This window comes from Collinsella sp. LCP19S3_A6, assembly GCF_052122015.1.
GTDB lineage: Bacteria > Actinomycetota > Coriobacteriia > Coriobacteriales > Coriobacteriaceae > Collinsella.
Genome location: NZ_JBQKDD010000005.1, coordinates 1 through 115,343, shown reverse-complemented (window position 1 = coordinate 115,343; position 115,343 = coordinate 1). Strand labels below are relative to the sequence as shown.

The window sequence follows — 115,343 nt, the reverse complement described above, 5'->3', positions numbered from 1 at the left end:
CCAATGACTGGGTCGGAAAATTTCTTAAAAAAGTTCTTGCCCTGAGCTGATTCGTCCGTATAATAAACTTCGTTGCTTGAGAGCATGCACCTATTCCTCGGTAGCTCAATGGTAGAGCACGCGGCTGTTAACCGCGCTGTTGTAGGTTCGAGTCCTACCCGGGGAGCCAGAATTTCTCAGCCCAATCTGCTGGGCTTTAAATTCCTCGGTAGCTCAATGGTAGAGCACGCGGCTGTTAACCGCGCTGTTGTAGGTTCGAGTCCTACCCGGGGAGCCAGATTGTAAAACCCGTCGCTTTTGCGGCGGGTTTTTTCATGCCGCGATTGCTTAACGCAAACGTTGCCATATCAACATTTCGTGTCGAGGATGTAATCCCGCGACCCACCACCTCAACATGGCGCGGTCGTTGTAGAATATTGCAATGATTGCTCCCACGACATGGTGCCGCGAGCACCAGATAAGGAGATTCTTGTGTCTGAGACCATTAACGGCAGCCTGAGCGTCTCGAACGACGTTATTGCCGATATTGCCGGTTATGCCGCGATGACGTGCTATGGCGTCGTCGGTATGGCCGAGCAGCTCCAAGGCGCCGAGAGCGTGCGCCTGCTTGCCGGTCAGCGCCTCCGCAAGGGCGTGCTTGTCTCCGCCGACGAGAACGGCCTTACGGTCGACCTTCACGTCGTGCTCGAGAACGGCGTCAACATGAAGTCCGTCTGCCACAATCTTTCGAGCTCCGTTGCTTTCACCCTGCAGGAGATCGCCCAGATCGATCCCGCCAGCCTTAAGATCGGCATTCACATCGACGCGCTCAAGAGCCGTCTAAACTAGCATCCGAAAACGGAGATTCAAATACTCATGATTGTAAAGACCATTCGCACCTGTTTTCCGATCGCTGCGGCTGCCGTTTCCGACAAGGCCGAGGAGATCAATAAACTCAACGTCTTTCCCGTGCCCGACGGCGACACCGGCACCAACATGTCGCTCACGCTCGCCTCGGTGACCAAGGAGCTTTCCGCCCTTCCCGCCGATGCCGATATGGAGGCCATCGCCGGCGCCATCACCCACGGCTCCCTCATGGGCGCCCGCGGCAACTCCGGCGTTATCACCTCGCAGATCCTGCGCGGCGTGGCCGAGGGCCTCGTCTCTGCCGATGAGCCCATCACGTCTGCCGACATCGCGCATGCTTTCCGTCGCGCCGTCAAGGTCGCCTTCCAGGCCGTCCGCAAGCCCATCGAGGGCACGATTCTTACGGTCCTGCGCGACGTCTCGACCAAGGCCGACGAGTGCGAGAAGAAGAAGTTCTCGGCCGAAGACGCGCTCGACGCCATCGTCGTCGAGGCCTACCAGTCTGTGGCTCGCACGCCCGACCTGCTGCCCGTTCTGAAGGAGAACGGCGTGGTCGACTCCGGCGCCTTTGGCTTCGCCATCTTCCTGGAAAACTTCGTTGCCGCTGCTCTGGGCCGCAGCACCGTTGTCGAGGATTTTTCCACCACGTTTGATTCCGCTGGCTCTGCCCGCGATGCGGCCCTCGGTCGCGTCGAGATCGAGGCCAACGACGACTGGGAGGGCTCGGAGTTCCGCTACTGCAACGAGTTCCTCTTTAAGGCCGACGCCCCGTTTGACGAGGACGAGTGCCTTAAGTTCCTGGGTTCCATGGGCGACTGCGAGCTGCTCGTGGGCGCCTACCCCGACTACAAGATCCACGTGCACTCCAACACCCCCAACCTGGTGCTCGAGCACATGTTGCAGCTTGGCCAGATCTACGAGGTCTTTATCCACAACATGGAGATGGAGGCCCACGACCGTACCGCTAAGATCCACGAGGACCAGGAAAAGGCCGCCGAGCCCGCCAAGGCCCTGGGTTTTGTCGCCGTTGCCGCCGGTTCCGGTGAGGCCGACATCCTCAAGTCCCTCGGCGTCGACGTGGTCGTTTCGGGTGGCCAGACCATGAACCCCTCGACCGCCGACCTGCTGGGCGCGGTGGACCAGGTCAACGCGACTTCGGTCATCATCCTGCCCAATAACGGCAATATCCGTATGGCTGCCGAGGCTGCTGCTTCTGCCTGCACCGACAAAAAGGTCGCCGTGGTTCCCACCAAGACCGTTCCGCAGGCGTTCTCCGCTCTGTTCGCGGTGCTGCCCGATTCCGAGCTCGAGGACGCCGTCGCCGCCATGGTCGATGCCATCAGCGAGGTTCGCGATGGCGAGGTCACCCGTGCCGTGCGCGATTCCAGCGCCTCTGACGGCTCGCCGATTCACTCCGGTGACGTCATGGGTATCATTGCCGGCTCCATCGACGTGGTCGGCTCCGATGTGAAGCAGGTAACGCTCGACTGCATCAACCGCATGCAGGAGGAAGAGGAGGGCGACGCGCTGACGATTCTGGCCGGCGAGGAGCTGTCCGATGAGGCCTTCCAGGAGATCGTCGATGCCATCGAGGAGGCTCAGCCCGACCTGGAGATTGACGCCCATCGTGGCGAGCAGCCGCTCTATCCCGTGATCTTCTCGATCGAGTAGGCATCTGCCCATGTCCGAGCTGTGCTCCGTGCCGCGCGTCTCGGAGCGCTTTGCCCAGAGCAATGCGCTCGACGAGGATATCGCGCGACTCAAATATGTTTCGGGTAAACGTGAGGAGGCCCTTCGCCGTCTGGGAATTAGGACGGTGGGGGACCTCCTTCTCCATATCCCTCATCGATATCTGGACTTTACACGCTCCTGGTCCATCGAGATGGCGCCTATCGGTACGGTGTGCACGATCGTCGCCACGGTCGATCGTATCGTTCAAAAGCAGCCCCGCCCGCGTATGCAGGTTACCGAGGTCTCGCTTGTGGACGAGACGGGCGTGCTGCAAGTCGCTTTTTTCCGCCAGCCCTGGATTGCCCAGCAGCTCAAGCAGGGCGACCGCCTGGCCGTGATGGGTAAGGTCGAATTTGCCTACGGCTTTAAGCAGATGGCCTCGCCGCATTTCGAAAAGCTCGAGGACGGGCGTGCCGCGGGCACCATCCTGCCGGTTCACTATGTGAGCGACGGTGTGAGCCAGGCTTGGATGCGCCGTATCGTGAGCGGCGCGCTCGAGATTGTCGGCAATCCCTTCGACCCGATTCCCGCGCCCCTGCGCGCCAAGCGCCGCCTTATGAGCAGCGCCCGTGCGCTGCGTTCGATTCACTTTCCCTCGAGTATGGCCGAGCGCGATATCGCGCGCGCACGGCTTGCCTATGAGGAATGCCTCTATCTTCAGCTGGCGCTTCGTCTGCGCAACGACGGCGGTATGGTCGAGGTGGTTCCCTACACCCATACCGCGGGTGATCATTTGACGGCGCTTAGGCGGGCCCTGCCGTTTTCGCTGAGCGACGAGCAGGAGGCCGCGTTCCAAGACATCCTGCATGACATGTGCGATGGCGACCACGTGATGAACCGCTTGCTGCTGGGCGATGTCGGTACCGGCAAGACCGCCGTCGCCGCCTGCGCGCTGGCAGTCGCGGCCGATTCGGGTACCCAGTCCTGCGTCATGGCACCCACGGGCGTGCTGGCGCGTCAATATGCCGATAAGACCGGCCCTTTGCTCTCGCAGGCCGGTATGTCCTGGGCGCTCCTGACGGGTGCTACCCCGGCCGCCGAGCGCGAGCGCATCCATGCACAGCTGCAGTCTGGTGAGCTCGATGTGCTCTTTGGTACCCATGCGGTCCTTTCGGATAACGTAACGTTTAAACATCTTTCACTCGTCGTTATCGACGAGCAGCACCGGTTTGGCGTGGGGCAGCGCAATGCCCTGCGTGCCAAAGGCCCAGGTGCGGACTTGCTCGTTATGACGGCCACGCCTATTCCGCGCACACTGGCGCTCTCGGTCTATGGCGACCTGGACACGTCCATCATTCGTCATCGCCCCGTTCCAGGGGCCGGCGTCTCGACGCGCGTGCTCACCGAGTCGTGCCGCGACCTGGCCTACGGTGCCATTCGCGAGGCGCATGCCCAAGGACAGCAGGCTTACGTTATCTGCCCGCTTGTGGAGCCGAGTGACTCCGCGGACGATTTGGAAGACGTTCCCGGCATTGCTCGCGACGATGAAGGTCGCGTGACGGTGCCCGTGCCGTTGCACGACACCGCGACCGAGCTCGACCGCCTGCGTCTGGCATTGCCGGGGCTTTCCGTCGAGCGTCTTCACGGCCGCATGCCGGCGGGGGAGAAGGACCGCGTGATCGACGCCTTTAAGCGCGGCGAGATCGACGTGCTCGTCTCGACTACGGTGGTCGAGGTGGGCGTCGACGTACCTAACGCCACCGTCATGGTTATCGAGAACGGCGAGCGCTTTGGCTTGGCGGCCCTGCATCAGCTTAGAGGCCGCGTGGGCCGCGGCAGCGTGTCGGGCACGTGCCTGGTCATGACGCATTCCAAGGGCAATGGCGGTGTGTCTGCTGCGCAAGACCGCCTGCGGGCGCTCGAAAAGACCTCTGACGGTTTTGCACTTGCGCAGATGGACCTGCGTTTGCGCCACGAGGGCGAAATCTTGGGTTATCGCCAACATGGCGGTGTGACCCTGCGTTTTGTGGACCTGGATGCCGACGAGGATCTTATCGAATGGGCCCATTTGGACGCGGTCGAGCTCTTGCGGTATGCTTGCAACCTTGACTCCGTGGCGACGCGTCCCTTGCGCGATGCGGTCGCCACGCGCTATCGACATATCTTCAAGGAGGTCAGCGGAGGATGAGAATCATCGGCGGTGAATGGCGCGGCCGCAAGATCGAAGAGCCGCGTGGGCGCGATGTCACCCGTCCCACGACCGACCGCGTGCGCGAGGCATGTGCGTCCATGGTCATGTCGGCATTCGATTTCGATCTGGACGAGGTCCGCGTGCTGGATGCCTTTGGCGGCTCCGGTGCCCTGGGAATCGAGATGCTCTCGCGCGGCGCTCGCTCGCTCATCACGTTCGAGATCGATCGCAATGCCGCCCGACTGATCACTAAGAATATCGAGTCGCTGTGTCGCGACCGCTCGCGTTGGCGCGTCGTTACCGGCGATGTGTTGGCGAGCGCCTCGCGCGGCCGTGTTCCGGGCGGCCCCTTTGATCTGGTCCTGCTCGATCCACCCTATGCCTTTGGTGCCGAGCCGGTCGAGGAGCTGCTGCGCAATCTTGCCCAGCAGGGCTTGCTGGCACCAGGGGCCTTTGCCCTGTTTGAGCATGCCGCAAGCGACGCGGGCGCTCATCCGGCTGGTTTTGAGACCGTGCGAGAGAAACGCTACGGCATTACCTCGGTTGACTTGCTGCGCTGGGTGGCCGCGGACGAGTGCGACCATGCTAATGACAGCGATATTGACGAGGACGTGGCTTTGGAGGATACCCATGAATGACACTATCAACCGCGTGATCGTTCCGGGTACGTTTGACCCCATCACGTTTGGTCACATCGATGTAATCCGCCGCGCCCGCCGCATTTTTCCCAGCGTGATTGTTGCCGTGGCGGAGTCGCAGGGCAAAAACGGCGTGGGCACCACCTTTATGCTCGATGAGCGCGTGGCGTTGGCCCGCGAGGCCCTGGGCGATATTGACGGTGTCGAGGTACTGCCCTTTACCGGCCTGTTGGTCGATTTTGCCCGTGAGCAGGGTGCGGGTGCTGTGGTCAAGGGCCTGCGCGCCATGACCGACTTTGAGTACGAGCTGCAGCAGGCGGACCTCAACTATCGCCTGGACAACGAGCTTGAGTCCATTTTTGTCATGAGTGCGCCGCAGTACGGCTATATCTCGAGCTCGGTGGTCCGTCAGATCGCATCGCTTGGAAGCGATGTGTCGACGTTTGTGCCGCCCAATGTGGTCGAAGCGCTTAAACATCGCTTTTCGTGACGTTTCATATTGCCTGATGGCATGTGGTAAACTAACACGATGACATGTTACCTATGAAAGGAGACCGGATGCCGGGCGAGAATTTTCCTGGCGACAGGATCGTGAGCCTTGTCGAGGAGCTCGAGGGGCTCATCGAAGAGGCTAAGACGCCGTTCGGCAAGAATGCCCAGATGAAGGTTATCGATGCCGACGTCTTCTTTAACATCCTTGACGAGATCCGTATGAGCTATCCCGAGGAGTGGCAGAAGTCCCGTCGCATCCTCAAGGAACGCGACGAGCTTATGGCTTCCGCCGCCGCTCAGGCCGATTCCATCATTGCCGATGCTCAGCAGCAGGCACTCACCATTGCCGGTGAGCAGGAGATCGTCCGCTTGGCGCAGCAGCAGGCCGACGATATCCGTGATCGTGCCCAGCAGTACGAGCGCGAGACGCGCTATGCGGCCGAGGATTATGCCGAGCAGGTCTTTACGCACCTCGAGGAGAACCTCAAGAGCCTGACCGGCACCGTTACCCGTTGCCGTCAGCAGCTCAACGAGGGTGCCGCCCAGCAGAACGGTCAGTGGTAATGGCTGAGTTCCCGAGCGTTACCGTCGATCTTTCCGAGCAGCTCGAGTTTCCCGGAGACTCGTATCCGCTGACCGGCAAGGTCGATGTCGCCACCTACACGGTGGGCGAGAAGGAGTACCGGCTGCAGGACGGCATTGCTTACGACGTGGTTTTTACCAATGCGGGCACCGGTGTTCTGCTCTCCGGCATGGTTCGAGCGCACGTCACCGGCGAATGCGACCGCTGCCTTGAGCTCGCCTCGTTTGATATCGCCGGCGAGATCGAGGAGTTCTACCTCTTTGAGGAGCCCGAGGATCCCGAGGCCTACGAGGACGGTTACGAGCTTTTGGGCGAGGACCGCATTGTCGATCTGGGGGAGCCCATTAACGACGCCGTTGTCATGGACACGCCGTTTGTGGTGCTCTGCAAGCCCGATTGCCGCGGCCTGTGCCCCACCTGCGGCATCAATCTCAACGTCGAGCAATGCGATTGCGCCGCCCAGGCCGAGGCCGAATGGGCCGCTGCCACGGAAAATCCATTTGCAGCATTGAAGAATCTCAATCTTGATGAGTAAAAATGTGGTAGTATCGCTACTTGCGCGTAATCGCCACACTGGATAGTTCATAAGGAAGGTCACTATGCCCGTACCTAAACAAAAGCAGGGTCGTATCCGCACCCATACCCGTCGTTCCGCCAACATGAAGATCTCGGCTGCGGCTCAGTCCACGTGCCCCCGTTGCGGCGCTGTCAAGCTCCCGCACCACGTGTGCCCCAGCTGCGGTTTCTACAAGGACCGCGAGGTTATCGTTACCGAGTAACGGTATACTCTGGATACGATGCCGTTCCAACTGGAACCACAATGGCCGGCTCAATGAGTCGGCCATTTTTGTATAAGGAGCACTTGAAATGAGTAACGTTCGCGTTTGTGTAGACGTTGTGGGCGGAGACGAGAAGCCCCAAGTTGTCCTCGACGGTATTGAGGCCGCACTTGCCGCCGATCCCGATATCGAGGTCATTGCTGTTGGCCCCGCCGATATCGTCAACCCCTTTGCCGCGGCGCACGCGCGCGTGGAGGCTCTGGAGGCCCCCGATGTCATCGCCATGGACGACGATCCCATCCGCGCCGTGATGACCAAGCGTAAGTCTTCGATCGTGCTTGCCTGCCGTGCTATTAAGAAGGGCAACGCGGACGCGTTTTTCTCCGCGGGGTCGACCGGCGCCATGACGGCTGCCGCCACCGCCTACGTGACGCCGTTTAGATATTTGGTAGAGGGTAAGAAGCAGCCGGTGCGCCCATGCCTCACCAATGCGCTGCCCAACCGCGCCGGTGGCCTTACGGTACTGTGTGACATGGGGGCCAACCCCGATGTCGAGGTCGACGACATGGTTCGCTTTGCCCAGATGGGTGCAGCCTATGCCCGCGTGGTCCTGGGCATCGAACATCCGCGTGTGGGCCTGCTTGGCAACGGCACCGAGGACGAGAAGGGTTCTAACTTTACCAAGGCGTGCTTCCCGGCTATGAAAGCCGCGGTCCCCGGTTTTGTGGGCAACTGCGAGGGCACCGATCTTACGTCGGGCAATTTTGACGTTGTGGTCGCCGACGGCATGTCGGGCAATATTGCGCTCAAGGCAACCGAGGGTGCTGCCAAGTTTTTGCTGCAAGAGCTCAAGGGCGCCTTTATGTCTTCGCTCGGTACCAAGATCGCCGCGCTGCTCATCAAAAAGCAGATGCGCCAGATTAAAGCCAAGCTCTCGGGCGATGCCAAGGGCGGCGCGATCCTGCTGGGCCTTCGCGGCGTCGTTTTGATTGGCCATGGCGCCACGTCGGCCGAAGCCGTTAAGAACGGTACGCTCGCCGCGGCTCAGGCCGTTCGAGCCGGGCTTATCGAAAGCATTGCCAATTCCATGGAAGGTATCGTTTAGCAAGAGCTCCGTTACGTGGCTCAAGCTATGCATCGTGGGGTAGAATCGGAGCCGTGCTGCAATGCGGCTTCCGCCCGCGTGACACATTGTATTCCACGACTTATGAGAGGATGCGCTATGGATCGCTCCGAAATCTTTGACAAGATCGCCGAGATCGCTGCCGACGTGCTGGGCGTTGACGTTGCCGAGATCAGTGATGAGACAACTTTTGACGACCTCGATGCCAATTCGCTCGAGCGCCTGCAGCTGGTGACGGCCATCGAGGACGAGTTTGACCTCGAGATCGATGACGAGACCCTGTTGTCGCTCACCTCCGTTGCCGACGCCGTCGACGCTATCGAAAACGCCAGGGAGGCCTAGGTCTTGGCTTTATCTCAACGACTCACGCGCGCTCAGGAAATCCTGGGCTATGAGTTTAATAACAAGGTGCTGCTACGCGCGGCGCTCACCCACCCCTCGGCAGTAGAGGGGCAGCCGGTCTCTGCCAGCTATGAGCGGCTTGAGTTTTTGGGTGACTCCATTCTGGGCGCCGTGGTTGCCCGTTCGCTCTTTGAGTCTTATCCCGAGTTCGATGAAGGCAAGCTCACGCGTCTGAAGGTATCGCTTGTTTCGGGTGCCACGCTGTCCGAGGTTTCGCACGAGCTGGGCATCGACGACATCATCATCTTTGGCGCCTCCGAGACCGGTACCGGCGCGCGCGGCCTTAACTCGGCGCTCGAGAACGTCTATGAGTCGCTCGTGGGTGCGTTGTACCTCGATGCCGGCTGGGATGCGGCGGCGGAGTTCATCCACCGCACGCTTAAGCCCCATTTGGCCTCCGAGCGTGCCGAGCACCCCGCGAACCCCAAGTCGTTCTTGCAGGAGTGCGTGCAGGCAGACGGTCACGAGCCCCCGGCATACAAGCTGGTAGGCTCCGAGGGCCCGGCACATGCGCCCACCTTTACCGCCGTGGTGCTTGTCGACGGTATCCGTCAGGGCCGCGGCACCGGCGCCTCTAAGAAAGAGGCCGAGGGAGCCGCTGCACTCGAGGCGCTCGACCGCATGGGTTACACCACCAACGGTGTGATTCTCAACAAGAAGCCCGTTTAAGCGAGGAACCGTGTATCTCAAGTCCCTTACGCTCAAAGGGTTCAAGTCGTTTGCCGACCGCGCCCATATGACGTTTGAGCCGGGCCTGACCGTCATCGTCGGTCCTAACGGCTCGGGAAAATCGAATATCTCCGATTCGATTCTGTGGGTACTGGGTGAGCAGAGCGCCAAGCAACTGCGCGGCCAGGCCATGGAGGACGTCATCTTCTCGGGCTCGTCGGCGCGCAAGCCGGTGGGCGTTGCCGAGGTCACGCTGGTGCTCGATAACTCGGACCATGTGCTGCCTGTCGACTTTGATGAGGTTGCCATCACCCGCCGCATGTATCGTTCGGGCGAGAGCGAATACCTCATCAATTCGAGTCCGTGCCGCCTGATGGATATCCAGGACATTTTGCACGATTCAGGCTTGGGTAAGGATACGCATTCCATTATCAGCCAGGGCAAGCTCGATGCCATTTTGCAGAGCCGTCCCGAGGAGCGCCGCGTCCTTATCGAGGAGGCTGCCGGCATTTCCAAGCACAAGCGCCGCAAGGAGCGTGCGCTCAAAAAGATTAAGTCGATGGACGAGCACCTTACTCGTGCCCGCGACATCAATAAGGAGATTGCCCGTCAGCTGCGACCGTTGGAGCGTCAGGTCGATCGCGCGCGCAAGTACAAAGAGCTGTCCTCGCGCGCGAACGAGCTTACGCAGATGTTGGCCGTTGACGAGCTTCGTTCGCTGCAGTCGCAGTGGAACGATCTGGAGAGCCGTTCCAAAGAGGGTGCCGCCGAGCTGGAGCTTGCGCAGTACCGCTTGGGCGAAAAGGAGCGCGAGCTCGAGAAGCTCCAGGTGATGCTCGAGGAAAAGGGCCTGTTTGTGGGTGACTTGGGCGAGCAGCGCCGTCATATGCAAGATGTGGTCGGCCGTATTAACTCCGATATGCGCCTGCTCGAGGAAAAGGGCCACAATATGGTGTCGCGCCTGTCCGATATGCGCGGCCAGATTTCGAGCTCCGAGCATCAGCGTCGTCGCGTGGTCGAGGAGCTCGAGGATGCACGTGCCCAGCTAGAGGAAGTGACCGGTGCGCACATGCAGGCCCAGGACGACGTTGACGCCGCCGGCCCTGCCGCTGCCGAGCTCCACGAGCGCCGTGTTGCGCTCGACCATCAGATTTCGCAGCTTACGCGCGAGCAACGCGATGTGCAGCGCGTGGCCGACAAGGCTGCGCTCGAGCTTGCCAAGGTGAAAGACTCGCTGAGCAATGCCGAGGTCGAGGACAACATGTACGCCTCGCGCCTGGAGCAGATTGACGAGCAGCTCGAGGAGGTCACGGCCTCGCTCGAGAGTCGTCGCGACCGCGCCGAGGAGCTCGACGGCGCGCTCGATCAGGCTCGCCAAGCCCAGGCCGATGCGCGCCAGGCCACCGAGGTCGCCCGTGCGGCGTTGAAGGACTTGCGCGCCCGTGAGAGCGAGTCGCGCAACAAGCTGTCCGAGGTGCGCTCTGAGCTTGCGAGCCAAAAGAAGCTCGATGCCCGTATGGCCGATAGCTCGCCGTTGGTGAGCCGTCTGGTAGGGGCATTGGGCGATGACGTAACGGGCCGTCTGGGCGACGTGCTCGAGGCGCCGCGTGAGCTTGAGGGCCTGGTCGAGCAGCTGCTTGCCGGCGATATCGATGCCCTGTTGTTTGATGACGCCGCCACGCTTGAGCGTGCCGGTCGTGCGGCTTTGGACCAAAAGAAGGCCTCGGGCGAGGCACTGCTGGTGGCGCGTGGTGTGAGCGGCTCTGCTGCTGCCGAGGGCGCTGCCGGTTCGCGTCTGGTTGATCGCCTGTCCGTGCGTGCCGGTTATGGCCCGATTGTCGAGGCACTGCTCGGCGGCTATTACGTGGTCGATGACTTGCCTTGTGCGCTGGCGGCACCAGTCGTTGACGGTGTGACCTATGTGACGCCCGATGGCGCTCGCGTGAGCTTTGGTGGCCTGGTGCGCGTGGGGCTCGATGCCGGCGAGGCCTCGGGTGCCCTGGAGCGGAAGCGCCGCATTCGCGAGCTCGAAGGCCTGGAGCCCGATTTGGCTGCCGTTTTTGAGCATGTGTCGAACCAGGTTATCGAGGCCAATGCGGCCGTCGAGGAGGCGCGTGCCGCCGAGGGTGATGCCGCCGGCGAGATCGCCCGTCTTGAGGGCGAGCGCCGCTCGCTGCTCTCCGAGATTGGCCGCCTGGAGCAAAGCGCCAACAACGCCGAGGTCGAGCGTGCGCGCATCTCCAGGCGCCGCGAGCAGGCGGCCGAGGCCGTTCGCGCCGCGCGCCCGCGCGTTGACGAGCTCACCCGTTCGCGCGACGAGGCCCGTGCGCAGGCAAGCGACCTGGGTCTCCAGATTGCCGAAGCCAACGACGAGCTCGATCGCGTGCGCCGTGACGATTCCGAGGCAGCCGGTAAGCTCGCCGACGCCAAGGTGCGCCTGGCCCAGACGAGCGAGCGCCTGCGTTCGCTGAAGGGCCGCGTGCCCGATCTGGAGCATCGCCTGGAGGGCATTGACCGCCGTATCCGCGGAACACGTCAGGCTTCGCGCTCGCTCGAGCTGCTGCGCCTGCGTGTCGATCCCATGCACGAGCGCTATTCGGCCCTGCTGGAGCGTGCATCTGATTGGGCCGCGCGCCTGCGTGACCAGGCCTCACTCGAGGAGGCAGACTCGGCTTCGCTCAAGAAAACCATCGAGGATGCCAAGGCCGAGGTCTCCCGCGCCAAGGAGCGGGTCGATGCCGCCACAGCGACACAAAACGAGTTCAAGGTCGCGCGCGGCAAGCTCGAGGTGCAGGTAGAGGCGGCCATCAAGGCCATTACCGCCGATGGCACCACCGTGCTCGAGGAAGCGCTCATGCTTCCTGCTCCCACCGATCGCGACGCCGCCGAGCGCGAGCTCAACCAGCTCGTGCGCCAGATCAACAACCTGGGCCCTGTGAACCAGGTTGCCATGGAGGAGTACGAGCAGCTCAAGCGCCGCGCCGATTACATCGAGGAGCAGCTGGCCGATCTGGAGAGCGCGCGCAAGGCGCTCACCAAGATTACCATGGCCATCGACCGCAAGATGCGTAAAGCCTTCCTGGTGACCTTCGAGAAGGTCGATGCGAACTTCCGCGAGATCTTCGCCATGCTGTTCCCGGGTGGCCAGGCACATCTGGAGATGACCGACCCCGAGCACCCGGCCGAGACGGGCATCGAGGTCGTGGCGCAGCCGCGCGGCAAGCGTATCACCAAGATGATGCTCATGTCGGGCGGCGAGAAGAGCCTGACGGCGCTTGCCCTGCTCTTTGCCGTGTATCGCACGCGTACGGTGCCGTTCTATGTGCTGGACGAGGTCGAGGCGGCGCTCGATGACGCCAACCTGTCCAAGCTCATCGGCGCGCTCGACGTGCTGCGATCCGATACGCAGCTCTTGGTTATCTCGCATCAGCGCCGTACTATGGAGGACGCTGACGTCCTCTACGGCGTCTCGATGCAAGCTGACGGCGTCAGTCGCGTCGTCTCGCAAAAACTCGATCGCGAAACCGGAAAGGTCGTGAATGCATAATGGGATTCTTCGATGCTCTCTCGCGCGGACTTGAGCGCAGCCGCGAGGCCCTCAACGAGGTCTTTTACTTTGGCGGCGAGGTCGACGAGGATTTTTGGGAGGACCTAGAGGACACCCTCGTCATGGGTGACATGGGTGCCGAGGTCGCCATCCAGGTCTCCGACGACCTGCGCGATGCCGCGGCCAAGAAGAACCTCAAGACCGCCCCGCAACTCCGTCGGGCCCTGGCCGAGCAGCTCGAGCAGCATTTTGTACCCGTCGAGCGCGATCCGTTCGCCGACACGCCGAGCTGCGTTCTGTTTGTGGGCATCAACGGTGCCGGCAAGACCACTACGGTCGGCAAGATCGCGAGCGCCATGGCTGCCCGTGGCAAGAACGTCGTGATCGGCTCGGCCGATACCTTCCGCGCTGCCGCCATCGAACAGCTCGATGTGTGGGGCCAGCGCGCCGGCGTCCCCGTCATAAAGCGCGACCGCGGCTCAGACCCGGCAAGCGTTTGCTACGACGTGCTCGACGAGGCCGATAAGCGCGGCAGCGACCTGGTGCTCATCGACACCGCCGGTCGTCTGCACACGAGCCCCGAGCTCATGCGCGAGCTTGCCAAGGTGGTCAACGTGACGCGTAAGCGCGCCGCCAATATGGCCGCCGGCCCCATGCCCGTCTCGGTCGTCCTCGTGATCGATGCCGCGACGGGCCAAAACGGCCTGAACCAGGCGCTCGAGTTTAATGAGGCGCTGGGTCTGGACGGTATTATCATGACTAAGCTCGACGGCACGGCAAAGGGCGGTATCGCCATGGCCGTGGCCGAGAAGCTCAAGCTCCCAATTCTGCGCGTGGGCGTGGGCGAGCAGGTCGATGACCTGCAGGAGTTTAATGCCAAAGATTTCTGCCGCGCCCTGGTGGGCGAGTCCAACTAAGGAGTGACCAGTGTTTGATTCTCTGAGCGATCGCCTCAACGACACATTTGACCGCCTGCGCGGCAAGGGCAAGCTGACCGAGGCCGATATCACCTCGGCCATGCGCGACATTCGCATGGCGCTGCTCGAGGCCGACGTCAACTTTAAGGTTGTCAAGGAGTTTGTCGCCAAGACCAAGGAGCGCTGCATGACCGCCGAGGTCATGGAATCGCTGACGCCGGCGCAAAACGTCGTCAAGATCGTGCTCGACGAGCTCACCGAGATGCTCGGCTCCACCGAGAGCAAGCTCGTCTTTAGCAACCGCATTCCCAACGTCATTATGCTCGTGGGCCTGCAGGGCTCCGGTAAGACCACGGCGGCTGTAAAGCTGGCATACCTGCTCAAGAAGCAGGGCCGCTCGCCGCTGCTCGCCGCGTGCGACGTCTACCGTCCCGCCGCTGCCGACCAGCTGGCCACGCTTGGTGGAGAGATCGGCGTGCCGGTCTTCCGCGGTGACGGCGAGCACCCGGTCGATATTGCCAAGGGCGCCATCCAGGAGGCCGTCGACCACCTGCGCGATGTGGTCATCGTCGATACCGCCGGTCGTCTGCAGATCGACGAGCAGATGATGCAGGAGGCCGTGGACATCAAGAAGGCCGTCAAGCCCGATCAGGTGCTGATGGTCGTCGATGCCATGACCGGCCAGGATATCGTCAACGTTGTCTCGACCTTCGCCGAGCGCACCGACTTTGACGGCGTGATCATCTCCAAGCTCGACGGCGATGCCCGTGGCGGCGGCGCGCTTTCGGTGCGCCAGGTGACCGGCAAGCCCATCAAGTTCGTGAGCATGGGCGAGAAGCCCGATTCGCTGGAGCCGTTCTATCCCGATCGCATGGCCAAGCGCATCTTGGGCATGGGCGACGTCGTCGGCATTATCGAGAAAGCCCAGGAGGCAGCCGATGCCGAGCAGCTCGAGGCTGCCGAGCGCATGCTGCGCGAGGGCTTTACCATGAACGACATGCTCGACCAGATGAAGGCCGTCAAGAAGATGGGCGGTATGAAGGGCATTCTGGGCATGCTTCCCGGCGGCCAGCGCGCGCTCAACCAGATGGGCGGCAACCTGGATGAGGGCATCTTCGACAAGAACGAGGCCATCATCATGTCGATGACCAAGGAGGAGCGCCTGCGTCCTTCCATCATCAACGGCCAGCGTCGCGCCCGCATCGCCAAGGGTGCCGGCGTGACCCCCACCGAGGTCAATAGCCTTATGAAGCAGTGGGGCGAGATGAACAAGATGATGGGCCGCATGCGCTCGATGGCCAACCAGGCGCAAGCCGGCGGCAAGAAGGGCAAGAAGGGTAAAAAAGGCAAAAAGATGCGCATGCCCAATATTCCCGGTCTGGATGCCATGGGCCTGGGCGGCCTGGGTGGTCTGGGTGGCATGGGAGCAGGTGGTCCCAAGTCCGATATGGACCTGCTGCGCCAGATGGAAGCGCAGATGCGTAATAAAAAGTAACGACTGGTTGAGTCGAGTATGGCGAAGGCCGCCTGGATGGTACTCCAGGCGGCCTTCGCCGTTCGTTCGCAGGTTTTCTCACGCGCGGAAGCGCGTTGACGTTGAGGTGCTTGCCACTAGTGGCAGCCGCAGCCCTCGCGCCCATCATGGTCGTGGTGGCCGTGGCAGCCGCAGGACTCGCCATGCTCGCGGGCGTGCTCGTGGTCGTGCCCATGGCAGTCGCAGGTGGCCTCGCCGGTCTGCGCGAGTGTGCCGGCAATGAGGGCCTCGACGCAGGCGTCGCAGCTGCCCTGGGCGCCCGCATAGACCGTGATGCCTGCCTGGGTGAGCGCGTTGATGGCGCCGCCGCCGATACCGCCGCAGATGAGCGTATCGACGCCACCGTTGGCGAGCAGACCCGCTAGGGCGCCGTGACCAGTGCCGCCGGTGCCTACGACCTGCTCGTTGAGAACCTTGCCATCCTGGATGTCATAGATTTTGAACTGCTCGCTGCGGCCAAAGTGCATAAAGATGTTGCCGTTGTCGTACGTCGTTGCCACCCTCATGGTGCCGACCTCCTTTGCTGGCCATATGGCCGTCGTCGTAGGTGTAGGGGAGTATGCGATATTGCCGCCCTCGATACTAAGTGCTCGCCCGTTGACCAGCGCGTTTGCCACCTTGCGATGCGCGCGGCTGCAGATGGCCGCCACGGTGGCACGGGCGATACCCATTTGCTGGGCGACGGCCTCCTGATTGAGGCCTTCCAGGTCGCAAAGCCGTAGGACTTCGAGCTCATCGACCGTCATGTCGATGGCGTCTCCGCTGACAAGGCCGTCAGGGGTAAAGCCGCGATATTCGGGAATGATCCCAACGCGGCGCAATTTTTCGCGTCTTCCTGCCATACACTCTCCAAATCTGACATATGTCAACAATAGGATAGCGCGTATGCGGAGCCGCTCAAGCTATTTTTGGCATATGTCAAAAAAGCTAAAGGTGCAGCATTTGTGAATGCGGCGCCGTACTGCCGTGCATTGCGTGTGCCGCCCCAAGTGTGCAATTCGATGCTGCGCCCCTGGGCTACAATAAAAATCGCTTATAGGCGACTGACAGGAGGGTCAATGAGCAAGGCTGATCAACAGTTTGTAGCCATGTGCCGCGATATTCTGGACCATGGCACCACTACCGAGGGCCAAAAGGTTCGTCCGGTGTGGGAGGACGGCACCCCTGCCTATACCATTAAAAACTTTGGCGTTACGGCACGCTACGACCTGCGTGAGGAGTTTCCGGCGCTTACCCTGCGTCGTACGGCCCTCAAATCTGCCATGGACGAGATTCTATGGATCTATCAAAAGAAGTCCAATAACGTGCATGACCTCAACAGCCATATTTGGGATGAGTGGGCCGACGAGACCGGCTCCATCGGCAAGGCCTACGGGTACCAGATTGGCCAGAAGAGCCATTATGCCGAGGGCGATTTCGACCAGATGGACCGCGTGCTGTACGACCTTAAGCACACGCCGTACAGCCGCCGCATCATGACCAATACGTACGTGTTTAGCGACCTGTCCGAGATGCACCTGTATCCGTGCGCCTACAGCGTGACCTATAACGTCACGCAGCGCCCGCAGGACGATAAGCCAACACTCAACATGATTCTCAACCAGCGCAGCCAGGACATTTTGGCCGCGAACAACTGGAATGTGTGCCAGTACGCCATTTTGCTGATGATGGTCGCGCAGTCGGTCGATATGATCGCTGGCGAGTTGCTGCATGTGATCGCCGATGCCCATATTTACGACCGTCATGTCGATATCGTCCGCGAGCTTATCGAGCGTCCGCAGTTTGCGGCTCCTAAGGTAACGCTCAACCCCGATGTGCATGATTTCTACGCGTTTACGACTGATGATCTGATCGTTGAGGGCTATGAGCACGGCCCGCAGGTCAAGAACATCCCCATTGCGGTGTAGGTGACGCGCATGACGTGTAAGCTTTCTGCCATTGTCGCCGTGTGCGATGACTGGGGCATTGGGTGCGAGGGTGACATGGTCGTGTCCAACCGTGCCGACATGCGCCATTTCGTGGCGTGCACCAAGGGTTGTCCGGTCATTATGGGACGCAAGACCCTGCTGAGTTTTCCCGGCGGGCGTCCGCTCAAGAACCGCCGCAACATTGTGCTCACGCGCGACGAGGGCTTTGCCCCCGAGGGCGTCGACGTGGTGCATAGCGTTGACGAGGCCTTGGCCGCCGTGGCCGATGAACCTGTTGCGTGGGTGATCGGTGGCGGCGAGGTGTATCGGCAATTTTTGCCGTACTGTGTGGAGGCCGAGGTCACGCACGACCATTGCACCCATGACGTGGATACGTACTTTCCCAATTTGGATGTCGATCCTGCGTGGGAAGTTGCGCGGCGCGACGGGGTTGCCACGATTGCCGCGGGCGAGGGTGACGAAGGCCTCGATTATGAGTTCGTGACATATCGTCGCGTTGATGCTTAAATCGTCTGGCTTGAACGGTATCACCGGGTTGATTGAATGCATGGGGCGGCGCTTAGCGTCGCCTCGTTTGGTATAGATGTGCTGTAAAGAAGGGTACGGGCTGGCTGCTATGACTGATGCCGTTGAGGTGCTGCGAATCGATTCCCTTAATGATGAGCGGCTCGACGCCTATGTGCGACTGACGGAGCGCGAGCTGCGCTGCGTGCTGGAGCCGCAAAAGGGTATCTTTATCGCCGAGAGCGCCAAGGTCATCGAGCGCGCGGTGCGTGCCGGATACGAGCCGGTGAGCTTTCTTTTGGGTGAGCGCTGGCTCGATCAGATGATGCCGCTGTTCGAGCGTCTGGTTGCACGCGAGGGCGCAGGTCCGGTTCCTGTGTTCGTGGCCTCCATGGAGCTCATGGAGCAGTTGACGGGCTTTAACGTGACGCGCGGTGCGCTCGCGGCGTTCCGTCGCCCGCGTCAGATTCCGGTTGATGAGTTCTTGGGCGGCGTCGTCGAGGTGGCGGGTGAGCGCCCGGTGCGCGTGTGCGTGCTCGAGGGTATTGTCGACCATACTAATGTGGGTGCGATTTTCCGCTCGGCGGCAGCGTTGAATGTCGATGGCATTTTGGTAAGCCCCACTTGCTGTGACCCGCTGTACCGCCGCTCGGCCCGTGTGAGCATGGGCACGGTGTTCCAGGTGCCCTGGACGCGCATTGGCAGCGAGGCGCGCGTATGGCCGCATGATGGGCTGGCAGCGCTGCACGATGCCGGCTTTTCGTGTGCCGCCATGGCATTGACGGATGATTCGGTGTCGTTGGACGATCCTGCGCTGCAAGAGATTGACCGGTTGGCGATCTTTATGGGCACCGAGGGCGCCGGCCTGGGCGCCAAGACCATCGCGGGCTGTGACTGGGCTGTGCGTATTCCGATGGCGCACGGGGTCGATTCGCTCAACGTGGCCGCGGCGAGTGCTGTCGCTTTTTGGCAGCTGTGTCCGCACGTGAGCAACGAGTATCACTACCAGCCGGGACTGTATCACTAGGCAGATATTTTGCAGCGGGCTCTGAGTCCGGGTGTTTCGGTTGACGCCGGTCGGTGCTAAGCTGGTGCTGGCTTTAGTCTTATATTGACGTTTTGTTGTTTGACGTGCGCTGGTGGGGAGGGCGTGTGGCTAAGAAATCTACGGCTATCGATGTAACACAGGGTGTTATTTGGCAGCAGTTGCTTTCGCTGTGCGTTCCCATCTTTTTTAGTTCGTTCTTTCAGCAGGCCTACACGCTTATCGGTACCTATATCGTCGGTCAGTTTGGCGGCAAGCTCGCGCTGGGTGGCATTCAGGCCACGATGGTGCTCACGGAGCTCTGCATCGGTTTTTGCGTCGGTGTTGGCGCCGGCTGTGCTGTTATTACGGGTCAGTATTTTGGCCAGCACGATGATGAGCGACTGAGTCGTTCGGTCCATACGGCCATGACGCTCGCTCTGGTGGGCGGTATCGTCGTCTCGATTCTGGGCATAGTGTTCGTTGAGCCCATGCTGGTGCTTATGAATACGCCGCATGAACTATTGGCCGAGGGTGTGGCCTATGCTCGTTGCTATTTTGCCGCTATGGTTGCGGCGCTGTTGCTCAATATGGGCACCGCGCTGTTGCGTGCCGTGGGCGACACGCGTGGCCCTGCCGTGATCATCGCTTCCGGCTGCCTCGTTAATGTGGTGCTGGATATCATTTTTGTTGCCGTGCTGCATATGGAGGCTCTGGGCTGCGGCATTGCGGTGGCGCTGACCATTTGCTCCAACGCCACGATGATCGTGATTCGCATGATGCACGCACCGGGTGCGTGGCGGCTTTCACTGTCCAAACTCGGCATTGATCCTGGTATTTGCAAGAGCATGATCTCGTGTGGTCTGCCGCTTGGCTTTCAGTCTGCTGCGTATTCGATTTCCAACGTTTTGATTCAGGTGTCGGTCAACTCGTTTGGTGCCGATGTCACCACGGCTTGGGGTCTTTCTGGCCGCTTAGATGGCATTGTCTGGATGGTTACCGAGGCGCTTGGCGTGTCGATCACCACGTTCTCGGCACAGAACTTTGGCGCGCGCAACTACGAGCGCATGCGCAAGGGCTACCATACGTCGCTCGTGCTGTCGTTTATGCTCATTGGTGGCCTGTCTGCCGTGCTGCTGGTGTTCTCGGGTCCTCTGTCGCGTCTGTTTGTCGACGATGCTTCGATCTCGGCGTACACCACGACCATCATCCATTTTATTGCGCCGTTCTATGCGATTTTCTCGATTATCGAAAACGCGTCGGGCTCCATTCGCGGTGCCGGCGTGAGCTTGCAGCCCATGATTCTCACGATTTTCGGCACCGTCGTGCTCAGGGTGATCTGGGTGTTTGCGATCATGCCTTTCGATCCGTCGCTTGAGCTCCTGCTGCTGGTTTACCCCGTAACCTGGCTCATCACGGCCACGATGTTCACCATCTACCACCACAGCGGCAACTGGCTAGGCCGCGCCACTGCCTAATGATCCGTATGAGACGGAGGAAAACGGATCATTGCTCTCCGTGGTGATGTCGATGATTCGTTTTCCTCCGTCCCCTTTGGATCAATTAGTATTCGATGCCTTGGCGGGCTAGGAGGCCTTCGTCGAAGTAGTGTTTGACGGGGCGCATTTCGGTTACGAGGTCGGCAAGGTCGGCGAGGGGCAGCAAGCCGCGGCCAGTGAGCACGAGCTCCGTGGTGGTTGGTTTCATCGCGATCAACGCTTCGACATCTTCGCGCGTCACAAAGCCCCGTCGCATGGCTTCTCCCAGCTCATCCAAGATCAGCACGTCGACTTGGCTAATCTGCTCGCGCGCCAGCTCCATGATCTGTGCGGCACAGGCTTCGGGCGTGTCGCGGTCGGCTTGTACGATGCAAAGCCCCAATCGAGGAGCTGCGTCATGTTCGGCGCAGTGCAGCTTCTTGGCAAACTGAAGCATGAGCACGTTAAGTCCATAGCCCGTGGCGCGCAGCGCGAGCCCCAGCGCAGCCGTCGTCTTGCCCTTGCCGTCGCCCGTATAGATTTGAACCTTGCCGACTTCCAGTGATGCCATCTCTGTCCTTTCGTGCCCGGTGTCGGTTTATCGCCGGCCGGGTGGGGTATTCTAGTTAGCATTATCAACCCCAGTAGATGGAGTTCAAGCAGATGGAGATGGATGACAACAAACGTAGACGGAATATGATCCTCTACGTTCTCATCGCCTTCGTCGTCTACCTCGTGCTCTCGACCGTTCTGTTCCCCAACATCGGTCACACGCAGCAGATTACGAAGACCGATTACTCGACGTTTGTCAAAGCGCTCGACAAGAAGAGCGTCGATAAGGTCGAGTACAACACGGACGATTACTCGATTTATTACACCAAGAAGGGCGAGGACGAGAACATCGCCTACAAGACGACCGGTGTGCCGAATGATGCGGGCTTTACCGATCGCGTGCTTGAATCTGGCGCCTCGCTTGAGTCGGTCGTTCCCGATAAGAACTCGGGTCTGATGACTTACTACCTGCTCACCCTCATTCTTCCCATGGCGATTTTCTTCCTGATCGGCTGGTGGCTCAACCGCCGCATGAAGAAGGCCATGGGTGATGACGGTCCGTCGATGAACTTTGGCGGCGGCGGTTTTGGCGGCGGTGGACTGGGCAAGTCCGGCGCGCGCGTGATTGCCTCCAAGGATGTGGGCGTGACCTTTAAGGATGTCGCTGGCCAGGAAGAGGCCAAGGAGTCCCTCAAGGAGGTCGTCGACTTTCTGGAGAAGCCGCAGCGCTACGAGGAGATTGGCGCCAAGCTGCCGCGCGGTGCCCTCCTTGTCGGCCCTCCGGGTACCGGTAAAACCCTGCTTGCCAAGGCTGTGGCCGGCGAGGCAGGTGTGCCGTTCTTTAGTATTTCGGGCTCTGAGTTTGTCGAGATGTTCGTCGGCCGCGGCGCCGCCAAGGTTCGCGATCTGTTTAAGCAGGCCAAGGAAAAGGCCCCGTGCATCGTCTTTATCGATGAGATCGATACCATCGGCAAGAAGCGCGACGGCGGCGGCTTTAGTGGTAACGACGAGCGCGAGCAGACGCTCAACCAGCTGCTGACCGAGATGGACGGCTTCGATAACCACAAGGGTATCGTCGTCCTCGCTGCCACCAACCGTCCCGACAGCCTTGACCCGGCCCTGTTGCGCCCCGGTCGTTTTGACCGCCGCATCCCCGTTGAGCTGCCCGACCTGACCGGCCGTAAGAACATTCTTGAGCTGCACGCCAAGAGCGTGAAGACGCAGCCGCCGATCGATCTGACCGCGATTGCCCGCGCCACGCCCGGTGCCTCGGGCGCCGACCTGGCCAACATCATCAACGAGGGCGCCCTGCGTGCCGTCCGCGAGGGTCGCAAACGCGCCACGCAGGACGATTTTGAGGAGTCGGTGGAGGTCGTCATCGCCGGTCAGCAGCGCAAGTCCACGGTGCTGTCCGACCACGAGAAGCAGGTCGTTTCTTACCACGAGATCGGTCATGCCATCGTTGCCGCTCGCCAGAAGGGCTCTGCGCCGGTCACGAAGATCACCATCGTGCCGCGCACGAGCGGTGCTCTGGGCTACACCATGCAGGTCGAGGAGGATGAGCGCTTCCTGACCACGCGCCAGGAGATCCTGGACAAGCTCGCCGTCTATTGCGGTGGCCGTGCAGCCGAGGAGCTCATCTTTGGCGAGATGACGACCGGCGCCGCCAACGATATCGAGCAGGCCACCAAGCTCGCCCGTAACATGGTGACGCGCTTTGGTATGTCCGATGAGTTTGGCATGATGGCGCTCGGTACCGTGCAGAACGCGTACCTTAACCAGGATACGTCGCTCACCTGCGCCCCCGGTACGGCCGAGCGCGTGGACGCGATTGTCGCCAAGCTGATCGAGGATGCGCACGACCGCGCCCTGCAGATCCTGAAGGAGAACAAGTTTAAGCTCCACGAGCTGGCTCGTTATCTGTACAAGAAGGAGACGATCACGGGCGAGGAGTTTATGAATCTCCTCACGCGTGAGAATCCGCTGATGCCAAAGCAGCAGTAATACTAGTTGTGCAGTGCTTTCGCCCCATTTGAGTGTCCACCTCAAATGGGGCGTTTTGCTTGGGAAGGGTTGTATATGAAGATCGTGGTAAGTGCCTGCTTGATGGGCGAGACCTGCAAGTATAACGGGCTCGATAATTACCATCGCGAGCTGGTCGAGGCCTTCGAGCGCACGGGAACCGAGGTGCTCCTCGTGTGCCCTGAGGTTTTTGGTGGTCTGCCCACACCGCGCAAGCCGTCCGAAATTGTGAACGGCGAAGTCCGTACCTGCGAGGGCGTGTCCGTTGACAGGGAATTTCGCTTGGGTGCCCAACGAGCACTCGATATGTGCGAGCAGGCGGGCGGGCCGTCCGAGATCGCCGCGTGCATCTTACAGGACCGTAGTCCCTCGTGCGGTGCAGGTCGCATCTACGATGGCACCTTTAGCGGCACGCTCACCGCGGGCAACGGTGTCTTCGTCGACCTGCTCCTGCGCCACGGGTACCGTGTGATTCCCGCAAGTGTATTTGACCCGAGCATGTTGGAATAGCAAATGAAAGGGGGCGGCCATCGAGTAGATGGTCGCCCCCTTTACTGGCAAGCTAAACAATTTCAACAGATGTTTAATGGCGTTTGCCCAGATAAAACCTGCCAAAATAAACCTGTCCCTTTTTGGTAGGTTAGGCGAGGAGCGTGTGGCCGTAGGCGTTGGCGGCCTTGATGGCGGCGGCGAACTTCTCGTCGGTGAAGGGCTCGGGGTTACCCTGCTTCCACTCGTTGGTGGCGTGCGCGTACTCGCACAGGGCAGGGATATCGGCCTCGGAAAGCCCGACCTGCTCAAGCGTCACGGGCAGGCCCATCTGATTGTTAAAGGCCGCGTAGCGTTCAAGGTTATCGGTGTCGCCCGTGTAGGCGAACAGCACGAGCACGCCCAGGCTTACGACCTCGCCGTGCAGGTAGGTGCCCTCACGCGGAATGCTGCAAGTGGCGTTGTAGAACGCGTGTGCCACGCTCGAGTTGTAGTAGTAATCGTTCTGGTTGGTCAGGTTCGAGACATATCCCGTGTTGACCACGATGTCGAGCGCGATCTGCTTGACGGCCTCGCTCGACAGGTCCTGGCGCACGTCCTCAAGACCCTGGACGCCATAGGTAAACAGCGGCTCGGAGCAGGTGTGGGCGAGTGCCAGGCCAAGACCGGCGGTGTGCTCCAAATTTCCGGCGCTCGTGGCGTACTCGACCTCGGGCTGCTTGGACAGGGCATCGCCCACGCCGGCCCAGAAGTACTCCGCTGGCGCCTCGGCGATGATCTTGGGGTTGATGAAGATGTGCGCCGGTCGGTTGGGGTACGAATAGCCCTCGAGCGAGCCGTCGTCGTTGTAGACAACGGCAATGGCGGTCGCGGCGGAGCAGTTTGAGCAAATCGTCGGCACCGTAAAGACGATCTTCTTGAGCTCGATGGCCGCCGTCTTGACGGTGTCGAGTGCCTTGCCGCCGCCGCAGGCGATAAGCACGTCGGCTTCCTGGCAGGCGGGGGAGTTTACGACCTTGGCGATATTGGCGCGTGTGCTGTTGGTGCCGTAGACGCGCGTCTCCAGAACCTCGACGCCGGTTCCTGCCAGCGCGGCGTCGATACCGGGAAGTGCTGCAGCCAGTGCTCGCTTGCCACCGATGATTGCGACCTTGGTCGCTCCGTATTCGGCCAGCGCGCTGGGCAGCTCGTCGAAGCAGTCCTCGCCGACGGTATAGTCGCTCATTCCGATCGTGCGCATAGCAACCTTCTTTCGTCCGATAAAGTGCTTTCAGGTATTTTGCTCCTAGAGAAGGTCCACATCCGCGAGAAATTTCGAACGTATAAAACCAGTGTTGAGGGTTTTTCGCCGGCGCGGAACGTGCTAGCATACTCCGCATAAGCGTTGATGGGGACGAGTAGTCGGCCGTCCGCATGCTACAGAGAGCGGGGAGCGCTGAGAACCCGTGCATGCGACCGATGAAAATCACCCCGGAGCTGCGGTCCCAACGGACGTGCCGCGCAGGCACGTCTTAGTAGATATCGCCGAGATGGTCGTCGATACAGGCCGGCCGAGTAACGGATGCGAGCGCGCGGCGACGCGGGCGAGGGCATCTAAGCTGGGTGGTTAAGCGAAGAGCTTTTACGGGCAGACTGCCTGTCTTGTGGCGCTTCGTCCCAGCTTGCAGGGACGGGCGCTTTTTTGGTGCCCAGAGGGCGTGCGCGCCCATGACAAGAAAGGGGTACCGTGGCAAACGAGTACAAGCAGACGATGAATCTGCCCAAGACCGGTTTTCCCATGCGTGCCGGTCTTTCCAAGTCCGAGCCCAAGCGACTCAAGGACTGGCAGGACAACAAGGTCTACGAGCAAGTTCTAAGGAAGAACAAGGGTCACAAGAAGTTCGTGCTGCACGACGGCCCTCCGTATGCCAACGGCCCGATCCACATCGGCCACGCCATGAACAAGATCTCTAAGGACATGATCAACCGTTACTGGATGATGCAGGGCTACGAGGTTCCCTATGTCCCCGGTTGGGACTGCCACGGTCAGCCGATTGAGCACAAGGTCGAGGAGAAGCTCGGCACCGAGAAGTTCAACCAGACCTCCACGGCTAAGATCCGCGAGCTTTGCAATAAGTTCGCTGTCGAGAACATCGAGCTGCAGAAGGCCGGCTTCCGTCGCCTGGGCGTGCTTGGCGACTGGGACAACCCGTATCTGACGCTCTATCACCAGCATGACGCCGCCGACATCGAGGTCTTCAAGGCCATGTTCGACAAGGGCATGATCTATCGCGGTCATAAGCCCGTCCACTGGTGCAAGCACTGCCACACCGCGCTGGCCGAGGCCGAGATCGAGTACTCCGACGAGACGAGCCCGTCCATCTTCGTGCGCTTTGAGATGACCACTAAGCCTGCCGGTCTCGAGAACTTCGACGGCCCGGTTGACTTCATCATCTGGACGACCACGCCGTGGACCATCCCCTCCGACCAGGCCGTTTCCCTTAAGCCCGGCGCCGCCTATGTTGCCGTTGAGCACGATGGCCGTGCCGAGGTTATGCTCGAGGACCTGGCTCCCAAGTGCTGTGAGGAGTTTGGCTGGGAGTACACCCCGGTCATGGTCGACGGTAAGCCCTATGTGGTTCCCGCTGAGACCTTCCACCACATCCACTACAAGCAGCCGATCTTTGACGGTGTCGAGGGCGTGGCACTGCTGGCCGATTACGTCGGCGTCGATGACGGTACCGGTATCGTCCACAACTCGCCCGGCCACGGCGTCGACGACTACTTCGCCTGCCTCAAGGAGGGCATCACCGATATCTGCATGCCGGTCGATGACGACGGTAAGTTCTACACCGGCGAGGAGTTTGGTACCGGTGGCCCCTTCAGCGGTATGGATACCGACGAGGCCAATCCGCACATCATCGAGTTCCTGCGCGAGCGCGGCACCCTGGTCTTCGAGAAGAAGATCACGCACAGCTATCCGCACTGCTGGCGCTGCAAGCATCCGGTGCTCTTCCGTGCTACCGACCAGTGGTTTGTCTCGATGGACAAGACCGGTTTGCGCGAGCAGGCTGGCAAAGAGATCCGCGAGAACGTCAAGTGGTATCCGGCCCACGCGGCCAACCGCATCGGTGCCATGGTCGAGCAGCGTCCCGACTGGTGCATCAGCCGTCAGCGCAACTGGGGCGTGCCTATCCCCAGCTACACCTGCGCCGACTGCGGCGAGAAGGTCATGAACGACGCCACGCTCGACGCCGTCATCAAGCTCTTCCACGAGAAGGGCTCCGACGCCTGGTTCACCGACGCTCCCGAGAGCTACCTGGGCGAGGCTTGCGTCTGCCCCAAGTGCGGCGGCCATCACCTCAAGGCCGATAAGGACATCCTCGACGTGTGGTGGGATTCCGGCGTCTCCTGGAAGGCCGTCTGCGAGTATCGCCCCGAGCTTGAGTACCCGGCGGATGTGTACCTCGAGGGCTCCGACCAGCACCGCGGTTGGTTCCAGAGCTCGTTGCTCACCTCGGTGGGTGCCAACGGCCACGCTCCGTACAAGGCGGTCGTCTCGCAGGGCTTCACGCTCGATGGCCAGGGCCGCAAGATGTCCAAGTCGCTCGGCAACGTCATCGACCCCAACAAGGTCTGCGACGAGATGGGCGCCGATATCATCCGCCTGTGGGTCGCCTCGGTCGATACCAGCTCCGACGTCTCCATCGACCACGAGATCCTTGCTCGTACGTCCGATGCCTACCGTCGTTTCCGCAACACGCTGCGCTTCCTGCTCTCCGAGCTCGAGGGTCAGTTTGAGCCCGAGACCGACGGCGTCGCCTTTGCCGACCTGCTGCCGCTCGACAAGCTCATGGTTGCCCGTCTGACCCAGGTCCAGGCCGAGGTCGACGACGCCTACGCCAGCTACGAGTTCCCGCGCGCCTACCGTGCGCTCTACGACTTTGTGGTTACCGAGCTTTCCAACGTGTACCTCGACGCCCTGAAGGATCGTCTGTACTGCGACAAGCCCGGTTCGCTCGAGCGCCGCAGCGCCCAGACCGTGCTGGCTGAGCTCTTCTCGATGCTCATGCGCGACCTGCAGCCGATCCTGTCCTACACGGTCGACGAGGCCATGGCCTATGCGCCCGCCGGCTGCGTCGATCACCAGAAGTACGCCGCGCTGCTCGATTGGTACAAGTCGCCCATCACGGTCGACGAGGCCAATGAGTTCGAGGGCGTGCTCGAGGCCTCGCTCGAGCTCCGTAGCGCTGTGACCAAGGCCCTTGAGGATGCCCGCTCCGCCGGTACCTTCACCAAGAGCCAGCAGGTCCGCGTCAAGGCGGTCGTTCCCGCCGAGATGTATGCGCTGCTGACCGGCGACAAGGCCGTCGATCTGGCCGAGTTCTACATCGTCTCCGATGTTGAGCTAACCCAGGGCGAGGAGCTTTCCGTCGCTATTGAGGCCGCCGAGGGCGAGTGCTGCGACCGTTGCTGGAACTATCGCACCACCGTCGGCGAGTACAACGGTCACGCGCATATCTGCAAGCGCTGCGCGAATGCCTTGTAGTTACGCGGTTTTACCAAACCGTGTAACAGGTTGACGCTGCAAACCCGCCAGAGCGGCAATCTGCCTTTCAGCTTCGGCGGCATGACCAGAAGGTCTATGCCGCCTCGTTTCAAGGCACCTAGCTCGCTCTGGCGGGTTTTCGCTTTCGTTACCAAATACGCGACGTTTTCATTGCCGGATAATAGGTAGACGTTGGGTAGTCTTTTTGGGACGGGGCTTTTTTAGCTGCCCTACCTCAAATAAGGACTTAATCTTCGAAAGCGCTGGACTGGGTAGCTAAAAAAGCCCCGTCCCAAAAAGACTACCCGGTGAAGGGACAAGGGGACAGCCCCTTTGTCGCATTGGTGGATATGTCGTGCGTTCTGCGTATGGCAATATAAGATATTTATTTGCGTTAAACGGAATTCGATTGTTTTGAGGGTAGGGGATTGATTTGGGTCGTGGTGCGGATATGACGCCGCCTTTGCGTTGGCGGTTAGGTGTTGCTGGTGGGGTGGCGCTCTTTGTGTTGCTTGTTGACCAGCTGACCAAGCTTGCGGTTCGTGCCGTGGGCGATGCCCTGCATATGACTGTTATCCCCGGCGTGATTGATTTTGTGTTTGTCCGCAATATCGGAGCTGCCTTTAGCATGGGCGAGGGCCATGGCATAGCGTTTGCCGTGCTGGCGCTTGCGGCCATTGCCGCCATTGCCGTGTACTTGCTCCGTGCTCCTCAGCTCGCTCGCCTAGAGGTCGTGGGTATGGCCATGGTTGCGGGCGGCGCCATCGGCAACGCGATCGATCGCCTGGCCATGGGCTTTGTGACTGATTTTATTGCCACTACCTTCATTGATTTCCCCGTCTTTAACGTGGCCGATATCGGCATTACCGCCGGTGTCGTGCTGGCGCTCATCGGATACATGTTCTTGAGTCCTGCCGCTCGCGAGGTCGATGCGACCGCCGAGCTCAACGCCCGTGACGAGGCCCGCGCCAAACGTAAAGCTAAGCAGCGTGGGGAGCGTGCCCGCAAGATTCGCGAAAGGAATGGGCGCTAATGGCCGACATCCATATTCTCGTTGCCGACGATTGCGCCGGTCAGCGTCTCGACGCCTATCTGGGCGCCAACGATGGCTGCCCCACGCGCTCTGCCTGCGCACATCTGATCGAGGGAGGCGCCGTTGCCGTCAACGGCGAGACCTGCCTATCTAAAAAGTATGCCGTACGCTCCGGTGACCGCATCTCGGTCGACCTGCCCGAGCCGCATGACCCGACCGTCGTGATCCCCGAGGCCATCCCGCTCGACATTCGCTATGAGGACGACTATCTCATGGTGCTCTCCAAGCAGCGCGGCCTGGTGTGCCATCCTGCGCATGGTCATGAGAGCGGTACGCTTGCGAATGCCTTGGTCTATCACTGCGGCATCGACCATCTGGGTACCGTGCAGGGCGAGGACCGCCCCGGCATCGTGCATCGTCTGGATCGCGATACCTCGGGCCTTATGCTCGCGGCTAAAGACGACGACACCCAGCGTGCGCTCCAAAATCTCATCCGCACGCGCACGCTCGACCGTCGCTACATTACGCTCGTTCATGGGCACATCGCCATGGACGAGGGCACTATCAACACCGGTATTGCCCGATCGACGCGCGACCGCGTGAAGATGGCGGTTTCCGATGACCCCTTTGCGCGCCAGGCCATCACGACCTTTAAGGTCCTTGAGCGCTTTGATTCCACGCGCTTCGACGACGGCTACACGCTTGTCGAGTGTCACCTGTTTACCGGCCGCACGCATCAGATTCGCGTTCACATGCGCCATATCAACCACGCCTGCGTGGGCGATCAACTCTATGGCAAGTGCGATGCTCGTGCCGATCAGGGTTTGACCAGGCAGTTCCTGCATTCCTGGCGTGTGGCGTTCGATCATCCCGTGACGGGGGAGCACATCGAGTGCCGTGACGAGCTGCCATGGGATCTTTCGGCGGTTCTGGATGATCTGGCCCCGCGTTCGCTCGGCCGCACTGCCGCTGGCAACGAAATCGTCCCTCAGCTCGGTCTGCTCGAGGCCTAGCCAGTATTAGGTGGTTTCTTGAACTCCGTAAGCCTGCGGTAAGATATACGGTTGTTTACGTCACGCGTTCCTGGGAGCCTGCATGCTCGCCTTTTTACAAACCAACACACCCATCGTGATCTTCAACCAGATTGTCGTCACGCTGCTTACGGTCTGCTTTCTGTACCAGGTGGTCTTCTTTGTCATCGGTGCTCTTCGTGGTGAGGTCGCGCCTCCCAAGGCCAAGAAGCTCCATCGTTATGCCTTCTTTATCGCGGCGCATAACGAGGAGGCCGTGATCGCCAACCTCGTGCGCTCCATTAAGGACCAAGATTATCCGTCCGAGCTTATCGAGGTCTTCGTGGTCGCCGATGCCTGCACCGACAACACGGCGCAGCTCGCGCGCGAGGCGGGCGCCGTCGTCTATGAGCGCAATGACTTGGCCCGTAAAGGCAAGAGCTGGGTCATGGACTATGGCTTCGACCGCATCCTTAACGAGTATCCCGATACGTTTGAAGGCTACTTTATCTTCGATGCCGATAACGTTATCGCCCGCGATTACGTGACCAAGATGAACGATGCTTTTGACCAGGGCTTCCATGTTGTTACGAGCTATCGCAATTCCAAGAACTTTGGCAGCTCGTGGATCTCGGCAGCTAATGCCACGTGGTATCTGCGCGAGGCGCGCTTTCTCAACAATGCGCGCAACATCTGTAAGACGTCTTGCGCCGTTTCGGGTTCGGGCTACCTCATCTCCGCCAGCGTTATCGAGGGTATGCACGGCTGGCAGTTCCACACGCTGACCGAGGATATTCAGTTCACCACGTTCTGTGCCATTCACGGCATTCGCATTGGCTATGCGCCGGCGGAGTTCTTTGACGAACAGCCCGTGACGTTTAAGGCATCCTGGAAACAGCGTATGCGTTGGACCAAGGGCTTCTACCAGGTGTTCTTTACGTACGGTAAGCACCTGGTCAAATCGACCTTCCGCTATCATCGCTTTGCCGCCTACGACATGTTTATGACGATCGCACCGGGCATGCTGCTCTCTCTGATCTCGATGCTCGCTAATGCGACGTTCCTCATCGTGGGCGGCCTTTCGCACGGTTTCTTGGCTACCGAAGTCGAGATGCAGGCGTGTGCCGCTTCGCTCATTATGACCTTCGCTATGATGTATCAGACTTTCTTTATCCTGGCGCTGCTCACGACTATCTTTGAATACAAGCATATTCACTGCGCGCAAAAGTGGCGTCTGGTAACCAACCTGTTTACCTTCCCGATCTTTATGTTCAGCTATATCCCCATTACGGTGGCAGCGCTGTTCTTGAAGGTCGACTGGGTGCCGACGCAGCACGCCGTAAGCGTTACCCTCGACGAGGTCATGCAGGGCGCCAAATAACCATCATCAAAACCACCACAAAGGGGATAGAACCTTTGCGGTGGTTTTACGTTTGAGCGCTCAGTTGAGGGGTTTCGATGTTCTATATCCCGTTTTGGATTTGCATCTTTGCCGGCACGGCGATTGACGCCCGCGAGCGGCGGTTTCCCAATGAGCTTGCCGGCGCGTGTGCGGTGGCGGCGTTTGCAGGCGTCTGGCTCGACAAGGGCGTTAACATGGCGCTTGACCACGCCGGTCTTGCGGTCATCGTCTACCTTGCCCTTGTGCTTACTGAGTCACTCTGGCGTCGCCTTCGCCATGCCCCCGGCATTGGCATGGGGGATGCCAAGGCGCTCTTTGCCCTTTGCACCTTCGATCCCCTGAGCGGCGTCGTCGCGTTTGCAGTTGCGCTCCTGACCCTTGCCGCCGCCTGTCTCATCGTAAAATCGCGCTCGCTGCCTTTGCTGCCGTTTTTGGTGCCAATATTTGCCATAATCGAGTTCGTGGGTAGTACGCTGTAACCGTTTGCGCGCCCTTTTTAAGGAGCATGCCATGGCAATCAATCAACAGACAGCCGCCATCAAGGCGCGCCTGGATCGCATTCCCGCGGCGTTGTCGCCCAAGCTGGTCGAGCGCATTGCCGCCGACCGCGCCTCGGGTGTCGTTAATCCCTATCGATGCGGTGACGACCAGGCCATCCGCCGTGTCGATCGGGCCGCAGACGAGGGCACGCTTATGCGTCCGGCCTTTATGCGCGATATCGAAAAGATTCTGCATCTGCCAGCATACACACGTTATGCAGGCAAAACGCAGGTCTTCAGTTTTCGCAGCAACGATGATCTGTCGCGCCGCGGCCTGCACGTGCAGCTTGTCTCGCGCATCGCTCGCGATATCGGGCGTGCTCTGGGGCTCAACTGCGATCTGATCGAGGCGATTGGCTTAGGCCACGACTTGGGCCACACGCCCTTTGGCCATGCCGGTGAGCGTTTCCTCAACGATATCTATCACGAGCGAACGGGTCGCTATTTTTTCCATAACGTACAATCCGTTCGCGTGCTCGACGCGCTGTACGGCCGCAACGTGTCGCTCCAGACGCTCGATGGCGTACTGTGTCACAACGGCGAGTACGAACAGCGTGTTTTTGAGCTTTCGGACATGGGTTCCTTTAACCAGTTCGACCGAACCGTCGAGGAATGCATTGCCACGGGTTATAGCGCAATTGAGCACCTGCGCCCCATGACGCTCGAGGGCTGCGTGGTTCGCATCTCGGATATCCTTGCCTACGTTGGGCGCGATCGCCAAGACGCCATTGCGGCGGGCCTGCTGTCACCCGACGCCTTTGACGATGACCTGGGCGGTGCATACAACAGCTGGATCCTTACGCATGCCTCTATTGATATCGTCGAGCACAGCTATGGCAAGCCGCGCATCGAGATGAGCGAGGACCTGTTTGCGGAGATCCGCCGGGCCAAGCGCGAGAACTACGAGAAGATCTATAGCAAGGGCGGCATAGAAGGCGACTCCGAAGCGGAGCTGCGCGAGGCCTTCGAAAAGCTCTATGACCGTTGCCTGCGGGACATAAACGAAGGCGACGAGTCCTCGTATATCTTTAAGCACCACATTTCTCGCATTGAGCAGCAGCTTTCCTACTACGATCGCACCTATGCATGGCAGGACGATAAGGAGCAGACGGTCGTGGATTACATTGCGAGCATGACGGACGGTTATTTCTGCGAGCTCACGAGCAAGCTGTTCCCGGGATTGATGTTTCCGCACCGTACCTATATTAACGAACGGTAGTTCGTATATATTCGGTATACTGTTCATGGAAAACGTTTTTGATTGATGCACGGGATGGCTATGGACGACCTTTTTTCTGCTTCGACGCGTGAGCGTTCCTTTCAGAATGCGCCGCTTGCGGTGCGCATGCGGCCCAATTCGCTCGACGAGTACGTGGGCCAGCAAAAGGCCGTCGGTAAGGGCTCGTGGTTGCGTGCCGCGATTGAGCATGACGTGCTGTCGAGTGTGATTCTGTATGGGCCGGCCGGTACGGGCAAGACGACGCTGGCCCACATTATCGCCAACCATACCAAGAGCGAGTTTGTCGAGGTCAGCGCCGTGACGGGCACTGTGAAGGACCTGCGCCGCGTGATTGACGAGGCCAAGACGCGCCTGAATACGTACGACCGTCGCACGATTCTTTTCATCGACGAGATTCACCGCTTCTCCAAGTCGCAGCAGGATGCCCTGCTGCATGCGGTTGAGAACCGTACCGTCATTATGATTGGCGCCACGACGGAGAATCCGTACTTCGAGGTCAACTCGGCGTTGCTCTCGCGCGGTCGCGTGGTGGAACTTGAACATTTAAAGGACGAGGATATCGCCACGCTTATCGAGCGTGCGCTCGAGGCGCCGCAGGGTTTGAACGGCAAGTTCTCCGCCGATGAGGATACGGTTAAGACCATCTGCACGCTGGCTGCGGGTGACGCTCGCTCGGCACTCACGACGCTCGAGCTTGCGAGCGAGATTGCCGTCACGCGTCCCGATACCGAGGGAACGCCAGCGCCGGCGGCGGGGGAGCGTTATCCCATTACCGTGGATGACGTAAAGATTGCCAATCCGCGCCGTGGTTTTTCGTATGACAAAAACGGCGACATGCACTACGACATCATCAGCGCGTTTATTAAGTCTATGCGCGGCAGCGACCCCGATGCCACAATCTATTGGCTCGCGCGCATGATCGATGCGGGGGAGGACCCTAAGTTTATCGCTCGCCGTATTATGATTCAGGCTTCTGAGGATGTTGGCAACGCCGACCCGCAGGCGCTATTGGTGGCGCATGCCGCGTTTAAGTCTGCCGAGGTCATCGGTTATCCCGAGTGCCGCATTAATCTGGCTCAGGCTGCACTCTATGTGTGCTTGGCGCCAAAATCCAACGCGTGTGAGGCCTCGATTGATGCGGCGTTGGCCGATATTCATTCAAGTGGGCTGCGCGAGGTGCCGAGCTATCTACGCGATCGTCATCGCCCGGGCAGCGACGAATACGGTGTGTATAAGTATCCGCATGATTATCCCGAAGGCTGGGTCGATCAACGCTATTTGCCCGAGGGGCTGGAGCGCGGCGCGTTTTGGCAGCCTGCCGGCCGCGGCTGGGAAGAGTGGCGTGTAGAGCAAAGCGAGCGCGACCGTAGCGGGAATGCACCGAAGTAGCTGCTGGTAATTTTGTCTCACGTTGCTGCTCTTGGCATGTTCGGTCCCCTTTGGGGTACCATGAACAGCGTCTGTATTTCGATTCCTTCGGGAGGCTTGTATGAGTCCCATCCAAATCGCCCTGCTGCTGCTCGCCGTTGCCGGCGTGTGGGCTGTCATCGAGCTCGCGCTCACGCTGCGAAAGACCCGCACTGTCGTTGATTCGCTCGACAAGACGGTGAGCGACCTTAACAACACCATCGCCGAGGCTCAGCCCGTGGTAGCAAAGCTCGATGGCGCCGTCGATGAGCTCACCCCCGCGCTGGCGCAGGTTGAGCCGCTCCTCAAGTCGAGCAAGACCGCCGTCGACGCCCTTACCTCCAATCTCGTAGAGGTCGAAGCCGTGGTTCGCGACATTTCCGAGGTTACGGGCAGCATGGCCGAGGCCAGCAATGCTGTGTCGAGTGTGACCGACTCTGCGGCCGGTGCCGTTCAGAAACTCTTTAACAAGGTGAAGGCTCCCGCGGTCGACGCCGAGCATAATCTTTCCGCTGCCGCCGAAGCCGAGCAACCGACCGAGCGTGTCCTGATTGGCGAAGCCGGGGACGATGCCGCTGCTGGTGACGATGATGCACAGAAGCCTGCTGCTAAAGCAGCCCGGTATTACACCTACACGCCCGCCGAGACCTCTGAGGAGTCCTGCGATGAGTAGTGAAGCAACTTGCTCTATCACGCTGACTGTTGCCGGGGATCCGCGTCTGGCACGCTTGGTGCGCATGACGGCGGCTAATGTCGGCGCGCTCTGTTCCATGTCCGTCGATCGCATCGAGGACATTCGTATGGCTGCCGAGGAGGCCTTCATCTTTGGCTGCACGGCCGTTGATTCTGACGTTATCTCGATCAAATTCGATGTCGACGAGTCTCACGTGGGCATGACCTTCACCTTTGGCGACCAGGCGACTGTCGATGAGGATGACCAGGCCGCCGTATATGCCGAGCTCATTCTGGCAAGCGTGTGCGATTCCTACGAAAAGACTGCGGCGCCCCTGACGCTTTCCCTCGATCTCAAGGCGGATATCTAATATGACCGAACGTTCCCGGAGCGGTAAGACCGCTTGGGACAAGGAGAAAACCCGCGAGCTGTTTCGTCGCTACAAAGAGACCGGTGATCCGGACGCCCGCGAGCAGCTCGTCATGTCCCATATGAACCTGGTAAGGTTTCTTGCCAACAAATTTAAGAATCGCGGCGAGCCGCTCGACGACCTCATGCAGGTCGGCTATCTGGGTTTGCTCAAGGCTATCGACCGCTTTGACCCCGAGCGCGGACTTGAGTTCACCACGTTTGCCACGCCCACCATCTTGGGTGAGATCAAGCGTCACTTCCGCGACAAGGGTTGGAGTGTGCGCGTTCCGCGTCGCCTACAGGAGCTCTCTGCCAAGGTTAACCAGGCCACCGACAAGCTCACTAACGAGCTGCAGCGCTCGCCTAAGGTGGAGGAAATCGCTGAGTACCTAGACGTGACCGTTGACGAGGTGCTGGAGGCCATGGAATCGTCCTCGGCCTATACCTCGGTGCCCATCGAGGCCCCCGGTGCGTCCGATTCTGACGACGCGCCTTCAATTCTCGACCGTTACGCCGACGACGACAACGAGCTCGACTTTACCGATGACCGCCTGGTGATTGAGGAGGCCATCCGCGATTTCTCGCCGCGCGAGCGCGAGGTTATCGAGCTGCGTTTCGTAAAGGGCATGACCCAGATCGAGATCGCCAAGAAGCTGGGCATCTCGCAGGTGCAGGTCTCGCGTCTGCTGCGCCGTACCCTTAAGAAGGTTCAAGACAAGATCGACCCCGACGGAGTGATGGTTCGTTCATGAGTGAACACCCCCAACAAACCGATCGCGCGCTGCGCGATACCCGTATTCTGACGCTTCGTATCTGGGCCGTCGTCGGCTGCATTGTCATCGCCGCCGTCATCTTTAACCTTATGGGTATCTTGGCGCCGGTTATCGAGTTTCTAGCTGTCGGTTCCATCATCGCTTTTGTGATGTCGCCGATTACTAACTGGCTCGAGCATCACGGCGTCAACCGTGGCATTGGTTCGCTTATCGCGCTGATCGTGGTCGTTGCTGTGCTCGTCGGTGTCGTTTGCATCTTGTCGCCGATTCTCTTTGGCCAGATCATGGAAGTCTTGAGCCGCCTGCCTGAGCAGCTTCGTGTTGCGGGCGGTGATCTCAACGAGATGGTCTCGCATGCCAAGACGCTCAACAACACGCCGCTCAAAGAGTATCTGGACGATAATCTTTCTTCGCTGGTTACCGTGGCGTCCAAGTATGTATCTCAGATTGCCGCCGAGCTTGGTCGCGGTGTATTCCCGTTCATTACCAATACGGCCTCGCAGCTGTTCGTCATCTTCCTCGGTCTGGTGCTTGCCTATTGGTTGGCCTGCGACTATCCCCGTATGCACCACGAGGTCTGCACCATCATCGGGCAGGAAAAGGAGACCTCCTACCGCTTTATGGTTGCCATCCTTTCACGCTCGGTCGGCGGCTATATGCGTGGCATGGTCATCACGTCGATTTGCGGTGGCTTTTTGGCCTTTATCGGCTTTACGCTCATTGGCCATCCCTACGCGGCGCTCATGGCCATCTTTACGGGCATTATGCACTTGGTCCCGGTTGTCGGTCCCTGGGTGAGCGCGGCGATCGCCACGGTGCTCGGCTTTATGTTCAGCCCGATGCTGGCGTTATGGACCTTGATCGTGACTATGGTGGCACAAAATGTCACCGACAACGTCATTTCGCCTAAGGTCATGCAGAGCTCGGTCCAGGTGCATCCCATCATGAGTCTGACGGCCCTCGTTATTGGTTCGGCACTCATGGGCCCCATCGGCATGGTCATCGCCATTCCGCTGTGCGCGGCCCTCAAGGGCATTTTCGTCTACTACTTTGAGAACGAGACCGGCCGCCAGCTCGTGGCATACGACGGCGCCGTGTTTAAGGGAACGCCGTATCGCGATGCCGAGGGCAACCCGGTCGCCGCCTACGATGCGCTTGGGGACGATACGTTCATTTATGAGTCCGAGCTCATCGGTAACGAGACTGCGCCCGAGGCGCAGGCCATGCCCAGGCCCGAGCTCGATAACCCCTGGATCAAGCTCTCGGGCCTTCAGCCCGATGCTACGGGCTTTTTCAAGAATCCCTTCGTCAAGGACGATGACTCCAACTCGGATGACGACACCAATGCCGGCATCGACGGTTCCATGGACGATGATGAGCAGTAAGTCATTTCAAGTTCAAGTTCATAGGCAATAACGTGCAAATTCGCTGGAGGGTCGCTGTTTGGCGGCCCTCTTTTTTGCACTTGCGCGGTGGGATGGTAATATCTTTACGTTTGAACTGTTTCGATGTGAAACCGAGGAGATTCCCTCTATGAGTGCTGACTACCCGTCAATGACTACGGCCGAGATCCGCTCCAAGTTCCTCAACTTCTTTGAGGAGCGCGGTCTTAAGCTTTATCCTTCTTCGTCCCTTGTTCCCGACGACCCCTCGCTGCTGCTTGCCAACGCCGGCATGAACCAGTTTAAGGAGTACTACCAGGGCAAGAAGACCATGAAGGAGATCGGCGCGATCTCCTGCCAGAAGTGCGTCCGCACCAACGACATCGACTGCATCGGCGAGGATGGCCGTCACCTGTCCTTCTTTGAGATGCTCGGCGACTTCTCATTTGGCGGCGTCTCCAAGCAGCAGGCCTGCGCTTGGGCCTTTGAGCTCATCACCAAGGAGTTCAAGCTGCCGCTCGACCGCCTGTACTTTACCGTCTTTACCGAGGATGACGAGACCCATGACGTGTGGCGCTCTCTGGGCGTTGCCGAGGATCACATCTCGCGTCTGGGCGAGGACGACAACTTCTGGGCCGCCGGCCCCACCGGCCCCTGCGGTCCGTGCTCCGAGATCTACTTTGACATGGGCGAGGAGGTCGGCTGCGGCAGCCCCGACTGCAAGCCCGGCTGCGACTGCGACCGCTTCCTGGAGTTCTGGAACCTCGTCTTTACCCAGTACGACCGCCAGGAGGACGGCTCCATGCCGGAGCTGCCGCACCGCAACCTCGATACGGGCATGGGCCTGGAGCGCATGGCCGCTATCATGCAGCACAAGACCGCCAACTACGACGGCGATCTGATGCAGCATCTTATCAAGCTGGGCGAGGAGATCAGCGGCAAGACCTATGACGCCGACGATTACTCCGGTGCCAGCCGCTCGCTGCGTATCATCGCCGATCACTCCCGTGCCGTCGACTTCATGATCTCGGACGGCATCCTCCCCGGTAACGAGGGCCGCGAGTACGTCCTTCGCCGCCTGCTCCGCCGCGCCGTGTTCCACGGTCGCCTGCTGGGTATCGAGGGCGCCTTCCTGACCAAGTTCATCGACGAGGTCAACGCTCAGATGGGCGAGGCCTATCCCGAGCTGCTCAAGAACGTCGCGCTCGTTAAGGGTATCGTCGCCTCCGAGGAGGAGCGCTTCTCCACGACGCTCGACAACGGCCGCGTTTACCTGGACGAGGCCCTGGCCGCGCTCGCCGACGGCGCTGTCCTTCCGGGCGATGTTGCCTTTAAGCTGCATGACACCTTTGGTTTCCCCATCGACCTGACCGTCGAGATCGCCGGCACCGCTGGCCACGACGTCGACATGGACGGCTTTACCGCCTGCATGGAGGACCAGAAGGCCCGCGCCCGCGCCAATGCCAAGGGCGACGCCTGGGGCAGCTTCAACGACGTGTGGGTCGAGCTTTCCGACAAGGTCGCTGCGACTGAGTTCGACGGCTATGACAACGATGTGATCGAGGGTGCCAAGGTTGTCGCCATCGTGCGCAACGGCGAGTCCGTCGAGTCCGCTGCCGCCGGCGAGGACGTCGAGGTCGTGCTCGACCGCACCCCGTTCTATGCCGAGATGGGCGGCCAGCAGGGCGACGCCGGTAAGCTATCCGCCGAGGGCGTTACGCTGACGGTTGCCGACACCAAGAACCACAACGGCCTGTATGCCCACGTCGCCCACGTTGCCGAGGGCACGCTGACCGTCGGCGCTACCGTGACCGCCGCGCTCGACGCCGAGCGTCGTGGCTTCCTGCGCCGCAACCACACCGCCACGCACCTGCTCGACGCCGCCCTTAAGCAGGTCCTAGGCGAGCATGTTTCCCAGGCCGGCTCGCTGGTGACGCCCGAGCACCTGCGCTTTGACTTCACGCACTTTGAGGCCCTGTCCTCCGAGCAGCTCAAGGCTGTCGAGGACCTGGTCAACCAGCAGATCTTCGCTTCCAAGCCGGTCGTTACCCGCGTCATGGGCATCGATGAGGCCAAGGCCGCCGGTGCTGTCGCCCTCTTTGGCGAGAAGTACGGCGACGTTGTCCGCGTTGTCTCCGTGGGCGCCGAGGACCAGCCGTTCTCCCGTGAGCTTTGCGGTGGCACCCATGCCGCCAACACTGCCGAGATCGGCCTGTTCAAGATCATTTCCGAGTCCTCCACGGGCTCCAACGTCCGCCGTATCGAGGCCGTGACCTCTAAGGGTGCCCTCGACTACATGGCCGACCGCCTGGCACTCGTTGACGCCGCTGCCGCTGCGCTTAAGTGCCGTGTCGACGAGGTTCCCGCTCGTGTGGAGAACCTGCAGGCCGAGCTGCGCGAGACCTCCAATAAGCTCAAGAAGGCCCTGACCGGTGGCTCCTCCGACGCTATCTCCAATGCTATCGAGGGAGCCGTCGAGCTCGATGGCTACAAGCTTGTTGTCGCCGAGCTCCAGGGCCTTGAGGCTGCTGACCTGCGCAACGTCTGGGATACTGTGCACCAGAAGGTTTCCGGCCCCGTTGCCTGCGTCGTCGCCAGCGTGACCGAGAAGGGCACCCCGGCGCTGCTCGCCGCCGGCTCCGATGACGCCGTCAAGGCCGGTTTCCACGCCGGCAACGTGATCAAGCAGATCGCGGGCCTGGTCGATGGTCGCGGTGGCGGCCGTCCCAACATGGCCCAGGCCGGTGGCAAGAACGCCGCCGGTATCGCCGATGCCCTCGCGGCCGCTAAGACCGCGCTGGGCGCCTAAGAACCGAAGTAGTCGCTGTGGTCGCGCTCGCGCTGGACATAGGGGAGACCAGGATTGGCATTGCCGTCTCGAGCCGTGATGGCAAGATGGCAATGCCCGTCAAGGTACTCCCGGCCGCCGAGGTCACCGGTATGGCCAAGACGTTCCGTTACCTGGTCGAGGACTATGAGCCCGACATCCTGGTAAGCGGACGTCCCTTGACCATGGCCGGTGAGCCTGGCCCTCAAGCCGAGCGCGTTGCCGCCGTGGCACAAAAGATCGCCGACGAGCTCGATCTTCCGTTGGAGTTTGAGGACGAGCGTCTGTCCTCGCAAGAGGCAAAGCGCATCCTGCGCGAGCAGGGCCTCAACGAAAAGCAGATGAGGGGCAAGATTGACATGATTGCCGCCAGCCTGTTTTTGCAGACATGGCTCGATCGCAAAAACGAGGAGGTTTCGCATGCCTAGCGCTTCCGATCCGCGCCAGCCGAATCGTACACGTCAGCCCGAGTCGCGCCCTGCCCAGCCTGGCCAGCGTCCGGCACAGCCGACGCAGCGCGCAGCTCAGCCTGGCGCGCGCCCGGTGCAGTCCTTCGCTCGTTCGGCCCAACCTGCTCAACGGACGGGTCAGCAGCCTTCTGCTCGTTCGGTTCAGCATCCGGCTTCTCGCGCGGCTCAGCAGCCCACTGCTCGTACGGCCCAGCCTGCAGGCGGTACCCGCTTTAAGCAGCAGGCACCTGTCCGGCGAACGCAGGCCACCCAATCGCATTCGCATCATGCTCGCGGTTTGCATGGCGTTGCTCCGGCGACCCGCTCGAGCTACGACACGCGTGCTCGACGCGGTGCTCAAAAGAAGAGTTCTCCGGTTCCCATGATCATCGGCGTTGTGGTGGCGGTGCTCGCGCTTGCTGCGATCGCTTTCTTTGTCGTGCCGGCCGTCAAGGACTTCTTTGCCGGTGAGGATACGAAGGTTACGGCTGGTCAGCAGGTTACGGTGACCATTCCCGACGGTGCTTCGGGCGACACCATCGCCTCGATCCTCTCCGAGAACCATATCGTCGAAAATCCCAAGGATTACTATGCGGCGGTCAAAAAGCTCAATGCCGATATGTCGCTCAAGCCTGGTACCTATTTGTTCACCACATTCATGGATGCGACCAAGGTTGTTCAGCAGCTCATGGAAGGCCCCAATGCGGGCTCCAATGCGCTTACTATTCCCGAGGGTCTAACGGTCGATCAAGTCGCCGACCGTGTGGCCCAGGCCTACGACAGCATCTCTAAGGAAGACTTCCTCAACCAGGCCAAGGCCTCCAACTACGTGGACGACTATAGCTTCCTTAAGGGCGCCGCCAACGATTCGCTCGAGGGTTTTCTGTTCCCCAAGACCTATTCGCTGGGCAAGGACCCGAGCGCCGATGACGTTATCCGTGCCATGCTCGATCAGTTCAACACCGAGTACAAGTCTCTCGATTTTGCCGGGTGCGAGGCCAAGATCAAAGAGCGTTACGGCGTGGAGATGTCCGATTACGACATCATCAATCTCGCTTCCATCGTTGAGCGCGAGGGTCTCAACGCCGAGCAGCGCGCACATGTCGCCTCGGTCTTCTACAACCGCCTTGCCGGCAAGCTTGACGGCCTGCGTTATCTCAACAGCGATGCGACCATGATGTATGTCACCGGTGGGGAGGTTTCCGCCGACGACCTGCAGAGCGATAGCCTGTATAACACCTATAAGCACGAGGGTCTGCCACCCACGCCCATCTGCTCCCCGTCGCTCGAGGCACTCAAGGCCACGCTTGAGCCGACCGACTCCGATGACCTGTATTTCTACATTACGCAGGACGAGGAGTACTTCTCGCAAACCTACGAAGAGCACCAACAGTCTTGGAATTAAACATGAGGATTTTCAGCCCCAAACGATATGTTGCATCCGTCGACCGCATCGACCTTGATACCCTGTGGGCCGACGGCAAACGCGCCATTCTGCTCGATCGCGATAACACCCTGGTGCCGCGCGACACCGAGCAGGTTCCCGCCGCGGTTTCCGCTTGGCTCGACGCCGCCCGCGCCAAAGGCTTTAAGCTGTGCATGGTGTCTAACAACTGGCATCGCGACCAGGTCATGAGCTCGGCACGCGAGCTGGGACTCGAGGCCATTAGCCACGCCATGAAGCCGGCTCCGTTTGCCCTCAAGGCGGGTCTTAAGCGCCTCGGCGCCACGGCCGACGAGGCGGTGCTGATCGGTGATCAGCTCTACACGGACGTGTGGAGCGGCAATTTCGCCGGCGTCGATACCATCCTGGTAAAGCCGCAGGCCACTCAGGACCTGTGGTATACGCAGATCTTCCGTATCTTTGAGCGCCGGGCCCTGCGCGACCTTCCCTGCGAGGAATAGGTCTCGCTATGTCCCAGCACACCAAACACGGCTGCGACCATATCTTCTTTATCGGCTTTTTGGGCGCGGGCAAATCGACGCTTGCGCGCAACGTGGGCACTATGTTCAAACGTCGCTTTATCGATACCGACCGCCTTGTCGTGCGTCGTTGCGGTAAATCGGTGACCGAGATTTTTGAGACCGAGGGCGAGGGGCGTTTTCGCGAGCTCGAGACCTCGGCGCTCCGTTCGCTCCAAAGCGAGCGCAGCCTGCTGGTTTCCTGCGGCGGAGGTATCGTCGAGACTCCGGTGAATATTGAGCTTATGCACCAGATGGGAATCTGTGTGTATCTCGAAGGTGACTTTGAGGATTCGATTCGCCAGATTCGTCGGTCCGACACGCGTCCCGATTTCCGTTCGCCCGAGCATGCCGCGCGCCTGTTTGAGCATCGCCGTCCGCTATATCGCCAGGCCGCCGATATTACTCTTGATATTCGCAACAAGTCCTTCGAGGACGTTTCCTACCTTTGTGCCGAGATGCTTTTGGAGCGTGGGCTGCTATGATTCGCCGTCAACTGATCAATTTCCAAAACCGCAGTGTCGATGTCCGCGTCGGATTGGGCGCGTTCGAGGAGCTGTCGCGCATGTTTGCCTCGGCTGTGGGCAAGCCTAAGCGCGCGTTGGTGGTTTGGAACGACGCCACGTCAGAGCGTTTTGGCGAGGTCGTCGAGCATGCGCTGGTTGATGCCGGTTTTGTCGTGTCGCAGCTCCCACTCGAGATTTTGCCTGCTGGTGCCACGCTGGCCGATGCCGATGCCATCTTTGGCGCGCTATCTGCCAACGGCATTACCTGCGACGATCTGGTCGTCGCCGTTGGTGATGCCACAACCTGCTCGGTTGTTTGCTGGTGCGCCAACCAGTGGTGCGGTCGTACCGAGTGCGCACTGCTGCCGACGACCTTCGACGCCATGCTCACGGTCGCGACGACCATGAAGCCGCTCGTCGCCTCGTCGTCGAATGCGCTTCCCGCTATCGCGTTCCGTCCCGAATCGGGCTTGGTCGTGTGTGACCTCGACCTTGTTCGCGAGGCGGACCCCGAGGATCTCAAGCTCGGCTATGTGGTGCTTGTTGGCACCATGCTTTCGAGCAGCAAGTCCCGCTGGAATCAGTTTACCGAGACTGTTCCCGAGATTCTTGCTGGCGAGGAGGTCGCGCTCGTCAATGCTGTGCAGTGGTCCCAGACCGCGCGCAAAGATGTGCTCATGGCCACGAACCCCAGTGCTCGCCATGCACTCGATTTTGGTAAGACAGGGGAGCGCACCCTTCGCGCCTGCCTGGGCGAGGCCGCGGCTAACGTTCCCGCATACCAGCTCCTTTCCGAGGGTATGCGCTTTGAGGCGCGCCTAGCACATGATGCCTGCGACTTCGATATCGACAATGTGTTTGAGGTCGACGATTGCCTGGAGGACTTTGGCATCGAAGAGCTTGCCTTCGACTTGGAGCCCACCGCGTTTATCGAGGAGTTCCGCAAGCAGCAGTTTGCCCGCTCAAACCGCAGCATGCTGCCGCTGCCCGCGGCGCTCGGCGCCATTCGCCTGACAAATGTCGAGGACGAGATTCTCGAACGCCATGCGCAGGCGTATCTGGCTTCTCGCAAGGAACTTTTTTAACTTTATTGACATCCATCGTCTTTCGTATCATTTTGAGGGACGGGTTTTCAATCGGTTGCGAATCGCTTGTGGTTCGGCTATTCGTTTGAAGCCCGTCCTGCTCTTTTTGAGGACAATAAGAAAGGAATCTGAATGTCTGAGTTTGCTGCCGGTCCTGCCGGTCGTATCGAGCGTGTCCGTGCCCTGATGGTCGAGCGCGGCTACGATGCTATCGTCGTGCGCGATGAGGCCAACCTCCGTTGGCTCACGGGTGTGAAGGGCGTCTTCGATTACACCTTCGAGTTTCCGCACGCCGCATTTATTACGGCCGATCAATGCCTGTTCCATACCGACTCGCGCTATCTCAACAGCTTTGAGGAGAACACGCCCGCCGGCAGCCCCTGGGTCTACGACATGGACGAGGGCACCATCCCCGGTTGGGTTGCCGACAAGATCGCGGCCAACAAGTGTCGTGTCTGCGCCGTCGAGGATGACATGCAGATTAACTTTTACCAGGGTATTCAGCGTGGTCTTGAGGATCGCTCCGTCGCCTGCATGCTGCCGCTGATGCATGACGACATTCGTAAGATGCGCGCCATCAAGGATGCCGAGGAGATCGAGCTTATGCGACACGCGCAGTCGATCACCGATGCCGCCTTCCAGCACATGCTCGGCTTTATTAAGCCCGGTATGACCGAGAAGCAGGTTCGCAACGAGCTCGAGAACTTTATGTTCGCCAACGGTTCCGACAGCTTGGCCTTTGGCTCCATCGTCGCGAGCGGTCCCAACACCGCCAACCCGCATGCCGTCCCGAGCGACCGTGTCATCGAGAAGGGCGATTTCGTCCTCATGGATTATGGCGCGGGCTACTGCGACTATCGCTCCGATATGACGCGTACCGTCGTGATGGGCGAGCCCACGCAGGAACAGCTCGACCTGCACGAGCTCGTGCGCCGTACTCACGAGGAGTGCGTCGCCGCTATCCATCCGGGCGTCGAGGGTAACGATATCTTCAAGCTTTCCAAGAAGATCATCGGCGATGCCGGTTATGGCGATTACTACAACCATGGCCTGGGCCATGGTGTCGGTATCGACATCCACGAGCTGCCCAACTTCAACCGCAGCAAGAACATCATCGAGGTCGGCTCGGTTGTCACCATGGAGCCCGGCGTCTACCTGCCCGGCGTGGGCGGCGTGCGCTTGGAGGATTACGGTGTTGTCACCGAGAACGGCTATGAGCCCTTCACCAAGACCCCGCACGACTTGCACGTCATCGACTGCTAAGCCATTCAGTTCGATTTTGGAAGCGGGGCGTCCGAAATGATTCGGGCGCCCCACGTTCTCTTTTTATGCGCTCGCCGCAGGCGCCGCCTGCAAGTGTATAATTTCGCTCGTATGTAATTTGGACGCTTGTGCGTTCTACCCATAACAAGAAAGGTCGCTATGCCTACCATTTCTACCGCCGACTTCAAGAACGGCCTCGGTCTCCGCATTAAGGACAAGGTCTACACCATCGTCGAGTTCCAGCACGTCAAGCCGGGCAAGGGCGGTGCGTTTGTGCGCTACAAGACCCGCGATATCAAGAGCGGTCGTGTCGTCGAGAACACCTGCAACGCCGGTACCAAGTTCGAGAGCGTCATGCTCACCACCCGTGAGTTCCAGTACCTCTACAACGACGGCGCCGACTACATCTTCATGGACAACGAGTCCTACGAGCAGGTTCCCGTTCCCGAGGACATGGTGGGCGAGAACTCCAAGTGGCTGCGCGAGAACGACACCTGCCAGTTGCTCTTCGCCGACGACGAGCTCATGGGCGTGACCCCGCCGATGTTCATCGAGACCACCATCGTCCAGACCGACCCGGGCTTTAAGGGCGACACCGTTCAGGGTTCCACCAAGCCGGCCACCATCGACACCGGTGCTGTCATCCAGGTCCCGATGTACCTCAACGAGGGCGAGGTCATCAAGGTTGACACCCGCGACGGCAAGTTCGTCTCCCGCGTCTAGCAACCAACTCTTCTAGGAGGACTCATGCCCCAGGAAATCAAGATTGACGGCATCGGTATTTCGCCCGATGTTCTGACCGCCATCGTCTCGCGCGCCGTCACGGATGTCGAGGGCATCGCCTCCGTGGGCGTCAAGGACCTTGCCACCAACCTTGTCTCCATGATGCTTTCGTCCAAGGCCCCGGCTTCCGAGCCGCCGGTAGAGGCCGAGGTCATCGGCGACAAGCTCGCACTCACCGTGCGCGTCGTGGTGTTCTTTGGCTATCCGTTCAAGAAACTCGCCGAGGCCGTTCGCTCCGCCGTGGTCGCAGCTATCGATGCCCAGGTAGGCGTCGAGGTCGAGCGCGTTGACGTTTGCATCGACGGCCTCGTTTTCCCCAAGGAGTAACCTTTGAGCCTTAAGGTTTATCGCGGGCGTACGCTTGCCCGCAGTCAAGCGCTGCAGCTGCTGTTCCAGGCCGAGGCGACGGACAGCCCGCTCGAGCGCGTCCTCGAGGGCGATTTCCTGATCTCGAAGGGTCCCCTCGACCCCTACGCTCTGGAGCTGTGCCGCGGTGCCTACGAGTATATCGACCGTATCGACTGCGCCCTGCGCTCCATCGCCAAGAACTGGGATCTTATGCGCATGCCCGGCGCCGATCGCAATCTGCTGCGTATCGCCGTCTATGAGATGCGCTTCCTCACCGACGAGGAGGTCTCGGACGCCATCGTGATCAACGAGGCTGTAGAGCTTGCCAAGGCCTATGGCACCGACCAGTCCGCGTCGTTTGTCAATGGCGTGCTGGGCAAGATCGCGCGTAGCGAGGAGCTGCCGGGCGAGGACCTGTATCAGGAGCTGCTGGCCGAGGACCGCGCCCGCGAGGAGGCCCAGGCCGCCGAGGCTGCCGCCAAGGTTGCCGCCGCTCAGGCTGCGGCCGATGTTCTCGACGAGGGTGCCGAGGTCGCCGAGGCCGAGAACGGTACCGTCGAGGAGTAGCCATGCCAGAGGGTTCCGTCCGCAACTTCGACGAGATCTCGGACCGCTTGGACCAGATCATCGCTACCGTTCGCTCCAAGGATACGTCCTTGGAGCGTTCGCTCGATTTGTTTGACGAGGCGATCGAACTTGGCTCCCGTGCGGTCGATATGGTCGACAAGTTTGAGTTGACGCCTCGTGAGGCCGATAAGCTCGAGCAGGAATACGATGAGGATGCGGCAAACGAATCCCAGGATAGCCAGGCCGCGTCTCCGGATACGAATGGTTGATGGCATTCATGAAACGCGTGCGTCTCGATGACGAACTGATTTCACAGGGCATCTGCGCCGATCGCGCGGATGCCCTTCGCACTCTTATGGCCGGCTTGGTCTCGAGTGGCGGCGAGCGTTTGACCTCGCCGGGCCTTAAGGTGACGCCCGGTCTGCCCTTGCACGTGAAGGGCCGTATTCCCTACGTGGGGCGCGGCGGGCTCAAGCTCGAGGGCGCGCTCGATGCGTTTGGGATCGATCCCATGGGCCTTGCTTGCCTCGATGTGGGCTGCTCCACGGGCGGCTTTACCGATTGCCTGCTCAAGCGTGGCGCCGCAACGGTCGTTTCGGTCGATGTGGGTCGCGCACAGTTTGATTGGTCGCTGCGCCAAGACGAGCGCGTGAGGCTCCATGAGCGCACCAACGTGACACAACTGCCCGAGCTTGGCTACGGCGGCGCTATCGACTTGGCTGTCTGCGATGTGTCGTTTACGAGTATCGCGAATATCATCGACGCCGTGTTGGCGTGCCTGAAGCCATTGGGTTCGTTTTGCACGCTCGTAAAGCCGCAGTTTGAGGCGCCGGCTGCGCTGGTGGGCGAGGGCGGTATCGTGACCGACCCCTCCGTCCGCCGCGATACGCTTGTGGCGGCGATTGAGCTCTTTGCCGCCAAGGGCCTGTTCCCGCTCGACGTGTGCGTGTCGCCCATCCATGGCGCCAAGGGCAACGTCGAGTTTTTCCTGTACGGCACGAGGTTTGCCTCTGGCGAGCGTGCCGACGATGAGCTGCAATCACAGGTAACGGCTTTGAGCGAGAAAGCTGCAACGCTATGAAGGTCTTTCTGGTTCCCAATTACTACAAGCAAGAGGCGGTCGAGAGCGGCTTGATGCTCGAGCTTTGGCTTTCGCGCCAGGGCTACGAGGTCGCATGGGCTGCCGATCAGCGTTCCAAGATCCAGCGTGCGCCCGATGTTGACGATGCCGACCTGGTCATTACGCTCGGCGGCGACGGCACGCTGTTGCGTGCCGCCCGCATTCTCAACTACCGCGAGATCCCCATTCTGGGCCTTTCCTATGGTCATTTGGGTTTTTTGACGGCTGCGAGCCCCGAGGATCGCGATATTTTGCAGGTCGTGAGCGATGCCCTTTCCGGTGAGCTCCATGTGAGTCGCCGCGCCACCCTCGCCGCGGATATCGTTTCGGTGCGCGAAGATGGCACGAAGGATGTCGTGCGCACGTTTGCCCTTAACGATATGGCGCTTACGCGCGGGCCCCTGTCCGATATGGTTGAGTTCGACATCACGGTGTCCGGCCATCATATCGACCGCCTGCGCGGTGACGGCGTCGTCGTTTCGACAGCGACCGGTTCCACCGGCTACGCGCTTTCCGCCGGCGGCCCCATCGTCAGTCCCGATTACACGGGCATGGTTTGCGTGCCCATCGCCCCACATACCATTCAGGCTCGCGCCTTTTTGACCTCGCCAAGCGATGTCGTCGAGATTTTTATGTCCGATGACCGCCCGAGCGTGCCTGCGATCGCCATCGATGGACAGTTTATTACCTGCGATGGCACGGTCGAGAGCGTGGCCGTGCGTCGCGGTCCCGGCGATGTTCTGCTGCTGGATTACGGCCCCGAGAGCTTCTATAACTCGGTGAGCCGCGTGTTCTACGGAGTGCGTCATGATCGATGAGCTGCAGGTTTCCAACATTGCCCTCATTCGCGAGGCGACGTTGGTTCCGAGCGCGGGCTTAACGGTTCTGACCGGAGAAACCGGCGCCGGTAAGACTGCGTTGCTCTCGGCGCTTAAGCTCATTCTGGGCGAGCGCGCGGATTCGTCGACGGTGCGCGAGGGCGAGACGCTTGCCAACGTCGAGGCGCGCCTGTTTGACGGTCCGCACGACACGGAGGGCTTCACCGTACAGCGCAGCCTTTCTGCCGAGGGCCGTAGCCGCGTAAAAATTGACGGCCGCATCGCCAGCGTGCGTGAGCTTTCGGAGCGCGTCGGCGTGATGATGGATCTTTGCGGCCAGCACGAGCACCAGCGCCTGCTCGACCCTGCGCATCATGTTGCCATGGTCGATGCATGGGCGGGGCGCCCGGCGCTCGAGGCGCTCGATCGCTATCGTGCTTGCCTTAAGGCATCTCGCGCGGCTGCCAAAGAGGTCCGTCGCGTCGAAGAGGCCTCACGCGCGCAGGGGAGTCGTGTCGAGGAAGCGCGCTTCGCTCTGGAGCGCATCGCCGAGGTCGACCCCAAGCCGGGTGAGTATGAGGAGCTCGAGGAGCTGCTGCCGCGCTCCGAGCATGCCGAGGTGTTGGTGGCAACGGCCAACGATGCCCATGCGTCGCTTGCTGCCGAAGGGGGAGCACTCGATGCCGTGAACAGTGCCGTCGCGGAGCTTTCGCGCATGGCTACTGTCGATCGCAAGCTGGGTGTTATCGCCGATGCGCTTTCGGATGCCTGCATCTCACTCGAGGATTGTGCCAACGAGCTGCGTGCCTATCGAGATGGGGTCGCCTTCGACCCGCGCGAGCTGGCTCGTATGCGCGAGCGGTATTCCGATCTTAAGGGACTTTTGCGTCAGTGGGGTCCCACCATGGACGACGTGTTTGCTATGCGCGATAGCTCGCGAGAGCTGTTGTCGCTGGTAGACGATGGTGATGAGCAGATTAAGAAGGCGCGCGAAGCGCTTGGCGCGGCGGAGCACGAACTGTTCGCCGCCGCCAAGGCACTTAAGCGTGCACGCAATACGGCAGCCCCGCGCTTTTGCCACGAGGTTGGCCGTCAGATGGCGCGCCTGGAGATGGGCGGCGCCGAGCTCGTTTGGGACTCGCGCGATCTTCCGCGCGCCGAGTGGACGCCGGCGGGCCCGTCGAGCTACGAGCTTTTGTATCGTAGCGGTGCCGGATTGACGCCGCGCCCCCTGCGCCGCATTGCTTCTGGTGGCGAGCTGAGCCGTGTCATGTTGGCGAGCAAGGTTGTTTTGGGTAACGCGGACGGCGTGGATACGTTGGTGTTCGACGAGGTCGATGCCGGTGTTGGCGGCTCTACTGCACGCGCCCTTGCGAGCGTTCTGGCAGATCTTGCCGCAACGCATCAGGTGATTGTCGTAACGCACCTGGCGCAGGTCGCCGTCATGGCCGACAAACATTACGTGGTGAGCAAAGAGCCCGGCGACGTTCCCCAAACCCATCTGGATGAGGTGGCCGGGGACGCCCGTACCGCAGAGATCGCCCGTATGCTGAGCGGCGATCAATCGGAGGCGAGCTTGGCGCACGCTAAGCAGATGCTCGAGGAAGCGCGTGCTTAGGCCGAGCCGTTACATGTATGTTCGACCCGGCCGCCACGAAACCGGCCCATCTACTACGTTTAATAGGCTATCGGCAACCACGCCTTGAATTGCAAAAAGAAAACCGCAGGTAGAACGCCTGCGGTTTTTCTATTTTCGGTATGTGGGTGGGCCATACTGATAAAACGTAGTAGATGGGCCGGTTTCGTGGCGAGTGGCGTTTGTCGGCTCGCCAAAATTTCTATTCCACGACCTTATCCGGCTGGATAAGCTCCTCGTAGTAGCTAATGTGCTCTCGGGCGTCCTCGATTTCGGGCAGCAGGAAGTTGTAGATAACCTCGATGATCATCGTGGCGCTGATCTTGGAGAACGCAAAGTCGCCCGTGGTGAGCAGCGCCTCGTGGTTCACGGTATTAAAGGTGTAGTCGGCTAGGCGAGCAAGCGGAGACTTGCTGTCGCTGCTGATGACGACTACGGTGGCACCACAGCCTCGAGCCGCTTTTGCCATGCGATTCAGTCGACGCGACTTGCCAGAGTTCGAGATCAGCACGATAACGTCGCCGGGGCGCAATGTGAGCGCAAAACCAATCGAGGTTTCACTGATGGTGCTTGACATACAGCGAAGGCCCAGTTGCGAAAACTTAAACGTCGCGTCGAGCGCAACGGCGTTGGTATTACCTACGGCTGCAAACTCGATAGCCCCTGCGTTCTTAAACGCGTGCACGACGGCTGCCAGTGTATCGTGATCAATGCCATCGATGGTCGCATTGAGTTCACTGACCTTTGCGGCGAGGATGTTTTTGAGGCTCTGCTCCATATTGTCGAGCGAGACCTCGTCTGTGAGGCCTTCACTGCGCTGACTCTCCAGATCGCGCGCCAGCGAAAACTGAAAGCTGCGAAAGCTTCCAAAGCCCAGCTTGCGGCAGAAGCGCGAGACGGTGGCCTCGGAGGTTGCGGCGGCGCGCGAGAGTTGCGCGGCTGTTAGGAGCGGTGCCTCGGACTGGTGCTCTAGGATATAGTCGACAATGCGCTGCTCGGACTCGCTGTATCCCTTGTGCGTGCTAATAAGGGAGAGTGCGCTCTTGCTGCTATCGGACATGGATGACTCCTAGTTGGCATTAAAAGCTGTCTTGTTGTGTGCCGCTCTAGTATACGGGGATTTTAATTACAAGATACACCTTGCTGTTTCAATAGTTGATGGTAAACTTTCATCGACCGTTTACGGTTGTGAAAGAACCTTTCACCGGAGAAATAGGCTTGATTGCTTCTCATATAAGCGGTGGCTTGGTATCTTTCAGGAGTGGAAAAGCGCGCACCGTAGCGCGTGTAGGGGAGCGCCCGCGGGCGCAGTACTCAAGAAGGAGGGACACATGGCTAAGTTTGACATCATCGCCGCCACCGGTTGCCCGACCGGCATCGCGCACACCTTCATGGCGAAGGAGGCGCTGGAGAAGGCAGCTGCCGAGCGCGGTCTGACCATTAAGGTCGAGACCCATGGCCAGGTCGGTGTCGAGAACGAACTCACGAAGGGTGAGATCGCCGGTGCTAAGGCCGTCGTCGTCGCAGCCGATAAGGATGTCCAGGCGGAGCGTTTCGCCGGTAAGCCCATGGTTTCCGTCGGTGTTTCCAAGGCCCTGTCCGTCGAGGCTGCCGGCAAGCTGATTGACCGTGCTCTCGCCGCCAAGGGCGACGACACGGTTGCGGCTGCTGCCGATGTCGAGGATGAGGTCGAGGAGAAGGAGTCCATCGGTCACATCATCTATAAGCACCTCATGAACGGCGTCAGCCACATGCTGGTCTTCGTCGTTGCCGGTGGTGTTCTGACCGCCGTTTCGTTCCTTTGGGGCATTACGTCCTTCGACTCGACGGCTGCCGACTACAACAGCTTTGCCGCTATGCTCAAGATCATCGGCGGCATCGCCATGAACCTCATGGTTCCCGTGCTTTCCGCCTATATCGCCGAGTCCATCGGCAAGCGCCCGGCGCTCGTTCCCGGCTTTGTCGCCGGTATGATCGCCATCCAGGGCCTGCCCGTTAATGCCGAGACCGGCATGATCGATGCCGGCGGTGCCGGCGTGGGCTTCGGCTTCCTGGGCGGCATCGTCGGCGGCTTCCTCTCTGGCTATGTCATCCTGCTGCTCGAGAAGGTTTTTGCCAAGCTGCCCAAGAACCTGGACGGCCTCAAGGCTATCTTCCTGTACCCGCTGTTCTCGACCGCCATCGTCGGCCTGGTCATGCTCGGCATCTCCGGCCCCATGGCTGCCATTAACACCGCCATGATGGACTTCCTCAAGGGTCTGTCTGCCTCTGGCGCTGTTGTCCTGGGTCTTGCCATTGGCTGCATGTGCGCCTTTGATATGGGCGGCCCGGTCAACAAGGCTGCTTACGTCACCGGTACCGCTATGCTCACCGAGGCCCTGGCTGCCGGTGTCGGCACCGACACCTATAACTTCGGTACCAACTTCATGGCTGCCGTCTCCGCCGCCTGCATCGTTCCGCCGCTGATCACCACCTTTGCCGTTATCGTCGGCAAGAAGTACTTCAGCCAGGAGGATCATGACGCCGGTATCGTCAACCTCATCCTTGGTTGCACCCACATCACCGAGGGCGCCATTCCGTTCATGACCAAGAACATCTGGCCCGTCATGCCCATCATGATGCTCGGTTCCTCCATCGCCTCGATCCTGACCATTATGTTCAACGTCCACGATCCGGCGCCTCACGGTGGTTTCCTGGTCCTGCCCGTTGTCGAGAACGGTCCGCTGTGGGTCCTCGCGATCCTCATCGGCGCCGTGGTCGGTGGCATCCTGTTCGTTGCTTTCAAGAAGTATGACTTCGAGAAGAAGCAGAAGGCCGCTCCCGCCGCTGCCGCTAAGCCGGTCGAGGCTCCCAAGGCCGCTGCCGTCGAGGCCCCCAAGGCTGAGGCTTCCGACTTCGTGAAGGTCGAGAACGTTTTTGTCGCCGAGGATTTTGCTTCTCGTGACGAGGCCCTGAGCTTTGTCTCCAACCAGGCTGTCAAGGCCGGTATCGCTGACGACGCCGACGCCGTAATGAACGCCTTTCTGGCCCGCGAGGCCGAGGGCACCACGGGCATGATGGAGGGCTTCGCTATTCCGCATGCCAAGTCTGATGCCATTACCGAGGCCGCCGTCATCGTCGTCAAGGACGACTCTGGCGTGACCGGTTGGGACACCATGGACGGCGCTCCTGTCAACGTGGCTATTGCCCTGCTCATCCCCGGTGCCCAGGCCGGCACCACGCACCTCAAGATCCTGTCCAAGGTCGCCGAGGCGCTCATGGACGAGGGCTTCCGTGCCACCGTTAAGGGTTCCACCGACGCTGCCGAGATCGCTAAGACGATCAACGCCCGTCTGGTCTAATCCCGCAGCTTGCGAATAACATCGCCCCCTGTATATGAGGCGGAGACTCCATCAGGGGTCCCCGCCTTTTTTCAAGTAAACCGGTACTGAGGGACGTTTCCTTCCTGCCGACAGTTCGGGATACTCCTCAGTTCACAAGAGGGCATAGATAGCCCCATCAACCAGATCAACCAGGCGAACAAAAAATCAGCCAAAATTTCGTTCGCACGATATTGCTCTGGACCGACCGAGTTTCCGCAGCTCGCCTGCCGGGCGGGGCGGTTAAGTTTGTCGCGAGTTCCGCACGAGCCGAAGAGCACTTAATGTGCTCTTCGTGCGAGCAGGACTGTAGAGCAGGAAATCTCACTGGCCGCGCCCGGCCCCCTGTGGGCGAGCAAGCGGACGACAAACACATCTGTCCAACAATTCGTGCGAAACATAATGAAAAACCGTTTGATGTGAGTTAATATAATCAACGTCGTGAATATGGCTCCTGTCGCATGGCTGATAGGGGTTAAACACAAAAAAGGAGTCAATTATGGTTTCTGAGAAGGCTACCCTCGTTAATCCTCAGGGTCTTCACATGCGTCCGGCTGGCCTCTTCGCCTCCACCATGGGCAAGTACGCCTGCGACGTGACGGTCGTCACCCCCGAGAAGGAGGTCAACGGCAAGTCCCCGATGGCCCTCATGGCTGCCGGCATCCCCTGCGGTACCGAGGTCGAGGTCAAGTGCGACGGCGCTGACGAGGCCGAGGCTCTGGCTGCTGCCATCGAGCTCATCAAGAGCGGTCTTGGCGAGTAGAACTCAAACGGGTCGCATGTTGAACAACTAAGTTCATATTTGGGGGCGCAGTGACCTGTTTAAAGGGAACTGCGCTCTTTTGTCATGGATATGGCAAAACGCTTTATCACATGACACGGAGAGAGGAATAGGAATGTATCAGGGAGTCAACGCTTCCGAGGGCATCGGTATCGGCACCGTCATGGTTGCCGTCGAACCCGACTTGACGTTTGAGCCGCACGAGGTTGCTGATTCGGCAGCAGAGAAGGAGCGCTACCAGACCGCCCTTTCGGTCTTCTGCGAGAAGACCCAGGCTCAGGCCGACCACATGAAGGAGACGGTGGGCGAGGCCGAGGCCGAGATCATGAGCGGACACATTGTCCTGGCTCAGGACCCGGGCATGACCGATGCCATCAACGCTGCCATTGACGGCGGCACCTGCGCCGAGCAGGCGCTCATGGACACCTCGACCATGTTTGAGAACATGTTCCTGTCCATGGACGATGAGATGTTCCGCCTGCGCGCGGCAGACATCGCCGACATCCGAACCGGTATTCTGGCCGAGCTTTTGGGCAAGGAGGTCGTCGATCTCTCCGTCCTGCCCGAAAACACTGTTGTTGTCGTGCACGACCTTACGCCGTCCATGACCGCCACGATCGATAAGGCTCACGTTGCCGGTATCGTCACCGAGACCGGTGGCCGCACGTCGCACTCCGCGATCATCGCCCGCGCCCTCGAGATTCCGGCTGTCCTTTCGGTTGCCAACAGCTGCACCGCGCTGCGCAACGGCATGACCGTTGTCGTCGACGGTGGCAAGGGTATCGTCGAGGCCGATCCCGACGAGAAGACGCTTGCCGCCTACACCGCCAAGGCCGAGGCTTTCGCTGCCGAGAAGGCAGCCCTCGAGGCTTTCCGTGGCAAGCCGTCCGTGACTGCCGATGGCATCAAGAAGATCATTGCCTGCAACATCGGTAACCCCGATGACGTGCCCAACGCGCTCGATCACGACGCCGAGGCCATTGGCCTGTTCCGCTCCGAGTTCCTGTTCATGGATTCCGCCGAGCTTCCTTCCGAGGAGGAGCAGTTCAACGCCTATCGCAAGGTTGCCAGCGCGCTCAATGGCGCTCCGGTCATCATCCGCACGCTCGACGTGGGTGGCGACAAAGAGATCCCGTACCTGCACATGGTCAAGGAAGAGAACCCCTTCATGGGCTTCCGTGCCGTGCGTTACTGCCTGGCCAACCCCGACCAGTACAAGGTACAGCTCCGCGCTCTGCTGCGCGCCAGCGCCTTCGGTGATGTCAAGATCATGATCCCGCTCGTCACTTGCGTCGAGGAGGTCTTGGCCGTTAAGGAGCTCGTCGAGGAGTGCAAGTCCGAGCTGACCGAAGAGGGCCGCAAGTTCAACGAGAACATCGAGGTCGGCATTATGGTCGAGACGCCTGCCGCATCGCTGCTCGCTGACCGCCTGGCCGAGGTCGCCGACTTCTTCTCGATCGGCACCAACGACCTGATCGGCTACACCATGTGTGCCGACCGTGGTAACGACACCATTTCTAACCTGTACCAGGTGTACTATCCCGCCGTGCTTCGCTCGCTCAAGAACATCATCGAGAGCGGCGTCAAGGCTGGCATCATGGTCGGTATGTGCGGCGAGGCCGCTGCCGATCCGCTGCTTGAGCCGCTGCTGATCAGCTGGGGCCTCGAGGAGTTCTCGATGAGCGCTCCGTCTATCCTTCGCGCCCGCAAGACCATCAGCCAGTGGACCAAGGCCGAGTGCGACGATCTCGCCGAGAAGGCGCTCGCCTGCAACACTGCCGAAGAGGTCAAGGCGCTGCTTGAGGCTGCCGCTCGCTAATTTGGTATCAGAGGTAACCGCGTGGTTGGAATGGGCTGGCCGCGCGGCCCTCAAATATACAGGGGGTACTGTAAATGTTCTACACGCTAACCGCTAACCCGGCTGTCGACATGACGGTTTCGAGCTCTCCGCTCGAGCCCGACGAGAACGTCCGCACCGGCTCGGCCAGCTACACGGCTAACGGCAAGGGCCTCGACGTGTCCTTCGCCTTTAAGAAGATGGGCGTCGACACCGTCGCGCTCGGCTTCTTCGCCGGCTTCACGGGCAAGTTCATCGTCGAGGAGGTCATGAACCTGGGTTGCCTGTGCCGCCCGGTCTGGACCGACGGCATCACGCGTATCAACACCTATGTCAACGATGGCCAGCACGAGTACGGCATCCTTAACCCCGGCGCCCCGATTACGCCGGAGCACCAGAAGGAGCTCTACAACATCCTGGACACCGCGGGCGATCTTGAGTGCCTGATTGTCTCCGGCTCCGTGCCTCCCAAAGCTACGCCCGACTTCCTGGCTCAGGTCATGGAGCACGCTCAGGCTCGTGGCGCCGACGTCGTCCTTGACCTGTCTTCCGACAAGCTCAAGGAGCTCGCTCACAAGAAGCCGCTGCTCATCAAGCCGAACCATCACGAGATGAAGGCCATCTTTGGCGTGCCGGTCGACACCGACGACGAGGTCCGCGTTGCCATGAAGATGGCTCACGATGCCGGCGTCCAGAACGTGCTGCTCACCCGTGGTAGCCGCGGCGACGCTTACTTCTCCAACGGCGAGGACATCTGGTACGCTAAGCGTGAGTTCAACATCAAGCTGGTCTCTTCCGTCTGCGCCGGCGACTGCACGCTCGCAGCGTTCCTGCACAAGTGGTACAGGGATCGCGATAACGTCGAGGAGGCCATGAAGCTCGCTATGGCCACCGGCGCCAACGTTGCCGAGTCCGTGGGCATCGGCGACTTCGGTCATGTCGATGAGTATAGTAAGCGCGTTGCTGTCCGCAAGCTCGATCGCAAGTAAGCGAAACGCTACATATTCGTGGCTATATGGCGCTCCGGTTTAAGCCGGGGCGCTTATTTGTAAATTGCAAATGAGCTTCAGGGCAACCATTCCTGATTTTTTTTGCCCCGCCTTGCTGCTTTTCTGGCGACCTGCACGCGTTCTATACCGTTCGCCGAGTTGCTATGGTCTTTTCACAAGGTGTGGAATATACTTTCATTATCACGTTGATTTGTGAAAGGAACATTCATGATTTACACGCTCACTGCAAATCCCGCCATTGATTACAACATATCCTGCGACGGACTTTCCGCCAACACCGTCACCCGCACGCGCAACGCGGTCTATACGCCCAATGGCAAGGGTCTCAACGTCTCGTTCACCCTCGATCACTACGGTGTCGACACCACGATCCTGGGCTTTTTTGCCGGCTTCTCAGGCGAGTATATCGTCAAGGGCGCCGAGGCCCTGGGTGTGCCCGTCAAGCCCGTGTGGACTGACGGCATCACGCGCGTCAACGTTTTCCTCAACGCCGGTCCCGATACCGAGTACAACATGGTCAATGCAGGCGCTGCCATCAATGCTGCCAACGAGCAGGAGATGTTTGAGCTCATCGACTCGCTCGACGACATGACCTGCCTGGTCATTAGCGGCTCGCTGCCCCCCAACACCTCCGAGGGTTTCCTGGCCGAGGTTCTTCGCCGAGTTAAGGCAAAGGGTGCCGAGTTCGTGCTCGATATTTCGAGCCATCAGCTGGCCGATCTCATTGCCATGGAGCCGTTGCTCATTAAGCCCAACGACGATGAGCTGCTCGACATCTTTGGCATTAAGGTGAGCGGTGGCGACGACGAGTCCGTTAAGGGCGCTATGGCTGAGCTGCACGCCAAGGGCGCTAAGAATGTGCTGCTGACCCTTGGTGGCGACGGCGCGTACTTCTCCAACGGCGAGCATATTTGGTTTGCCAAACGCACCTTTGAGGTCAAGCTGCTCTCGACGGTCTGCGCCGGCGATTCCTCGCTTGCCGCCTTCCTGTCCGTGTGGCACGATGCCCCCGAGTGCGTCGAGGACGCCCTGCGCCTCTCGATGGCAACCGGTGCCAACGTGGTCGAGTGCCCTGGTTTGGGCGATTTTGCCAAGGTGGACGAATATAAGAAGCACATCGACGTTCGCCAGGTCTGCTAACCGTTTAGACATATCGTTGCCGAACACCCGCTTTGGATCTCCGAGGCGGGTGTTTTTATCTGTTGGCCGCATGGGCTCTGCTGTCTCGTTCGCGCGAATCGACGATGTGATTTCATGTGCGCTCACGCTCGATTCTTGCTAGACTGCTTGAGAACCATCGTTTAACGCTTGCAAGCGTAGGAGGCCATAGGTATGTGTAATGTTTCGCTCAACGGTACGCAGCCCACAGATGCCTCCCTGCGTGTGCTACGTGCGCTTGAGGACGCCGGTCTCGAGGCCTGGTTCGTAGGCGGTTGGGTGCGTGACGCCCTGATGGGACGTCCCAGCCACGATGTTGACATGTGCTGTAGCGGCCTGTGGCAAGAGTCCAAGGCGGCGCTCGAGGCAGCCGGCATTGCGGTAGTTGAGTCGGGCATAAAATTTGGCGGCATTACCGCCCTTTGTGACGATGAGCGTATTGAGGTCACGACGTATCGCCTGGACGGTTTTTACACCGATGGTCGCCATCCCCAGAGTGTGGAGCGTGCGGCGTCGCTTGAGGACGATCTGGCACGTCGTGACTTTACCGTTAACGCCATGGCTTGGCATCCCCAGCGCGGTCTTGTCGACCGTTATGATGGCCAGGGCGACCTGGAGCGTAAGCTGATTCGTGCCGTTGGAGATCCCAAGCGTCGCTTTAACGAGGATGCGCTTCGCATGCTGCGCGCCGTGCGTTTTGCCTGCCGTCTGGATTTTATGATCGAGCCTAAGACCAAACAGGCGCTTGCCGAGTGCTCGCCGCTGCTCGATGCCGTGGCACGCGAACGCGTGGGCATCGAGCTCGAGGAGATTCTATCGACCGGACATGGGGGAGACGCGATGCGACGCTATCCCGAGCTTGTTTGCGCCGCCGTGCCCGAGCTTGCGCCGGCTCGTGGGTTTGACCAGCGCAGCGTCTACCACGCCTTTAATGTCTACGAGCATATCGCTCGCGTTTTGACGGTAGCGGGGGAGCTGGCGCTGTGTGACGGTGTGGCGCCTTCGTCGAGCTTAATGTGGGCAGCGTTTTTGCACGATGTCTCCAAGCCCGATTGCTTTACGGTCGATCATGCGGGCAGCGGCCACTTTTACGGTCATCCTGAGCTTGGTGCCAAGAAAGCGCGCGCTATTATGGATCGCTTGACGCTTTCGCACGATTTGGTTCGCGACGTGTGTCTGCTTATCAGGTATCACGATAAGCCGTTGCGCCCCGAGCGCTCCTGTTTGCTCAATATGATGCGCTCGCTTTCGGGTGAGGGCGTCGACACGCCGCGTTTGATTGACGAGCTTATGGACCTTAAGCGTGCCGATACGCTGGGTAAGGCACCGTCGTGCTTCTATTACGTCGAGACGATCGAGGAGATGCGTTCGCTCGCCCACGAACTGTTGGAAGCTGGGGAGCCCTATACGCTTAAGATGCTTGGCATCAACGGAGGGGACCTGATTCGCGCCGGCGTCAAACCGGGGCCTGAGCTGGGACAGCTGCTCAACGTTGCCCTCGACGCCGTGATCGAAGACAACGTCCCCAATACCCGCGAAGCCCTTCTGGCCCACCTCAACCTGGGGTAGCTAATTTGGGACGGGGCTTTTTTAGCTACCCCGCTGTCAATAGGACGAACAATAGTGATTCTGGCAGGGGTAGCTAAAAAAGCCCCGTCCCAAATTAGCTACCAGGTTGACCTGTGTGTTCCATAACCTCACGACAAAATTTGGCCAATTTGTAATTTCTTCTTGCGCTCGCGTTTTTTGTCCCGTAATATATGTCCTCGCAGCACGGCAGTGCAGATGTCATGTGGCCCGTTCGTCTAGCGGTTTAGGACGCCGCCCTCTCAAGGCGGAGATCACCAGTTCGAATCTGGTACGGGCTACCACTTCTTTTCTGCTGAGGCTTATGGCCCGTTCGTCTAGCGGTTTAGGACGCCGCCCTCTCAAGGCGGAGATCACCAGTTCGAATCTGGTACGGGCTACCAAGTTTTGGATACCCGACCTTCTTTTCGAAGGTCGGGTTTTTTATTACCTGCGGGCTTGTCTGTTAATCCCATTTGCCCCATAGCTTTACGTTTTGCTTATCTCCCAGACGGGTACAATAGGCCAGATACATTGACGGTCAGAAGGAGTCTCATGACGGAGTCCTCTCAGCATACCCCAAAGCCTCAAGTCGATGTTTCGGGCGGCGATGACAACAAGAGCGCACGTCGTGGTGCCATCTTTATTGGCATTGTGCTGGTGGGCTATATCGTCTATTTGGTCGTGACCGGTCAGATGGGTCAGTTCTGGGCTGCCATGGCTAGCGTTCAGGCGCCGTGGCTCGCTGCCGCGTGCTTCTGCATGTTCCTATACTTGTTTTTTGGCATCGTGGCGTACGCGATTGCCGTATGGCTCGATCCCAATTCGCCTGTCGGCATCCGCGACCTCATTTCGGTCGAGGCGAGCGGCATCTTCTTTGGCAACCTGACGCCCATGATGATGGGCTCCACGCCTGCCCAGATTTATCGCCTGACCAAAGCCGGCCAAAATGTGGGCGAAGCGGGTGCCACGCAGTTCACCCGCTTTATCGTGTACCAGTTTGGTTTGGTGGCATGGGGTGCCATTCTGCTGCTCGCCCGCATGCCGTTTTTCGCCGAGCGCTATGGCGACATGACGCTGCTTTGCGTCTTTAGTTTTGGCGGCCACTGCTGCATTCTTCTCGGCATCTTTGCCGTGGCGTTGATGCCCAAGACCGTCACGCGCGTCGCACATTGTATTATCAATTGGCTCGAGCGCATGGGCGTTTCCGCTACTAAGATCGAGGGCTGGCGTACCTTTGTCGATGGCGAGATCTACTCGTTTTCCGAGAAATTCAAACTCTCTGCCGGCCATTTTTCGTCCATGCTGCTCACGGTCGTCATCACCATGTTGCAGCTGGCGTTTTTCTACCTGGTTCCGTATTTTTTGATGCTTGCCTTTGGTCAGTACGACGTTGACTTTTTCTCGGTCATGGCGGCGAGTGCTTTTGTACAGCTGTTGAGTTCCGCCGTCCCGCTGCCTGGCGGCACCGGTGGTGCCGAGGGCGGCTTCGCGCTGTTCCTGGGTCACTTTTTTGGCACGGCAGCGACTGCCGGCTATCTGCTTTGGCGTCTGATCACCTTTATCGCGCCGACCATTTTGGCCGCCCCTCTTTTGGGCCTTAAGAGCGCTCATAACGAGAGTATCCATGCGCGCTGGGACCGTATGATGTGCAAGCTCGGGCGCACTCCTCAGAAGCCTTCTGCGTCCGTTAAGGCACATCCAGCCTCTCAGGTTACCGTGGACCCCAATCAGCATGCTCAAAAGACTGCTGTGGCCTCTAAACCGGCACGGAAGACCTATGTTCGTCAGACTGGCGACGGTATCCGCGTTTCCCCTGCGGCGCTCAATAAAAAGAAGCGGCCCTAGAGCCCAGTTGGTGAGTCGTGCGTTCTTAATGATGCTCGTCATTGCGATGCAAGATGTAGGATAATCCTCTTACGTTGATTATCTCCCACTTGTACAGGAGCTATAGGTGGGCAGTTGACATGAAGGGGACACGTCTATGGCCACCACTAAACCGCGCCTTGACCGCCGCATCGTTCGCAGTCGCAATGCGATTCTTTCGGCATTCGAGCGACTGCTGATGGAAAAGCCCCTCGCCGATATTACGGTGAGCGCCATCGCGCGCGAGGCAAATGTCGACCGTAAGACCTTCTACGTGCACTTTGGCACGGTGGACGGCTTGCTCGATGCCATTGCCGTGGATGTGGTCGAGATGATTGTCGACTCAGTCGAGAAGACGCTTTCCTCTATGGGCGGTAACACCAACGAGCGCGCACTCGGAGCGGCGGCGACCTTCTTCAAAACCGTTAACGAGGCGCTGTGCAACAATTTGGTGCTCAATCGCCAGCTGATTGAAAACATTCCGCTCGACGATTTTATGACGCGCTTGCGTGTGCCGCTCGAGCACGAGATTGCCGAGCGCGACCTGCTGCCCGATGGCTTAAAGGACGAGCTGTTCGACTATTATCTGGCGTTTTTGCTTTCGGGCATTATCGGCATTTACCGCACGTGGGCACTCTCCGATGGCTCGGTGCCCATCGAGCGCATTTCGGAGGTCGCTAACAATCTGACGTTGAACGGGCTATCGAGTCTGGAATCTCGTTTCGAATAGCACTAGCGCCTTATCCCCTCCGAGTTGCGGTGAAATAAGGACTGAATAGGCCTTTTAACGGCTAAAACACTCCCTATTTCACCGCAACTCAGGGGGGGATTGCATTACTGGTAGCGCAGGCACTCCACGGGGTCGAGTTTTGCGGCCCGGCGGGCGGGGTAGAAGCCAAAGATTACGCCGATGCCGACGGAGACCGCAAAGGCCAGCAGCACCGTGGCGATCGAAAAACTCGGCGTTATGGTACCGCTGGCACCGAGTTCGCCAAGCACGCCGGAACCCGCGGCGAACATCGCTAGGCCCCAGGCAAGCAGGTAGCCAATCAGGACACCTAGCAGACCGCCGGTGATGCACAGCGCCGAAGACTCGGCCAAAAACTGTGCGGTGATATCGCGACGGCTGGCACCCAAGGCTCGACGAATACCGATCTCGCGGATGCGTTCGGTCACATTGGTGAGCATCATGTTCATGATGCCGATACCGCCCACGAGCAGCGAAATGCTGGCAACGGCGCCCATGATGAGCGAAAACGCGCCCATAAAGGAGTTGAGGGCGTCGATGGCGCTTTTCATTGAGGTCGCCGACACGCTGTCATATTCGTCGTCATCCGCGATGTCCTTCATGCTGCGCACCTTGGATTCAATCGTCTTGCACAGCTCATCCATGTCCGTACCCTCGACGGTGAGCGCCGTTACGCTGGGAAAAGACGGGTTCTCGTCGCCAAAGAGGCCCGAGATGGTCTCGCGCGGCATGTAGAGCGTGAGTGAGCCCATGGAGTCGCTGCCGCCGTCGATAACGCCGATAATCTGCACCTCGCCGTTCGACACCTTGATGGTCTTGCCGAGCGCGTCCTGTTCGTTGCCGTACAGCTGGTCCGCGCCGCCGCGGCTGATGAGCGCCACGCGTGCGCCAGATTGGGACTCAGCCTGGGTATAGGTGCGCCCCGCGACGAGCTTGCTGGCGCCCACTGCGTCGAGCATGTCGCTATCGACGCCCTGCGCCATGACGTTATAGCTTTTGTCACCGGCCTTGTACTCGGTATAGGCACTGTCCACGATACCGATCTGCTCGATCTGCGGCACCATCTTGCGAAGATTCTCAACGTCCGACTCGGTGAGCTCTTGCGACGAATAAATCTGCACCATACGCGCGGCGTTGAGGCCCAGGCTGTTGACCAGGCTGTTTTGGATACCGCCGATAAGCGAGGTCATGGCAATGACGGAGGCGATGCCAATAACAATGCCCAGGATGGTGAGTAGGCTGCGTCCCTTGTTGGCCTCGAGGGAGTGAAGGGCTTCTTGGATAAGGTCGCGCGTGCTCATGCCTTCACTCCTTTCGTCGGATTGGCGTGTGCGGAAATCATGGGCAGGTTATCAATGGCGCCGTGCAGGGTCTGCGGTGCGTGCGCGATGTACGCGCCGTCGTGGATTCGGCCGTCGCGAATGGTTACGGCACGGTCGGCCTCGGCGGCGATACCGGGATCATGCGTGATGAGCACAATGGTCTTGCCACGTTCCTGGAGTTTGTGGAAGGTCTCCATCACGAGCGCTCCGGTGGCGGAGTCCAGGTTTCCCGTCGGCTCGTCCGCCAGGATGATGGGCGGGTCGTTGACGAGGGCGCGCGCGATGGCAACCCTCTGCATCTGTCCGCCTGAGAGCTCGGAGATGCGGTGGTCCCAGTGGTCGACCGGCAGCGTGACGGCTTGCAGCGCATGAACGGCGCGCATCTCACGCTGAGCCCGCGGCACGTTGGTGTACGACAGCGGCAGCATGACGTTTTCGATGACCGATAGGCGCGGCAGCAGGTTAAAGCTCTGAAAGACAAAGCCGATGCTCAGGGCGCGGACTTCGGTGAGCTCGTCATCGTCGAGCTCCGCCACGTTGAGGCCCTGCAGGTAATAATCGCCTGCCGTTGGCTTGTCCAGGCAGCCCAGGATGTTCATGAGCGTTGACTTGCCCGAGCCAGAAGGGCCGGTAATGGCCACGAATTCGCCGGGATTCACTGCCAGGCTCACGTTATGCAGGATATGGGCGCAGCCGGCTTCGCTCTCAAAAATGCGATGAACGTTGCGGATGTTGATGACGGGACGCATTACAAGCCCTCGTCGGCAGACATGCTGCCAGAGTCGTCGCCGTCGGCCGTCATGCCTGCGCCGGTGTCCACGATGAGGGTGTCGCCGTCGCGCAGCTTGGTAACCGGTACGTCTGCGTTGATCTCATTGCCCTGGTCGTCGCGCTTGACCTGCGTCTTGCCGACCACGGCGTCGTTATCGTTTTGCGTCACAATGGTCACCTTCACGCGGCACATCTCCTTGCCTTCACCGTCGGTTGCCACTTTGACGTAATAGTGCTCGCCATCCTCGGTCATGAGCGCCATGGTCGGCACCATCACCACATCGTCGAGCTGCTCGGTTACCACCGAGACCTCGGCGGTCATGCCCGGCTTGAGGCGCGCGTCGGGCGCGTCGATCAAAATATCGACGTTATAGGTCACGCTACCGCCGCCACCGTAGGTGGAGTCGGAGTTTGCCACCGAAGCGATTGTCGTGACCGTTCCCTGGCTCACGATATCGGGAAAGGCCGGATAGGTGACGTTGGCGCTCTGGCCCACTGCGATCTTGGCGATATCCTTTTCGCCCACCTGAACGGTGACCTTCATCTTGGAGAGGTCAGCGATCTGCATGCACTGCTTGCCGCCGGTCGTATCGCCTTCGCCCATAATCATGCCGCCCGTCACCGTGGCGCCGACCTTGGCGTTGAGCTCGACGATGCTGCCCGAGCTGGGCGCGGTCACAGTGCGCTCGGCGGCTTTGGCGTTGGCCTGGTCCAGGGTCGCCTGGGCCGAGGCCAGGTTACGTTGGGCGCTCGAGATGGCGCTCGTGTCGGCACTCGTGCCGGTGCTGCCGCTGGCGCCACTTGCGCCTGCCGCATCTGTGTCAGTCGCCGGAGCGGCTTGGGCGGCAGCTACCGCTTTCTGCGCGTTGGCGAGGTCTTCCTGTGCCGCCGCCACCGCGCGCTGCGCCTCGGCAACGTTGCGATCGAGCTCGTCATTTTTAATGGTCATGAGCACATCGCCCTCGTTAACGGACTGGCCGGCTGATACGTTGATCGATGCTACCGTGCCGTCGACAGAAGGGGAGACCACCGAAGCCGAGATAGGCTTGAGCTGGCCTTTAGCCTCGACGGTGGTCGTAAATGTACCCTCGGTGACCATGTCGGTCACCGGCCCGTTGGTACCTGCGGGCCGTGCGTTAATGACGAAGGTTACGACAACGGCGATGAGCACAATGGCGGCCACGACGCCGGCCGCAATGCCGCGTCGGATGAGCTTTTTGCGCCGACGCTCGGCACGCTTCGCCTTGAGCTTGGCGTAGGCCTCTTCGTCAGAAATCTCGGTTGCATCGCTTGTGCTGCCGTTTTGCTGTGTGGCGCGCATGTTTGTTATGAGGGGAAGCGTTTCGGTGGCACCCTCGGGCGCTCGCTCGGTATCATTCGGTCCCGGGGTGATGGTGGGGACATTCGACATGGCGTCTCCTTTATAGAAAGTTCTTCGATAAGTATATGCGCCCGTCGCGAGAAGCGGGCGCATATGGCGGATTCTTTCGGAACTGTTAGATTGGAGCGTCAGTTCCCCGTTGTGCGAAGGCGTGTTTCCCTACGAGTGCACGACCACGCATAGGCCTACGTTGATGCAATCGTGGAGTGCCTTGGCGTCGGCCAGACGCAAGTTGATGCAACCGTGGCTGCCGCACCATTTGTACGAATTTGGGTCGTTAAAGCTCTGATCGTTTTGCCATGTTGCATCATGGAAACCAACCATGTTGCCTTCAAACGGCATCCAATATGACACGGGGCTTTCGTATTTTGGTTTTCCGGTCTTTGGGTCTTTGGCACCGATGAGCTTGCTTGCGCCGTCATTGCTATTGATCTGCCAAACTCCCTCGGGGGTGGCATCCTCTCCCGGTTTGCCCGAGATAAAGTTGGCTTCCCAAACGATATTACCGTTCTCGTCATAGTAGCGCGCGTGCTGCTCGGACAGGTCGACGTCGATATACGCCTTCCAGTCGGGCTCTCCCTTTGCGGTATAGGTGTCGGCCTTCTGGGAGTACTTAATCTCGATTTCGCCGGTCTGCTTGTTGTTAATGGCGTCCTCGACCTGCTTGGCAAGCGCGTCGCTATCGACGGACCAGCCAAAGTCACCGCCCTCGACGGCACATTCTTTGCCGTCGGCACGCGTCCACCAGCGGGTGGTGCCCACGGTATTAAAGCCGTTGGCGAGCTCGGCTGCCCAGCTACCGATCTGCGACGTATCGAGTGTGGGGTTGGCCGGATCGGCAAAGCTGATCCACTGCAACACGGAGCTGCCGTCGACCTTGCCGGCATCCTCGCCGTTGAGCTTGAGGGTCACGTTGACGCCCAAGAAGTTGTTGGCGGCATCGCATGCGGCCTGAATCTGATCATTGGTCAGCGTTCCATTGAGCGGCTCATAGGCATCGTTGCCGAGCTTGGAAAGATCTACGGTCTCGGCCAGCGAGGCAAGCTCGAGCTCGGCATACTTAATGACATGCTCGCGGTTGAGTTTTTCGTTGGAGCGCGCCTTCTCGACGGTAAACTTGCCGGCTTGCTCGTCATAGGAGCTATTGGCCTCGAACGTGCCCGAACGGCCCTCGTTAAACTCGTCAATGGCTGCGCCCAGATCCTCCTCAAACTTCTTTTGGTCAAAGGTGTCAGAGAGCATGGACAGGTCGACGTCTTGTTCAAGATCGACTTCGTTGGAGGTAGCGGTTGTTTTGGTCTTGCCGCTTAAGGATTCCACAAGGCGGACCGGCCATATAAAGGCTTCGTTGCGGCTGATGATTTCTTTTGCGGCAGCTTCGCCGTCGACGATGGGTTCATCGGACTCGGGCTGATAGGTCCAGTTAAAGTCATCGCCTGTCACGGTGAGCTTATAGTGCTTCCATGCCGAGTTGACCTTAGTGGCAGCAGACGAAGCGTTGGAGAACGAGACGTCGACGCCGGCAATGGTGGTGTTGGGGTAGGCTACCTGCGAAAATGCGACAACGCCAACAATGTAAACGACAACAATGAGGCCCAGAGCAACGTAAAGGGTCATTTTGGCCCCGGATTTTTTCCCGTTGGCGTGGTTCTCTGACCCACGGGGGCCCTTGTGATGGTTTTGCGTGTGTGAAGGCGCGTGCTTAGTCGCTTTATTGCTCTGACGCTGCTGATACGCATGGGGGTTCTGGCGCTGTGAGGTGTTTCCCGAACCATGCTTTGTGCTATGCGTTGGCGTAATGGGGCGCGGCGACTGAACGCCGCCGGTAGGCCTAGAAGGCTGCTGCGGATCGGGAATCAGTTGAGTGCGGTCGTTTTGCGACATCGTATGCATATCCTTCGAGTTTCGCCTTGCGGCTCATCGTGTTTTTACTGGGCTTGCATTATAGCGATTACCTAGTTGTTTGTGGTATTGAAACGGTGGCATTGGCAAGAGGTTGGACATTTGTCCCACCTCTTGTTTTGGACTGCTCTTTATCCGCACACACCGCATTTTGCACAGGCCGAAAGCGCGGCCGGAGCCTGCGCGATGCCGCCCTTTGCCGTCTCGCGCAGCGTGGCCGGCAACGCGTGGCCCACCGAGAGCATGACGTGTGCCATCTGGTCAAACGGCACCAGGCTCTTAATGCCGGCAAGGGCGAGCTGCGCCGAGCTAAATGCGGCCGCCACGCCGATCGCGTTGCGGTTTTGGCATGGCACTTCGACAAGGCCGCCCACGGGATCGCATACAAGACCAAGCAGATTGCTCAGTGCGATAGAGCTAGCGTCGAGTGCCTGCTCGGGCGTGCCGCCCAGCATCTGGACTAGCGCGGCAGCGGCCATGGCGGCGGCGCTGCCCACCTCAGCCTGACATCCGCCTTCGGCACCCGCGACGCAGGCACTTGTGGTGAGGTTGAGACCAATCGCGGCAGAGCAGTAGAGTGCGTCCATGACCTGTTCGTCATCGAGCTGTAGATGGTCGGCGAGCGCCAACACGCAGCCGGGCACGACGCCCGCAGAGCCGGCCGTGGGGGCGGCGACGATGACGCCCATGGTGGCAGAGCGCTCAAGCACGGCCATGGCGCGGGCTACGGCTTCGGTTTGGACGGCGCCCATCAGGTTTGTGCTCAGATCGTTGCGGCGTGTGGCGTCGACGAGTTTTGCCTCGCCGCCGATAAGCCCGCCGAGCGAGCGCTGCGGTGCGGCGATGGGCGCCGTTGTCTCCTCGCGCATGACCTCGAGTACGCGGCGCATGGCGGCGACGGCGTGCTGCTCGCCGGTCAGGCGGGCTTCGCGTACGGCCATGACGGCGCCGATGTTGAGGCCCAGTTCGGCGCAGGCGTCGAGGAGCTGTTCGCCATCGTCGAAGATTTCCTTGGCGGAAACGCCGGGGGAGAGCGATGAGGCCGAGCCGGGAAGCTCAATGAAGGTGGCGTAATCGACATTGTCGAGCATGCGTAGCATGGGAACGACGATGTCATCGGGGGTGCCGTCGGTCTCAAAGACGGAATAAGCTTGGCCGCCCACCTCGGTGCGGTAGGTGCGGCAGAAGGCAATGTTTACGTGTGCGTAGGCGAGCTGGTTCGTGAGCGCGGCGAGAACGCCGGGGACGTCCTGGTGCGCCACAAACAGGGTGGAATACATGCCCGAGATATCGACGCCGACGCCGTTGATGCGGCTGATGCGCATCTTGCCGCCGCCAAGGCTCTCGCCGCGGACCTGCGCCGTGGCGCCCGTGTCATCGACCATGTCGATGTCGACGGTGTTGGGGTGGATGGAGGCGTCGTCGCCCTTAATGTCAAAGTGATAGCTGAGGCCCTGCTCGCGCGCGAGGTCAAAGGCGTGCTTGATGTTCTCGTCGTCGGTATCGAGGCCCAAGATGCCCGCGACGAGTGCGCGGTCGGTGCCATGGCCGCGGTAGGTGTGGGCAAAGGAGTTCCACAGGCCAAAGGTGACTTTGGTGACGCGGCCTTCCAGCAGGCTGGCGGCAACCTGGGCGCAACGCAGGGCGCCGGCGGTGTGCGATGAGCTGGGGCCGACCATGATGGGGCCCAAGATCTCGAATGCCGAGGTCGTAGCTAGTGTTTGCGGCTTGCCTGCCATGGCTGCTCCTTCTCTATCTCGTCGTCCCGAGGGGCGGGGCATACGCTGTCCCGCCGTTCCGAGGGCTTTAGTATTTGGTCGCCTGCTCGGACAGTCCTGACTCGCACGGAGAGCACATTAAGTGCTCTCCGGCTCGTGCGGAACTCGCGATCGACCAAATACTAAAGTCCTCGGAACTTAGGATACATGGTTGGAGTCGCTCTGCTGCAAAATTTATCGGCCTGTGACCTATTCCATGTCCCAGGTCGGCTCATCTTCACCACCTTTAAATAAAAAAGAGGTACCGGTTGTTCCGGTACCTCTTTTTGGTGCGTTTTTATTTGGCTGTGGCTTTTGCCGCTGGCTTACAGGCCGCAGGCAGCTTTGAGTTCGTCGACGCGGTCCGTTTTCTCCCAGGTAAAGTCGGCGTCTTCGCGGCCAAAGTGACCGTAGGCTGCCGTCTTTTCATAGATGGGGCGACGCAGGTCCAGGTCGCGGATGATTGCGCCCGGGCGCAGGTCAAAGGTCTTCTCCACGGCCTCGACGATCTTGTCCTCGGCAATATGCGCGGTGCCAAAGGTGTCGACCATGATCGACAGCGGCTTGGACACGCCGATGGCGTAGGCCAGCTCGACCTCGCAGCGATCGGCCAGGCCGGCGGCGACTACGTTCTTGGCGACCCAGCGAGCGGCGTACGCGGCAGAGCGGTCGACCTTGGTGCAGTCCTTGCCGCTAAAGGCGCCGCCGCCGTGACGGCCGTAGCCGCCGTAGGTGTCGACGATGATCTTGCGGCCGGTCAGGCCCGTGTCGCCCATGGGGCCGCCCACGACAAAGCGGCCGGTGGGGTTCACATAGATATCGGCGCCATCCCACGGCATGTTCTCGGCATCCATGACGGGTGCGATGACATGCTCGATGAGGTCGGCCTTGATCTTGCCCATGTCCTCAACTTCGGCAGCGTGCTGCGTGGAGATGACGATGGTTGTGACCTCCACGGGCTTTCCGTCCTCGTAGCGCACGGTGACCTGGGTCTTGCCGTCGGGGCGCAGATAGGGCAGGGTTCCGTCGTGGCGCACGGCGGACAGGCGTTCCGCCAGGCGGCTTGCCAGGTAGTGCGGCATGGGCATGAGGGTCTTGGTCTCGTTGGAGGCGTAGCCAAACATCATGCCCTGGTCGCCGGCACCGATCAGGTCGATCGGGTCGGTGGTGGCGCCGGTCTGGGTCTCAAATGACTCGTCGACGCCCTGGGCGATATCGGGCGACTGCTCGTGGATGAGGCTCATGACGCCGCAGGTATCGCAGTCAAAGCCAAACTTGGCGCGGTTGTAGCCGATGCGGCGGATGACGCCACGAGCGATTTCCTGCACGTCGACGTATGCCTGGGTGCGAATCTCTCCGGCGACGATGACGGTGCCGGTGGTCACGAGGGTCTCGCAGGCGCAGCGGACGTTTTCCACATTGGCGGGCACGCCGTTGGGCGCAATATAGCCCTGCTCCTGCAGCTCTATTTCTTTGGCGAGGATTGCGTCGAGGACGGCATCGCTGATCTGGTCGGCGATCTTATCGGGATGGCCTTCGGTCACCGACTCCGACGTAAACACAAAAGACCCCTGCTGGGGCGGGATGGAACGAAGCTCTTCTGACATGATTGTCCTTTCGAATAACGTGTCCCAGCGACCGTTACCATTCCGCTGGGCTCTGTATGCAGGGGCACATCATAGCGCGTAAATCCAACATTCACACCCTTTCCGCACCTACTCATTAGGTAGCTAATTTGGGACGGGGCTTTTTTAGCTACCCCGGCTGATTGTTTGCTGGTTTAGCCGATAGCCTGCCGGGGCAGCTAAAAAAGCCCCGTCCCAAATTAGCTACCCGGCTTCGATGACTGGGTAGGTGCCCTTTGTGCGGAGGTGGGCATTGTTGCTTTATACTGGTGCGGTTAGACATCCATCCTGCAATCGAGGAGATTTCCATGGCCTCAGACGTTCGCGTCCGCTTTGCACCCTCACCGACGGGCAAGCTGCACATCGGCGGCGCCCGCACCGCTATCTATAACTGGGCTTTTGCCCGCGCAAACGGCGGCACGTTCATCCTGCGCATCGACGACACCGATCCCACCCGCTCTACCGACGAGAACACGCAGATCATTCTGCGCGCTATGCGTTGGCTGGGCCTGGACTGGGACGAGGGCCCCGAGGTTGGCGGCGACTATGGCCCCTATGCCCAGACCGAGCGCCTGGACCTGTACAAGCAGGCCGCCCAGAAGCTCTGGGACGAGGGCAAGGCCTATCCCTGCTTCTGCACCAAGGAGCAGCTCGAGGCCGACCGTAAGGCCGCCCAGGAGCGTAAAGACCCCTTCCAGGGCTATCAGCGCCGCTGTCGCGATCTCGATCCTGAGGAGGCACGCCGCCGCATCGAGGCCGGCGAGCCCTACGTCCTTCGCATCAAGGTGCCCGAGGACCGCGGCGATGTCGTCATCCACGACGCCGTCCACGGCGAGGTGACCTTCGACGCCAAGGAGCTCGACGACTTTGTCATCTTCCGCTCCGATGGCACGCCCACGTATAACTTCGCGACCGTCGTCGACGACGCCATGATGAAGATCACCCATGTCATCCGCGGCGACGACCATCTGTCCAACACCCCGCGCCAGGTCATGGTTTACGAGGCCCTCGGCGCCCCCGTTCCCACGTTCGCCCACATCTCCATGATCTTGGGTGCCGACGGCAAGAAACTCTCTAAACGCCACGGCGCCACCTCGGTGGAGGAGTACCGCGACGCCGGCTACCTGTCCGACGCGTTCGTTAACTACCTGGCGCTGCTCGGCTGGTCGCTCGACGGCGAGACCACGATCATCCCGCGCGATGTTCTTGCCAGTAAGTTCTCGCTCGACCGCATCTCTAAGAACCCGGCGACCTTCGACCCCAAAAAGCTCGACTGGGTCAATGCCGAGTACATTAACAACATGTCCGACGCCCAGTTTGCCGACGAGATCATGGTCCCCGAGCTGCACGAGGCCGGTATGATCGAGGGTAACATCGAGTACGGCGAGGACTGGATCGACGCGCTTGCCGCCATCGTCAAGCCGCGCACCAAGATGCCGGTCGACGCCGTGACCGTCGCCGCCCCCATCTTTGCCACGGCCGAGACGCTCGAGTATGACGAGAAGTCTGTCAACAAGGGTCTGGCCAAGGAAGGCATGGGCGCCATTCTGGATGCCGCCAAGGCCGCGCTCGAGGGCGTGGATGAGTGGACGGCTGCCAACATCGACGCCGCGCTTGAGCCGCTGCCCGAGCAGATGGACCTCAAGAAGCGCGTGGTGTTCCAGGCTGTGCGCGTCGCCGTCTGCGGTAACATGGTGAGCCCCCCGCTGGGCGAGACCATGGCGCTCGTCGGCCGCGACGACTGCTTGGCGCGCATCGACCGCGCCCGCACGATGGCGCTGTAGCAGCTGCGTAAACGCATGTATCCGAGCCCCGTTCACCCGAGCGGGGCTCTTGTTTCTAAAGACGTATGGGATGGGAGGTACAGAGACCATGGCCGAGCAACTGTCGCTGTTTGGTTCGCCGGAACCGGATGAAGCTCCGAAGTCCGCGGTCCCTGCCGCCGCCCCGGCGCAGCCCGAGCCCGCACCCGAACCCGTCTCCGCCTACGCGAGCGTGGTCCTCGACATCCCGACCCGTGCGCTCTCCGAGCCATTCGACTACGGCATCCCGCAGTCCCTTGCCAACGATGCCCAGATCGGGTCCACGGTCCTGGTCCACTTTGGCAACCGTGCGGCCGCGGGCTATATCGTCGATATCGCGCCCGAGCTGGGCGACCTGCAAGGCAACGACGCCCTCGACCCCTTGCGCATCAAGCCCATCGAGGCCATCCTCAGCAAGCCGCTCTTTACCGCCGAGGCTGCACGCATTGCGCGCTGGATGAGCCACGAGTACGTCGCGACGCTTTCCGAGTGCCTGCGTCTGTTCTTGCCTCCGGGCGGCAGCCCGCGTGTCGTGAAGGACGATGACGGCGTGTGGACCGTTGAGCGCCCCGCCGTAAAACCCATCCAAAACCGTTGGGTCATGCTCACGCCCGAGGGTTTCGACTACACGCCGCCCAAGACAGCGGTCCGTCAGCGTCAGCTCATCGACGCGCTCCAATGCGGCCCGGTCACGACGCGCGACCTCAACCTGCTCTACAACAGCATGTCGGCGACCATTAAAGCGCTCGAAAAACGCGGCGTCGTGGTGGTGGAGGAGCGCCGCGCCTGGCGTGGGTGTAGCGAGCAGACCACGTTGTCCTCGGCAAGCGGCAAGGCGCCGGTTTCTCTCACCAACGGCCAGCAGCAGGCGCTCGCGCAGATTGAACGCGCCCGCCTTGATGCCCATGGCGACGTGGTCCTTGTCGATGGCGTCACCGGTTCCGGCAAAACCGAGGTTTACCTTTCGGCCATTGAGCGAGTGCTGGCGGCCGGCCGTTCGGCCTGCGTGCTCGTGCCCGAGATTTCGCTGACGGCCCAGACCGTCGGCCGCTTTCGCTCGCGCTTTGGCGAGACGGTCGCGGTCTTCCACTCGCGTCTTTCGGCCGGCGAGCGTCTGGACCAGTGGGATATGGTTGCCAGCGGTGCCGCGCGCGTGGTCGTGGGCGCCCGCTCGGCGCTCTTTTGCCCGCTCAGCGATCTTGGCCTCATCATCATCGACGAGGAGCACGAGACCAGCTACAAGCAGGGCTCCAGCCCGCGCTACCATGCGCGCGAGGTGGCTGCCGAGATGGCGCGCCGCTATCGGTGCCCGCTCGTGTTGGGCTCCGCCACGCCCTCGGCCGAGGCTCTCGACCGCTGTCGCCGCGGTATGTACAACGGTGCCACCTGGACGCGCGTCGAGATGCCCGAGCGCCCGGGACACGCCGTGCTGCCCACGGTCCGCATTGCCGATCTGCGCCGCGAGTTCGCGCACGGCAGCCGCTCCATGTTCTCTAAACCGCTGATGGAGGGCTTGGAACGCGTGGTCGAGCGCCGCGAGAAGGCCGTACTGCTGCACAACCGCCGCGGTTTTGCGCCGTTTTTGATGTGCCGTGAGTGCGGCTGCGTCCCCACCTGCAACCACTGTTCTACCGCGCTCACGTACCACGAGCGCACGCACACACTGCAGTGCCACACCTGCGGATCGTCCTGGCGCGTGCAGCCCTATCCGGCGCCCACGAGTCGTTGTCCCAAGTGCGGCAGCCGCTACCTGGCAAAAATGGGCCTGGGTACGCAGCAGATTGAGGACGTGCTGCACCAGATACTGCCCGACGACGTCGCCATCATTCGCATGGACGCCGATTCCACACGCGGCAAGGATGCGCACAAAAAACTACTCGAGCAGTTCGATGCCGCCGATTGCGCGGTGCTGCTGGGTACCCAGATGATTGCCAAGGGCCTCGATTTTCCCGAGGTCACGCTCGTGGGCGTGGTCAATGCCGACTTTGCGTTAAAGCTGCCCGATTTTAGGGCGGGGGAGCGCGCCTACGATTTGCTGGAACAGGTCGCCGGTCGCGCCGGTCGCGGCGATCGTCCCGGCGAGGTTATCATCCAGACGTATCTGCCCGAAGACCCGGTCATTCGCGCCGTCGCAGAGCACGATCGTTCGATCTTTACCGACTACGACCTGGACCAGCGCCGAGACGCGCTGTACCCGCCGTTCGTGCGCCTGGCCAACATCTTGGTATGGTCGACGAACGCGGATGACGCGCAGGACTACATTGGGCGCATCGCAAAGCTTCTCAAGCGCCGCTGGCATGCCGCCGCGCCTGACTTTTTGCGGGCCGGAAGTGTCGTGCCGCAGGTGCTGGGCCCCGCTTCGTGTGTAATCGAGAGAGCCAAAGACCGTTACCGCTTCCATCTGCTTGTAAAGTCGCCGGTAGGGTACCATGTCTCTGATGATATCGACGCCTGCCTCAAAGAGGTGGGCTCCGTGCGCGGCGTGAGCGTGAGCGTTGACGTCGACGCCTATGATTTGATGTAACAACCCGAAAGGATGGCCATGGAAGCCAACGGAATCGTATTGTCGCCCGACCCTCGTCTGCGCCAGGAGTGCGCCGTCATCGAGGAGATCACCCCGGCGATCGAGGCGCTTGCCGAGAAGATGAAGAAGATGATGTTCGACAACGGCGGTTGCGGCCTGGCCGCCCCGCAGATCGGTGAGCTCATCCAGCTCGTCACCATCGACTGCGACTACACCGACAAGAACGACTATGACCCGTACGTGCTCATCAACCCTGTCATTGTTGAGCAGAGTGACCATCTGGTGCCGTTTAGCGAGGGCTGCCTTTCCATCCCTGGCATTAGCTGCGAGATCGAGCGTCCCGACCATGTCGTTGTCGAGGCATACGATCTGGACGCCAATCTGATTCGCTATGAGGCCTCGGGCGACCTGTTCTGCGTGTGCCTGCAGCACGAGATCGATCACTTGCACGGCAACACCATGTTCGAGCGACTCAAGCCGATGCAGCGCATCAAGGCCGTCAAGGAGTACCAGGACGCCCTGGCCCGCGGCGCTCGACCGGGCGAGACTGAATAAGGTCGTCCGTCCCTGGGGCTGGCCGCCTATATATCGTCCCGCGCGCAGTTTCGCAGCGCAGCGAGAATGTTTGAGCACGGGATGATATATAGGCGGCCAGCCCCAGGGACTACTAGTTCTTGGCTCGGTTCGCCCGGGTGTCGTCGGGCCAGGGAGGGGCGTCTTCGCTGATAATTGCTTTGTTGGAAGAGCTGCTTTTATTGCGGCTCTTTCTTTGGTTTTGGGTATATTTGTTCTTGTTGAATTGTTATTGCGGATGGGCTGGCGACTTGGCTTTCCGCTGTTATTTGTAGCCGTCTCGGTTTTGTTTGAGGGGAGACGTTCTTTATGCGTATTGTGTTTATGGGTACGCCCGATTTCGCGGTGCCGTCGCTGACTTCGCTTGTTGAGGCTGGGAATGAGATTGCGCTGGTAATTACGCGTCCCGATGCTGTTCGCGGGCGTGGTAAAAAGCTGGAGCCGTCTCCTGTTAAGGCCAAGGCGCTTGAGCTTGGTCTGCCCGTTGTTGAGGCAAATCGTATGACGCCGGATGTTATTGATCGGCTTAAGGCTGCTGATGCCGATATTTTCTGTGTGGCTGCCTATGGCTGCATTTTGCCCGATGAGGTGCTGCATATGGCGCCGCTCGGTATTGTGAATGTTCATGCTTCGCTGCTGCCCCGTTGGCGTGGCGCTGCTCCCATTCAGCGTGCCATTCTTGCTGCTGACGAGGTTGCCGGCGTTTCCATTATGCGCATTGGGCATGGCGTGGATACGGGCGCTTATTGCGCGCAGGTGTCGACCTCGGTTGCCGGTAAACATGCCGAGGCACTGACCATGGAGCTTGGTGAGCTGGGCGGTAAGTTGCTTGCCGATACGCTTCCCTCGCTTGCCGATGGCTCGGCTGTTTGGACTGAGCAGGATGAGTTCCTTGTCACGCATGCTGCCAAGATTTCCAAGCAGGAGATGCGTCTGGATCCGCAGATGGGGGCGCTTGATTGCGTGCGTCATGTGCTTGCCTCTTCCGACACCGCTCCCGCTCGCTGCGTGATTGCCGGCAAGACCGTGCGCGTCCTCGATGCCGCACCGGCAGATGTATCGCTTGGCGAAGGGCTCGTCGCCGTTCGGGCCAAGCGCGTCTACCTGGGCCTGTCCGATGGCGCGGTCGAACTGCTCGAGGTTAAGCCCGATGGTAAGCGTGCTATGGCTGCTTCTGCCTGGGCTGCCGGCCTGCAGGGTGCGGATCTTTCGTGGGGTGTTTTGTCATGAGTAGGCTTTCCCCCGCGCGCAAGCTCGCGCTTGATGTTTTGATGGAGGCCGATCGCCGCGGCATGTACGCGCGTGACGTGCTCTCGTCCCGCGCCTCGGCCAAGGCCATTGACCAGCGCGATTCTGCTTTCGCCGCTCGTTTGGCACTGGGCGTTGCAGCCACCCAGGGCATTTTGGATGAGCTGCTCGACCAGTTTCTCGATAAGCCCAAAAAGGTCGCGCCTCGTGTGCGCATGGCACTTCGTATCTCGGCCTTCGAGATGCTCTACCTGCATACCCCGGGTCGCGTTGCGGTGAGTCAGGGCGTTGAGCTCGTGCGCAGCGGTGCTAAGTCTGCCGCCGGTCTGGCGAACGCCGTGCTGCATAAGGTTGCGAACAACGTCGAGGACTTTGCCACTGCGGCGGATGCCGATGAGTCCGAGCGCCGTTTGGTTCGTCTATCTCGCCTGATGGGCATGCCGCGCTGGCTGTGCACTCGCATTATGGCGTCGTTCGATACACCCGAGGGCGCGCTCGGCTTTGCCGGCAATCTGGCGCCCGCGCCGCTGGCTTTGCACGAGAATGCCTTTGCAACCAAACCCGATCCGTACATTTCGCAGCTTGTGGCACCCGTGTTCCCGGGTTGCCATGCGCCGGTCGACGCGCAGGCCACGGTTGCGTCGGGTGTGTTTGAGCGCGCAGCTGCCGTGGCCTCGGACCTTAACGCCCAGCTCATCGCTACCGCGGCGACCCGTCCCGGGCGTTGTCTAGAGATTGGCGCCGGTCGTGGCACCAAGACCTATGTGATGATGTGCCAGGCCAAACGTGCCGGTTATGACCGCCAGCACACCGCACTCGATTTGCACGACCGCAAGTGCGACCAGAATCTCGCACGTCTGCATAAGGCGGGTATTACGGGTGTTCGTACCGTGTCGGGCGATGCCTGCGAGCTCAATGAGGTGCTCACGTCCTTTGACGCGATGCTTGGCGAGCCTGCCCTGTTCGACACGGTGTTTATCGATGCTCCGTGCTCGGGCACCGGCACCATGCGCCGTCATCCCGAGATTCCCTGGCGCCTTGCCGAGGGCGACGTTACGACTGAGCTGCCCCGCCTGCAGCTGACGATGCTCAAGGAAGCAGCCGCGCGCGTGGCTGCCGGCGGTGAGCTTATCTATGCCACCTGCTCGGTCTTCGACGAGGAGAACACGCAGGTCGTTGATGACTTCCTAGCCTCTCCTGAGGGCGCCGGCTTTACCGTGGCACCCCTCTCCGAGGCGCAGATTCTGCAGCTGCCCGAGTTCGCCCAGGCCAAGAAACTCGTATCGGTACGCCAGAACGACCGTGGACTTTTCCAGAGCGTCCCCGCAAACGCCGATTCCTACGACGGCCACTTCTGCGCCAGACTGGTCCGCAAGTAAAACGGATTCCAAGGGTAGCTAATTTGGGACGGGGCTTTTTTAGCTGCCCTGGCCGCCAGTCGGCCAAACATTTGCGTTATCAGCTGGGGCAGCCAAAAAAGCCCCGTCCCAAATTAGCTAAAGAGTGGGAAAAATAGCCCCGTTTCATACTTGCTGCTATCAAAAGTAGAGCGGATTACGGGGCAAGATTGGTGATGCCTGACCACAGCAAAAATGGCCTAAATAAAACCGCAGGTAGATGGTTTGTTAAAATTTGCAAATTACCGGAATGGATAGAGGTTGCCAATTCGGCCCCGTAATCCGGCAGGGTTTTGAAATGTTACAAACTTAGCATCAGCCCGAAATCCGATCTAAAGAAAAGTTGCGGTGAAATGGATCCTGTTTGGCCGTTGAAAGGGCTGATTCAGGAACTATTTCATCGCAACTCATCAGGAAGCCTGGGTGTCGGGACCGCTTGTCGCTAGTGGCTATGCGGGCAGTCGGCGCAGCAACCGCTTGTGGCGCTGGTGCTGGACCCGCCACTGCGCTGGTCGGTGTTGTAGAAACCGCTGCCGTCGAACTTAATGCCGCTGGCCGAAAACGTCTTGGATGCCGGGGCGCCGCAGCTGGGGCATACGACCTCGGGAGTCTCGGACATGGGGTGCTCAACCTCAAAAACGTTGCCGCAGCTCGTGCACTTGTATTCGTAGCGCGCCATAATACTTCCTTTTCAGCACAAAGCGGGCAGATCGCTCTGCCCGCAAAAATTCAAACGTTTGTAACTGTACCCTATATCGAGAGTTTTATCACGCTTCGCCCCAGAATCTATGGGTGCTGCGCAGGAGCTTCGCAGTTTTCTCTTCGGCCTCCGCAATGTCTGCCTCTTGTGCCTGCCACGTCCAGTTGCCTGTGGCTACACCCGGCACGTTCATACGTGCGTCGTCGCCCAGCCCCAGGACATCCTGCAGCGGCATCATCACCAGGGGGGCGTCGCTTGCGAGCGCGTCGCCCATCAGCTTGGCCGCCACCTCAACACCGCTCGGCTCGTCGCCGCCTGCAAAGGAGCGCGTGCACCAGCCAGCGAGCGTCGAAGTGTCGTGCGTCGAGGTGTACAGGATTTTGCCCGGCGTGGGATGAATTCCGCAGCGAACGTCGTAGTCACTAAACTCCAGTACGTCCATGCCGGGAAAACCGCAGGTCGAAGCCATAGCGCGAACGCCAGGCGTCAGATAGCCCAGATCCTCGGCAATAAAATTGAGCGGACCCAGCTCGTCGTAGGCGGTCTGGAACAGGTCCTTGCCCGGACCAGCAAGCCAGCGGCCGTCGGCACAGGCTTTGCCAGCGGGAATGCTAAAGTAGTTGTGGAAGCCCAGGAAGTGGTCCAGGCGCACGCGGTCGTAGAGCGCGAACGCTCGGCGCAGGCGATCGAGCCACCAGCGATAGCCGCTCTCCTTCATGTGATCCCAGCGGAAGGTGGGGTTTCCCCACACCTGACCTTCGGGCGCAAAGTTGTCGGGCGGCGCACCGGATATCTCGATTGCCTTGCCGGTATCGGACAGCCAGAAGTTCTCGGGCTCGCTCCACGCATCTGCCGAATCGTCCGATACATACATCGGGATATCGCCGATGACCTCGATGCCCTTCTTGTGCGCATAGTTCATGAGCTCGCACCAAGCCAGGTCAAAGCGGTACTGCATGTAGGCCTGAAGCTCGGCCTCGTCGTGGAAGCGCTTGTCGTCGATCAGATGCTCGTTGTAGCGCGCGACATCTGCCGGCCAATTGTGGCGCGACTCGCCCTCAAAGTATTTCTTAACGGCAGTGTAGACGCAGTACTTCTCGAGCCAATCGGCATTACGATGTTTAAACGCGGTGTACAGCGGGTCGGCATCTTCGCCGCCGCGGGCCTTCCAAGAAGCGAAGTCGGCGGCCAGCTCCTCGTGACTCTCGGGCAGCAGGTCGATGTTACCCGCAAAAGCCGAGGGTCCGGCATAGGGGGAGCGGAAGAAATCCGTCGGGTTGACGGGCAGGACCTGCCAGTAGCGCATGCCCATGGCGGCCAGGTGGTCGATAAAGCGGCGCGTGGGTGCGCCGATCGTACCCGGCTTGCCATCGTCAGTCGGCACCGAGGTGATGTGGCACACGACGCCCGCGCCATGATCGAGCGGCTCTTGCAGGCGCCTCTCGGCATGGTGATAGATGATCGAAGAGCCCAGCGGGTACAGGTCGAGCGTAACCGTACCGTTGTGGATCTCGCACTCGTGACCGCTGATCACGTCGCTCGCACATTCACCGAGCGCCGGAATCGTCACGCGGTGCGAATTGCGCAGGCTGCGGTTGACGATAACAGTCGCGGACTCGCCGTCTTTGCCCGTGCGGGTGTAGGCTAGGACGTCGTCGTTAAGCGCGAAGGCCTTGATCTCGCCGTCAACCATAAAAGGCAACGCGCGGCGCAGGGCGGATGCGTTCTTCACGATGGCCAACGTATCGAAATCGTGGAGCTGGTCCTTTGTCGGCAGGGTACGGCGGTTGCCCGGATCGGTGAGGCCCTCCAGGCCGTACTCATCGCCATAATAGATCGAGGGCACGCCGGGGAAGGTCATCTGCATGAGCGTCGCCAACCAAAAGCGCCTCTTGGCCAGGTCCATGGAGTTCTCGTCCAAGCGCCATTTGCTACGCTCGCTCTCGGGTAGCTGCGACTCGTCGGGACCACCGCCGAGCACCGAGATAATGCGCGGACGGTCGTGGCTCGAAAGCAAATTGAGCGCGCAGGCCAGTGCCTCGCGCGGGTAGTTCTCGCGCAGTGTCTCGATGTCCTCGGCAGCCTGATAGGCATCTCTGTAGCCCATCAAAAAGCCGATGACCATGTCGCGGAAGGGGTAGTCCATGGCGGAATCGAGTTCGGAGCCCTGCAGATAACGGCGCAGATGGTCATAGCTGATCTTGTTGGAGGCGTCCTCCCAGACTTCGCCGAGCAGCAGCGCATCGGGCTTCTCTTCGAGCACGGCGGCCTTGATATCGGCCAGGAAGTCATCGGAAAGCTCGTCGGCCACATCGAGTCGCCAGCCGTGGGCACCGGCGCGCAGCCACTTGCGAATGACGCCGTCCTTGCCCAGAAGCTTTTTACGCACGAGCTCGGAATTCTCGTTGAGGGCGGGCATGTTGCTCACGCCCCACCAGCAGTCATACGTGCCGTCCTCGTGGAAGGTAAACGCATCGCGCCACGGGGAGTCCTCGCTCTGCCACGCGCCGACGCCGGGATAGTTGCCGTAGCGGTTAAAGTAGATTGAGTCGTCGCCCGTATGGTTGAAGACGCCGTCCAGGATGATGGAAATGCCGAGCTTCTCGGCCGCCTCGCACAGCTCCGTAAAGTCCTGCTCGGTTCCCAGAATCGGGTCGATCTTGGTGTAATCGGCTGTGTCGTAGCGGTGGTTGCTCGCGGCCTCAAAGATCGGGTTGAGGTAGATGGCCGTAAAGCCCAGCTCGGCGATGCGGGGCAGGTCATTTTGGATACCCTTGAGAGAGCCGCCGTAAAAATCCCAGGTCTTGATGGATCCGTCCTCGGCACGCTCGTACACGGGCGGCTCGTTCCAGTCCTCGACCATGCGACGCTGGATTCCCTTACGCGGTTTTTCGACCTCGGCCAGCGTGCGTTCGCGCCAGTTTTCGTCGCGGGCGTAGCGGTCGGGGAAAATCTGGTAGACCATGCCGTGCTCGTACCAGGTGGGACGGTTCTCGCGGTGCTTGTAGACGGTAATCTGGAAGGACGGAACCTCGGCGTAGTTGTATACAACGCCCTCGCCGCCGGTGCGACCCTGCGGCGCACCCAAGCGGACCTCGGGCTGGCCTTCGATATTGCATATAAAGCTGTACCATACAAGACAGGGCTCGGCGCAGTTGAGCTCCCCGGTAAAGATGCCATCGCCCTTGTGCTCCATGGGGATTAAGGTCTCTCCGATGCCGTCGACCCAGGTGCGCAGGGTGAGCGTTGCCTGGTTGGGGTCGGCATCCTCCAAAATCACCGAAAGCGAAACGGAAGTTCCAGTGGTCACAGCGCCAAAAGGAGTGCGAAACTGCGTCAGGCGGCTGTTGTGTATCAATCTCATAGTACGGTCCAGTTCTATACAATCATGGCCAGCGGGTCATGGGCTTAACGCACAGTGCATAAGTATATCCGTTGCACTTTAGTTGTATAAACTACAGTCGCTCACTATCGGCGAACGGTTTTCCTAGAAAATCGTTTTACCAACTATCTACAGAGAAGGGGCGCCCGGTTGGAGCGCCCCTTGTTTAGGGTTTTTATTAGGTTTTAGATCGTCTGTGGACTAGCGGCGCTTGCGGGTGGCCGTTGCCTTGCGGACGGAGGTCTTCTTGGTCGGAGCCTTTTCCTCGGCTGGAGCGGCGGGGGAGACCGGGGCCTTCTTGGCGGGTTCGGTCTTTACCGTAGCCTTTGGAGCGGTCTTGACCTCGGCGGCCTTCGGTTCCGGCTCGGCCTTTACTGCGGGTTTGTCCTTGGCTTTAGCCTCTGCCTTGGGAGCGGCTGTCTTGGTCGTAGCCTTTTTGGCCGTTGTCGTGGCGCGCTTGCGTGTGGTGGTCTTGGTGGCCGGCTTTGCCTCTACAGCTGCCTCGGCCTTGGGCTCGGAGGGTGCCTCCTCGACCTTGACGGCGGGCTTTGCAGCAGCCTTCGGGGCCGTCTTCGAGGCGGCCTTCGTCGTAGCAGCCTTGGTCGCCGGCGACTTCGTAGCCGTGGCCTTCTTGGCGGTCGCGGTCTTGGTCGCGGTCGTCTTCTTGGCAGCGGTCTTGGCCGGAGCCTTTGCCGCGGTCTTAGCCTCGGCAGTGGTAGCCTCAGCGGTGGCCTCGGTCTTTACCTCGGGAGCGGCCTCGGCTTCGACGGCCTTCTTGGCAGCGGCGGTCGTACGCTTACGCGTGGTGGTTGCCCTGGCAGTGGTGGTCTTGCTCGTAGCGGCCTTCGCGGTCGTGGCCTTCTTAGCCGTCGTCTTGCGGGTCGTCGTCTTCTTGGCGGCAGGCTTCGCCGTGGGCTTTACCTCGCCGTCGTCAGCCGGCTTCTCCTCGGCCTTGGGCTCCTCGGCAGCAGCGGGCTCCTTAACGGGTGCCGCAGGCTCGGCCTCAGCGGCAACCGGCTCCTCCACAGCCGCAGCAGCCTCCACAGCCACCGGCTCCTCCACAGCCGCAGCAGCCTCCACTGCCACCGGCCTCTCAATCTCCGGGTGCATAAAGAAGTACAGGTCCAGATACTTATCGGCCGAACGTGTCCAGCTAAAGTCCTGGCTCATGGCCTGTGTGACCAGCTGATCCCAGGCCTTGCGGTTATCCCAGAACAGGCGAGCCGCGCGGAACACCGCGTCACCCATCTCGTCGCCGTTAAAGTGACTAAATGAGAAGCCCGTGCCCTCGCCGGTAAACTCGTTGTACGGTTGCACGGTGTCCTTCAGGCCACCGGTCTCGCGCACAATGGGCAGGGTACCGTAGCGCATGGCGATGATCTGCGACAGGCCACAGGGCTCAAACTTCGAAGGCATCAGGAACATATCGGCGGCGGCGTACATGCGCTGCGAAAGTGCCGGGTCAAACTCGATACGCGCCGCCATGGTGCCGGGGTATTTGCCCTGGAAGTAGCGCAGACCGTCCTCGTAGTCGCGGTCGCCGGTACCCAGCACGGCCACCTGAACGCCACCGGACAGGATGCGGTCGAGCGCGTACATGACCAGGTCCATGCCCTTCTGTCGCGTCAGGCGCGTGACCATCACCATAAGCGGGCGGTCGTCGCGAATCTCGAGCCCCAACTCCTCCTGCAGTTTGGCCTTGCATACGGCCTTCCCCGCACGGTCATCAACCGTGTAGTTGGCGGCAATGCGCTTGTCGGTCGCCGGATCAAACCCCACAACGTCAATGCCGTTGAGGATACCCTGCAGAGCGTACGAACGCTCGCGCAGCACGCCGTCCAGGCCCTCGCCAAACTCGGGCGTCTGGATCTCGCCCGCATAGGTGGGGCTCACCGTGGTGATGGCATCGGCATAGTGCAGCGCGCCCAGCATATAGTTAATGCTGCAGGCGTCACAGCGCAGCTGCGTGGCGGCTGCCGGAATATGCGCCATACCCAGTATGTCTTCCATCACGGTGTCGCTAAACTGACCCTGGAACGCCACATTGTGGATCGAGAACACGGTCTTGACGCGGTCGTACAGCGGCAGGCCTTGGTAGAACTCTCGCAAGAACACGGGTGCCAGCGCCGTCTGCCAGTCGTTGCAGTGCAGGATGTCGCACTCAAAGCCTTCGGGCAGGTGCTGCAGGCTCTCGGTGATGGCCTTGGAGAAAAACGCGAAGCGCTCGCCGTCGTCAAAGAAGCCGTAGGGATAGTCGCGCGCAAAGTAGTGCTCGTTGTCCACGAACATATAGGTGACGCCGTCGTGCTCGAGCTTCTCCAACCCGCAGTACTCGTTGCGCCAGCTCAGGCTCACGTAAAAGTCGGCAAAGTGCTCCATCTGCGCCTTGTACTCGTCCTTGATGGTGGCGTACTTGGGCACCATCACAATGACTTCGGCGCCAGCGCGCACGAGTGCCGCAGGCAGCGAGCCCGCCACGTCACCCAAGCCACCGGTCTTAACAAACGGCGCGCACTCTGCCGAGGCAAACACGATCTGCATCTTTTTGCTGGTTTGTGCCATTTTGTCTCCCATGTTGCAATTCGAGAATAGTCGCCTGGCGCTAACCGGGCGACTATTCTACAAGTTACGTGCGATTATGTGGTGCCAACGTTAACGAGCGATGGTGGTATCGGAAGTTAACGGAGCCTTGCCCAGCACCAGGATGTTCTCGGGCGTACCGCGAAGCTCGGTGTTGGTGGGAACCACGTTGTTCTTGTCCAAGATGGCGTTCTCAACACGGGCGCCGCTCTTGATGATGCAGCTCTGGTTGATGATCGAGTTGGTCACCGAGGCGCCTTCCTCGATCACAACGCCGCGCGACAGGATCGAGTTGCGCACGGTGCCCTTGATGATGCAGCCGGCCGAGATGATCGAGTTGCAGGCGTGGCTGCCGGTCGCGTAACGCGAAGGCGGCACGTCGTGGGCCTTGGTCAGGATCGGGCGCTCGGGGTCAAAGAGCTGATCGGCCACGGTCTGGTCGAGCAGGGCCATGCTGCGACGATACAGCGACTTCTCGCTAAACACGCCCACGACCTCGCCCTTGTACTTGTAGCTGCACACGTCGATGTTGCCAAAGTCGCCCTGGAGTGCCTCGAGCAGGTCCAGATAGTCGGCGGCCTGGTAGTGGTCGATGATCTGGAGCAGTGTCTCGCGGTTGACGATGCAGCAGTCCATAGAGGCGTTGTCGCCGTACGCGACGCCGGCGCTCACGCCCGTCAGGCGGCCGTTCTCGTTGATATCGAGCTTGGTCTCGTCTTCGACGTTGTGCGTGGCCTTGCAGTACACCACGGTCATCTGGGCACCGGATTTCTCGTGCGCCTCGATGATGGTGTTGAGGTCCATGTTAAAGATGACGTTGGTGCCCATCATCACAACATAGGGCTTGTCCGAGCGCTGGAACAGCGTCTTGTTGGAGATGATGTCGCGGAGCAAGAAGCGCATGCCGCCCTTGGTGGTGCCATACGCGTTGCCGGGCACCATGAACAGGCCGCCATTCTTGCGGTCCAGGCCCCAGTCCTTGCCCGAGCCCACGTGGTCGATCAGCGAGCGGTAGTTGCCCGGCATGACAACGCCGACGGTCTTAATGCCGGCATTCATCATGTTGGACAGCGGAAAGTCGATCAGGCGGTAGCGGCCCAAAAACGGAACGGACGCGATGGGGCGATCCTTGAGCAGCACGCTGCCGTAGGTCGAAGAGTAGTTAGCGGTGATATAGCCGATGGCCTTGCGATTGATCATCGGATTATTCCCCCTTCCCGACAACGACGTCATTTCCAACGACGGCCGTATCCTTGGTGGTATCGACAGAGCCGAGCTTCACGCCCTCTTCGACCGTGGAGTTCTCGCCCAAAATAGCGCGGCAAATGTGCGCGCCGCTCTTAACATGCGCACCCGGCAGCAGCACGGAGTCCTCGACCACGGCGCGCTCCTCGATGATGACATCGGTCGAAAGGATCGAGTGGCGAGCGGTGCCGTAGATCTTGCAACCATTGGAGACCAGGCAGTCGTCCAGGCGACCGTCCGGGCCAATGTAGTGCGGCGGACGCGTGGTGATGTTGGACATGATGGGGAAGCTCTTGTCAAACAGATCGAACTCGGGGTTGTTGCCCAGCAGGTCCATCGAGGTCTCGTGGAAGCTGGCGATGGTGCCAACATCCTTCCAAAAGCCGTGGAACTCGTAGCTGTACAGGCGCTTGTCCTCGCCGAGCAGCTTGGGGATGATGTCCTTGCCAAAGTCATGGCTCGAGCGCTGGTCCAGAGCGTCCTCCTCGAGCGCCTTGACCAACACGTCGGCCGAGAAGATGTAGATGCCCATGGACGCGAGGTTCGAATCGGGCTTCTCGGGCTTCTCCGTGAACTTGGTGATGCGGCCGTCCTCGGGGTCGGTGGTCAGGATGCCAAAACGGCTGGCCTCCTCCCACGGCACGGGCATAACGCTCACCGTGAGGTCGGCGTTGTTCTCAATGTGCGTCTTGAGCATCTTGCGGTAGTCCATGCGATACAGATGATCGCCCGAAAGAATCAGGACGTACTTGGGGTCGTTGGACTTGATGTAGTCGAGGTTCTGCGTGATGGCGTCGGCCGTGCCCGCATACCATGCGCCACCGGTTTGCGTCTCGTACGGCGGCAGGATCGACACGCCACCGTCGCGGCTGTCCAGATCCCACGCCTCGCCAGAGCCCACATAGGCATGCAGCAGGTAGGGGCGATACTGCGTCAGAACGCCCACCGTGTCGATGCCCGAATTGGAGCAGTTGGACAGCGAAAAGTCGATAATGCGGAACTTGCCACCAAAGCTAACCGCCGGTTTAGCGATCTTTTGGGTGAGTGCCCCCAATCGGCTTCCTTGTCCTCCTGCGAGGAGCATCGCGATGCATTCTTTCTTACTCATCGAATTCTCCTTCTGTCATCGATGTTCCTAAACCCATTAGCGACGGGCGCGGCGCTCGGTCGCGCCCGTCGAGTAATGCCGTGCGGCAAAGGGAACTCGCGGCCTTTAAGCGTGCCAGATCTCGTCGCGGTACTCGCGAATGGTGCGGTCGCTCGAGAACCAGCCGCTCGAGGCGGTGTTGAGCAGGGCCTTGCGGTTCCAGGTCTCCTGGTCGCCATAGCTGCCCGTGAGCTTCTCCCATGCATCCACGTAGCTGCGGAAGTCTGCCATAACCAGGTCGGGGTCGTTGTTGTTCATAAGCTCGTTGTAGATGCTCTCAAAGTTGCCCGAAAGGCCGGCAAACGTGTTGTCCTTGAGCTCATCCATCACGCGGCCCAGACGTTCGCGATCATTGTTGAGCGTATCCCACGCAAAGTAGCTGTTCGATGCCCAGAGCTGCTCGACCTCGGGAGCGGTCAGGCCAAAGATCGCCTCGTTCTCGCGGCCGGCCAAATCGGCGATTTCGATGTTGGCTCCGTCGAGGGTGCCCAGCGTAATGGCGCCGTTCATCATGAGCTTCATGTTGGACGTGCCCGAGGCCTCCTTGCCAGCTGTGGAAATCTGCTCCGAAATCTCGGCGGCGGGGTAGATGAGCTGGGCGTTGCTCACGCGGAAGTTGGGGATAAAGCAGACCTTCATGACCTCGTTGACGCGCGGGTCGTTGTTGATAACCTCGGCCACCGAGTTAATGAGGCGGATGGTCTCCTTGGCAAAGGTGTAGCTCGAGGCAGCCTTGCCGCTAAAGATAAAGGTCGTCGGTGTCACGTGGAAGTTGGGATTGGCGATGCGACGGTTGTAGATGTCCATCACCTTCATGATGTTCATGAGCTGGCGCTTGTAGGCATGAAAACGCTTTACCTGAACATCGAAGACGGTGTTGGGGTCAATGACCAGACCGGTCTCGGCCTTAACGTAGGCGGCAAGACGCTCCTTGTTGGCGCGCTTGGAGGCACCCACGGCCTTCAGGAACTCGGTGTCGTCCTTAAACTCATTGAGTTTCTCCAGCTCAAAGGCGTCCTTAAGCCAGCCGTCGCCAATGGCCTCGGTCACGAGCTTGGCGTAGGTGGGGTTGGCCTCGGCAAAGAAGCGACGGTGCGAGATGCCGTTGGTCTTGTTGTTGAACTTCTCGGGCGTTAAGGCATAGAAGTCCTTGAGCACATTGTTCTTGATGATATCGGAGTGAATCTTGGCCACGCCGTTGACGCTGTGGCTGCAGATCACGGACAGGTTGGCCATGCGAACCTCGCCGTCCCATAGGATGGCGGTCTGGCGCAGACGCTCCTGCCAGCCCTCCTGCGTGGTGTCGAACGACTCATGCCAACGACGGCTGATCTCGTCGATGATCTGGTACACACGGGGGAGGAGCTTGGAGAACGTGCCGATGGGCCATTTCTCCAGGGCCTCGGGCAGGATGGTGTGGTTGGTGTAGCTCACGACCTGCGTCACGATGTTCCAGGCGTCATCCCACTCGAGCTTCTTCTCGTCGATGAGGATGCGCATGAGCTCGGGGCCGCACATGGCGGGGTGCGTATCGTTGGTGTGGATGGCCACAAACTGCGGCAGCAGCTCCCAGTTCGCGCCGTGCTCCTTCTCAAAGGTGTCGAGCAGGCTATAGATACCGGCCGAGACAAACAGGTATTCCTGCTTCAGACGCAGCAGACGGCCGTGCTCGCCGGCGTCGTTGGGGTAGAGGATGGCGCTGATGGCCTCGGCCTCGGCGCGCTCGGCGTCGGCCAGGGCGTAGTCGCCGCGGTTGAAGGCCTCCAAATCGAAGTGCTCTTCGACCGGCTCAGCGGCCCAGACGCGCAGCTTGTTGACGGTCTCGCCGGCATAGCCCACCACGGGGATGTCGTAAGGGACGGCCAGGATGTCCTGCGTGTCCACGGTTCGATAGAACGTGCGGCCGTTCTCCTCAAAGCCCTCGACGCGGCCACCAAACTTAATGGTCACGGCCTTGTCCTGACGACGGACCTCCCAGGGATAGCCGTTGGTGAGCCACTCGTCGGTGGTTTCGACCTGGCTGCCGTTGACGATCTCCTGTTTAAACAGGCCGTAGCGGTAGCGCATGCCGTTGCCGTAGCCGGCAATGCCCTCGGCTGCCATGGAATCCAGGAAGCATGCGGCCAGACGACCCAGGCCACCGTTGCCCAGCGCCGGATCGGGCTCCTGGCTCTCGATGACGGACAGGTCAAGGCCCATATCGTCGAGCGCCTCGGCGACCATGTCGCGCACGCCAAAGTTGAGCAGGTAGTTGTCGAGCAGGCGGCCGATCAAAAACTCGATCGAGAAGTAGTACACGCGCTTCTTGCCCTCGGCGGTGGCGCGGGCGTCGCTCTTGGTGGCAACGGTGCGGGCCTTCTCGGCCACGAGCTTGGCCAGGGCGTTAAAGCGATCCAGATCGCTGGCTGCCTCGACGCTCTTGCCGCTAATGCTCATGACGGCATCGCGATAGAGCTCGGTAAACTCCTGCTTGTTGTCGAAGATCTTATTCATACGTTCCTTTCCCCCGGGGATGTTTCTCCCGGAACGGTTGTGACTTGTATCCTACGCCCCGCTAGGGCGGGTAATTACAGCTGTAACGGCTTTGTTACGCATCCTTAGGTGATGACTTAACAGAAGCAGACTTGGCTTTGGTAGCGGCCTTTTTGGCAGCCGGCTTCTTGGTCGCGGTAGCCTTGGCAGCGGGCTTTGCTGCGGCCTTAGCCTTGGCCTTGGTCGTCGTAGCCTTCGCCTTGGCCGGAGCCTTCTTGGCGGCCGCTGGCTTGGGCTTTACCGAGGACGCACGCTTGCGGGTCGCCTTCTTGGGCTCCTCGACCACGGGCGGCTTATAGCTGCTGGGGCCGCGACGCTTAAGCACCACGCCTGCCAGGCTGGGCACCTTAATCTCGATGGAGTCCATCTGCCCGTTCCAGGGATAGGGCTCGCTCGAGCAGGTGTAGGGCTCCTCGCCAGCATAGCCGCTGCCGCCAAACTCGGGACGGTCGGAGTCAAAGATGACCTCCCAGTCGCCCTCACGCGGCACGCCCACACGGAAGCTCTCGTAGGCCGCCGGGTCAAAGTTGATCAGGATCACGAGGTCGTCATCGACGTTCTCGCCCTGACGCACAAAGCTCACGATGGACTGCTTGGAGTTGTCCGCGTCGATCCAGGTAAAGCCGTCGTCGTTGTAGCCGCGCTCGTACAGGGCGGGCTCGGCGGTATACAGGTGGTTGAGCGCCTTAATGAACGCCTGATGGTGTGCATGGGTCTCATACTGCTCGGTCAAGAACCACTGAATAGATTCGTAGTAGCGCCACTCGATAAACTGGCCGATCTCGTTGCCCATAAAGTTGAGCTTGGCACCGGGGTGCGTCATCTGGTAGAAGGCGAGCGTGCGCAGGCCGGCAAACTGGCGCCACCAGTCACCCGGCATGCGGCCGATGAGCGAGCACTTGCCGTGCACGACCTCGTCATGGCTCAGCGGGCAGATAAAGTTCTCGGTAAAGGCGTACATGATGGAGAACGTGAGCAAGCCATGGTTGCCGGGGCGCCACGGAAAATCGGTCTGCATGTAGTGCAGGGTGTCGTTCATCCAGCCCATGTCCCACTTGTAGTGGAAGCCCAGGCCGCCGTCCTGCGGCGGATAGGTCACCAGCGGCCACGCGGTGGACTCCTCGGCCATCATCATCACGTCGGGGTAGTGCGCCTCAACAGCGCAGTTGACCTGACGGATAAACGCGCTGGCGTCCAGGTCCTCCTCGGTACCGTACTTGTTGAACTTCTTTTGGCCAGGATCGTCAATGCCAAAGTTGAGGTACAGCATGCTGGACACGCCGTCCATGCGAATGCCGTCCACATGGAAGTTCTCGATCCAGTACAGCACGTTGGAGACCAAGAAGGAGCGGACCTCGCCGCGGGCGAAGTCAAACTTGTGCGTGCCCCAGTTGGGGTGAATCTCGTGCTCAAACAGCATGTGGCCGTTAAAGGTGGCAAGGCCGTGGGAGTCGGCGCAAAAACCGCCGGGCACCCAGTCCATGATCACGCCGATGCCCGCCTCGTGGCACGCATCGATAAAGTGCATGAGCTGCTGCGGGTTGCCGTAGCGCGACGTGGCGGCAAAGTAGCCGGTCGTCTGGTAGCCCCAGGAGCCATCGAAGGGGTGCTCCATAAGCGGCATGACCTCGATATGCGTGTAGCCCATATCGCGCACGTAGTCCACGAGCTCCACCGACAGGTCGTCGTAAGTGTAAAACTCGCCGCGCTGCGCAGGGAAGGGGTCCATGGGACCGGGGTAGTTGCCGTACTCGTCCGGCTCGCCCTGTGGCTCGTCTCCGTGGCGCTTCCACGAGCCAATATGCACCTCGTAGATGTTGAGCGGCTGCGACATGTGGTTGTGGCCGGCGCGGCGCTTGAGCCACGCGGCGTCGTTCCACTGGTAGCCATCGAGGGTCCACAGCACGCTCGCCGTTCCCGGAGGGCACTCGGCCTTAAAGGCGTACGGATCGGCCTTGTAGAGCTTTTCGCCCTCGTTGGTCTCGATGAGGTATTTATAGAGCTGGCCCTGCTCGGCGCCAGGAATAAAGCCTTCCCAGATAGCGCTCGTGTGTACGGGCACCAGCGGGTTGGCTTGTTCGTCCCAATTGTTGAATTCACCGATAACGTGGACGCTCTTAACGTCGGGCGCCCAAACGCAAAAACGCCAGCCGCGCGTGCGCTGCTGCGTGTCGGGATGCGCGCCCATCTTTTCCCAGCTGCGCTCCCACATTCCAATGCCAAACAGATAGACATCGTCCTTGGTGAGCTCCGGTGCGTGCGGGGCGGCTTTACGGGTAGCGGGCTTTTTGGTTGCTGGCTTTAGCTTTGTATCGCTCACGTTTGATCCCATCATGACGCGGCAGCGTGTTGCCTTGGTGACTAGATGCGAAAGGTCCAAGGCTGCACGAATCGAAGGGACGGCGATAGCTCTATGAGTCGTCCCACCTCGCGTGCACGGTGGAACTTTCGGCAAAAACCACAATAACACCTGTCCGTTACTTTTATGGACGAAAGTGGATTTACGGTGGCGTTTAATCGGTGAGCGCCATGTTTATGCCACTGACAGAATTGCGATGGTAAAACTCTTGACAGTTTTACCAATTAGGGTTTCAAGATTTGTAGATTTACGTTTGGTAAAACGTTTTTAGCAGGTTGTTTACCATTTGACATTGAAAGGTTTGCGAATGAACCACACAGCCGCCTCTAATGTTGCTTTTATTTTTGATTGCGACGGCACACTGGTAAATAGCACCCCCGTTTGGGGCTATGCGCAGCCCGAGTTATTGCACCGTCACGGCATTGATGTAACGGTTGACGATTTTGCCCAGTTTGAGCATTTGTCGCTCGAGGACGAGTGCCAGGCCTATCACGACACCTGGGGCATTGGCGAAAATGGCGAGGAGCTGTATCACGAGCTGAGTGACATCCTGATCGATGGCTACTCCAAGGTGCCGCCGCGCGAGGGGCTCCTCGCGTTTCTGGAGCAGGCGAAGTCGGCCGGCATTGCTATGTGCGTGGCCACGTCCACGCCGGCCGAGCTGGTGCAGTCCGCACTCGCGGGTGCGGGGCTCGACGCCTATATGGAGTTTATTACCACGACGGGCGAGGCGGGCCGCTCCAAGCAGTTCCCCGATGTGTACGAGCTGGCGCTGCGCCGCCTTGAGGAGCGCCACGGTCACCAGTTTGAGCGCGCGTGGGTGTTTGAGGACGCCGTCTTTGGCCTTAAGAGCTCTGGCACTGCAGGCTTTAAGCGCGTGGGCATTTATGACCCGCACGGCCGTATGGAGCGCGACGAGGTTCGCGACAACTGCGATATCTTTATCGATAGCTATGAGGACCTGGATCGAGCCCGTGTGCTTGCGTTTAAGGGCTAGGCGAGGGCCGTGGCTTGCAAAGTATTAGTTGTTTGCGGCTCACCGGTGGTGGCGAGCGCGGATCTGTTGCGTCGACTAGCGGGGGAGTGCGACCACGTTGTCGCCGTGGACCGCGGGCTCGACGCGCTGCTAGGCGCTGGCCTGGGTTGCGACGTGTATGTAGGAGATGCCGACACGGTGAGCGACACCGGTCGCGCGTTGGTCGATACCGCCGAGGCCTTTGAGGTAGAGGGTCACGACCCCTACAAGGACTATACCGATCTAGCGTTGGCACTCGATTCGGTCCGACGTCGCTGGCCGGGCGCCGAGGTGGTTGCGACCTGCGCCACCGGCGGTCGCCCGGACATGGCCCTGTCTGTGTTAGGGCTACTGGCAGGCTATGCGGACGCCCCCGTCTGGATCGAAGAAGACGAAGTGACGGCCAGAATCCTGCACCAGGACGAGACCTGGACCATCGAGGGTGCCGAGGGCAAAACCTTCTCCATCATTTCCGTAGCCCCTGGGACAGTAGTAAGCGAACACGGCCTAGAGTGGGAACTGGACCACAGCCCTCTAGGCCTGTTAGCTGACACGGGCATCTCTAATGTCGTAAGGAAAACGGCCAAGATCCAAGTCCACCAAGGCATCGCGATCGCCTTCCTCTACAAGTGAGGCATCGCCGCGTGAGGGTTTTATCGGGACGGTGGGTTAATTGACTGATTTTGACGAAGTCAAAATCAGTCAATTCAGCCCCGTCCCAGGAAAACCCGTAAGAAAAAGTTTCAACAAAAATCTCTTGCATCAAGCAAAACATTCCCCTATAGTATCTCCTCGTCACGGGGGCGTAGCTCAGCTGGGAGAGCGCTTGACTGGCAGTCAAGAGGTCAGGGGTTCGATCCCCCTCGTCTCCACCATCGTGAATGCAAAGGCCTTCGGAAAACCGAAGGCCTATTTTTCATACGTGTCCACACTACAAACCAAAGTGACGCTCGCATCAACCTGTAAAAAGTTGCGCAATTACCTCCCCGTTTTGTACAAAGTTTGTTAGCCAAACATAATAGTTTGAGCAATTCACGCCGCCAGTAATACATCTCAGGCAGTGCTCACCAACCCATACACCCCTATAAACCTGCGGCAATGTGTGCAAGGCGGCACAATATCCCCCATAACCACGGCAAGTAACCAATATGTTGCTCAACATACCCCAAAACGTATGGGCTACCTGCTGTGCTAGGATAACTAAGGTTACATGGGTTCAACTGTGCTCACGGCTCCAGCAAGCCGCAAAGCGCAGGGTCGATCAGCATCCGGCCGTAACGGCGGTGCCAGAATAAACCACGAGCTCCAATAGTCGTCATGCGTTTCGCATCGAAATGCTTTGTTTTTGTCTACGGGCAAGCTGTTCTTTCGATTCGAGATTCCATGACTCATCGCATCAGTCCTACAGCTGTTTGCGTGCGATCCAGTTTTTGTTCCCGCTTGACTGGATCGCACGCAGCCAGCTGGGGTCGCGGTCATTTTGCGATACACGTCCGCGTCTCTAGCAACTGCACTTATACATACCGTTCACGGTGGGGCAGAGCCACGCGCTTGTCTAACTGGGCTCAGGGTTTGAATATGGAGCGCCTTCGCGCACAAGCGCTCTGGCGAAGCCATACCTAAACCCCGTGAGCCACACGTAAGACAGCAAGGGGGTGGTGCTCGTGTGGTATGTGATTCAGGTCATTAACGGTCGCGAAGACGTAATTCGCGAGCGCATCGAGCGCGTGGTGCCTGCGGGCGCCATGCAGGAGCTCTTTTATCCCCAATTTCAAACCGAGATCAAGGTACACGGCGAATGGGTCAATACGACCAAGCCGCTCTTTCCCGGTTATCTTATCTGCGATACGGCAGATCCCTGCATCGTGCAACAATATCTGCTGCGCATGGACGACTTTGCCCGGGTGCTATCCCAGGACGGTCAGTTTGTGCCGCTGGCAAAAGAAGAGGTTCAGCTTATTGGCAGCTTTACTCATGCGGGAGACCGCGTAGTGCCCATGAGCGAGGCCTTAAAAGACGGCGACCAGGTCGTAGTGACGGCAGGTCCGCTGCTGGGCCACGAAGGCCTTATCAAAACCATTAACAGACGCAAGAGCACTGCTTATTTGGAGCTCGACCTGTGCGGTCGACGCGTAACTACGCGCGTTGGCCTTGCCCTGCTTTCGGCCGAGCAGCGCGCAATGCGAAACCTTAAAAAGGCGATCGCCTAAGTACGGGCGACTGTTTAACGGGACAGGGAGGATCCCCGGGGGCGGGGACGTAGGTTTGAAGGAAATTGTGCAAGAAAACAAAATGGGGGATGCAGCAGTTATTGCTCTAACAAATGAGAATAGGCGCGAGGCCGCTAAGCTCCATAATGTGGGAAAACACGAACCGAAGTTAACCGAGAACGGTATTCCGGCGGATGTGTTGGAGAAGTTACTGCCCGGTAATGACATTGTTGAATTGGAAAAGCCTGTCGTTAATGGTGGACTGTTCTATCGCTTTATTAAGCGATCCTTTGATGTTGTTTCCTGTGGTTGTGCCTTGATTGTTCTCGCCATCCCCATGGCAGTCATTGCGGTCAAGATTAAATCCGAATCCGAGGGCCCCGTTATTTATGCCCAGCGCCGCGTTGGCAAAGACGGCAAGGTTTTTAACATCTATAAATTCCGCAGCATGTATACCGATGCGGAGTCTCGGGGCGCTCAGTGGGCACAGGATGAAGACCCACGAGTAACGCCGTTTGGCAAGATCATGCGTAAAACGCGTCTGGACGAGATTCCGCAGTTCTGGAATGTCTTTAAGGGCGATATGAGTCTTATAGGCCCGCGCCCCGAGCGTCCTGCGTTCTGTGAGGAGTTCGAGAAACGTATCCACGGCTGGCATTACCGCACCATGGTGCGCCCGGGCATTTCTGGCCTTGCCCAGGTTACAGGCGGTTATGACCTGCTTCCAAGCGAAAAGGTACTGTTCGATCTGCAGTACATAAAAGCAAGAAACATCAAGATGGACGTAGTGATCATGCTCAAAACGCTTGGCGTTGTGAGCACTGGCGACGGTGCGCGCTAATGAAGATACTTGTTGTCTGTCAGCACTATTGGCCGGAGCCCTTTAACACTTCGGATGTATGCGAGGAGCTTGTTGATAGAGGCCATAGCGTCTCTGTTATCACCGGTCTTCCGAACACCGGAATGCCCAACTCGGACATTCCAGAAGAGTATAAAAGTGGACATAAGCGGATTGAGCACCATAATGGCGTGACCATTTATCGTGCCAACTTGCAACCTAGAAAAACTGGTGCGCTCAATCGCGTAAAGAACTATATCTCTTTCTGGCATAACGCAAATCGGCTTGCTCGAACGCTAAATGAAGAATTTGATGTTGTCCTTGGGTATCAGTTTTCACCCGTTATGCAGGTGGATCCCGGTCTTGTCTATGCTCGCAAGCATCATAAAAAGATGCTGTTGTATTGCTTTGATTTGTGGCCCGTGAGTCTTACGGCTGGTGGTTTTTCAGAATCCTCGTTGCCTTACAAATGGATGGAAGCTGTCTCGAAAAGGATTTATAGGCAGTCTGATCGTATCGCCGTTACCTCACCTTTGTTTGACGAATACTTTTCAAAAAGACTTGGAATTAATCGTGAGCCCTCGGCATACCTACCGCAATACGCTGACGACGCCTTTTCCAGCTGTGCTAAGTGCTCCTGCGAAGGCTACGACTCATCGAAAATCAATCTAACGTTTGCCGGCAATGTGGGACAAGCGCAGTCCGTTATAACCATTGTCGAAGCCGCCAGCATTACTCAGAAAGATCAGGACCTCGTTTTTCATATTGTTGGGTCTGGGTCACGCTTGGAGCAATGTAAATCGAGGGCTTCGGAACTAGGCCTAGATAACATTGTGTTCCACGGCCGCAAGCCAATTGAGGAAATGCCCAAGTATTACGGTGCTTCTGATGCAATGATTGTTACGTTTGAAGACAGCCCCATGGCCACGTACACCCTTCCTCGAAAAGTAACAACTTATATGGCCGCTGGAAAACCAATTTTGGCCGCGCTTTCAGGTGAAACCAAACGTGTAATCGATGAGGCAAATTGCGGATTCTGCTGCGATATCGAAGATGCCGAAGGCCTTGCACGAATTGCCTCGCAATTTGCTGGACTTTCCGACACAGAGCAGCTTGGTAATAACGCAAAAGCTTATTACGAGCGCTATTTCACAAAGAAGTTGTTTTTCGACAGGCTCGAGGCTCTTCTTGCGGAACTAATGGAGGAATAATATGACAAACACCACTGCTTTCAAAGACAAGACCCTGATGATCACGGGCGGCACCGGCTCGTTCGGCAACACCGTTCTCAAGCACTTCATGAACACAGACCTGGCCGAGATCCGCATCTTCTCGCGCGACGAGAAGAAGCAGGACGACATGCGCCACCGCCTGCAGGAGAAGTCCCCGGAGCTCGCGTCCAAGGTGCGCTTCTTCATCGGCGACGTCCGCAACGCCCAGAGCGTGCGCGACGCCATGCACGGCGTGGACTACATCTTCCACGCCGCCGCCCTGAAGCAGGTGCCCTCCTGCGAGTTCTTCCCCATGGAGGCCGTGCGCACCAACGTCATCGGCACGGACAACGTGCTCCACGCCGCCATCGACGAGGGCGTGGACCGCGTAGTGTGCCTTTCCACCGACAAGGCCGCATACCCCATCAACGCCATGGGCAAGTCCAAGGCCATGATGGAGTCCATCATCTACGCCAACGCCCGCAACGGCGCCGGCCGCACCACCATCTGCTGCACCCGCTACGGCAACGTCATGTGCTCGCGCGGCAGCGTCATCCCGCTTTTCATCGACCGCATCCGGAAAGGCGAGCCGCTCACGGTCACCGACCCCAACATGACCCGCTTCCTCATGAACCTGGACGAGGCCGTGGACCTGGTGCAGTTCGCGTTCGAGCACGCCAACCCCGGCGACCTGTTCATCCAGAAGGCGCCGGCCTCCACGATCGGCGACCTCGCCGAGGCCGTGCAGGAGGTCTTCGGCCGCGTGGGCACCCAGGTGATCGGCACCCGCCACGGCGAGAAGCTCTTCGAGACCCTCATGACCCGCGAGGAGCGGCTGAGGTCCGAGGACATGGGCGGCTACTACCGCGTGGCCTGCGACTCGCGCGACCTGAACTACGACAAGTTCGTCGTCGACGGCGAGGTCGAGACCCAGGCCGACGAGTCCTACACCTCCCACAACACCGAGAGGCTCGACGTGGAGGGCACCATCGCCAAGATCAAGACCGCCGAGTACGTGCAGCTGGCGCTCGAGGGCCGCGAGCACGAGGCGGTGCAGTAGGGTGCGCGTCCTCGTCACAGGCGCCAGGGGCTTCGTCGGGAGGAACCTCTGCTGCGCGCTGAAGAACATAAGGGACGGCAAGGACCGCCGAACCAAATACCAGTCACTCCTTCCCCTCGAGGTCATGGAGTACGACCTCGACTCGGCGCCCGCCGAGCTGGAGGACTACTGCTCCCGCGCCGACTTCGTCTTCAACCTGGCCGGCGTCAACCGCCCCAAGGACCGGGCGGAGTTCATGGAGGGCAACTTCGGGTTCGCCTCCACGCTGCTGGAGACCCTCGAGCGCCACGGGAACACGTGCCCCGTCATGCTCTCCAGCTCCGCGCAGGCGAGCCTGTCGGGCCGCTTCGAGGGCTCCGTATACGGCGAGTCCAAGCTCGCGGGGGAGGGCCTGTTCCGCGAGTACTCGGAGCGTACCGGCGCGCCCGTGCTCATCTACCGCTTCCCCAACCTCTACGGCAAGTGGTGCTGCCCGCGCTACAACTCCGCCGTGGCGACCTTCTGCGACGCCATCGCCAACGGCCGCCCCTACACCGTCAGCGACCCCTCCGTCGAGCTTGAGCTCCTCTACATCGACGACCTGGTCGACGAGATGCTGGGCGCCCTGCTGGGGCGGGAGCATCGCTGCGGCTACGACGGGCTCGAGCGCGTGGAGGGCGAGGAGTTCTGCTACGTCCCCGGTACCGACGTGAAGTCCCTGGGCGAGATCGTCTACCTGCTGGGCAGCTTCCGCGACAGCCGCGAGACGCTCTCGGTGCCCGACCTTTCCGAGGGCTCCTTCTCCAAGAAGCTCTGGAGCACGTTCCTGTCCTACTACGAGCCGGGCAACTTCGCCTATAGCCTCAGGCCTAACATGGACTCGCGCGGCTCGTTCACGGAGTTCCTGCGCACGCCTGAGCGCGGGCAGGTCTCTATCAACGTGTCCAGGCCCGGCATCACCAAGGGAAACCACTGGCACATGAGCAAGTGGGAGAGGTTCCTGGTGGTCTCCGGCACCGCCTCCATCAAGCTGAGGAAGGTGGGGGAGGACGCCGAGGGCAACCCGTTCCCCGTCGACGAGTACGTGGTCTCGGGTTCCGACATGCGCGTGGTCGAGATGATCCCCGGCTACACGCACTCCATCACCAACCTATCCGACACCGAGGACCTCGTGACGGTCATGTGGGCCAACGAGCCCTTTGACCCCGAGAGCCCCGACACCTACTACGAGGAGGTCTAGTGGGGAAGAAATCGTCTCTCATCAAATGTGAACTGGATAAAGGCACGTACCTGTCCTTCATCCAGTCGAACATCGCGAGAATGTCCAACTATTCCTGTGCGATTAAGGGCTCTTGCTGCGCCTTCCTCCTCGCTCAGCTCGCCTTGTTCCAGCAGTCTTCCCTGAATGAGAAGAGCTATCCCCTGTGCCTCCTCTTGCAGGCGGTAAGCTCTTTCGCCTTCTCCCTCTTCGATGGTAAATATCTTCAGCTGGAACGGCAGTATAGGGTTTTGTATCGAGAGGTTGTTAACGCTGGCCGCGAATTCAGCGCCGACATGGTGTTGCCTGCTCCGCGCATATGCGAAGAGACGCGAAAGAGGGACGTCTACTTCAGTTGGTCCGTCCTGGGCTTCTACTTAATTCTGTCGTGCATTTCCGTGGCGACATCGATGCTCGTTCTTCTGGGCTAGGGGGTCCATATGGCAGGTAGGAAGATTTTCGTTTCCTATAAATACGCCGACGACAACGTCGAGAACCTAAATAACAGCCCATGGTGTAACTCGACCGTCAGGGATTATGTCGACCTGCTCGAGGGTTACCTCGACAGCACCGACCATATATACAAGGGAGAGTCCGACGGCGAAGACTTGTCGACATACTCAGAGGAGACGATCCGGGAAAAGCTCAGGGACCGCATCTACGACAGCACCCTCACCATCGTCATGATCTCCCCGAAGATGAAAGATGCGCTGAAGGACGAGCACAGCCAGTGGATTCCCTGGGAAGTTTCCTTCTCTCTCAAGGAGACATCTAGGCGGAATTCCTCCGGGCAGTCTGTCGTGAGCAGAACCAATGCGATGCTCGCGATTGTCATTCCGGACAGTACTGGAGCCTACGGCTATTATCTCGAGAGCAGGTTTTGCTGCAGTAACGGCTGCATCATGCACAAGACGGGCCAGTTGTTTGAAATCATCAGGCGAAATAAGTTCAACAAGAAGGTACCTGATTCAAGGTCATGCATAAGCGGCGATACAATCTGGTACGGTGAGGCCAGCTATATCGAAGCCGTCAAGTGGGCCGATTTCACCGCAGATCCTGAAAAATATATTAGTGCTGCTTACGACAGAAGGGATCGCATCGATTCCTTCGACATCCACAAAACCTTCTAACCGATAGGGAAACCCATGCTAAATAAAGAAGGCGTCAAAACTGTGAATTTCAAAGACGACGGCCGCCTGAAGCTGCTGATCATCGTGGGCACCCGCCCCGAGGTCATCCGACTGTCCGAGGTCATCAAGAAGTGCCGCCGCCACTTCGACTGCCTGCTGGCGCACACCGGGCAGAACTACGACTACACGCTCAACGGCATCTTCTTCCGCGACCTGGAGCTCGCCGACCCCGACGTCTACCTGGACGCCGTGGGCGCCGACCTGGGCGAGACCGTGGGCAACATCATCGCGGCCTCGTACAAGCTGATGGTGCAGGTCCAGCCCGACGCCCTGCTCATCCTGGGTGACACCAACAGCTGCCTGTCCGCCATCGCGGCCAAGCGCCTGCACATCCCCATCTTCCACATGGAGGCGGGCAACCGCTGCAAGGACGAGTGCCTGCCCGAGGAGACCAACCGCCGCATCGTCGACGTGATCTCCGACGTCAACCTGGCTTACTCCGAGCATGCACGCCGCTACCTCAAGGACACCGGCTGCGCCCCGGAGCGCACCTACGTCACCGGCTCTCCCATGGCCGAGGTCCTGCGCGCGAACCTTGACAAGATCGAAGCTTCGAATGTTCTCTCCGAGCTCGGCTTGGAGCCCAGGCGCTACATGCTGCTTTCGGCCCACCGCGAGGAGAACATCGACACAGAGGCGAACTTCACGAGCCTGTTCACCGCGATCAACGCGCTCGCGGAGAAATACGACATGCCGATCCTGTACTCCTGCCACCCGCGCTCCCGCAAGCGCCTGGAGGCCACCGGCTTCCAGCTCGACCCGCGCGTGCGCATGCACGAGCCCATGGGCTTCCACGACTACAACTGCCTGCAGATGAACGCCTTCGCGGTGGTGTCCGACTCCGGCACCCTGCCCGAGGAGTCCAGCTTCTTCGCGTCTATCGGCCGCCCGTTCCCGGCGGTGTGCATCCGTACCTCTACCGAGCGCCCCGAGGCCCTGGATAAGGCCTGCTTCACGCTGGCCGGCATCAGCGAGCGCGGCCTGCTCCAGGCTGTCCACACCGCCGTCGAGCTCGACGCGGAGGGGTCCCTGCCCGAGGCGCCCGTTCCCGACTACGCTGACGAGTCCGTGTCCACCAAGGTGGTCAAGATCATCCAGAGCTACACCGGCGTGGTTGACAAGATGGTGTGGAGGAAGAGTCTTTAACATGAAGATAGCTTTCGTTTGCCCTACGCCCCCTCCTTACGGAGGTATTACCAACTGGTCTAAAATGCTCATCGCTTACTTGGAGAATGCGAGTAAGGATCAGATTTATGTGATTAATACTTCGCCAAAATCTCGTACAGCTGACGGAAGAACTTTGTTTGACAGGATTTTTGGCGGCTTGGCTGTTGCGATTAGGGCTTCTCGTGAGTTTAAGAGTCTTCTGAAAAGGGATTCACCGGATATTGTTCATGTAACAACATCCGGTGGCCTTGGGTTGTTTCGAGATGTTTTAGTGCTGGAAATTGCACGTAGGGCTAAAATCCCCGCCGTCTATCATGTTCATTATGGAAAAATTCCTCAAACACTTGCCTCTGGCGGTTTTGAGGCATCTTTGCTCAGGGCATCACTCAGGCTGTGCACTACTGCTATTGCAATCGATCGGGCGACGGAGTCATCTATTCGTGATACTGGTCTTTGTGAAGTTGTATATATCGGGAATCCTGTCGATGTTTACAAATTGAAGGACGTTTGCCGCAAGACTAGGGGTGAAAGTAAAAATACAGTCATATTTCTGGGCTGGGTTGTTGAAACAAAAGGGATTCGTGAGCTAATGGATGCCTGGGATTCAGTTTCTACGGCATTTCCTGATTGGCAATTGACGCTTGTTGGACCCTATGATTCCAATCGAATTGACGCATTGGTTAATAAATCGCGCCACTCTGGTGTGTCCCTCGTTGGCGAACTGTCCCACGATGAAGCGATGGAGCGTCTTTGCAAGGCCTCTATTTTGGTCCTTCCTAGCTATTCCGAGGGTTTCCCCAACGTAGTGCTTGAAGCGATGGTGTATGGAAAGGCTGTACTTGCTACATCTGTGGGAGCTCTTCCTGATCTTTTGGGGGATGGAAGGGGCGTCTTAGTTGAACCGAGGTCATCTATTCAGATTTCAGATGGGTTGAAAAAATTAATGAATGATGACGTTCTGCGCACTTCTTTGGGGGAACGTGCCGAACGATTTGTCAAAGAAAATTTCGATATTGCAGTTGTTGCAAATCGCTATAGATTGCTTTGGACTCGTCTGGTATCGGAACGTCACCTTACTGATGAAAAGTAATTGAGGGGAAACGTTTCATGAAAGTGATTGAGGTTGAATCGTCATTCGGACTTGGCGGAGGGCAACGTGTGGTGGAGAGCCTTTCGCTTGGGATGTTCTCAAGAGGTATAGATGTTGGCGTTGTTAGTCTTTTCGACAACCATACCGTTATTACGGACAATATCGAGGCTGCCGGAATTCCCATTAAATATATGGGTAAAAAGCGCGGCTTTGACCTTTCAATGATCGGCAGGCTTGAGAACTACTTTCGGACTGAAAAACCTGATGTAGTCCATACGCACCTGCACACTGCAAAATATGCAATTACAGCTGCCAAAAGAGCGGATGTTCCTGTTGTTGTTCATACAGTACATAATATTGCAAACAAGGAACTTCCTTTTATTGATAGGGTAATTCAGGGGTCATTTTATAAGCATAACGACGCAATCCCCGTTGCGATTAGCCCCATTGTTCAAAGGTCTGTTTCGAGTCTCTACAATTTACCACTTGATGCTATCCCCCTTATCTACAATGGTGTTGATCGCGAACTTCCAAAGAACTGCATAAAGGATCAAAGCCACTTTGAGGTTGTTCATATTGGTCGCTATGAAGAGCAGAAGAATCATGGTTTATTGGTCAGAGGATTTGCTAAGTTTTGTAAGAATGCGCCAGAAGCTCATTTAACTTTACTTGGCGATGGACCTCGATTCAAAGAAATTGAAAACTTAATAGCCGAGTTGCACATGGGCGACCATATCACTCAGCGTGGTAGCGTAGACAATGTTATGGAATATCTTGCAGTCGCCGATATCTTTGTATTGCCGTCGCGGTTTGAAGGTTTGCCTATTTCCCTTATTGAGGCATTTATAGCTGGAGTGCCGAGTGTATGCACTTCCGTGGGTGGAATACCCGACGTTCTTATTGATGGCGTTAATGGGCTACTCTGCTCACAAAGCGAAGACGATTTTTGTTCAAAAATGGAGCTACTGCACCGTGATGCAGCATTGAGAAGGAAACTTGCGAACGGAAGCAGTAAATCCGCGGCAAAATATTCCTGCAGTTCAATGACTGATGGATACATTAATTTATTTAATACTGCACTTGACATGACCCGGAGACAGAATGTCAAATAATCTATCACGTTATCGCGACATTGATATTTTCGATTTCCTCTCTGATTTTTTCCTCATTGCCTCTTTGCTCACTCTCTTTAGTATTAATTATGAAACTGAGCATTATGGTTATCTTGTGACTAACATTTGCGTTCTGCTCTTTATGTCGACGCAGATTGTCTCTCTTGCGCGTGGAAGAAAGTTCCATCTTGGCGGCGTCGTTGCTGTATTCTTCGGATTTATTGGATTCTGCGCTTTGTCGCTATTCTGGACTGTTAGTTTTGAGAGAAGCGTTCATGAACTGTCGACCTTAGTTCAAATCGCCCTTTTTATGGCTTCTCTCTCTATGTATTTGCAATATGACAACGAGCGGCATCTTAAACTAATGCTTAAGTTTATTGTCGTATCCTCGATGGTCTCATGTCTCTATGTATTGTTGACCTTCGACTGGTCCGATCTCTCGAGAGCTAACGAAGTAATTGGTGATGCGAATCAAGCGTGCGCCTACCTCGCTTATAGCTTGCCATTAGGTTATTACTGTTGGAGAAAGAATCTTGTAGGACGAGGGTCCTTCATCGTGCAGACTGTCTTGGTTTTGACTACGGTACTGGTCAGCGGAACGAGAAGCGGGCTAATTTCTTGCGTATTAGGCTTTCTCCTTCTTTGGTTCATTCAGGAGCACTCTAGAGGCTTTTTCTCGTTGAAGAATTTGGGGCTTATTGTTTTCGGAATTGCCGCGTTGGCTGGCCTTTGCTATTTTATCATGCATAATGATATCGCGTATCAGTTGCTTGGGAGCCGCTTCGAGCAACTGTTCCATTACCTCTCGGGTACAGAGATGCAGGACAACTACTCTTCCACCGTCGATTACTCGGCAAGAGAACGTTCTGGATTATTGAATCTTGCAATTGAAGTCTGGCTACAAAGTCCGGCATGGGGCAACGGAATCAACGGATTTTCTTACTACGCCGCTGTCTTACTGCGCGACACTTTCTGCCATAACAACTATCTTGAGATACTCTCGGGCGTTGGAATCATTGGTCTTTGTATCTACTATTTGCAGCATCTGCTCATCCTCAAGAACGCTTTTAGGTGTCCCTTGCTGGAAAAAACTATTGGGTTCACCGTCATCGTGCAAATGCTGGTGGCCCATATTACGGTTGTCTTTTTCGCTCTGAAGCTCGAGGCCGTGTACCTTGTCTTACTCTATGCCCTTGTTAAGACGTATGCAGCATTATCTGCATACGCGGATAATCAACGGCCACTTGGGTTCCGTTAGTCGGTTGGAGCATTTTTGAATACTAGGAAATTAGCCAGAGACCTAATCACTGCATTCGGGGCTCAAGGTGTTTCTTTTATAGCCAGTTGTTTTACCACTCTTCTTGTGCCGAAGATTCTTGGCGTGGAGGAGTTCGCATATTGGCAGCTATTTGTTTTTTATACTAGTTATGTAAGCTTTTTCCAGCTTGGTCTTAACGATGGGGTCAATCTACAGCATGGTGGCGAGGACCAGTCGTTAATTAATAAGGGGCTCATCAAAAGTGAGATGTGCGTCGGCCTTGTTTATCAAACGATTGCAGCCTTGCTTATCGCCTTTTATGGTCTGTTTAATGAGAATGACAGCGGACGAACCTTAGTTATTGTTTCCGCGGCTGCTTACCTACTCCTTTCTAATACGGCCTTCTATTTCTCATATGTTTTCCAAGCAATGAACGAGACAAGAGTCGCCTCATATTCGACTGTAATTAACCGTGGGTTTTATCTCGCTACCCTCTTCGTCTGTTTGCTGTTTCGTGTGGAATCATTTTTTCCTTACGTTTTTCTATATATTGCGGCTCAGGCGCTCGCTTTATGCTATTGCCTCTGGAAAGGAAGAGCGTTTCTTCATGCCGAGTTGCTTCCGTTTAAAGTTGCTTTACGCGAGACTGCTCTGTCCATAAAGTTGGGATTCGTGCTCACAATTGCGAACATCACTGGATCTCTCATTATTGGTATTTCAAGGTTGATAATCGATAATGTTTGGGGACTTAGCGCTTTCGGCGAGGTGTCCCTTTCCCTATCAATTGTCAACTTCGCGTTAACGTTTATTTCGCAGGTCGCTATGGTTGCGTTCCCTGCTTTGAGGCTTGCGGGCGCGGATAGTGAGGGCTATTACTTTTCACAAATGAGAGATTTGATTGGGGCCCTTCTACCCGCAGCGTTTCTCTTCTATGCGCCTATTAAGTGGCTTGTCGGCATATGGTTACCTCAATATTACGACAGCTTGATATATCTCGCGGTTCTTTTCCCTGTGTGTGTTTTTGAGGCGCAGGCGGATCTTGTTGTTGTCACCTTTATGAAGGTGAGATCTGAGCCCAGAGTATTATTCTTACTAAATTTGGCTGCCTTGGGCAGTTGCGTTGCTGCACAGTTAATAGTCCTCTTTGTCGTACATACGCCCTTTGCCGTCATCGTCGCTTCTTTGGTCGGCGTTTTTGTAAGATATGCCGCAGGCGCCCATTATTTAGGATGCAGATATCAGAGTCATAACGTAAGACTTGTTTTGTGCACGCTCGCTTTATCTGTGATGTTTATGCTTTCGGCATCTACCCTATCTCTCCCGCTGTGCTTTACCACTTGCGTTGTACTGCTTATCGTGCACGCCATCGTCAACCATTCCGAATGCAGAATGCTCGTCGAAAAAGTGTCTCATCTAGTTAGGGGGACATGTTAGTGATTTGTTGGCGAGATGGATTAGGAGACAATCAAAAACTGACTGGAGACTTTGTATGACACTAATTAGTAAAGGGCTCTCAAAAGGTAGGAGACTACTTGGGCAAACGCCTATTGGCGGCGTTGCGGTTCGTGTGAACTCCAGGCGTTATAAGGCGTGCCTACCGTCCGTTGAAGAAGCGAGAGCCGAGCTCATGTCATTGTCTCCAAGGCCAACTAGTATGTTTTGCCGTGACTTTTCATATCAGTATCCAGCCTCAGTTGATGTGAGCGTTATTGTCCCCTGTTATAACGTCGAACGATATGTTGGGGAGTGCATTAATTCCGTTCTCTCGCAGGAAGCTCCTTGTACGTTTGAGGTCATTGCCGTTAATGACGGTTCGAAGGATAACACCCTTCAAATTCTCGAGCACTTTGCCGCGAATGACCATCGAGTAAGTGTTATTAGCCAAGACAACAGAGGTTTTTCTGGTGCGAGGAACACGGGAATCAACAACGCGCGCGGCAGGGCTCTCATGTTTGTAGATTCAGATGATGTTCTTCTGCCGCAGCATATTGCGAACCTTTGGAGCGCCTTAGCAGAAGGAGATGCCGATTTCATTTCGGGGCGATACCGAAAATTGATGGCAAATGGCAAGGTACTTGACTCTGTAGAGAAGCAACGTCTTCATGGTGGCCCATGGGCGCGGCTCTATCAGCGTCGAATTTGGGATGACATCCGTTTTCCCGAGGGATTCTGGTTCGAAGATACCGTTCAGGCATATTGTATCGACTCTCGTTTTAGAAATCGCTTTGTGCCTGATTCTGGTTATTGTTATCGGTTGAACTCGGGATCAATTACGAATACCAGCAAAGCTAGCTATAAGTCGCTTGATAGCTATTGGATTATTGAAGAGATGATCGAGTGGTGTCGGCGTTTGGGAATTGAGCTCGGTCAGGAACTTTATGATCAGACTTTGCGACAACTTGGTCCGCTATTACTTTATCGCACTTCCATTTTGAATGATGAGCAGCGTGTCGCCCTTTTCGTACTCGCCTCTAATCTAATAAATGAAACCGAAGAGTTTCGAGGACTTAAAACCGACCTGAAAGGCCGTTGGTTTGACGTGGAGTCTTCGCTGCGCGACGGCGATTATTCCAAATGGATTGCTTCTTGTAGGTGGGCGGGGTGATTTGCATGGATCCAATAGGATTCCTCGTTAACAGTGTTTTTTCAAGCGCCTTATTCCCTGGGCGGCTACGAACCGTAATTATCAATTTATGGGGTGCCGATGTTCGGGGGGGTCTTACCTCATATTTATATTGAGTCGCCTAGACTCTTCATGGGTCCTGGATCGTTTGTAAATTCTCATTGCAGAATTTACAACAAAGGTGGCGATGTAATAATCGGTTCCGATGTCGCAATCGGTTTTGGAACGACGATTATCACGATAACTCATGACTATGGCATATCCAATAGGCGTGCGGGTAATCTTTCGGCAAAAGACGTTCGAATAGGTGACGGATGCTGGATTGGCGCGAATGTCACTATATGTCCTGGAGTTTCGGTTGGAGATGGCACTGTCGTTGCGGCAGGTGCGGTCCTGGTTGGCAATCTTGAGCCAAACTGTCTATATGGTGGTGTTCCAGCTAAGATTATCAAACGTCTGGTTTAGATAACAGTTTTATATCCAGCGATAAATCAAGCTCAAGAACTCGCGACGACGGGAGACTCGACCGGGAGGCCGCGCTCATCGGCAAGGCCCGCCTGCTCGTCACCGACGAGCTCGGGTTTCTCCCGCTCGACGCGGACGGGGCGAGGCTGCTCTTCCAGGTCTTCGCCGACGCATACGAGAGGCAGTCGGTGGTAATCACCGCGAACCTGGAGTTCAGCAGGTGGGGGTCGGTGTTCGGGGGCGACCAGATGGCCGCCGCCGTGATCGACCGCATCGTCCACCACGGGAGGCTCGTCCAGTTCCGCGGCGAGTCCTACCGCGTCCGCCATGCCCTCATGCAGGAGGGCTAGCCGCTCAAAAAGCGTGCGCGCTTCCGATGCTCAGGCTGCTCAATTCCCGATGCTCTTTTTGCTCAAATCCTCTTGACGAAACACAAACCTGGCCGAGCGGGCCATTAAGCTGTCCGTGATCGGCCGCAAGAACTTCCTGTTCAACGACACACCGCGCGACGTGAAGTCCTTGGCGGACATCTACTCGGTGGTCACGACGGACAAGGCCAACGTCATGAACCCGCGCAAATACGTGGAGTGGTTGCTGGCGGAGATGGCCAACGCCGGCGACCCCGACGACCCGGCCTACCTGGACCCCCTGATGCCCTGGTCGGATTCCGTGGCGGAGGGAATCAGTCTGAAGCCGGCCGCCGCGCCTGAGGCGGCCGAGATGGCCGACGAGCCCATCATCGACATCGACCGTCAGCCTTCTCTGAGGAAGAGGAATAGAAAACTTCCCAGAGTATTCTCGAAACGAAATTGGAAAACTCTGAGAGGTTTCCCAGCAAATTGTTCGCTACTATTCTCTCTGAAATTAAAGCATCGCTTGATTAGCGATTGAGATAGCACTTCTGCCCACACGTTAGAATGGCTATCTACTATTTGCTAGATGTAGCGATGCAGGCGGCGTCGCCGTGAGCTCGTTCTCCACGTCCGCCGCCATATGCAAATCAAAGGGGCCCCGGAGATGCGCGTCGGAATTCAGATTATTCGTGCGAAGCACTTCTAATCGCCTATTTCCCGATAACGTTCTTGGGAAATATCAAAGTTCGTAGCGTCTTCTTGTCGAGCGAGCCACATATATTAAGCATCCCTCTACTTCGTTTGAGCCTCGGGTCATCATCGCTGTCGAGGAAGATTTCCGCGCATAAGTCTTCGATGTATCTATTTCGAATGTCATCAGTTGGCTCACCGCCTTTCTCGAAGTATTTGCACTCTCCCAGTATGATGCGGCCTAGATACTCCATGAATTTATCGTTCTCTTTTGCGAACTCAAATACATGGTCGAAGCGTTTTCCGGTTTTGACCAGCTCCCATTGTTCGGGCTCATATTCCGCCATTGTTAGGAAGGTCGGCAAAAGTGCATTCCTTGAGAACGAGATTGACCAGTCTCCTTGCCAGTCGAAGACGGTCATTATGTGGGTGACACCTTGGTTGAGCTTGTCGATGAACCGGTTGAAATCGCGAAGGCTTCCGTTGTTTTGCTCAATAAACCGTTGGTATATTTCCGTGAAAAAGTATCCGCTATGGATGTTGGCTTGTTTCGCTTCGAGGTACGTATTTGGATTGATTCGGGGCAAATCGAATCGGTAGTCGTAGAAGCGTTGAAGGTATCGTTGGCAGTCGTAATTCTGGCCATAGACCCTTGGAGTGAGTAGGCAAGTTGCGTTCTGTCCGTTGAATAAACGACCACGATGTTATCCTGAAGGAAGAGAGACTTTGTTTGCTCGAGTAGCTGCATAGCGAATTCTGGCCGGCACCTGTCGAGCTCGTCTATGAAGAGTACAGCCTTATTGGCAACTTCCGGCAGAAGCGCTGACACGAGTTCCTCGATTTTCGCCCTCAGCTCCTGTCTCTTTCTGAACGCGTCAAGGAAATCGCTCCCGCTGATTGCTTCGAGGAGCTTTCCTGCATTCAGGCCCGCTAAAGACAAAGCGCAGTCTATTGCCCCTGCTGCGATATCGGAAACGTTTCTCTCCTGATAGACCTTTGTCTTGTCGGCCATGGTTGCTATGGTTGCCAATAGCGGGGCAATCGGGTCGTTGAAATGGTCGTTCTCCCAGGCATTGAAGTATATTGGCAGAAAAGGATCTTCACTCATCTTGGTCATGAGATTGCTGTCGAAAATCGATGTGTCCGAGGGGGCATTCACGTCGATCTTCGTGTTTCCGAAGCGCAAGGTTTCGATGATTTGCTTGACAAAGAAGGATTTGCCCGTTCCCCAAGGGGCGTCTATGAAAAGAGAATAGGGTCCATTCACGCTGTAAAGTAGATGGATAAATTGGGCGACAATTTCGCGGCGACCGAGCTGGTCGTGTTTTAGTGATTCCCTGGCGAGCTCGCATGTGGGTTCTTCGTCTAATCGTTTCATATATGCTCTCTTTTCCGTGGTGTTGCTGGAGGAGGTTCTCATTTCATTGCTAGTATTATCGCACAAGCGTTCGATGCGATTGTATGTGGCTTTATTGATATACGAGGCGGCGGTGGCTCTTGACCTTAGTTTGCATTGGCGGGGACCGTGGGGGTGTCCTGGGCGGTAGAGCAGCGTGTGTGGGGCGTATGAGTTCGTGACCAGAGATGCGAATGCAAATGTATGATAATGAATTGGCTGCGAGAGCTAAAAGCCTCAACTAGCTGCGCGAGAAACGGCTATCATACGTTCTATATTTAAGTGCTTTCATGGAAGATGTGGTTTGCTAAAACAAATTGCTTATATAGCTACTTGGTCGCTTGTGAAAAAGTCCGCCAAATGGTCGATGGCAATCATCGGTGCAATTTCGACGATTATGACGGTTGTGGGCGTGTCTCTCATTGATCTGCTGCCGAAGGGTTCGGGGTGTCTGTTTAGACTCTTCGTTTTCGTTGTTCTTTTTATTCTGATAGCCATTCTTGCGGCGGTCGTCACATATCGTCGCAGCAGGAGCGGGGTCCATTTGGCGATTAACGGTATGGACATCGACATCGTGGTTGGCGACCTTTTTGCTACGGACGGAGTGAAGGTCATCCCGTTCGATGAGTATTTCGACATCCAGGTCGATGACAAGGTTATTTCAAGGAATTCTCTCAACGGCATTTTTATCAAGAGGTACGCTGATTGGAATACCCTCAAGCGTACAGTCGAAAAATTGGGGCCGAGCTTGTTGGAGCCTTGCAAAGCTGGGGATGGTAGGATTCGCTATCCTCTCGGCACCATCAAGGACTACAACGAGTACGCACTGCTCGCCTTCACGCATATGGACAAACTAAACCGAGCACGCCTTCGCCGTGGCGAATATGAGGAATGCCTGCTCAACATGTGGGATGAGCTAGATAGGATGTATGCCGGCAGACCTGTCGTTCTTCCGCTGCTGGGGTCGGGGATAACCAGGTTCGACGGCGGGAAGCCCTCGGAGGACGACCTTCTTCGCTGCATGCTTTGTACCCTGAGGGCTTCGAAGCGACATTTCAAAGAAGGCGTCGTGGTCGTCTTGACGGAGAAGACCGCTGCACGAATGAGGCTATACGAAGTCAACGGATATATTGAGGCTTGGGAAAATAGGATTGGAGAGAAAGATGGTTTATAGGACGAGGACCTACATCGCTGCTGACTGGGATGGCGACCGAGATGCTGTGGACCAGCTGCACAAATGGAACGACAGCGACTATTGGGGGCTTTCATTTACGGATGCCCACAATTTACAGCAGTCGCGCGATTCCAGCCTGCCCTGCAGCATAAAGAGCTCGCTGAAAGAGAGAATGGATCATTCCAAACGTTTCGTGCTTATCGTGGGGGATTCGACGGACACCGTGACTAAGGGAAGCTGTCGGTATTGCGGAAGCTATAACGCGTGGACTTCTAGCTGTGCCCGCATGCATAGCGTTGATTATCGCAGCTACATCAAGTACGAGTGCGATAAGGCCATGGAGGCCGATATCGATATCGTGGTGCTGTATAACAACACGCGGGTCGACAGGTTGAAGTGTCCTGAGGCTGTTAGGTACCACGGAAACCATGTCGCCATGATGTATTATAGGGACGGTAAATACTATTGGGATTATCCGGCGGTCAAAAAAAGCGCTTCTGTAAAGACTTCCCACGCACAGTGTCGAAGCCGGCATGGTCATACCTGTACGCTATCGGATGAAGCTATCCTTTAATATGAGAAAGCCATTGTCAATAGGCGTGTTTGTTCGGGCCCGGTTTTAAACCGGGCTTTTTCGTTTCCCGTCGGGAGGGCCCGCGCACGCTGCACGTTTAGTCGACGCTTGCCTGGCAAGCTAATATCCGCGGGCTCTTGCGGGCGCGCTGCCGGCGGTCAGCCCGGTATGTCCGCGCACCCCACCGCATTTCGATTCTCCGTCCGGCGCGCTCGTCCGAAACCAGTCTTGTTCACGGGCGCGGCCCTTGCCTTGGGCTGCCCAAAAAAGGGTCGTGAACGCGCGCCGGCGATGCGTCGAGGCGCGGGCCCTCCCGGCGGGAGGCTTGTTGTCCGACGGGGTCAGCCGAGGGTCCCCTCCGCCCGGCGCCCGATCTCCCAGACCCAGCAGGCGAGCTCGCGCGCGACGGCGGCGTTTGCCTTGCACGGGCTCTTGCCCGCCGCCGCCAGCGCCTCGCGGCGACGGCAGAGCCTGGCGGTGCAGTCGTCGGCGCGCGCCCGGATCGCCGCGGGGACGTCCGCGCCGGGCGCCGGGGCCTTCGGGCGGGGCGTGCACGTCAGGTAGTGCCACGCCGACTCCACCAGCGCCGTCCTGGCGAGCCGGTTGCCCGTCTTGGTTATCCCGCCGCGCCGCTCGGTCTCGCCGCTCGAGCGCTCCGACGGGACCAGCCCGCACCAGCTCGCGAAGGCCGGGGCCGTCCGGAACCTCGTGAAGGAGCCCGCCTCGGCTGCGAGCCTGAAGGCCGTCAGGGTGTCGATTCCCTTGATGCAGGAGAGCGCCTCGACGGCCGGGCGCCACCGGTCGGTCCGGGCGAGGGCGAGCACCTTCTTCTCGAGCTGCCGGCGGTCCGACTCCGCGCACCTCGCGGCCGTGACGTAGTACTCGAGCACGTCGCGCTGGGGCCCCTCGAGCCTGATCCCGGATATCCACCTCCAGTGGGCGCGCGTCCAGGATCCC

General features: G+C 58.9%; 98 protein-coding genes and 5 tRNA genes. 83 read left to right on the top strand and 20 right to left on the bottom strand.

All coding sequences use genetic code 11. The features are described from left to right. Positions 1 to 94: 94 nt before the first annotated feature. The 16 genes from ACTQVX_RS04895 (at position 95) to ffh (ending at position 15,353) form a co-directional block, all read left to right on the top strand. A tRNA-Asn gene (locus ACTQVX_RS04895) sits at positions 95 to 169 on the top strand. Between the two features lie 33 nt (positions 170 to 202). Then, a tRNA-Asn gene (locus ACTQVX_RS04890) sits at positions 203 to 277 on the top strand. Between the two features lie 161 nt (positions 278 to 438). Then, positions 439 to 828 carry an Asp23/Gls24 family envelope stress response protein gene (locus ACTQVX_RS04885; protein WP_187361832.1) on the top strand — a complete coding sequence of 130 codons (390 nt, stop codon included), beginning with the start codon at positions 439 to 441 and terminating at the stop codon, positions 826 to 828. Positions 829 to 855: 27 nt separating this feature from the next. After that, positions 856 to 2,517, top strand: a complete 1,662-nt coding sequence (locus ACTQVX_RS04880; protein ID WP_441560404.1) for a DAK2 domain-containing protein — start codon at positions 856 to 858, stop codon at positions 2,515 to 2,517. A gap of 10 nt (positions 2,518 to 2,527) precedes the next feature. Next, positions 2,528 to 4,705 (top strand): ATP-dependent DNA helicase RecG, encoded by a 2,178-nt coding sequence (gene recG, locus ACTQVX_RS04875; protein WP_441560402.1) that lies wholly within the window; start codon positions 2,528 to 2,530, stop codon positions 4,703 to 4,705. Then, positions 4,702 to 5,346, top strand: a complete 645-nt coding sequence (rsmD, locus tag ACTQVX_RS04870) for a 16S rRNA (guanine(966)-N(2))-methyltransferase RsmD (RefSeq protein WP_441554517.1) — start codon at positions 4,702 to 4,704, stop codon at positions 5,344 to 5,346. Before recG ends, rsmD begins: the two co-directional genes overlap by 4 nt. Next, positions 5,339 to 5,836, top strand: coding sequence for a pantetheine-phosphate adenylyltransferase (coaD, locus tag ACTQVX_RS04865; RefSeq protein WP_154515440.1), 498 nt, complete (start codon positions 5,339 to 5,341; stop codon positions 5,834 to 5,836). The genes rsmD and coaD overlap by 8 nt, the downstream gene beginning before the upstream one ends. 68 nt (positions 5,837 to 5,904) lie before the next feature. Then, on the top strand, positions 5,905 to 6,402 hold the full coding sequence (locus ACTQVX_RS04860) for an ATPase (RefSeq protein ID WP_154515443.1): 498 nt from the start codon (positions 5,905 to 5,907) through the stop codon (positions 6,400 to 6,402). Further along, a complete protein-coding gene (locus tag ACTQVX_RS04855) occupies positions 6,402 to 6,956 on the top strand; it encodes a YceD family protein (RefSeq protein ID WP_441560400.1) in 555 nt (184 codons plus the stop codon). The genes ACTQVX_RS04860 and ACTQVX_RS04855 overlap by 1 nt, the downstream gene beginning before the upstream one ends. A 64-nt stretch (positions 6,957 to 7,020) precedes the next feature. Next, complete coding sequence (gene rpmF, locus ACTQVX_RS04850) at positions 7,021 to 7,200, top strand: 50S ribosomal protein L32 (RefSeq protein WP_022094017.1); 180 nt, start codon at positions 7,021 to 7,023, stop codon at positions 7,198 to 7,200. An 88-nt stretch (positions 7,201 to 7,288) separates the two neighbouring features. After that, positions 7,289 to 8,305 carry a phosphate acyltransferase PlsX gene (gene plsX, locus ACTQVX_RS04845; RefSeq protein ID WP_441547281.1) on the top strand — a complete coding sequence of 339 codons (1,017 nt, stop codon included), beginning with the start codon at positions 7,289 to 7,291 and terminating at the stop codon, positions 8,303 to 8,305. Between the two features lie 117 nt (positions 8,306 to 8,422). Next, positions 8,423 to 8,665: an acyl carrier protein gene (locus ACTQVX_RS04840; RefSeq protein WP_441540863.1), complete on the top strand. Its 243-nt coding sequence runs from the start codon at positions 8,423 to 8,425 to the stop codon at positions 8,663 to 8,665. Positions 8,666 to 8,668: 3 nt separating this feature from the next. Then, positions 8,669 to 9,394, top strand: coding sequence for a ribonuclease III (gene rnc / locus ACTQVX_RS04835; protein ID WP_441560399.1), 726 nt, complete (start codon positions 8,669 to 8,671; stop codon positions 9,392 to 9,394). A 10-nt stretch (positions 9,395 to 9,404) separates the two neighbouring features. Beyond that, positions 9,405 to 12,941: a chromosome segregation protein SMC gene (gene smc / locus ACTQVX_RS04830; RefSeq protein ID WP_441560397.1), complete on the top strand. Its 3,537-nt coding sequence runs from the start codon at positions 9,405 to 9,407 to the stop codon at positions 12,939 to 12,941. Then, positions 12,941 to 13,858 (top strand): signal recognition particle-docking protein FtsY, encoded by a 918-nt coding sequence (gene ftsY / locus ACTQVX_RS04825; protein ID WP_271807278.1) that lies wholly within the window; start codon positions 12,941 to 12,943, stop codon positions 13,856 to 13,858. The genes smc and ftsY overlap by 1 nt, the downstream gene beginning before the upstream one ends. A gap of 10 nt (positions 13,859 to 13,868) precedes the next feature. Continuing rightward, positions 13,869 to 15,353 carry a signal recognition particle protein gene (gene ffh / locus ACTQVX_RS04820; RefSeq protein ID WP_441560395.1) on the top strand — a complete coding sequence of 495 codons (1,485 nt, stop codon included), beginning with the start codon at positions 13,869 to 13,871 and terminating at the stop codon, positions 15,351 to 15,353. A 116-nt stretch (positions 15,354 to 15,469) separates the two neighbouring features. On the opposite strand, the gene ACTQVX_RS04815 is transcribed toward ffh, so the two are convergent. Continuing rightward, the gene (locus ACTQVX_RS04815; RefSeq protein ID WP_441560393.1) at positions 15,470 to 16,234 is read right to left on the bottom strand and encodes a NifB/NifX family molybdenum-iron cluster-binding protein; all 765 of its coding nucleotides are present in this window, start codon (positions 16,232 to 16,234) and stop codon (positions 15,470 to 15,472) included. Between the two features lie 216 nt (positions 16,235 to 16,450). On the opposite strand from ACTQVX_RS04815, the gene thyA reads away from it, so the two are divergent. The 4 genes from thyA (at position 16,451) to ACTQVX_RS04795 (ending at position 20,326) form a co-directional block, all read left to right on the top strand. After that, positions 16,451 to 17,299 (top strand): thymidylate synthase, encoded by an 849-nt coding sequence (thyA, locus tag ACTQVX_RS04810; protein WP_154515464.1) that lies wholly within the window; start codon positions 16,451 to 16,453, stop codon positions 17,297 to 17,299. Positions 17,300 to 17,308: 9 nt separating this feature from the next. Continuing rightward, positions 17,309 to 17,827: a dihydrofolate reductase gene (locus tag ACTQVX_RS04805; RefSeq protein WP_441560391.1), complete on the top strand. Its 519-nt coding sequence runs from the start codon at positions 17,309 to 17,311 to the stop codon at positions 17,825 to 17,827. Between the two features lie 109 nt (positions 17,828 to 17,936). Further along, the gene (locus ACTQVX_RS04800; protein WP_441560389.1) at positions 17,937 to 18,851 is read left to right on the top strand and encodes a TrmH family RNA methyltransferase; all 915 of its coding nucleotides are present in this window, start codon (positions 17,937 to 17,939) and stop codon (positions 18,849 to 18,851) included. Positions 18,852 to 18,976: 125 nt separating this feature from the next. After that, complete coding sequence (locus ACTQVX_RS04795; RefSeq protein WP_441548346.1) at positions 18,977 to 20,326, top strand: MATE family efflux transporter; 1,350 nt, start codon at positions 18,977 to 18,979, stop codon at positions 20,324 to 20,326. A gap of 85 nt (positions 20,327 to 20,411) precedes the next feature. Here the strand turns inward: ACTQVX_RS04795 and ACTQVX_RS04790 are convergent, their stop codons facing one another. Beyond that, positions 20,412 to 20,897, bottom strand: a complete 486-nt coding sequence (locus ACTQVX_RS04790) for a cob(I)yrinic acid a,c-diamide adenosyltransferase (protein WP_154515476.1) — start codon at positions 20,895 to 20,897, stop codon at positions 20,412 to 20,414. A gap of 92 nt (positions 20,898 to 20,989) precedes the next feature. On the opposite strand from ACTQVX_RS04790, the gene ftsH reads away from it, so the two are divergent. Continuing rightward, positions 20,990 to 22,882: an ATP-dependent zinc metalloprotease FtsH gene (gene ftsH, locus ACTQVX_RS04785; protein ID WP_195838531.1), complete on the top strand. Its 1,893-nt coding sequence runs from the start codon at positions 20,990 to 20,992 to the stop codon at positions 22,880 to 22,882. Positions 22,883 to 22,957: 75 nt separating this feature from the next. After that, a complete protein-coding gene (locus tag ACTQVX_RS04780; protein WP_441560387.1) occupies positions 22,958 to 23,410 on the top strand; it encodes a DUF523 domain-containing protein in 453 nt (150 codons plus the stop codon). A gap of 130 nt (positions 23,411 to 23,540) precedes the next feature. Here the strand turns inward: ACTQVX_RS04780 and ACTQVX_RS04775 are convergent, their stop codons facing one another. Next, entirely contained in the window at positions 23,541 to 24,629 is a 1,089-nt protein-coding gene (locus ACTQVX_RS04775; protein ID WP_441560385.1) for an iron-containing alcohol dehydrogenase family protein, read from the bottom strand. 510 nt (positions 24,630 to 25,139) lie between these two features. Here ACTQVX_RS04775 and ileS point away from each other — a divergent pair. The 25 genes from ileS to ACTQVX_RS04650 all read left to right on the top strand — a co-directional run bounded on the left by ileS (position 25,140) and on the right by ACTQVX_RS04650 (position 51,133). Beyond that, the gene (gene ileS / locus ACTQVX_RS04770; protein ID WP_441560467.1) at positions 25,140 to 27,917 is read left to right on the top strand and encodes an isoleucine--tRNA ligase; all 2,778 of its coding nucleotides are present in this window, start codon (positions 25,140 to 25,142) and stop codon (positions 27,915 to 27,917) included. 493 nt (positions 27,918 to 28,410) lie between these two features. After that, positions 28,411 to 28,950, top strand: coding sequence for a signal peptidase II (gene lspA / locus ACTQVX_RS04765; protein ID WP_441560384.1), 540 nt, complete (start codon positions 28,411 to 28,413; stop codon positions 28,948 to 28,950). Then, entirely contained in the window at positions 28,950 to 29,963 is a 1,014-nt protein-coding gene (locus ACTQVX_RS04760; RefSeq protein ID WP_441560382.1) for an RluA family pseudouridine synthase, read from the top strand. The genes lspA and ACTQVX_RS04760 overlap by 1 nt, the downstream gene beginning before the upstream one ends. A gap of 82 nt (positions 29,964 to 30,045) precedes the next feature. Then, a complete protein-coding gene (locus ACTQVX_RS04755) occupies positions 30,046 to 31,341 on the top strand; it encodes a glycosyltransferase family 2 protein (RefSeq protein WP_427793780.1) in 1,296 nt (431 codons plus the stop codon). 77 nt (positions 31,342 to 31,418) lie between these two features. Continuing rightward, positions 31,419 to 31,841: a prepilin peptidase gene (locus tag ACTQVX_RS04750; protein ID WP_441560381.1), complete on the top strand. Its 423-nt coding sequence runs from the start codon at positions 31,419 to 31,421 to the stop codon at positions 31,839 to 31,841. Positions 31,842 to 31,872: 31 nt separating this feature from the next. Then, complete coding sequence (locus tag ACTQVX_RS04745) at positions 31,873 to 33,120, top strand: deoxyguanosinetriphosphate triphosphohydrolase family protein (RefSeq protein ID WP_441560379.1); 1,248 nt, start codon at positions 31,873 to 31,875, stop codon at positions 33,118 to 33,120. Between the two features lie 60 nt (positions 33,121 to 33,180). Next, positions 33,181 to 34,530: a replication-associated recombination protein A gene (locus ACTQVX_RS04740; protein ID WP_118237456.1), complete on the top strand. Its 1,350-nt coding sequence runs from the start codon at positions 33,181 to 33,183 to the stop codon at positions 34,528 to 34,530. A 100-nt stretch (positions 34,531 to 34,630) separates the two neighbouring features. Continuing rightward, positions 34,631 to 35,221 (top strand): hypothetical protein, encoded by a 591-nt coding sequence (locus tag ACTQVX_RS04735; RefSeq protein ID WP_441016303.1) that lies wholly within the window; start codon positions 34,631 to 34,633, stop codon positions 35,219 to 35,221. Then, on the top strand, positions 35,214 to 35,591 hold the full coding sequence (locus ACTQVX_RS04730; RefSeq protein WP_154515503.1) for an ATP-binding protein: 378 nt from the start codon (positions 35,214 to 35,216) through the stop codon (positions 35,589 to 35,591). Before ACTQVX_RS04735 ends, ACTQVX_RS04730 begins: the two co-directional genes overlap by 8 nt. Before the next feature lies 1 nt (position 35,592). After that, positions 35,593 to 36,384 carry an RNA polymerase sigma factor SigF gene (locus ACTQVX_RS04725; protein WP_427717298.1) on the top strand — a complete coding sequence of 264 codons (792 nt, stop codon included), beginning with the start codon at positions 35,593 to 35,595 and terminating at the stop codon, positions 36,382 to 36,384. Beyond that, entirely contained in the window at positions 36,381 to 37,790 is a 1,410-nt protein-coding gene (locus ACTQVX_RS04720; protein ID WP_441560377.1) for an AI-2E family transporter, read from the top strand. Before ACTQVX_RS04725 ends, ACTQVX_RS04720 begins: the two co-directional genes overlap by 4 nt. 148 nt (positions 37,791 to 37,938) lie before the next feature. Then, on the top strand, positions 37,939 to 40,596 hold the full coding sequence (gene alaS, locus ACTQVX_RS04715; RefSeq protein ID WP_441560375.1) for an alanine--tRNA ligase: 2,658 nt from the start codon (positions 37,939 to 37,941) through the stop codon (positions 40,594 to 40,596). 17 nt (positions 40,597 to 40,613) lie between these two features. Beyond that, the gene (ruvX, locus tag ACTQVX_RS04710; RefSeq protein WP_035138185.1) at positions 40,614 to 41,042 is read left to right on the top strand and encodes a Holliday junction resolvase RuvX; all 429 of its coding nucleotides are present in this window, start codon (positions 40,614 to 40,616) and stop codon (positions 41,040 to 41,042) included. Continuing rightward, entirely contained in the window at positions 41,035 to 42,468 is a 1,434-nt protein-coding gene (gene mltG, locus ACTQVX_RS04705; RefSeq protein WP_441560373.1) for an endolytic transglycosylase MltG, read from the top strand. The genes ruvX and mltG overlap by 8 nt, the downstream gene beginning before the upstream one ends. Positions 42,469 to 42,470: 2 nt before the next feature. After that, complete coding sequence (locus ACTQVX_RS04700) at positions 42,471 to 42,968, top strand: YqeG family HAD IIIA-type phosphatase (protein ID WP_117646451.1); 498 nt, start codon at positions 42,471 to 42,473, stop codon at positions 42,966 to 42,968. A gap of 8 nt (positions 42,969 to 42,976) precedes the next feature. Continuing rightward, positions 42,977 to 43,510 (top strand): shikimate kinase, encoded by a 534-nt coding sequence (locus ACTQVX_RS04695; RefSeq protein ID WP_441537466.1) that lies wholly within the window; start codon positions 42,977 to 42,979, stop codon positions 43,508 to 43,510. Then, positions 43,507 to 44,616, top strand: coding sequence for a hypothetical protein (locus tag ACTQVX_RS04690; protein ID WP_441560372.1), 1,110 nt, complete (start codon positions 43,507 to 43,509; stop codon positions 44,614 to 44,616). The genes ACTQVX_RS04695 and ACTQVX_RS04690 overlap by 4 nt, the downstream gene beginning before the upstream one ends. Positions 44,617 to 44,748: 132 nt before the next feature. Next, on the top strand, positions 44,749 to 45,879 hold the full coding sequence (locus ACTQVX_RS04685) for a M24 family metallopeptidase (protein WP_441560370.1): 1,131 nt from the start codon (positions 44,749 to 44,751) through the stop codon (positions 45,877 to 45,879). A 159-nt stretch (positions 45,880 to 46,038) separates the two neighbouring features. Then, complete coding sequence (gene efp, locus ACTQVX_RS04680; RefSeq protein ID WP_154515524.1) at positions 46,039 to 46,602, top strand: elongation factor P; 564 nt, start codon at positions 46,039 to 46,041, stop codon at positions 46,600 to 46,602. 24 nt (positions 46,603 to 46,626) lie between these two features. Continuing rightward, complete coding sequence (locus tag ACTQVX_RS04675) at positions 46,627 to 46,989, top strand: Asp23/Gls24 family envelope stress response protein (RefSeq protein ID WP_154515527.1); 363 nt, start codon at positions 46,627 to 46,629, stop codon at positions 46,987 to 46,989. A gap of 3 nt (positions 46,990 to 46,992) precedes the next feature. Continuing rightward, entirely contained in the window at positions 46,993 to 47,577 is a 585-nt protein-coding gene (gene nusB, locus ACTQVX_RS04670; protein WP_441048798.1) for a transcription antitermination factor NusB, read from the top strand. 2 nt (positions 47,578 to 47,579) lie between these two features. Next, positions 47,580 to 47,846 (top strand): exodeoxyribonuclease VII small subunit, encoded by a 267-nt coding sequence (locus ACTQVX_RS04665; protein ID WP_154515533.1) that lies wholly within the window; start codon positions 47,580 to 47,582, stop codon positions 47,844 to 47,846. An 8-nt stretch (positions 47,847 to 47,854) separates the two neighbouring features. Then, on the top strand, positions 47,855 to 48,658 hold the full coding sequence (locus ACTQVX_RS04660; protein ID WP_427747409.1) for a TlyA family RNA methyltransferase: 804 nt from the start codon (positions 47,855 to 47,857) through the stop codon (positions 48,656 to 48,658). Continuing rightward, positions 48,655 to 49,515, top strand: a complete 861-nt coding sequence (locus ACTQVX_RS04655; protein ID WP_427728169.1) for an NAD(+)/NADH kinase — start codon at positions 48,655 to 48,657, stop codon at positions 49,513 to 49,515. Before ACTQVX_RS04660 ends, ACTQVX_RS04655 begins: the two co-directional genes overlap by 4 nt. Then, complete coding sequence (locus tag ACTQVX_RS04650) at positions 49,505 to 51,133, top strand: DNA repair protein RecN (protein WP_441560368.1); 1,629 nt, start codon at positions 49,505 to 49,507, stop codon at positions 51,131 to 51,133. Before ACTQVX_RS04655 ends, ACTQVX_RS04650 begins: the two co-directional genes overlap by 11 nt. A 220-nt stretch (positions 51,134 to 51,353) precedes the next feature. Here the strand turns inward: ACTQVX_RS04650 and ACTQVX_RS04645 are convergent, their stop codons facing one another. Continuing rightward, a complete protein-coding gene (locus ACTQVX_RS04645; protein WP_427795869.1) occupies positions 51,354 to 52,211 on the bottom strand; it encodes a MurR/RpiR family transcriptional regulator in 858 nt (285 codons plus the stop codon). A 271-nt stretch (positions 52,212 to 52,482) separates the two neighbouring features. Between ACTQVX_RS04645 and ACTQVX_RS04640 the strand changes: the two genes are divergently transcribed. From ACTQVX_RS04640 to ACTQVX_RS04595, 10 genes are all read left to right on the top strand, one after another. Beyond that, positions 52,483 to 54,492 carry a fructose-specific PTS transporter subunit EIIC gene (locus ACTQVX_RS04640; RefSeq protein ID WP_427728173.1) on the top strand — a complete coding sequence of 670 codons (2,010 nt, stop codon included), beginning with the start codon at positions 52,483 to 52,485 and terminating at the stop codon, positions 54,490 to 54,492. Between the two features lie 517 nt (positions 54,493 to 55,009). Further along, positions 55,010 to 55,273 (top strand): HPr family phosphocarrier protein, encoded by a 264-nt coding sequence (locus tag ACTQVX_RS04635; protein ID WP_022094575.1) that lies wholly within the window; start codon positions 55,010 to 55,012, stop codon positions 55,271 to 55,273. A gap of 133 nt (positions 55,274 to 55,406) precedes the next feature. After that, the gene (gene ptsP, locus ACTQVX_RS04630) at positions 55,407 to 57,110 is read left to right on the top strand and encodes a phosphoenolpyruvate--protein phosphotransferase (protein ID WP_441560366.1); all 1,704 of its coding nucleotides are present in this window, start codon (positions 55,407 to 55,409) and stop codon (positions 57,108 to 57,110) included. A gap of 74 nt (positions 57,111 to 57,184) precedes the next feature. Next, on the top strand, positions 57,185 to 58,117 hold the full coding sequence (locus ACTQVX_RS04625; protein ID WP_349125764.1) for a 1-phosphofructokinase family hexose kinase: 933 nt from the start codon (positions 57,185 to 57,187) through the stop codon (positions 58,115 to 58,117). A 228-nt stretch (positions 58,118 to 58,345) separates the two neighbouring features. Next, complete coding sequence (locus ACTQVX_RS04620) at positions 58,346 to 59,278, top strand: 1-phosphofructokinase family hexose kinase (RefSeq protein ID WP_427728177.1); 933 nt, start codon at positions 58,346 to 58,348, stop codon at positions 59,276 to 59,278. A 192-nt stretch (positions 59,279 to 59,470) separates the two neighbouring features. Then, positions 59,471 to 60,865: a CCA tRNA nucleotidyltransferase gene (locus ACTQVX_RS04615; RefSeq protein WP_441560364.1), complete on the top strand. Its 1,395-nt coding sequence runs from the start codon at positions 59,471 to 59,473 to the stop codon at positions 60,863 to 60,865. A 225-nt stretch (positions 60,866 to 61,090) separates the two neighbouring features. Then, positions 61,091 to 61,167 (top strand) — tRNA-Glu (locus ACTQVX_RS04610). A 22-nt stretch (positions 61,168 to 61,189) separates the two neighbouring features. Beyond that, positions 61,190 to 61,266, top strand: a tRNA-Glu gene (locus ACTQVX_RS04605). Between the two features lie 151 nt (positions 61,267 to 61,417). Beyond that, complete coding sequence (locus ACTQVX_RS04600) at positions 61,418 to 62,710, top strand: lysylphosphatidylglycerol synthase transmembrane domain-containing protein (protein WP_427793548.1); 1,293 nt, start codon at positions 61,418 to 61,420, stop codon at positions 62,708 to 62,710. A gap of 136 nt (positions 62,711 to 62,846) precedes the next feature. Beyond that, on the top strand, positions 62,847 to 63,458 hold the full coding sequence (locus tag ACTQVX_RS04595; RefSeq protein ID WP_441041102.1) for a TetR/AcrR family transcriptional regulator: 612 nt from the start codon (positions 62,847 to 62,849) through the stop codon (positions 63,456 to 63,458). Between the two features lie 104 nt (positions 63,459 to 63,562). On the opposite strand, the gene ACTQVX_RS04590 is transcribed toward ACTQVX_RS04595, so the two are convergent. The 6 genes from ACTQVX_RS04590 to metK form a co-directional block, all read right to left on the bottom strand. Beyond that, complete coding sequence (locus ACTQVX_RS04590) at positions 63,563 to 64,777, bottom strand: ABC transporter permease (protein ID WP_441560362.1); 1,215 nt, start codon at positions 64,775 to 64,777, stop codon at positions 63,563 to 63,565. Then, complete coding sequence (locus ACTQVX_RS04585; protein ID WP_427717357.1) at positions 64,774 to 65,547, bottom strand: ABC transporter ATP-binding protein; 774 nt, start codon at positions 65,545 to 65,547, stop codon at positions 64,774 to 64,776. Before ACTQVX_RS04585 ends, ACTQVX_RS04590 begins: the two co-directional genes overlap by 4 nt. After that, positions 65,547 to 66,980: an efflux RND transporter periplasmic adaptor subunit gene (locus tag ACTQVX_RS04580; RefSeq protein ID WP_441560361.1), complete on the bottom strand. Its 1,434-nt coding sequence runs from the start codon at positions 66,978 to 66,980 to the stop codon at positions 65,547 to 65,549. The genes ACTQVX_RS04585 and ACTQVX_RS04580 overlap by 1 nt, the downstream gene beginning before the upstream one ends. Positions 66,981 to 67,109: 129 nt before the next feature. Beyond that, on the bottom strand, positions 67,110 to 68,567 hold the full coding sequence (locus tag ACTQVX_RS04575; RefSeq protein WP_441560360.1) for a L,D-transpeptidase: 1,458 nt from the start codon (positions 68,565 to 68,567) through the stop codon (positions 67,110 to 67,112). Positions 68,568 to 68,983: 416 nt separating this feature from the next. Then, positions 68,984 to 70,591, bottom strand: a complete 1,608-nt coding sequence (sdaAA, locus tag ACTQVX_RS04570; protein WP_441540832.1) for an L-serine ammonia-lyase, iron-sulfur-dependent, subunit alpha — start codon at positions 70,589 to 70,591, stop codon at positions 68,984 to 68,986. 344 nt (positions 70,592 to 70,935) lie between these two features. Continuing rightward, on the bottom strand, positions 70,936 to 72,216 hold the full coding sequence (gene metK, locus ACTQVX_RS04565; protein WP_441540831.1) for a methionine adenosyltransferase: 1,281 nt from the start codon (positions 72,214 to 72,216) through the stop codon (positions 70,936 to 70,938). Between the two features lie 326 nt (positions 72,217 to 72,542). On the opposite strand from metK, the gene gltX reads away from it, so the two are divergent. The 5 genes from gltX (at position 72,543) to ACTQVX_RS04540 (ending at position 79,760) form a co-directional block, all read left to right on the top strand. After that, positions 72,543 to 74,018, top strand: a complete 1,476-nt coding sequence (gltX, locus tag ACTQVX_RS04560) for a glutamate--tRNA ligase (protein WP_441560358.1) — start codon at positions 72,543 to 72,545, stop codon at positions 74,016 to 74,018. Positions 74,019 to 74,088: 70 nt separating this feature from the next. Then, on the top strand, positions 74,089 to 76,560 hold the full coding sequence (gene priA, locus ACTQVX_RS04555) for a replication restart helicase PriA (RefSeq protein WP_441560357.1): 2,472 nt from the start codon (positions 74,089 to 74,091) through the stop codon (positions 76,558 to 76,560). Positions 76,561 to 76,578: 18 nt separating this feature from the next. Then, positions 76,579 to 77,115 carry a peptide deformylase gene (gene def, locus ACTQVX_RS04550; RefSeq protein WP_118449363.1) on the top strand — a complete coding sequence of 179 codons (537 nt, stop codon included), beginning with the start codon at positions 76,579 to 76,581 and terminating at the stop codon, positions 77,113 to 77,115. A 327-nt stretch (positions 77,116 to 77,442) separates the two neighbouring features. Next, positions 77,443 to 78,363 (top strand): methionyl-tRNA formyltransferase, encoded by a 921-nt coding sequence (locus ACTQVX_RS04545; protein WP_441560356.1) that lies wholly within the window; start codon positions 77,443 to 77,445, stop codon positions 78,361 to 78,363. Further along, positions 78,360 to 79,760, top strand: coding sequence for an RsmB/NOP family class I SAM-dependent RNA methyltransferase (locus ACTQVX_RS04540; protein ID WP_441560354.1), 1,401 nt, complete (start codon positions 78,360 to 78,362; stop codon positions 79,758 to 79,760). The genes ACTQVX_RS04545 and ACTQVX_RS04540 overlap by 4 nt, the downstream gene beginning before the upstream one ends. Positions 79,761 to 80,220: 460 nt before the next feature. On the opposite strand, the gene ACTQVX_RS04535 is transcribed toward ACTQVX_RS04540, so the two are convergent. From ACTQVX_RS04535 to glgB, 7 genes are all read right to left on the bottom strand, one after another. Beyond that, positions 80,221 to 80,457 (bottom strand): FmdB family zinc ribbon protein, encoded by a 237-nt coding sequence (locus tag ACTQVX_RS04535; protein ID WP_441083368.1) that lies wholly within the window; start codon positions 80,455 to 80,457, stop codon positions 80,221 to 80,223. 88 nt (positions 80,458 to 80,545) lie between these two features. After that, positions 80,546 to 83,842 (bottom strand): 4-alpha-glucanotransferase, encoded by a 3,297-nt coding sequence (locus ACTQVX_RS04530; protein WP_441560353.1) that lies wholly within the window; start codon positions 83,840 to 83,842, stop codon positions 80,546 to 80,548. A gap of 219 nt (positions 83,843 to 84,061) precedes the next feature. Further along, positions 84,062 to 86,422: a glycogen synthase GlgA gene (glgA, locus tag ACTQVX_RS04525; protein ID WP_441560351.1), complete on the bottom strand. Its 2,361-nt coding sequence runs from the start codon at positions 86,420 to 86,422 to the stop codon at positions 84,062 to 84,064. 90 nt (positions 86,423 to 86,512) lie between these two features. Next, on the bottom strand, positions 86,513 to 87,640 hold the full coding sequence (gene glgD / locus ACTQVX_RS04520; protein WP_441540823.1) for a glucose-1-phosphate adenylyltransferase subunit GlgD: 1,128 nt from the start codon (positions 87,638 to 87,640) through the stop codon (positions 86,513 to 86,515). A 4-nt stretch (positions 87,641 to 87,644) separates the two neighbouring features. Then, positions 87,645 to 88,793, bottom strand: a complete 1,149-nt coding sequence (locus ACTQVX_RS04515; protein WP_154518056.1) for a glucose-1-phosphate adenylyltransferase — start codon at positions 88,791 to 88,793, stop codon at positions 87,645 to 87,647. Between the two features lie 105 nt (positions 88,794 to 88,898). Beyond that, the gene (locus tag ACTQVX_RS04510) at positions 88,899 to 91,325 is read right to left on the bottom strand and encodes a glycogen/starch/alpha-glucan phosphorylase (RefSeq protein ID WP_441560349.1); all 2,427 of its coding nucleotides are present in this window, start codon (positions 91,323 to 91,325) and stop codon (positions 88,899 to 88,901) included. Between the two features lie 94 nt (positions 91,326 to 91,419). Further along, on the bottom strand, positions 91,420 to 93,699 hold the full coding sequence (gene glgB / locus ACTQVX_RS04505) for a 1,4-alpha-glucan branching protein GlgB (RefSeq protein WP_427729048.1): 2,280 nt from the start codon (positions 93,697 to 93,699) through the stop codon (positions 91,420 to 91,422). 331 nt (positions 93,700 to 94,030) lie between these two features. Between glgB and ACTQVX_RS04500 the strand changes: the two genes are divergently transcribed. The 19 genes from ACTQVX_RS04500 to ACTQVX_RS04410 all read left to right on the top strand — a co-directional run bounded on the left by ACTQVX_RS04500 (position 94,031) and on the right by ACTQVX_RS04410 (position 111,090). After that, complete coding sequence (locus ACTQVX_RS04500) at positions 94,031 to 94,720, top strand: HAD family hydrolase (RefSeq protein ID WP_441560347.1); 690 nt, start codon at positions 94,031 to 94,033, stop codon at positions 94,718 to 94,720. 9 nt (positions 94,721 to 94,729) lie between these two features. Further along, on the top strand, positions 94,730 to 95,371 hold the full coding sequence (locus tag ACTQVX_RS04495) for a thiamine diphosphokinase (RefSeq protein ID WP_441560346.1): 642 nt from the start codon (positions 94,730 to 94,732) through the stop codon (positions 95,369 to 95,371). A gap of 166 nt (positions 95,372 to 95,537) precedes the next feature. Next, positions 95,538 to 95,613, top strand: a tRNA-Ala gene (locus tag ACTQVX_RS04490). A gap of 783 nt (positions 95,614 to 96,396) precedes the next feature. Then, the gene (gene loaP / locus ACTQVX_RS04485) at positions 96,397 to 96,948 is read left to right on the top strand and encodes an antiterminator LoaP (protein WP_441560344.1); all 552 of its coding nucleotides are present in this window, start codon (positions 96,397 to 96,399) and stop codon (positions 96,946 to 96,948) included. Between the two features lie 55 nt (positions 96,949 to 97,003). After that, positions 97,004 to 97,789: a sugar transferase gene (locus ACTQVX_RS04480; RefSeq protein ID WP_441560342.1), complete on the top strand. Its 786-nt coding sequence runs from the start codon at positions 97,004 to 97,006 to the stop codon at positions 97,787 to 97,789. Further along, positions 97,789 to 98,997, top strand: coding sequence for a glycosyltransferase family 4 protein (locus ACTQVX_RS04475; protein WP_441560340.1), 1,209 nt, complete (start codon positions 97,789 to 97,791; stop codon positions 98,995 to 98,997). The genes ACTQVX_RS04480 and ACTQVX_RS04475 overlap by 1 nt, the downstream gene beginning before the upstream one ends. A 1-nt stretch (position 98,998) precedes the next feature. After that, positions 98,999 to 100,057: a polysaccharide biosynthesis protein gene (locus ACTQVX_RS04470; protein WP_441560338.1), complete on the top strand. Its 1,059-nt coding sequence runs from the start codon at positions 98,999 to 99,001 to the stop codon at positions 100,055 to 100,057. Between the two features lies 1 nt (position 100,058). Next, entirely contained in the window at positions 100,059 to 101,276 is a 1,218-nt protein-coding gene (locus tag ACTQVX_RS04465) for a polysaccharide biosynthesis C-terminal domain-containing protein (protein ID WP_441560337.1), read from the top strand. Beyond that, a complete protein-coding gene (locus ACTQVX_RS04460) occupies positions 101,276 to 101,725 on the top strand; it encodes a hypothetical protein (RefSeq protein ID WP_441560335.1) in 450 nt (149 codons plus the stop codon). The genes ACTQVX_RS04465 and ACTQVX_RS04460 overlap by 1 nt, the downstream gene beginning before the upstream one ends. A gap of 9 nt (positions 101,726 to 101,734) precedes the next feature. Next, complete coding sequence (locus ACTQVX_RS04455) at positions 101,735 to 102,424, top strand: TIR domain-containing protein (protein WP_441560333.1); 690 nt, start codon at positions 101,735 to 101,737, stop codon at positions 102,422 to 102,424. Positions 102,425 to 102,466: 42 nt separating this feature from the next. Continuing rightward, positions 102,467 to 103,630, top strand: coding sequence for a non-hydrolyzing UDP-N-acetylglucosamine 2-epimerase (wecB, locus tag ACTQVX_RS04450; RefSeq protein WP_441560332.1), 1,164 nt, complete (start codon positions 102,467 to 102,469; stop codon positions 103,628 to 103,630). A 1-nt stretch (position 103,631) separates the two neighbouring features. Further along, positions 103,632 to 104,741, top strand: coding sequence for a glycosyltransferase family 4 protein (locus ACTQVX_RS04445; RefSeq protein ID WP_441560331.1), 1,110 nt, complete (start codon positions 103,632 to 103,634; stop codon positions 104,739 to 104,741). A gap of 17 nt (positions 104,742 to 104,758) precedes the next feature. Further along, positions 104,759 to 105,853, top strand: a complete 1,095-nt coding sequence (locus ACTQVX_RS04440) for a glycosyltransferase (protein ID WP_441560329.1) — start codon at positions 104,759 to 104,761, stop codon at positions 105,851 to 105,853. Next, positions 105,843 to 107,111, top strand: coding sequence for an O-antigen ligase family protein (locus ACTQVX_RS04435; RefSeq protein WP_441560327.1), 1,269 nt, complete (start codon positions 105,843 to 105,845; stop codon positions 107,109 to 107,111). Before ACTQVX_RS04440 ends, ACTQVX_RS04435 begins: the two co-directional genes overlap by 11 nt. 15 nt (positions 107,112 to 107,126) lie before the next feature. Next, entirely contained in the window at positions 107,127 to 108,545 is a 1,419-nt protein-coding gene (locus tag ACTQVX_RS04430; protein ID WP_441560325.1) for an oligosaccharide flippase family protein, read from the top strand. A gap of 220 nt (positions 108,546 to 108,765) precedes the next feature. Next, on the top strand, positions 108,766 to 109,716 hold the full coding sequence (locus tag ACTQVX_RS04425; RefSeq protein ID WP_441560323.1) for a glycosyltransferase family 2 protein: 951 nt from the start codon (positions 108,766 to 108,768) through the stop codon (positions 109,714 to 109,716). A 99-nt stretch (positions 109,717 to 109,815) separates the two neighbouring features. After that, positions 109,816 to 110,199 carry an acyltransferase gene (locus ACTQVX_RS04420; protein ID WP_441560321.1) on the top strand — a complete coding sequence of 128 codons (384 nt, stop codon included), beginning with the start codon at positions 109,816 to 109,818 and terminating at the stop codon, positions 110,197 to 110,199. Between the two features lie 11 nt (positions 110,200 to 110,210). Continuing rightward, complete coding sequence (locus tag ACTQVX_RS04415) at positions 110,211 to 110,549, top strand: ATP-binding protein (protein WP_441560464.1); 339 nt, start codon at positions 110,211 to 110,213, stop codon at positions 110,547 to 110,549. A gap of 115 nt (positions 110,550 to 110,664) precedes the next feature. Continuing rightward, a complete protein-coding gene (locus ACTQVX_RS04410; RefSeq protein ID WP_441560319.1) occupies positions 110,665 to 111,090 on the top strand; it encodes a hypothetical protein in 426 nt (141 codons plus the stop codon). Between the two features lie 172 nt (positions 111,091 to 111,262). Here ACTQVX_RS04410 and ACTQVX_RS04405 read toward each other — a convergent pair whose 3' ends face one another. Continuing rightward, positions 111,263 to 111,664, bottom strand: a complete 402-nt coding sequence (locus tag ACTQVX_RS04405) for a hypothetical protein (protein ID WP_441560317.1) — start codon at positions 111,662 to 111,664, stop codon at positions 111,263 to 111,265. Beyond that, complete coding sequence (locus tag ACTQVX_RS04400) at positions 111,664 to 112,620, bottom strand: KAP family P-loop NTPase fold protein (protein WP_441560315.1); 957 nt, start codon at positions 112,618 to 112,620, stop codon at positions 111,664 to 111,666. Before ACTQVX_RS04400 ends, ACTQVX_RS04405 begins: the two co-directional genes overlap by 1 nt. A 385-nt stretch (positions 112,621 to 113,005) precedes the next feature. Between ACTQVX_RS04400 and ACTQVX_RS04395 the strand changes: the two genes are divergently transcribed. Both ACTQVX_RS04395 and ACTQVX_RS04390 read left to right on the top strand, forming a co-directional pair. Then, the gene (locus ACTQVX_RS04395) at positions 113,006 to 113,812 is read left to right on the top strand and encodes a macro domain-containing protein (RefSeq protein WP_441560313.1); all 807 of its coding nucleotides are present in this window, start codon (positions 113,006 to 113,008) and stop codon (positions 113,810 to 113,812) included. Further along, positions 113,802 to 114,386, top strand: a complete 585-nt coding sequence (locus ACTQVX_RS04390) for a TIR domain-containing protein (protein WP_441560311.1) — start codon at positions 113,802 to 113,804, stop codon at positions 114,384 to 114,386. The genes ACTQVX_RS04395 and ACTQVX_RS04390 overlap by 11 nt, the downstream gene beginning before the upstream one ends. Before the next feature lie 341 nt (positions 114,387 to 114,727). Here the strand turns inward: ACTQVX_RS04390 and ACTQVX_RS04385 are convergent. Beyond that, positions 114,728 to 115,343, bottom strand: a 616-nt coding sequence (locus ACTQVX_RS04385) for a transposase (RefSeq protein ID WP_441560309.1), incomplete at its 5' end; no start/stop codon positions are given.

Coding starts and splice junctions, on each gene's coding strand:
- ACTQVX_RS04885 (WP_187361832.1), top strand. CDS start 439: ATGGTGCCGCGAGCACCAGATAAGGAGATTCTTGTGTCTGAGACCATT.
- ACTQVX_RS04880 (WP_441560404.1), top strand. CDS start 856: ATGATTGTAAAGACCATTCGCACCTGTTTTCCGATCGCTGCGGCTGCC.
- recG (WP_441560402.1), top strand. CDS start 2,528: ATGTCCGAGCTGTGCTCCGTGCCGCGCGTCTCGGAGCGCTTTGCCCAG.
- rsmD (WP_441554517.1), top strand. CDS start 4,702: ATGAGAATCATCGGCGGTGAATGGCGCGGCCGCAAGATCGAAGAGCCG.
- coaD (WP_154515440.1), top strand. CDS start 5,339: ATGAATGACACTATCAACCGCGTGATCGTTCCGGGTACGTTTGACCCC.
- ACTQVX_RS04860 (WP_154515443.1), top strand. CDS start 5,905: ATGCCGGGCGAGAATTTTCCTGGCGACAGGATCGTGAGCCTTGTCGAG.
- ACTQVX_RS04855 (WP_441560400.1), top strand. CDS start 6,402: ATGGCTGAGTTCCCGAGCGTTACCGTCGATCTTTCCGAGCAGCTCGAG.
- rpmF (WP_022094017.1), top strand. CDS start 7,021: ATGCCCGTACCTAAACAAAAGCAGGGTCGTATCCGCACCCATACCCGT.
- plsX (WP_441547281.1), top strand. CDS start 7,289: ATGAGTAACGTTCGCGTTTGTGTAGACGTTGTGGGCGGAGACGAGAAG.
- ACTQVX_RS04840 (WP_441540863.1), top strand. CDS start 8,423: ATGGATCGCTCCGAAATCTTTGACAAGATCGCCGAGATCGCTGCCGAC.
- ftsY (WP_271807278.1), top strand. CDS start 12,941: ATGGGATTCTTCGATGCTCTCTCGCGCGGACTTGAGCGCAGCCGCGAG.
- ACTQVX_RS04815 (WP_441560393.1), bottom strand. CDS start 16,234: ATGGCAGGAAGACGCGAAAAATTGCGCCGCGTTGGGATCATTCCCGAA.
- thyA (WP_154515464.1), top strand. CDS start 16,451: ATGAGCAAGGCTGATCAACAGTTTGTAGCCATGTGCCGCGATATTCTG.
- ACTQVX_RS04805 (WP_441560391.1), top strand. CDS start 17,309: ATGACGTGTAAGCTTTCTGCCATTGTCGCCGTGTGCGATGACTGGGGC.
- ACTQVX_RS04800 (WP_441560389.1), top strand. CDS start 17,937: ATGACTGATGCCGTTGAGGTGCTGCGAATCGATTCCCTTAATGATGAG.
- ACTQVX_RS04790 (WP_154515476.1), bottom strand. CDS start 20,897: ATGGCATCACTGGAAGTCGGCAAGGTTCAAATCTATACGGGCGACGGC.
- ftsH (WP_195838531.1), top strand. CDS start 20,990: ATGGAGATGGATGACAACAAACGTAGACGGAATATGATCCTCTACGTT.
- ACTQVX_RS04780 (WP_441560387.1), top strand. CDS start 22,958: ATGAAGATCGTGGTAAGTGCCTGCTTGATGGGCGAGACCTGCAAGTAT.
- ACTQVX_RS04775 (WP_441560385.1), bottom strand. CDS start 24,629: ATGCGCACGATCGGAATGAGCGACTATACCGTCGGCGAGGACTGCTTC.
- ileS (WP_441560467.1), top strand. CDS start 25,140: ATGAATCTGCCCAAGACCGGTTTTCCCATGCGTGCCGGTCTTTCCAAG.
- ACTQVX_RS04760 (WP_441560382.1), top strand. CDS start 28,950: ATGGCCGACATCCATATTCTCGTTGCCGACGATTGCGCCGGTCAGCGT.
- ACTQVX_RS04755 (WP_427793780.1), top strand. CDS start 30,046: ATGCTCGCCTTTTTACAAACCAACACACCCATCGTGATCTTCAACCAG.
- ACTQVX_RS04750 (WP_441560381.1), top strand. CDS start 31,419: ATGTTCTATATCCCGTTTTGGATTTGCATCTTTGCCGGCACGGCGATT.
- ACTQVX_RS04745 (WP_441560379.1), top strand. CDS start 31,873: ATGGCAATCAATCAACAGACAGCCGCCATCAAGGCGCGCCTGGATCGC.
- ACTQVX_RS04740 (WP_118237456.1), top strand. CDS start 33,181: ATGGACGACCTTTTTTCTGCTTCGACGCGTGAGCGTTCCTTTCAGAAT.
- ACTQVX_RS04735 (WP_441016303.1), top strand. CDS start 34,631: ATGAGTCCCATCCAAATCGCCCTGCTGCTGCTCGCCGTTGCCGGCGTG.
- ACTQVX_RS04730 (WP_154515503.1), top strand. CDS start 35,214: ATGAGTAGTGAAGCAACTTGCTCTATCACGCTGACTGTTGCCGGGGAT.
- ACTQVX_RS04725 (WP_427717298.1), top strand. CDS start 35,593: ATGACCGAACGTTCCCGGAGCGGTAAGACCGCTTGGGACAAGGAGAAA.
- ACTQVX_RS04720 (WP_441560377.1), top strand. CDS start 36,381: ATGAGTGAACACCCCCAACAAACCGATCGCGCGCTGCGCGATACCCGT.
- alaS (WP_441560375.1), top strand. CDS start 37,939: ATGAGTGCTGACTACCCGTCAATGACTACGGCCGAGATCCGCTCCAAG.
- mltG (WP_441560373.1), top strand. CDS start 41,035: ATGCCTAGCGCTTCCGATCCGCGCCAGCCGAATCGTACACGTCAGCCC.
- ACTQVX_RS04700 (WP_117646451.1), top strand. CDS start 42,471: ATGAGGATTTTCAGCCCCAAACGATATGTTGCATCCGTCGACCGCATC.
- ACTQVX_RS04695 (WP_441537466.1), top strand. CDS start 42,977: ATGTCCCAGCACACCAAACACGGCTGCGACCATATCTTCTTTATCGGC.
- ACTQVX_RS04690 (WP_441560372.1), top strand. CDS start 43,507: ATGATTCGCCGTCAACTGATCAATTTCCAAAACCGCAGTGTCGATGTC.
- ACTQVX_RS04685 (WP_441560370.1), top strand. CDS start 44,749: ATGTCTGAGTTTGCTGCCGGTCCTGCCGGTCGTATCGAGCGTGTCCGT.
- efp (WP_154515524.1), top strand. CDS start 46,039: ATGCCTACCATTTCTACCGCCGACTTCAAGAACGGCCTCGGTCTCCGC.
- ACTQVX_RS04675 (WP_154515527.1), top strand. CDS start 46,627: ATGCCCCAGGAAATCAAGATTGACGGCATCGGTATTTCGCCCGATGTT.
- ACTQVX_RS04665 (WP_154515533.1), top strand. CDS start 47,580: ATGCCAGAGGGTTCCGTCCGCAACTTCGACGAGATCTCGGACCGCTTG.
- ACTQVX_RS04660 (WP_427747409.1), top strand. CDS start 47,855: ATGAAACGCGTGCGTCTCGATGACGAACTGATTTCACAGGGCATCTGC.
- ACTQVX_RS04655 (WP_427728169.1), top strand. CDS start 48,655: ATGAAGGTCTTTCTGGTTCCCAATTACTACAAGCAAGAGGCGGTCGAG.
- ACTQVX_RS04650 (WP_441560368.1), top strand. CDS start 49,505: ATGATCGATGAGCTGCAGGTTTCCAACATTGCCCTCATTCGCGAGGCG.
- ACTQVX_RS04645 (WP_427795869.1), bottom strand. CDS start 52,211: ATGTCCGATAGCAGCAAGAGCGCACTCTCCCTTATTAGCACGCACAAG.
- ACTQVX_RS04640 (WP_427728173.1), top strand. CDS start 52,483: ATGGCTAAGTTTGACATCATCGCCGCCACCGGTTGCCCGACCGGCATC.
- ACTQVX_RS04635 (WP_022094575.1), top strand. CDS start 55,010: ATGGTTTCTGAGAAGGCTACCCTCGTTAATCCTCAGGGTCTTCACATG.
- ptsP (WP_441560366.1), top strand. CDS start 55,407: ATGTATCAGGGAGTCAACGCTTCCGAGGGCATCGGTATCGGCACCGTC.
- ACTQVX_RS04625 (WP_349125764.1), top strand. CDS start 57,185: ATGTTCTACACGCTAACCGCTAACCCGGCTGTCGACATGACGGTTTCG.
- ACTQVX_RS04620 (WP_427728177.1), top strand. CDS start 58,346: ATGATTTACACGCTCACTGCAAATCCCGCCATTGATTACAACATATCC.
- ACTQVX_RS04615 (WP_441560364.1), top strand. CDS start 59,471: ATGTGTAATGTTTCGCTCAACGGTACGCAGCCCACAGATGCCTCCCTG.
- ACTQVX_RS04600 (WP_427793548.1), top strand. CDS start 61,418: ATGACGGAGTCCTCTCAGCATACCCCAAAGCCTCAAGTCGATGTTTCG.
- ACTQVX_RS04595 (WP_441041102.1), top strand. CDS start 62,847: ATGGCCACCACTAAACCGCGCCTTGACCGCCGCATCGTTCGCAGTCGC.
- ACTQVX_RS04590 (WP_441560362.1), bottom strand. CDS start 64,777: ATGAGCACGCGCGACCTTATCCAAGAAGCCCTTCACTCCCTCGAGGCC.
- ACTQVX_RS04585 (WP_427717357.1), bottom strand. CDS start 65,547: ATGCGTCCCGTCATCAACATCCGCAACGTTCATCGCATTTTTGAGAGC.
- ACTQVX_RS04580 (WP_441560361.1), bottom strand. CDS start 66,980: ATGTCGAATGTCCCCACCATCACCCCGGGACCGAATGATACCGAGCGA.
- ACTQVX_RS04575 (WP_441560360.1), bottom strand. CDS start 68,567: ATGACCCTTTACGTTGCTCTGGGCCTCATTGTTGTCGTTTACATTGTT.
- sdaAA (WP_441540832.1), bottom strand. CDS start 70,591: ATGGCAGGCAAGCCGCAAACACTAGCTACGACCTCGGCATTCGAGATC.
- metK (WP_441540831.1), bottom strand. CDS start 72,216: ATGTCAGAAGAGCTTCGTTCCATCCCGCCCCAGCAGGGGTCTTTTGTG.
- gltX (WP_441560358.1), top strand. CDS start 72,543: ATGGCCTCAGACGTTCGCGTCCGCTTTGCACCCTCACCGACGGGCAAG.
- priA (WP_441560357.1), top strand. CDS start 74,089: ATGGGAGGTACAGAGACCATGGCCGAGCAACTGTCGCTGTTTGGTTCG.
- def (WP_118449363.1), top strand. CDS start 76,579: ATGGAAGCCAACGGAATCGTATTGTCGCCCGACCCTCGTCTGCGCCAG.
- ACTQVX_RS04545 (WP_441560356.1), top strand. CDS start 77,443: ATGCGTATTGTGTTTATGGGTACGCCCGATTTCGCGGTGCCGTCGCTG.
- ACTQVX_RS04540 (WP_441560354.1), top strand. CDS start 78,360: ATGAGTAGGCTTTCCCCCGCGCGCAAGCTCGCGCTTGATGTTTTGATG.
- ACTQVX_RS04535 (WP_441083368.1), bottom strand. CDS start 80,457: ATGGCGCGCTACGAATACAAGTGCACGAGCTGCGGCAACGTTTTTGAG.
- ACTQVX_RS04530 (WP_441560353.1), bottom strand. CDS start 83,842: ATGAGATTGATACACAACAGCCGCCTGACGCAGTTTCGCACTCCTTTT.
- glgA (WP_441560351.1), bottom strand. CDS start 86,422: ATGGCACAAACCAGCAAAAAGATGCAGATCGTGTTTGCCTCGGCAGAG.
- glgD (WP_441540823.1), bottom strand. CDS start 87,640: ATGATCAATCGCAAGGCCATCGGCTATATCACCGCTAACTACTCTTCG.
- ACTQVX_RS04515 (WP_154518056.1), bottom strand. CDS start 88,793: ATGAGTAAGAAAGAATGCATCGCGATGCTCCTCGCAGGAGGACAAGGA.
- ACTQVX_RS04510 (WP_441560349.1), bottom strand. CDS start 91,325: ATGAATAAGATCTTCGACAACAAGCAGGAGTTTACCGAGCTCTATCGC.
- glgB (WP_427729048.1), bottom strand. CDS start 93,699: ATGATGGGATCAAACGTGAGCGATACAAAGCTAAAGCCAGCAACCAAA.
- ACTQVX_RS04500 (WP_441560347.1), top strand. CDS start 94,031: ATGAACCACACAGCCGCCTCTAATGTTGCTTTTATTTTTGATTGCGAC.
- ACTQVX_RS04475 (WP_441560340.1), top strand. CDS start 97,789: ATGAAGATACTTGTTGTCTGTCAGCACTATTGGCCGGAGCCCTTTAAC.
- ACTQVX_RS04470 (WP_441560338.1), top strand. CDS start 98,999: ATGACAAACACCACTGCTTTCAAAGACAAGACCCTGATGATCACGGGC.
- ACTQVX_RS04455 (WP_441560333.1), top strand. CDS start 101,735: ATGGCAGGTAGGAAGATTTTCGTTTCCTATAAATACGCCGACGACAAC.
- ACTQVX_RS04445 (WP_441560331.1), top strand. CDS start 103,632: ATGAAGATAGCTTTCGTTTGCCCTACGCCCCCTCCTTACGGAGGTATT.
- ACTQVX_RS04440 (WP_441560329.1), top strand. CDS start 104,759: ATGAAAGTGATTGAGGTTGAATCGTCATTCGGACTTGGCGGAGGGCAA.
- ACTQVX_RS04435 (WP_441560327.1), top strand. CDS start 105,843: ATGTCAAATAATCTATCACGTTATCGCGACATTGATATTTTCGATTTC.
- ACTQVX_RS04425 (WP_441560323.1), top strand. CDS start 108,766: ATGTTTTGCCGTGACTTTTCATATCAGTATCCAGCCTCAGTTGATGTG.
- ACTQVX_RS04420 (WP_441560321.1), top strand. CDS start 109,816: ATGTTCGGGGGGGTCTTACCTCATATTTATATTGAGTCGCCTAGACTC.
- ACTQVX_RS04405 (WP_441560317.1), bottom strand. CDS start 111,664: ATGACCGTCTTCGACTGGCAAGGAGACTGGTCAATCTCGTTCTCAAGG.
- ACTQVX_RS04400 (WP_441560315.1), bottom strand. CDS start 112,620: ATGAAACGATTAGACGAAGAACCCACATGCGAGCTCGCCAGGGAATCA.
- ACTQVX_RS04395 (WP_441560313.1), top strand. CDS start 113,006: ATGGCAATCATCGGTGCAATTTCGACGATTATGACGGTTGTGGGCGTG.
- ACTQVX_RS04390 (WP_441560311.1), top strand. CDS start 113,802: ATGGTTTATAGGACGAGGACCTACATCGCTGCTGACTGGGATGGCGAC.